General features: G+C 44.6%; 111 protein-coding genes and 5 pseudogenes (1 of these 116 cut by a window edge). 45 read left to right on the top strand and 71 right to left on the bottom strand.

The features are described 5' to 3' along the window. On the top strand, positions 1 to 602 hold the 3' portion of the coding sequence (locus ACFYU8_RS15055) for an ABC transporter substrate-binding protein (RefSeq protein WP_390300141.1). It extends 409 nt beyond the left edge of the window; 602 of the gene's 1,011 nt are visible here — the last part of the coding sequence; its start codon lies off the left edge, out of view; it ends in the stop codon at positions 600 to 602. 92 nt (positions 603 to 694) lie between these two features. Here ACFYU8_RS15055 and ACFYU8_RS15050 read toward each other — a convergent pair whose 3' ends face one another. Next, the gene (locus ACFYU8_RS15050) at positions 695 to 2,128 is read right to left on the bottom strand and encodes a HAMP domain-containing sensor histidine kinase (RefSeq protein ID WP_390300143.1); all 1,434 of its coding nucleotides are present in this window, start codon (positions 2,126 to 2,128) and stop codon (positions 695 to 697) included. Then, a complete protein-coding gene (locus tag ACFYU8_RS15045; protein ID WP_390300145.1) occupies positions 2,094 to 2,777 on the bottom strand; it encodes a response regulator transcription factor in 684 nt (227 codons plus the stop codon). Before ACFYU8_RS15045 ends, ACFYU8_RS15050 begins: the two co-directional genes overlap by 35 nt. A 141-nt stretch (positions 2,778 to 2,918) precedes the next feature. Between ACFYU8_RS15045 and bluB the strand changes: the two genes are divergently transcribed. After that, positions 2,919 to 3,572 (top strand): 5,6-dimethylbenzimidazole synthase, encoded by a 654-nt coding sequence (gene bluB, locus ACFYU8_RS15040; protein WP_106839445.1) that lies wholly within the window; start codon positions 2,919 to 2,921, stop codon positions 3,570 to 3,572. 78 nt (positions 3,573 to 3,650) lie between these two features. Further along, the gene (locus tag ACFYU8_RS15035; RefSeq protein ID WP_390300147.1) at positions 3,651 to 4,235 is read left to right on the top strand and encodes a Crp/Fnr family transcriptional regulator; all 585 of its coding nucleotides are present in this window, start codon (positions 3,651 to 3,653) and stop codon (positions 4,233 to 4,235) included. Positions 4,236 to 4,244: 9 nt separating this feature from the next. On the opposite strand, the gene ACFYU8_RS15030 is transcribed toward ACFYU8_RS15035, so the two are convergent. Beyond that, on the bottom strand, positions 4,245 to 4,964 hold the full coding sequence (locus ACFYU8_RS15030) for a DUF4386 domain-containing protein (protein ID WP_390300149.1): 720 nt from the start codon (positions 4,962 to 4,964) through the stop codon (positions 4,245 to 4,247). A 294-nt stretch (positions 4,965 to 5,258) separates the two neighbouring features. Beyond that, positions 5,259 to 7,760 (bottom strand): ATP-dependent helicase HrpB, encoded by a 2,502-nt coding sequence (gene hrpB / locus ACFYU8_RS15025; protein ID WP_390300151.1) that lies wholly within the window; start codon positions 7,758 to 7,760, stop codon positions 5,259 to 5,261. A gap of 154 nt (positions 7,761 to 7,914) precedes the next feature. Between hrpB and ACFYU8_RS15020 the strand changes: the two genes are divergently transcribed. Next, the gene (locus tag ACFYU8_RS15020; protein ID WP_390300153.1) at positions 7,915 to 8,745 is read left to right on the top strand and encodes an MBL fold metallo-hydrolase; all 831 of its coding nucleotides are present in this window, start codon (positions 7,915 to 7,917) and stop codon (positions 8,743 to 8,745) included. Between the two features lie 36 nt (positions 8,746 to 8,781). Continuing rightward, on the top strand, positions 8,782 to 9,633 hold the full coding sequence (locus ACFYU8_RS15015; RefSeq protein ID WP_390300155.1) for an S-layer homology domain-containing protein: 852 nt from the start codon (positions 8,782 to 8,784) through the stop codon (positions 9,631 to 9,633). Between the two features lie 34 nt (positions 9,634 to 9,667). Here the strand turns inward: ACFYU8_RS15015 and ACFYU8_RS15010 are convergent, their stop codons facing one another. Then, entirely contained in the window at positions 9,668 to 10,378 is a 711-nt protein-coding gene (locus tag ACFYU8_RS15010) for a DUF421 domain-containing protein (protein ID WP_390300157.1), read from the bottom strand. A 155-nt stretch (positions 10,379 to 10,533) separates the two neighbouring features. On the opposite strand from ACFYU8_RS15010, the gene ACFYU8_RS15005 reads away from it, so the two are divergent. After that, positions 10,534 to 10,926, top strand: a complete 393-nt coding sequence (locus ACFYU8_RS15005) for a VOC family protein (RefSeq protein WP_390300159.1) — start codon at positions 10,534 to 10,536, stop codon at positions 10,924 to 10,926. Positions 10,927 to 10,967: 41 nt separating this feature from the next. Here ACFYU8_RS15005 and ACFYU8_RS15000 read toward each other — a convergent pair whose 3' ends face one another. Together ACFYU8_RS15000 and ACFYU8_RS14995 are read right to left on the bottom strand one after the other, a co-directional pair. Then, on the bottom strand, positions 10,968 to 12,482 hold the full coding sequence (locus tag ACFYU8_RS15000; protein ID WP_390300161.1) for a PH domain-containing protein: 1,515 nt from the start codon (positions 12,480 to 12,482) through the stop codon (positions 10,968 to 10,970). Positions 12,483 to 12,484: 2 nt separating this feature from the next. Beyond that, positions 12,485 to 12,976, bottom strand: coding sequence for a PH domain-containing protein (locus ACFYU8_RS14995; protein WP_390300162.1), 492 nt, complete (start codon positions 12,974 to 12,976; stop codon positions 12,485 to 12,487). A 308-nt stretch (positions 12,977 to 13,284) separates the two neighbouring features. Between ACFYU8_RS14995 and ahpC the strand changes: the two genes are divergently transcribed. Continuing rightward, positions 13,285 to 13,848, top strand: a complete 564-nt coding sequence (gene ahpC, locus ACFYU8_RS14990; protein WP_007727513.1) for an alkyl hydroperoxide reductase subunit C — start codon at positions 13,285 to 13,287, stop codon at positions 13,846 to 13,848. Positions 13,849 to 13,861: 13 nt separating this feature from the next. Further along, on the top strand, positions 13,862 to 15,391 hold the full coding sequence (gene ahpF, locus ACFYU8_RS14985) for an alkyl hydroperoxide reductase subunit F (protein WP_390300164.1): 1,530 nt from the start codon (positions 13,862 to 13,864) through the stop codon (positions 15,389 to 15,391). A gap of 47 nt (positions 15,392 to 15,438) precedes the next feature. Here ahpF and ACFYU8_RS14980 read toward each other — a convergent pair whose 3' ends face one another. The 4 genes from ACFYU8_RS14980 to ACFYU8_RS14965 all read right to left on the bottom strand — a co-directional run bounded on the left by ACFYU8_RS14980 (position 15,439) and on the right by ACFYU8_RS14965 (position 16,890). Continuing rightward, entirely contained in the window at positions 15,439 to 16,269 is an 831-nt protein-coding gene (locus ACFYU8_RS14980; RefSeq protein WP_390300166.1) for a prohibitin family protein, read from the bottom strand. Between the two features lie 87 nt (positions 16,270 to 16,356). Next, the gene (locus tag ACFYU8_RS14975) at positions 16,357 to 16,572 is read right to left on the bottom strand and encodes a hypothetical protein (RefSeq protein ID WP_390300168.1); all 216 of its coding nucleotides are present in this window, start codon (positions 16,570 to 16,572) and stop codon (positions 16,357 to 16,359) included. A gap of 13 nt (positions 16,573 to 16,585) precedes the next feature. Then, positions 16,586 to 16,735 (bottom strand): zinc ribbon domain-containing protein, encoded by a 150-nt coding sequence (locus tag ACFYU8_RS14970; protein WP_390300170.1) that lies wholly within the window; start codon positions 16,733 to 16,735, stop codon positions 16,586 to 16,588. Between the two features lie 5 nt (positions 16,736 to 16,740). Beyond that, positions 16,741 to 16,890 carry a hypothetical protein gene (locus ACFYU8_RS14965; protein WP_390300172.1) on the bottom strand — a complete coding sequence of 50 codons (150 nt, stop codon included), beginning with the start codon at positions 16,888 to 16,890 and terminating at the stop codon, positions 16,741 to 16,743. A gap of 274 nt (positions 16,891 to 17,164) precedes the next feature. On the opposite strand from ACFYU8_RS14965, the gene ACFYU8_RS14960 reads away from it, so the two are divergent. The 3 genes and pseudogenes from ACFYU8_RS14960 to ACFYU8_RS14950 all read left to right on the top strand — a co-directional run. Beyond that, complete coding sequence (locus ACFYU8_RS14960) at positions 17,165 to 17,431, top strand: CD3324 family protein (RefSeq protein WP_390300174.1); 267 nt, start codon at positions 17,165 to 17,167, stop codon at positions 17,429 to 17,431. 87 nt (positions 17,432 to 17,518) lie between these two features. Then, positions 17,519 to 18,259 (top strand): MBL fold metallo-hydrolase, encoded by a 741-nt coding sequence (locus ACFYU8_RS14955; protein WP_390300176.1) that lies wholly within the window; start codon positions 17,519 to 17,521, stop codon positions 18,257 to 18,259. 14 nt (positions 18,260 to 18,273) lie between these two features. After that, a pseudogene (locus tag ACFYU8_RS14950) lies at positions 18,274 to 18,816 on the top strand (class I SAM-dependent methyltransferase); the annotation flags it as partial. Positions 18,817 to 18,927: 111 nt separating this feature from the next. Here ACFYU8_RS14950 and ACFYU8_RS14945 read toward each other — a convergent pair. Both ACFYU8_RS14945 and ACFYU8_RS14940 read right to left on the bottom strand, forming a co-directional pair. Further along, positions 18,928 to 20,769, bottom strand: coding sequence for an ABC transporter ATP-binding protein (locus ACFYU8_RS14945; protein WP_390300179.1), 1,842 nt, complete (start codon positions 20,767 to 20,769; stop codon positions 18,928 to 18,930). Position 20,770: 1 nt separating this feature from the next. Beyond that, entirely contained in the window at positions 20,771 to 22,501 is a 1,731-nt protein-coding gene (locus ACFYU8_RS14940) for an ABC transporter ATP-binding protein (RefSeq protein WP_390300181.1), read from the bottom strand. A gap of 159 nt (positions 22,502 to 22,660) precedes the next feature. Between ACFYU8_RS14940 and ACFYU8_RS14935 the strand changes: the two genes are divergently transcribed. Further along, complete coding sequence (locus tag ACFYU8_RS14935) at positions 22,661 to 23,041, top strand: VOC family protein (protein ID WP_390300544.1); 381 nt, start codon at positions 22,661 to 22,663, stop codon at positions 23,039 to 23,041. A 60-nt stretch (positions 23,042 to 23,101) separates the two neighbouring features. Here the strand turns inward: ACFYU8_RS14935 and ACFYU8_RS14930 are convergent, their stop codons facing one another. The 3 genes from ACFYU8_RS14930 to ACFYU8_RS14920 all read right to left on the bottom strand — a co-directional run bounded on the left by ACFYU8_RS14930 (position 23,102) and on the right by ACFYU8_RS14920 (position 25,247). Further along, positions 23,102 to 23,530, bottom strand: coding sequence for a VOC family protein (locus ACFYU8_RS14930; RefSeq protein ID WP_390300183.1), 429 nt, complete (start codon positions 23,528 to 23,530; stop codon positions 23,102 to 23,104). Between the two features lie 80 nt (positions 23,531 to 23,610). After that, entirely contained in the window at positions 23,611 to 24,918 is a 1,308-nt protein-coding gene (locus tag ACFYU8_RS14925) for an FtsW/RodA/SpoVE family cell cycle protein (protein WP_390300185.1), read from the bottom strand. Further along, positions 24,915 to 25,247, bottom strand: coding sequence for a PadR family transcriptional regulator (locus ACFYU8_RS14920; protein ID WP_390300187.1), 333 nt, complete (start codon positions 25,245 to 25,247; stop codon positions 24,915 to 24,917). The genes ACFYU8_RS14925 and ACFYU8_RS14920 overlap by 4 nt, the downstream gene beginning before the upstream one ends. 167 nt (positions 25,248 to 25,414) lie before the next feature. On the opposite strand from ACFYU8_RS14920, the gene ACFYU8_RS14915 reads away from it, so the two are divergent. Continuing rightward, complete coding sequence (locus ACFYU8_RS14915; RefSeq protein ID WP_390300189.1) at positions 25,415 to 26,674, top strand: hypothetical protein; 1,260 nt, start codon at positions 25,415 to 25,417, stop codon at positions 26,672 to 26,674. A gap of 51 nt (positions 26,675 to 26,725) precedes the next feature. Continuing rightward, positions 26,726 to 27,208 carry a GyrI-like domain-containing protein gene (locus ACFYU8_RS14910; RefSeq protein WP_390300191.1) on the top strand — a complete coding sequence of 161 codons (483 nt, stop codon included), beginning with the start codon at positions 26,726 to 26,728 and terminating at the stop codon, positions 27,206 to 27,208. Positions 27,209 to 27,266: 58 nt separating this feature from the next. Here the strand turns inward: ACFYU8_RS14910 and ACFYU8_RS14905 are convergent, their stop codons facing one another. Both ACFYU8_RS14905 and ACFYU8_RS14900 read right to left on the bottom strand, forming a co-directional pair. After that, positions 27,267 to 28,649, bottom strand: a complete 1,383-nt coding sequence (locus tag ACFYU8_RS14905) for a hypothetical protein (protein WP_390300193.1) — start codon at positions 28,647 to 28,649, stop codon at positions 27,267 to 27,269. Continuing rightward, entirely contained in the window at positions 28,633 to 29,175 is a 543-nt protein-coding gene (locus ACFYU8_RS14900) for an RNA polymerase sigma factor (protein WP_390300195.1), read from the bottom strand. Before ACFYU8_RS14900 ends, ACFYU8_RS14905 begins: the two co-directional genes overlap by 17 nt. 219 nt (positions 29,176 to 29,394) lie before the next feature. Between ACFYU8_RS14900 and ACFYU8_RS14895 the strand changes: the two genes are divergently transcribed. Together ACFYU8_RS14895 and ACFYU8_RS14890 are read left to right on the top strand one after the other, a co-directional pair. Beyond that, positions 29,395 to 30,333 (top strand): ABC transporter substrate-binding protein, encoded by a 939-nt coding sequence (locus ACFYU8_RS14895; RefSeq protein ID WP_390300197.1) that lies wholly within the window; start codon positions 29,395 to 29,397, stop codon positions 30,331 to 30,333. A 963-nt stretch (positions 30,334 to 31,296) separates the two neighbouring features. Further along, complete coding sequence (locus ACFYU8_RS14890; RefSeq protein ID WP_390300199.1) at positions 31,297 to 31,881, top strand: hypothetical protein; 585 nt, start codon at positions 31,297 to 31,299, stop codon at positions 31,879 to 31,881. Positions 31,882 to 34,162: 2,281 nt separating this feature from the next. Here the strand turns inward: ACFYU8_RS14890 and ACFYU8_RS14885 are convergent. The 7 genes and pseudogenes from ACFYU8_RS14885 to ACFYU8_RS14855 form a co-directional block, all read right to left on the bottom strand. Next, a pseudogene (locus ACFYU8_RS14885) lies at positions 34,163 to 34,318 on the bottom strand (YebC/PmpR family DNA-binding transcriptional regulator); the annotation flags it as partial. Between the two features lie 258 nt (positions 34,319 to 34,576). Further along, positions 34,577 to 34,681, bottom strand: a pseudogene (locus ACFYU8_RS14880) (sporulation transcription factor Spo0A); the annotation flags it as partial. 165 nt (positions 34,682 to 34,846) lie between these two features. Then, a pseudogene (locus tag ACFYU8_RS14875) lies at positions 34,847 to 35,044 on the bottom strand (GMP synthase (glutamine-hydrolyzing)); the annotation flags it as partial. 169 nt (positions 35,045 to 35,213) lie between these two features. Beyond that, positions 35,214 to 36,593 carry an ATP-binding protein gene (locus tag ACFYU8_RS14870; protein WP_390300201.1) on the bottom strand — a complete coding sequence of 460 codons (1,380 nt, stop codon included), beginning with the start codon at positions 36,591 to 36,593 and terminating at the stop codon, positions 35,214 to 35,216. Between the two features lie 308 nt (positions 36,594 to 36,901). Continuing rightward, on the bottom strand, positions 36,902 to 38,476 hold the full coding sequence (locus ACFYU8_RS14865) for an EVE domain-containing protein (protein ID WP_390300203.1): 1,575 nt from the start codon (positions 38,474 to 38,476) through the stop codon (positions 36,902 to 36,904). Positions 38,477 to 38,508: 32 nt separating this feature from the next. Further along, positions 38,509 to 38,877, bottom strand: coding sequence for a hypothetical protein (locus ACFYU8_RS14860; RefSeq protein ID WP_390300205.1), 369 nt, complete (start codon positions 38,875 to 38,877; stop codon positions 38,509 to 38,511). Between the two features lie 492 nt (positions 38,878 to 39,369). Next, complete coding sequence (locus ACFYU8_RS14855) at positions 39,370 to 39,723, bottom strand: nucleotide pyrophosphohydrolase (protein ID WP_390300207.1); 354 nt, start codon at positions 39,721 to 39,723, stop codon at positions 39,370 to 39,372. Positions 39,724 to 39,870: 147 nt separating this feature from the next. Between ACFYU8_RS14855 and ACFYU8_RS14850 the strand changes: the two genes are divergently transcribed. Next, positions 39,871 to 41,589, top strand: a complete 1,719-nt coding sequence (locus ACFYU8_RS14850; RefSeq protein WP_390300209.1) for a DNA/RNA helicase domain-containing protein — start codon at positions 39,871 to 39,873, stop codon at positions 41,587 to 41,589. A gap of 362 nt (positions 41,590 to 41,951) precedes the next feature. On the opposite strand, the gene ACFYU8_RS14845 is transcribed toward ACFYU8_RS14850, so the two are convergent. Continuing rightward, positions 41,952 to 42,518 (bottom strand): recombinase family protein, encoded by a 567-nt coding sequence (locus ACFYU8_RS14845; protein ID WP_390300211.1) that lies wholly within the window; start codon positions 42,516 to 42,518, stop codon positions 41,952 to 41,954. A 487-nt stretch (positions 42,519 to 43,005) separates the two neighbouring features. On the opposite strand from ACFYU8_RS14845, the gene ACFYU8_RS14840 reads away from it, so the two are divergent. From ACFYU8_RS14840 to ACFYU8_RS14820, 5 genes are all read left to right on the top strand, one after another. After that, the gene (locus tag ACFYU8_RS14840) at positions 43,006 to 43,281 is read left to right on the top strand and encodes a hypothetical protein (RefSeq protein ID WP_390300213.1); all 276 of its coding nucleotides are present in this window, start codon (positions 43,006 to 43,008) and stop codon (positions 43,279 to 43,281) included. Positions 43,282 to 43,315: 34 nt separating this feature from the next. Next, positions 43,316 to 43,930, top strand: a complete 615-nt coding sequence (locus ACFYU8_RS14835; protein WP_390300215.1) for a hypothetical protein — start codon at positions 43,316 to 43,318, stop codon at positions 43,928 to 43,930. Positions 43,931 to 44,707: 777 nt separating this feature from the next. Next, a complete protein-coding gene (locus ACFYU8_RS14830) occupies positions 44,708 to 46,006 on the top strand; it encodes a hypothetical protein (RefSeq protein ID WP_390300217.1) in 1,299 nt (432 codons plus the stop codon). Positions 46,007 to 46,341: 335 nt separating this feature from the next. Next, entirely contained in the window at positions 46,342 to 47,067 is a 726-nt protein-coding gene (locus tag ACFYU8_RS14825; RefSeq protein WP_390300219.1) for a hypothetical protein, read from the top strand. A 45-nt stretch (positions 47,068 to 47,112) separates the two neighbouring features. Beyond that, the gene (locus tag ACFYU8_RS14820) at positions 47,113 to 47,454 is read left to right on the top strand and encodes a hypothetical protein (RefSeq protein ID WP_390300221.1); all 342 of its coding nucleotides are present in this window, start codon (positions 47,113 to 47,115) and stop codon (positions 47,452 to 47,454) included. Positions 47,455 to 47,731: 277 nt separating this feature from the next. Here the strand turns inward: ACFYU8_RS14820 and ACFYU8_RS14815 are convergent, their stop codons facing one another. From ACFYU8_RS14815 to ACFYU8_RS14795, 5 genes are all read right to left on the bottom strand, one after another. Then, the gene (locus tag ACFYU8_RS14815) at positions 47,732 to 48,643 is read right to left on the bottom strand and encodes a tyrosine-type recombinase/integrase (protein WP_390300223.1); all 912 of its coding nucleotides are present in this window, start codon (positions 48,641 to 48,643) and stop codon (positions 47,732 to 47,734) included. Between the two features lie 232 nt (positions 48,644 to 48,875). Continuing rightward, positions 48,876 to 49,595, bottom strand: coding sequence for a YebC/PmpR family DNA-binding transcriptional regulator (locus ACFYU8_RS14810; RefSeq protein ID WP_390300225.1), 720 nt, complete (start codon positions 49,593 to 49,595; stop codon positions 48,876 to 48,878). A 153-nt stretch (positions 49,596 to 49,748) separates the two neighbouring features. Continuing rightward, positions 49,749 to 50,693 carry a metal ABC transporter substrate-binding protein gene (locus ACFYU8_RS14805; RefSeq protein WP_390300227.1) on the bottom strand — a complete coding sequence of 315 codons (945 nt, stop codon included), beginning with the start codon at positions 50,691 to 50,693 and terminating at the stop codon, positions 49,749 to 49,751. Positions 50,694 to 50,707: 14 nt separating this feature from the next. Then, the gene (locus ACFYU8_RS14800; RefSeq protein WP_390300229.1) at positions 50,708 to 51,568 is read right to left on the bottom strand and encodes an iron chelate uptake ABC transporter family permease subunit; all 861 of its coding nucleotides are present in this window, start codon (positions 51,566 to 51,568) and stop codon (positions 50,708 to 50,710) included. After that, entirely contained in the window at positions 51,568 to 52,311 is a 744-nt protein-coding gene (locus ACFYU8_RS14795) for a metal ABC transporter ATP-binding protein (RefSeq protein WP_390300231.1), read from the bottom strand. Before ACFYU8_RS14795 ends, ACFYU8_RS14800 begins: the two co-directional genes overlap by 1 nt. A 410-nt stretch (positions 52,312 to 52,721) precedes the next feature. Between ACFYU8_RS14795 and ACFYU8_RS14790 the strand changes: the two genes are divergently transcribed. Beyond that, the gene (locus ACFYU8_RS14790) at positions 52,722 to 54,092 is read left to right on the top strand and encodes an amino acid permease (RefSeq protein ID WP_390300233.1); all 1,371 of its coding nucleotides are present in this window, start codon (positions 52,722 to 52,724) and stop codon (positions 54,090 to 54,092) included. 179 nt (positions 54,093 to 54,271) lie between these two features. Next, a complete protein-coding gene (locus ACFYU8_RS14785; protein WP_390300235.1) occupies positions 54,272 to 56,101 on the top strand; it encodes an adenine deaminase in 1,830 nt (609 codons plus the stop codon). A 56-nt stretch (positions 56,102 to 56,157) separates the two neighbouring features. On the opposite strand, the gene ACFYU8_RS14780 is transcribed toward ACFYU8_RS14785, so the two are convergent. Then, complete coding sequence (locus ACFYU8_RS14780; RefSeq protein ID WP_390300237.1) at positions 56,158 to 56,865, bottom strand: MerR family transcriptional regulator; 708 nt, start codon at positions 56,863 to 56,865, stop codon at positions 56,158 to 56,160. Positions 56,866 to 57,026: 161 nt separating this feature from the next. Between ACFYU8_RS14780 and ACFYU8_RS14775 the strand changes: the two genes are divergently transcribed. Continuing rightward, complete coding sequence (locus tag ACFYU8_RS14775) at positions 57,027 to 57,662, top strand: DUF5701 family protein (protein ID WP_390300239.1); 636 nt, start codon at positions 57,027 to 57,029, stop codon at positions 57,660 to 57,662. 24 nt (positions 57,663 to 57,686) lie between these two features. On the opposite strand, the gene ACFYU8_RS14770 is transcribed toward ACFYU8_RS14775, so the two are convergent. Further along, entirely contained in the window at positions 57,687 to 58,289 is a 603-nt protein-coding gene (locus ACFYU8_RS14770; RefSeq protein WP_390300241.1) for an MSMEG_1061 family FMN-dependent PPOX-type flavoprotein, read from the bottom strand. 60 nt (positions 58,290 to 58,349) lie between these two features. Then, positions 58,350 to 58,730, bottom strand: a complete 381-nt coding sequence (locus tag ACFYU8_RS14765) for a MerR family transcriptional regulator (RefSeq protein WP_390300243.1) — start codon at positions 58,728 to 58,730, stop codon at positions 58,350 to 58,352. Between the two features lie 115 nt (positions 58,731 to 58,845). Between ACFYU8_RS14765 and ACFYU8_RS14760 the strand changes: the two genes are divergently transcribed. After that, a complete protein-coding gene (locus ACFYU8_RS14760) occupies positions 58,846 to 59,607 on the top strand; it encodes an SDR family NAD(P)-dependent oxidoreductase (RefSeq protein WP_390300245.1) in 762 nt (253 codons plus the stop codon). Positions 59,608 to 59,677: 70 nt separating this feature from the next. On the opposite strand, the gene htpG is transcribed toward ACFYU8_RS14760, so the two are convergent. From htpG to catA, 4 genes are all read right to left on the bottom strand, one after another. Further along, a complete protein-coding gene (gene htpG / locus ACFYU8_RS14755) occupies positions 59,678 to 61,558 on the bottom strand; it encodes a molecular chaperone HtpG (protein WP_390300247.1) in 1,881 nt (626 codons plus the stop codon). A 106-nt stretch (positions 61,559 to 61,664) separates the two neighbouring features. Further along, positions 61,665 to 62,018, bottom strand: a complete 354-nt coding sequence (locus tag ACFYU8_RS14750; RefSeq protein WP_390300249.1) for a hypothetical protein — start codon at positions 62,016 to 62,018, stop codon at positions 61,665 to 61,667. Positions 62,019 to 62,080: 62 nt separating this feature from the next. Then, entirely contained in the window at positions 62,081 to 63,244 is a 1,164-nt protein-coding gene (locus ACFYU8_RS14745) for a substrate-binding domain-containing protein (protein WP_390300251.1), read from the bottom strand. Positions 63,245 to 63,324: 80 nt separating this feature from the next. After that, on the bottom strand, positions 63,325 to 63,984 hold the full coding sequence (catA, locus tag ACFYU8_RS14740; RefSeq protein WP_390300253.1) for a type A chloramphenicol O-acetyltransferase: 660 nt from the start codon (positions 63,982 to 63,984) through the stop codon (positions 63,325 to 63,327). A gap of 203 nt (positions 63,985 to 64,187) precedes the next feature. Between catA and ACFYU8_RS14735 the strand changes: the two genes are divergently transcribed. Continuing rightward, positions 64,188 to 65,021, top strand: coding sequence for an S-layer homology domain-containing protein (locus tag ACFYU8_RS14735; protein WP_390300255.1), 834 nt, complete (start codon positions 64,188 to 64,190; stop codon positions 65,019 to 65,021). An 81-nt stretch (positions 65,022 to 65,102) separates the two neighbouring features. Here ACFYU8_RS14735 and ACFYU8_RS14730 read toward each other — a convergent pair whose 3' ends face one another. Then, on the bottom strand, positions 65,103 to 65,510 hold the full coding sequence (locus tag ACFYU8_RS14730) for a VOC family protein (protein WP_390300257.1): 408 nt from the start codon (positions 65,508 to 65,510) through the stop codon (positions 65,103 to 65,105). A gap of 219 nt (positions 65,511 to 65,729) precedes the next feature. Between ACFYU8_RS14730 and ACFYU8_RS14725 the strand changes: the two genes are divergently transcribed. Next, positions 65,730 to 66,467, top strand: coding sequence for a cyclase family protein (locus ACFYU8_RS14725; RefSeq protein ID WP_390300259.1), 738 nt, complete (start codon positions 65,730 to 65,732; stop codon positions 66,465 to 66,467). A gap of 67 nt (positions 66,468 to 66,534) precedes the next feature. Here the strand turns inward: ACFYU8_RS14725 and ACFYU8_RS14720 are convergent, their stop codons facing one another. After that, complete coding sequence (locus ACFYU8_RS14720; RefSeq protein ID WP_390300261.1) at positions 66,535 to 67,566, bottom strand: LacI family DNA-binding transcriptional regulator; 1,032 nt, start codon at positions 67,564 to 67,566, stop codon at positions 66,535 to 66,537. A 335-nt stretch (positions 67,567 to 67,901) separates the two neighbouring features. Between ACFYU8_RS14720 and ACFYU8_RS14715 the strand changes: the two genes are divergently transcribed. Beyond that, a complete protein-coding gene (locus ACFYU8_RS14715; RefSeq protein WP_390300263.1) occupies positions 67,902 to 68,954 on the top strand; it encodes a 2,3-butanediol dehydrogenase in 1,053 nt (350 codons plus the stop codon). A gap of 203 nt (positions 68,955 to 69,157) precedes the next feature. Here ACFYU8_RS14715 and mleBRB read toward each other — a convergent pair whose 3' ends face one another. The 3 genes from mleBRB to ACFYU8_RS14700 form a co-directional block, all read right to left on the bottom strand. Continuing rightward, positions 69,158 to 70,003, bottom strand: coding sequence for a BRB family alpha/beta fold macrolide esterase (mleBRB, locus tag ACFYU8_RS14710; protein ID WP_390300265.1), 846 nt, complete (start codon positions 70,001 to 70,003; stop codon positions 69,158 to 69,160). 386 nt (positions 70,004 to 70,389) lie between these two features. Next, entirely contained in the window at positions 70,390 to 71,871 is a 1,482-nt protein-coding gene (locus ACFYU8_RS14705; protein ID WP_390300267.1) for an ABC transporter ATP-binding protein, read from the bottom strand. Further along, positions 71,868 to 72,590, bottom strand: coding sequence for an energy-coupling factor transporter transmembrane component T family protein (locus ACFYU8_RS14700; RefSeq protein ID WP_390300269.1), 723 nt, complete (start codon positions 72,588 to 72,590; stop codon positions 71,868 to 71,870). The genes ACFYU8_RS14705 and ACFYU8_RS14700 overlap by 4 nt, the downstream gene beginning before the upstream one ends. 180 nt (positions 72,591 to 72,770) lie before the next feature. Here ACFYU8_RS14700 and ACFYU8_RS14695 point away from each other — a divergent pair, with 180 nt between their 5' ends. Then, positions 72,771 to 73,745, top strand: a complete 975-nt coding sequence (locus ACFYU8_RS14695; protein WP_390300271.1) for a helix-turn-helix domain-containing protein — start codon at positions 72,771 to 72,773, stop codon at positions 73,743 to 73,745. A gap of 63 nt (positions 73,746 to 73,808) precedes the next feature. Here ACFYU8_RS14695 and ACFYU8_RS14690 read toward each other — a convergent pair whose 3' ends face one another. Beyond that, positions 73,809 to 74,210 carry a DoxX family protein gene (locus ACFYU8_RS14690; RefSeq protein ID WP_390300273.1) on the bottom strand — a complete coding sequence of 134 codons (402 nt, stop codon included), beginning with the start codon at positions 74,208 to 74,210 and terminating at the stop codon, positions 73,809 to 73,811. 412 nt (positions 74,211 to 74,622) lie between these two features. Here ACFYU8_RS14690 and ACFYU8_RS14685 point away from each other — a divergent pair, with 412 nt between their 5' ends. Next, positions 74,623 to 74,856, top strand: a complete 234-nt coding sequence (locus ACFYU8_RS14685) for a hypothetical protein (protein WP_390300275.1) — start codon at positions 74,623 to 74,625, stop codon at positions 74,854 to 74,856. A gap of 228 nt (positions 74,857 to 75,084) precedes the next feature. Here the strand turns inward: ACFYU8_RS14685 and ACFYU8_RS14680 are convergent, their stop codons facing one another. The 5 genes from ACFYU8_RS14680 to ACFYU8_RS14660 all read right to left on the bottom strand — a co-directional run bounded on the left by ACFYU8_RS14680 (position 75,085) and on the right by ACFYU8_RS14660 (position 80,557). Then, positions 75,085 to 75,588 (bottom strand): tellurite resistance TerB family protein, encoded by a 504-nt coding sequence (locus ACFYU8_RS14680; protein ID WP_007723788.1) that lies wholly within the window; start codon positions 75,586 to 75,588, stop codon positions 75,085 to 75,087. A 143-nt stretch (positions 75,589 to 75,731) separates the two neighbouring features. Beyond that, positions 75,732 to 77,114: a TraB/GumN family protein gene (locus ACFYU8_RS14675; RefSeq protein ID WP_390300277.1), complete on the bottom strand. Its 1,383-nt coding sequence runs from the start codon at positions 77,112 to 77,114 to the stop codon at positions 75,732 to 75,734. 183 nt (positions 77,115 to 77,297) lie between these two features. Continuing rightward, a complete protein-coding gene (locus tag ACFYU8_RS14670; RefSeq protein ID WP_390300279.1) occupies positions 77,298 to 77,663 on the bottom strand; it encodes an ABC transporter permease in 366 nt (121 codons plus the stop codon). A 40-nt stretch (positions 77,664 to 77,703) separates the two neighbouring features. Next, positions 77,704 to 79,176, bottom strand: a complete 1,473-nt coding sequence (locus ACFYU8_RS14665; RefSeq protein WP_390300281.1) for an S-layer homology domain-containing protein — start codon at positions 79,174 to 79,176, stop codon at positions 77,704 to 77,706. Between the two features lie 184 nt (positions 79,177 to 79,360). Next, positions 79,361 to 80,557, bottom strand: coding sequence for a DUF418 domain-containing protein (locus ACFYU8_RS14660; protein WP_390300283.1), 1,197 nt, complete (start codon positions 80,555 to 80,557; stop codon positions 79,361 to 79,363). Positions 80,558 to 80,801: 244 nt separating this feature from the next. Between ACFYU8_RS14660 and ACFYU8_RS14655 the strand changes: the two genes are divergently transcribed. The 4 genes from ACFYU8_RS14655 (at position 80,802) to ACFYU8_RS14640 (ending at position 86,471) form a co-directional block, all read left to right on the top strand. After that, complete coding sequence (locus tag ACFYU8_RS14655) at positions 80,802 to 81,230, top strand: exosporium protein C (protein ID WP_390300285.1); 429 nt, start codon at positions 80,802 to 80,804, stop codon at positions 81,228 to 81,230. A gap of 146 nt (positions 81,231 to 81,376) precedes the next feature. Continuing rightward, the gene (locus ACFYU8_RS14650; RefSeq protein ID WP_390300287.1) at positions 81,377 to 84,472 is read left to right on the top strand and encodes a GNAT family N-acetyltransferase; all 3,096 of its coding nucleotides are present in this window, start codon (positions 81,377 to 81,379) and stop codon (positions 84,470 to 84,472) included. A 13-nt stretch (positions 84,473 to 84,485) separates the two neighbouring features. Next, entirely contained in the window at positions 84,486 to 85,343 is an 858-nt protein-coding gene (locus ACFYU8_RS14645) for an amidohydrolase family protein (RefSeq protein WP_390300289.1), read from the top strand. Between the two features lie 282 nt (positions 85,344 to 85,625). Then, on the top strand, positions 85,626 to 86,471 hold the full coding sequence (locus ACFYU8_RS14640) for a DegV family protein (RefSeq protein ID WP_390300291.1): 846 nt from the start codon (positions 85,626 to 85,628) through the stop codon (positions 86,469 to 86,471). A gap of 40 nt (positions 86,472 to 86,511) precedes the next feature. Here ACFYU8_RS14640 and ACFYU8_RS14635 read toward each other — a convergent pair whose 3' ends face one another. From ACFYU8_RS14635 to ACFYU8_RS14585, 11 genes and pseudogenes are all read right to left on the bottom strand, one after another. Next, positions 86,512 to 89,286 (bottom strand): AAA domain-containing protein, encoded by a 2,775-nt coding sequence (locus ACFYU8_RS14635; protein WP_390300293.1) that lies wholly within the window; start codon positions 89,284 to 89,286, stop codon positions 86,512 to 86,514. 282 nt (positions 89,287 to 89,568) lie between these two features. Continuing rightward, positions 89,569 to 90,727 (bottom strand): annotated as a pseudogene (locus ACFYU8_RS14630) (winged helix-turn-helix domain-containing protein); the annotation flags it as partial. Between the two features lie 161 nt (positions 90,728 to 90,888). Next, positions 90,889 to 91,326 (bottom strand): SRPBCC family protein, encoded by a 438-nt coding sequence (locus tag ACFYU8_RS14625; RefSeq protein ID WP_390300295.1) that lies wholly within the window; start codon positions 91,324 to 91,326, stop codon positions 90,889 to 90,891. 87 nt (positions 91,327 to 91,413) lie between these two features. Continuing rightward, on the bottom strand, positions 91,414 to 92,205 hold the full coding sequence (locus ACFYU8_RS14620) for a DUF4253 domain-containing protein (protein WP_390300297.1): 792 nt from the start codon (positions 92,203 to 92,205) through the stop codon (positions 91,414 to 91,416). A 53-nt stretch (positions 92,206 to 92,258) separates the two neighbouring features. Next, a complete protein-coding gene (locus ACFYU8_RS14615) occupies positions 92,259 to 93,395 on the bottom strand; it encodes a VanZ family protein (RefSeq protein WP_390300299.1) in 1,137 nt (378 codons plus the stop codon). A gap of 45 nt (positions 93,396 to 93,440) precedes the next feature. After that, a complete protein-coding gene (locus ACFYU8_RS14610; RefSeq protein WP_390300301.1) occupies positions 93,441 to 94,853 on the bottom strand; it encodes a sensor histidine kinase in 1,413 nt (470 codons plus the stop codon). A gap of 3 nt (positions 94,854 to 94,856) precedes the next feature. Beyond that, the gene (locus tag ACFYU8_RS14605; RefSeq protein WP_390300303.1) at positions 94,857 to 95,555 is read right to left on the bottom strand and encodes a response regulator transcription factor; all 699 of its coding nucleotides are present in this window, start codon (positions 95,553 to 95,555) and stop codon (positions 94,857 to 94,859) included. A gap of 106 nt (positions 95,556 to 95,661) precedes the next feature. Beyond that, on the bottom strand, positions 95,662 to 96,033 hold the full coding sequence (locus ACFYU8_RS14600) for a YxeA family protein (protein ID WP_390300305.1): 372 nt from the start codon (positions 96,031 to 96,033) through the stop codon (positions 95,662 to 95,664). Positions 96,034 to 96,053: 20 nt separating this feature from the next. Beyond that, positions 96,054 to 97,982 (bottom strand): FtsX-like permease family protein, encoded by a 1,929-nt coding sequence (locus tag ACFYU8_RS14595; RefSeq protein ID WP_390300307.1) that lies wholly within the window; start codon positions 97,980 to 97,982, stop codon positions 96,054 to 96,056. Continuing rightward, positions 97,969 to 98,736: an ABC transporter ATP-binding protein gene (locus ACFYU8_RS14590; RefSeq protein WP_390300309.1), complete on the bottom strand. Its 768-nt coding sequence runs from the start codon at positions 98,734 to 98,736 to the stop codon at positions 97,969 to 97,971. Before ACFYU8_RS14590 ends, ACFYU8_RS14595 begins: the two co-directional genes overlap by 14 nt. A 285-nt stretch (positions 98,737 to 99,021) precedes the next feature. Beyond that, positions 99,022 to 99,456: an Lrp/AsnC family transcriptional regulator gene (locus ACFYU8_RS14585; RefSeq protein ID WP_390300311.1), complete on the bottom strand. Its 435-nt coding sequence runs from the start codon at positions 99,454 to 99,456 to the stop codon at positions 99,022 to 99,024. Positions 99,457 to 99,604: 148 nt separating this feature from the next. Here ACFYU8_RS14585 and ACFYU8_RS14580 point away from each other — a divergent pair, with 148 nt between their 5' ends. Then, the gene (locus tag ACFYU8_RS14580; protein WP_390300313.1) at positions 99,605 to 100,582 is read left to right on the top strand and encodes an oxidoreductase; all 978 of its coding nucleotides are present in this window, start codon (positions 99,605 to 99,607) and stop codon (positions 100,580 to 100,582) included. A 94-nt stretch (positions 100,583 to 100,676) separates the two neighbouring features. Next, positions 100,677 to 102,149, top strand: a complete 1,473-nt coding sequence (locus ACFYU8_RS14575) for an MFS transporter (protein WP_390300315.1) — start codon at positions 100,677 to 100,679, stop codon at positions 102,147 to 102,149. A 36-nt stretch (positions 102,150 to 102,185) separates the two neighbouring features. Here the strand turns inward: ACFYU8_RS14575 and ACFYU8_RS14570 are convergent, their stop codons facing one another. From ACFYU8_RS14570 to ACFYU8_RS14545, 6 genes are all read right to left on the bottom strand, one after another. Then, the gene (locus tag ACFYU8_RS14570; RefSeq protein WP_390300317.1) at positions 102,186 to 103,391 is read right to left on the bottom strand and encodes an MFS transporter; all 1,206 of its coding nucleotides are present in this window, start codon (positions 103,389 to 103,391) and stop codon (positions 102,186 to 102,188) included. 74 nt (positions 103,392 to 103,465) lie between these two features. Beyond that, positions 103,466 to 104,017: a MarR family transcriptional regulator gene (locus ACFYU8_RS14565; protein WP_390300319.1), complete on the bottom strand. Its 552-nt coding sequence runs from the start codon at positions 104,015 to 104,017 to the stop codon at positions 103,466 to 103,468. 73 nt (positions 104,018 to 104,090) lie between these two features. Then, entirely contained in the window at positions 104,091 to 104,765 is a 675-nt protein-coding gene (locus ACFYU8_RS14560) for a formylglycine-generating enzyme family protein (protein ID WP_390300321.1), read from the bottom strand. 2 nt (positions 104,766 to 104,767) lie between these two features. After that, positions 104,768 to 105,136: a DUF4180 domain-containing protein gene (locus tag ACFYU8_RS14555; RefSeq protein ID WP_390300323.1), complete on the bottom strand. Its 369-nt coding sequence runs from the start codon at positions 105,134 to 105,136 to the stop codon at positions 104,768 to 104,770. 15 nt (positions 105,137 to 105,151) lie between these two features. Continuing rightward, entirely contained in the window at positions 105,152 to 105,805 is a 654-nt protein-coding gene (locus ACFYU8_RS14550) for a TetR/AcrR family transcriptional regulator (protein ID WP_390300325.1), read from the bottom strand. A 126-nt stretch (positions 105,806 to 105,931) separates the two neighbouring features. Next, positions 105,932 to 106,951, bottom strand: coding sequence for an AraC family transcriptional regulator (locus ACFYU8_RS14545; protein ID WP_390300327.1), 1,020 nt, complete (start codon positions 106,949 to 106,951; stop codon positions 105,932 to 105,934). Positions 106,952 to 107,093: 142 nt separating this feature from the next. Here ACFYU8_RS14545 and ACFYU8_RS14540 point away from each other — a divergent pair, with 142 nt between their 5' ends. Together ACFYU8_RS14540 and ACFYU8_RS14535 are read left to right on the top strand one after the other, a co-directional pair. Next, positions 107,094 to 107,669, top strand: coding sequence for an NAD(P)H-dependent oxidoreductase (locus ACFYU8_RS14540; RefSeq protein ID WP_390300329.1), 576 nt, complete (start codon positions 107,094 to 107,096; stop codon positions 107,667 to 107,669). Positions 107,670 to 108,642: 973 nt separating this feature from the next. Beyond that, a complete protein-coding gene (locus ACFYU8_RS14535; RefSeq protein WP_390300331.1) occupies positions 108,643 to 109,173 on the top strand; it encodes an ECF transporter S component in 531 nt (176 codons plus the stop codon). Between the two features lie 144 nt (positions 109,174 to 109,317). Here the strand turns inward: ACFYU8_RS14535 and ACFYU8_RS14530 are convergent, their stop codons facing one another. Further along, the gene (locus ACFYU8_RS14530) at positions 109,318 to 109,461 is read right to left on the bottom strand and encodes a hypothetical protein (protein WP_390300333.1); all 144 of its coding nucleotides are present in this window, start codon (positions 109,459 to 109,461) and stop codon (positions 109,318 to 109,320) included. A 76-nt stretch (positions 109,462 to 109,537) separates the two neighbouring features. Here ACFYU8_RS14530 and lepB (ACFYU8_RS14525) point away from each other — a divergent pair, with 76 nt between their 5' ends. From lepB (ACFYU8_RS14525) to ACFYU8_RS14500, 6 genes are all read left to right on the top strand, one after another. After that, positions 109,538 to 109,822, top strand: coding sequence for a signal peptidase I (gene lepB / locus ACFYU8_RS14525; protein WP_390300335.1), 285 nt, complete (start codon positions 109,538 to 109,540; stop codon positions 109,820 to 109,822). Continuing rightward, on the top strand, positions 109,791 to 110,003 hold the full coding sequence (gene lepB / locus ACFYU8_RS14520) for a signal peptidase I (RefSeq protein ID WP_390300337.1): 213 nt from the start codon (positions 109,791 to 109,793) through the stop codon (positions 110,001 to 110,003). The genes lepB (ACFYU8_RS14525) and lepB (ACFYU8_RS14520) overlap by 32 nt, the downstream gene beginning before the upstream one ends. Positions 110,004 to 110,151: 148 nt before the next feature. After that, positions 110,152 to 110,526 (top strand): DUF2500 domain-containing protein, encoded by a 375-nt coding sequence (locus ACFYU8_RS14515; RefSeq protein ID WP_390300339.1) that lies wholly within the window; start codon positions 110,152 to 110,154, stop codon positions 110,524 to 110,526. A gap of 213 nt (positions 110,527 to 110,739) precedes the next feature. Further along, complete coding sequence (locus ACFYU8_RS14510) at positions 110,740 to 111,204, top strand: GNAT family N-acetyltransferase (protein ID WP_390300341.1); 465 nt, start codon at positions 110,740 to 110,742, stop codon at positions 111,202 to 111,204. Positions 111,205 to 111,431: 227 nt separating this feature from the next. Further along, positions 111,432 to 111,671 (top strand): hypothetical protein, encoded by a 240-nt coding sequence (locus tag ACFYU8_RS14505; protein ID WP_390300343.1) that lies wholly within the window; start codon positions 111,432 to 111,434, stop codon positions 111,669 to 111,671. 99 nt (positions 111,672 to 111,770) lie between these two features. Next, the gene (locus tag ACFYU8_RS14500; protein WP_390300345.1) at positions 111,771 to 112,076 is read left to right on the top strand and encodes an NIPSNAP family protein; all 306 of its coding nucleotides are present in this window, start codon (positions 111,771 to 111,773) and stop codon (positions 112,074 to 112,076) included. A gap of 114 nt (positions 112,077 to 112,190) precedes the next feature. Here the strand turns inward: ACFYU8_RS14500 and ACFYU8_RS14495 are convergent, their stop codons facing one another. From ACFYU8_RS14495 to ACFYU8_RS14480, 4 genes are all read right to left on the bottom strand, one after another. Beyond that, positions 112,191 to 112,412, bottom strand: coding sequence for a BRO-N domain-containing protein (locus tag ACFYU8_RS14495; RefSeq protein WP_390300347.1), 222 nt, complete (start codon positions 112,410 to 112,412; stop codon positions 112,191 to 112,193). A 411-nt stretch (positions 112,413 to 112,823) separates the two neighbouring features. Then, a complete protein-coding gene (locus ACFYU8_RS14490; protein ID WP_390300349.1) occupies positions 112,824 to 113,249 on the bottom strand; it encodes a GNAT family N-acetyltransferase in 426 nt (141 codons plus the stop codon). A 6-nt stretch (positions 113,250 to 113,255) separates the two neighbouring features. Continuing rightward, entirely contained in the window at positions 113,256 to 113,714 is a 459-nt protein-coding gene (locus ACFYU8_RS14485; RefSeq protein ID WP_390300351.1) for a TetR/AcrR family transcriptional regulator, read from the bottom strand. A gap of 218 nt (positions 113,715 to 113,932) precedes the next feature. Beyond that, positions 113,933 to 115,246: an MFS transporter gene (locus ACFYU8_RS14480; RefSeq protein ID WP_390300353.1), complete on the bottom strand. Its 1,314-nt coding sequence runs from the start codon at positions 115,244 to 115,246 to the stop codon at positions 113,933 to 113,935. Positions 115,247 to 115,343: the final 97 nt, after the last annotated feature.

Raw genomic sequence — 115,343 nt, 5'->3', positions numbered from 1 at the left:
AACCCGACCTGATTATCGCTTTTGGACCTTCCCATGAAAAAGTTGCCGACCAACTGCGTAAAATTGCTCCTACGATATTCATAAGTAGTGAACTGCAAGGAGACTGGCGTCAAATGCTTCTAGAGTTCGGTAAAATCGTAGGAAAAGAGGAACTGGCACAACAAGAACTGAAGAAATATTTGGACAAGGTAGAAGCTACCAAAATAGAATTGGATAAGCGCGCGGGCGATGAAGTATTTGTCGTCATGCGTGTCATGCCAAAGGAGCTTCGAGTATATGGGGTCGACGATACTCGTATCGGGAGAATCATTCATCAGGAACTAGATCTACAAGGGGTGAAACTGGAAGGTAACAAGCCGATGATGCCGATTTCTTTTGAGGAACTGCCAGCCTTGAATCCAGACCATATCTTTTTGATGGAGAATGTAGAAAAAGAAGCAAAAAATAAATTGGCTGAAATGAAAAACTCAGCGGTATGGAAAGGACTCTCTGCCGTTCAAAAAAATCAGGTTTATATCGTGGAACAACAACTGTGGAATCGTGGAGTTACTCCGATTGGGGCCAATCACATCATTGATCAAGTCTTAGAATTTGTAAAATAACGTATCGCGGTCTTTGGGACGGCTTGTTCATTGTCCATGATGTATAAAAAAGCGACCGGAGCTAACCTGGTCGCTTTTTGTTCATACGTATGTTATTTACGCAAAATCAAGGTGAATGTGCTGCCCGACGAGGTACTCTCAGTCAGGATCAACATACCTCCTAATGCTTGGGAAATCATTCTGCTAAAAGACAAGCCAAGCCCCAGCCCACGGACGATGTGCTTCTTGTCCTCACCTCGGTAGAATCGCTCAAAAATCAAAGACTGTTCTTCTAGCGGTATCCCACGCCCATTGTCCTTCACGTCGATACGAATCTCTTCTGCTGTTGCAGATAGGGCCACGACAATCCGCCCCTCCGCTTCCATCGCTTGTGCTGCGTTGTTTAGGAGATTGTACATGATTTGCTGCACACGCAGCGGGTCGGTCTCTATCAAGATCGGTTCAGACGTATTTTCGATATGCAAGCTGAGCTGAGCTTCTTCCTGCACAATTTTCCATTGGTGTGTAATTTCCCGGATCAGCTCCTGCATGTTTTGGGGTTGCAGACGAATGCGAATATCACCTACAGCAAAGGAGTTAAAATCGAGCAAATCCTCTATCATCTTTTGCAGACGTGTCGTTTCCTTCGTACAAATATCCAAAAACTCCTTGGCTTCTTCACCGCTGACAACCTCTTCCCTCACGGCTTGCACCAGTCCACTGATGGACGTAACAGGTGTTTTGAGCTCATGGGTCACGCCTGCCAGTAGCTCGGTACGCATCATTTCTAGCTGCTTCAATCTGTTTGCCATTTCTTCAAAGGAATGGATCAGCTCATACACTTCTTGTTCCCGCTTGTTTTTATCCAAGTGAATCTCGTAGTTCCCCAGCACGATTTGCTTGGCAGCGTCTGCCACATCTTTAATAGGCTGAGATAGCTTTTTCGTCAGCAAATAAATGACGAGCCATCCAAGCAAGCCGAGACCGAGAAGCATGATCGCGAGCAACTGGAATTCCGTCATACCTCGTATCACTTGTTTTTGTGGGGTGAACAGCATGACCCAGCCAACTACTCGCTCATCAACCTCAATGCTTTTCTTCACGAAAAGCACTTCGTCGCCCCGCGCAAGCTCAAACTGTGACAGACTATCATCCGCTTCCACCAGCTCAGGCGCGATGCGTTTCAGTTCCCCAGAAAAAGGACCTGGAACGCCAAATACAGGTTGCTTGTGTTCATCTAAAATCACCATAATTGGCTTGTAATCAACTCCAAGTGACTCTTGACGACTGTCCACAATCCGAAACAAGAACGGCGCCATTTTTATCTTGCCTTCCGCATCAATGATCCGATCCGCTACTTCCGCTGCCATCAGTCTCATAAAATCAAGGCGTTTTTGCGTCTCACCATAAGAAATCCAGTAGCTGGATGCAATCCCGATCACAAAAAGGCCGATACACAATGTGATCAAGTATCGAGTTGTCCAATATCGAAACAAAGAGGTGCGTTTTTTCTCACTCATATACACACAACTTGTAGCCCAAGCCACGATAGGTACGGATTTCCCCTTCAGATGTCGGCCAATTCTCCAAGGATCGCCGGATGCGTTTGATCGCGAGGTCTACTGCGCGATCACTTCCTTCGTAATCCATCCCCCACACCTGCTCGATGAGCTGTTCTCTGGTGAACGTCTGGTTTTTATACTGTGCCAAAAAAAGAAACAGACACAAGTCCTTTGGCGTGAACGCCAGTTCGATGCCGTGCAGCATGACAGAATACGCCTTGAAGTCGACTTTCAGACTGCCAAACTGCTTCACGTGACTACCTTCTAGCAATTGTTTCGAGCGGCGTAATACCGCATGTACACGCGCGACCACTTCGTCTGCGATAAAGGGCTTAGTGATATAATCGTCGGCGCCTTTGTTCAAGCCCGCCAGCTTGTTATCGATTTGTCCCAACGCTGTCAGCATGATGACCGGACACGAGCTCTTCGCCCGAATATATTCGAGAATACTCCATCCACTTCGCCCAGGCAGCATTACATCCAGCAAGACGAGCGTAGGATTGAGTGAATCAAACTTCCGCTCTGCTTCCTCACCGTTAAATGCCTGTTCGACCCGAAAGTTGTTTTTTTCCAAGTACGCCTTCAATACCCGAGAGATGGGTAACTCGTCTTCCACGATTAAGATGTTTTGCATTCTTCAGTACTCTCTCCCCTCTGCTCGGACTAGTCTCCCCTTTAGCGTAGGACATGAATATGTCAAGCAGATGTCTGGAAGGAATCATACTTTATCAGTAAAATGAAGAGAACGTATATAGCAATTAGGGAGGTTTTTCTCATGAAACGCTTGAGCGCGGAAGAAAAGAACGGCCTGTATAAGGCGATCAGTAACCGTCGCGATATTCGTAGCTTTCGCCAAGATCCTGTCGCCCCGGAAAAGCTCGCCATGATTCTGGCTGCTGCCCACCATGCTCCTTCTGTCGGATTCATGCAACCTTGGAATTTTGTCCTGGTGGAAGACGACGCAACTAAACAAGCTCTCGCAGAATGCGCGGATAAAGAACGCCGGGCACTTGCCATTCACTACGAAGGAACAGGAAGAGAATCTACCTTTTTAGAGTTGAAAATTCAAGGGATCAAGGAAGCACCCGTTACTATCTGTGTCACTTGTGATCCTACACGTGGCGGAGACCATGTACTCGGACGCAATTCCATCCCGGAAACAGATATTATGTCTGTCAGCTGTGCGATCCAAAACATGTGGCTGGCTGCATACGCAGAAGATTTGGCAATGGGCTGGGTCAGCTTTTACAAGAAGGCTGACGTGCGTCGTATCTTGAACATACCGCCACATATCGATCCTGTCGCATTGCTGTCGATCGGCTACACGGATCATTATCCGGAACGTCCGCTCTTGGAGCTGCACCAATGGAGACAACGCGAGGACTTGCAACAGTTGATCTATCGGGAGCAGTGGGGAAACAAGGCGTAAGCCTCGACAACATACAAAAGAAGAAAAGGTTCCCGCTTCGAGTATGGGGACCTTTTTCGTTCATGAAAGGAACATGAAATGAAAGAGATTCTGTTAAAATACCTGACCAGATTTACAACCCTTCCTGAAACAGAGCAACGGGTAATTCTTGAAGAAATCCTAACGGAGGAATATAAAAAAGGAACGATCCTCCTTCGACAAGGAGATGTTCCCACGAAATGTTATTTTGTATTAAAGGGATGTGTTCGGCAGTATTCAATAGATGAAACGGGGAAAGAAGTGACATCCCAATTCTATACCGAAGAACAAGCCATTGTGAATCTGGGGCAGCATAAGTTGGATCAGACATCCTCGTATTTTTTAGCTTGTCTCGAAGACTGTACATTGGTCGTTGGTAATCTTGATACCGTTAGTGACATGTTCAACAAATATGCACAGTTGGAAACCATGTCACGCAAGATGCTAGAAGAAAACCTTGGCGAGATACAAGATGAGTTTGCTTCCTTTATCGCTTCCACACCTGAAGAGCGGTACAAAACAGTTTTGCAGAAACGCCCTCACTTAATCGATCGTGTGCCGCAGCATCAATTGGCGAGCTATCTTGGCATGACACCAGAGTCGTTAAGTCGTATTAAAAAGAGGATCTCTACTGACAAATCGTAGCGCAAGTTGTCAGCTTCTTTTCGCAGCGATTCCTCCTTTGAACAGCAGCCAGATCCCAAAGCCCAACTCACCTGCGATCATGGGCAATTGAAATACAGCGGTAAGAGCTGAGATGATCCCGATGTTTTGCGGAATAAACAATTTGCTCAGGTTGATAACGATATAGCCGACCGAAGCCACCAACAATAATAGGCCAATGACCCTCGGGATGCGCTCTGATTGGATAGCTACATAACCGATAAGCATAAGATGCCCGCCAAAGATTACTAATCCTATAGACCAAGTCGACTCAAATGCTTGCAGACAAAGCATCATTTGTGCTTGAAGCTGATCGCTTGACAATAGCGCCAATGGCTCCGTACTTTTCGAGAGGAGCAACACAATGAGCAGATTAAGCAAGGCTATTCCCAAAATAGCGGTATAGATCAGACGGAACCAAGCAGCGAGTAATGACAGGTACGGATGAATCGGCTTCAGGAAGAGATAAAAAGCCCAAGCAACGACGATGTCCGTGATTAAGATGATGACCCAACCAAAAATCTCGGCTTTGAAAAGCATAAGGGATGAAGTGATGTTGTGAAAGGTTGCATTGGCATCTCCTTGTACGACAAGACTATCATGAACAAAACCGTAAGAAAAAAAGGAAGCAAGCACCATGATAAGAAGTGAAATACCAGCAATCAGAGCAGATTTTCGCTGATACGATGGCTGGGTGACTGAGACCGACATAAGATCCCTCCTTGGTAACTATGTAACGTTTATTGTAGGAGGAAGAATAGGGACGGTCATTGACTTAAATCAATGGAGTCATTTGCTGCAAAAAAAAGACCGCCTGATCAACAGGCAGCCCAAGAGAAGTAGAGGGGGTAGTACGTGATTCACGGTATCTTCCTGACGTGCCCGAACACGAAGAAGGTTTCACAATTGACATGACTCACGAACATGGAACTAGCAAAATGGGAAATTTCACCTGACGCCGAGCCCTTCCTCTATGCCCGAATATACCTATCTATCCGAATCGATTTAGTTACGTGGACGCGTCCGATTTGTCGGAATGGCAGCTAGCGGATCATCCGGCCAATAATGCTTGGGATAACGGCCCTTCAAATCTTTTTTTACCTCAAAATACGCATGTGCCCAAAAACTCGCCAAGTCCCTTGTCACTTGTACCGGACGATGAGCTGGCGAAAGCAGGTGCAATGTCAGCGGTACCTTGCCTCTGCCTATTCGCGGAGAATCTTGCCAACCAAACAGCTCCTGTAGCCGGACGGAAAGCACCGGTGCCGTTGGATCACTGTAATCGACAGGAATTTTGGAACCGCTCGGGACGATCACATGAGTCGGAGCATATTCGTCCAATTGTCTGCGCTGCTCCCATGACAGTATACTTTCCAGTATCGTCGTCACTGATAGCGACTGCAGGTCTTCCTTTCTTTTGAAACCATACACATGTGGAGCGAGCCATTCCTCCAAGGAAGCAAGCAGAGCCTCATCATCCACATTGGGCCAGCCTTCCTCCAGACGGGTCATAATCGTCAAACGCTCCCGATACTGTCTCGCCTGCCGATTCCATGGCAAAATCTCCAATCCTTCTTCCTTTATCCCTTCCAAGAACGCTGCTAACAACTCATCTGGCGAAGCCTCCGCAGGTGTATCCGACAATAGGATCGCCCCTAACCGCTTTTGCTTGCGGCTGCGAACTGCCCTTGCTGTATGCTCCCACCATACGTTCATTCGTTCGGTAATCTGCATCGCACAATCATTCAACAGCGTGCTTTCTTCCACGCTAGCCGCCAGTAATATCCGACTGTCTGCACCTTGGTCATCGAGTTCTGCTGCCACAATATATGGAGAAGCAGCTAGTGGTTGCTGCACGGAAAAAGCCGCCCCACGCCCATTGCAAAGCAAATAACGTCCATCTGCCCTTCGCTGGGCAATCCGGTCCGGGTACGCAAACGCCAGCAGTCTTCCTGTCGCTTCTGTACGAGTGGAAGTGTCACTAGGCTTGTTTGCCCATACCCGTTTGAAGTGCGCCGCCTCCTTCCAAAGTCTTCTGCATGCTCCTCCATCAATCGGAAGCTCCGCTGCTCCACTCTGTTTGTTTGCTACCTGACGAAGCAGTTCAACACGCGTGCGCATATCCGCATCTGCTGACGCTTGGCGCCCTCGCACTATATCTCGTTCTTCCAAGAGGACAGCCAGCTCGCAAGCCAGCTCACCTTCCCCCAGCTCATTTGCTTTCTGAATCATGTGGCCTAACCTCGGATGCACACCCATCCCAGCAAGCACTCGTCCATGTGGCGTAATCTGCGTTTTCTCATCTAATGCGCCCAGTTGATGCAGCAGCTCTTGAGCCTGCGCCATCGCTGCCTTCGGCGGGGGATTCAGCCAATCCAGCTCTTCCGGCGCCCCTACTCCCCACAGAGCCAGCTCCAAAGCGAGCACAGCCAGATCTGCTTCCATGATTTCAGGTACCTGCTGTGGAATGAGCATGCGATCCTCTTGCTCGGTCCATAGTCGATAGCAGACCCCGGGTGCAAGACGTCCAGCCCTTCCTCGGCGCTGGTCAGCAGCTGCTTTCGATACCTTTGCCGTCTCCAGCCTCGTCATCCCTGTTCGTGGAGAGAATCGCGGGACCCTTTTTAAACCACTATCAATCACGATGCGAACCCCCTCGACAGTTAGGCTCGTCTCGGCAATAGAGGTAGCGAGAACAATTTTGCGCTCCCCTGTTTTCCCAGGCTGGATCGCCTTATCTTGTTCCTCCTGCGACAAATTTCCGTAAAGAGGCGCAATCCGGATATTCGAGACTACACCGCTTTGTTCGAGCAAACCTTGTACCCGGTGAATTTCTTTGGCTCCAGGTAAAAAGACGAGCATATCTCCCTCTTCTTTGCTCAACGCTTGGAGGATCATCTGTACCACCGCTTCCTCCAGACGTCCCTCCATCGGGGTGGTCAAATAGTACGTCTCTACTGGAAACATCCTGCCTTTACTACTGACAACGGGAGCATTCTCCATCAAGGCTGACACGGGCTCGGCGTCGAGCGTAGCGGACATCACGAGAATTCGCAGATCTTCCCGGAACAAGCTTTGTGCCTGAAGACTAAGGGCCAGCCCTAAATCCGCGTGCAAATTCCGTTCATGGAACTCGTCGAAAATAACAAGGCCGACATCTGACAGCTCCGGATCATCCTGTAGCATTCTCGTTAAAATCCCTTCTGTAATCACTTCAATCCGAGTGCCTGTACCTACCCTTGATTCACGCTTGACCCGATAGCCGACCGTTTGTCCAACTTCTTCACCCAGCAAGGCAGCCATGTAAGCAGCAGCTTGGCGTGCTGCCAGTCGGCGTGGGACCAGCATCACAATTCGGCGATTGTGTAACCAAGCTTCTTCACGCAATGCCAGTGGTACCCGCGTCGTCTTCCCCGCACCCGGAGCAGCGACCAACACTGCGTTTGTCTCTTTGCGCAGTGTGTTTACCAGCTCTGGCAATATTTCATCTATCGGCAATGCATTCATGTTTTCACCTCATACGAGCAATCATCCTTACCATCATACACGATACTACGGTACAGGATGAGTGCGGATCACATCATGATGAATTTTACATACGAAAATGACTGAATACTCATTCAATAGTATAATGATTCCATCACTATGGGAGGTGTGCGGTATGATTCACATTCATCACCATGAAGATGTGGCATGTCTGGAAGGAATTGTTCGCGTAGGGGATTGGGAATCTGCGATTTATGTTTATGTGGCGGATGGCATGTTGGTTGATACTGGCCCGAAAGTCCTCGAGCAAGCTCTCATTCACAGGTTCCAGGAAGCCTCTTTTGATTCTGTCGTACTGACGCACAGCCATGAAGACCATGTCGGTACCGCCTCGTGGATTGCCCAGCACAAGCAGGTCCCTCTTTTCATTCACGAAAAAGGAATGGACATTTGCTCCAAAAAAGCACAATACCCTTTCTATCGTAAGATTACTTGGGGGATTCGCGATCCGTTTGTGGCCCAACCCTTGGGTGGCGTCCATCACTCTCGCTCCATCGAATGGAAAGTGCTTTATTCCCCCGGCCATGCCCATGACCATGTAGCCTTATTGGATGAAAGTACCGGTCGCTTGTTCTGTGGCGATCTTTTTATGGGAGTGAAAACGAAGGTCATATTACGAGAAGAATCGATCCCCACCTTGATGAATTCCCTTCGTACAGTGCTCACTTATGACTTCCAGTCGATCTTTTGCGCTCATTCGGGATATCATCCAGACGGGAAAGCACTCTTGCAACAAAAGCTGGAGCATTTGGAGAATCTGTCTGGGGAAATCCTGCATTTGCATAGCCAAGGGCTGTCCACCCAAGAAATAAACGCTCGCATGTTTCCATCAAAACCGCTGATCATTACGGCTTCGTCTGGCGAGTTTGACTCCCTGCATATCGTCACATCTGTTCTTGCAGAACACCTTCCTTTTCCAGCACCGGATAGTATACTAGAAGGATAATCCTTACAATTTCAAAGCAAAAAGATAGGAGAGTATATGAAAGTCATCACGGTGTTACTTGCACTCATTCTGGGGTTATCTAGCATTTATCCTACAGCTGCTCATGCTGCACCGAAATTTACCGATGTCGATCCGAAGAAATACAGCTGGGCCATGAATTCAATCTCCTTCATGGTAGATAAGGGTGTGGTGAGCGGTTATCCTGATGGTCGCTTCCAACCTGAAAGATTGGTCGACAAAGCAGAACTGACCGTCATGATCTATCGCCTGTTTGATCAATACAGACCGTACAAACCGAATCAAAAGACGGACTATAGCAATTACCACATTGAACATTTTTCCGATGTGCCGAAAAATCACTGGGCCTACAAGGAAATCAGTTCAATCGTTACACGAGATTGGTGGAACGCCGTAAGCTATACACATGCTGGCTACAAATTTTACCCGGACACCAAACTCAATCGAATGGGCACAGCTAATGTCCTACCCGTCTTTATGTTAGACAGGCAGGATATGCCTGCCACGGAAGTTTTTCAAATCCTTTCTTCTATACGGGATATCCCCATTATTCTCAGTCCGTACGATTCGATGGAAGATCCTGTTTTTCAAGAGGATGGGCGATACGCTGAGAATGGGTCAGACCGAACGAACATTCTTTATCCGATCCTGATCAGTCAGGATGGCAATGAATATTTTTTCTCAGATGACTTTAGCGGAATCACTGCCACCAACCTCGCCCTTTTGCAAAAAACAGGGATCATGACTGCATGGAACGGTAAGTTCGAGGGTGGAGAAATGCTGACTCGCGCGGAAGCCGTCACTATTTTGCACAGATTTTATAACTATTTGAAGCAAACAGGGACACTCCGCCAATACTCGAGCAAGTAAAAAACCTCCATTTTGGAGGTTGTTTTGCGAATCCTTATTCTTTGTCGATCGGATTGCTGATATGGTCATCATACGGATCAAAGTAAATTTGTCCATTGGAGCTAATCACAGCGTAATTCACTTCCCCGACGGTCAATCCTTTTTTGCCCACCTGCGAGAGGAGCCACTCGACGGTCAGGCTATGCTGATGTAAATTGCTCTGGATGATTTGGCCATCCATGATTAATTCAATCGGGAATGTCTGCCTCTTCCCCAGTTTCAGCTTTAAGTCTCCTCGAGTGACAGGCATAAACTGCGGTTTTCGCAGGACCGATACCTCTCCATTCAACTCCAGCACAGCATATTGAACCTCTTCGATATTAAAAATGTTTCTTTCCCTCAACTCTTGATTCAACGTATCCAAAGACAGCTTCAGCTTGCGCATGTTATCTTCAAGAATTCTTCCATCCTGGATGATCACCGTCGGTTGGCCCGAAAACCATTTTCGCATCTTCCGGTTTTTCAGAGAGAGGACCATCAACAAATAGGCGATACCACTAAAAGTGAGTAACGCTACAATCATATGCGATATTTTGATTATGTTGTTAAAGGCAAGGTTTGCTGTCAGCGCCCCCAAAGTGATCGCCGCGACAAAGTCGTGATACGTCATTTGCGCGATCGTCTGCTTTCCCAGCTTCCGTGTAATGATCATCATGATAGCAAAAGCCAGCGCTGCTCTACCAACCGTTTCCACAATAGACTCCATGCTCCACCCCGAGGATGACAAAATTTCCACTATCTCCAAATTATAGCCATGTTTTTCAACAGAAAACCCATCAATACGATTTGACCATACAGACTTTTCCTACAAATTCTTCTACAATAGAGAAAAATCACGCCTGTGGAAAGGAACGAAGTGAGATGGCGATCAAAAAACTGGAGCATGTGGGTTTGATGGTAAAAGATTTGGAGGCCTCTATTGCTTTTTACACCGAAGTGATTGGGATGGAGCTAAAAGGAAAGCTCGTTCATTCCAACGGAGTCATTACCCTTGCTTTTCTTGGATTTCCGGGAAGCACAGAGACAGAGCTGGAGCTCATTCACGGATACAGCGATTCACTGCCGATAGAGGGCAAGGTACACCACTTGGCGTTTGCTGTGGACAACCTCGAAGTTGAAATCGACCGTTTGAAGCAACTACATGTATCCTTTATCGATCAGGAAATAACCACATTGCCGAACGGGTCGCGTTATATGTTCTTTAAAGGTCCGGATGGAGAATGGCTGGAGCTATTTGAAAGCACAAGAACGTAAAGGGAAAAGATTCGCCTTTTCCTTCTACGCCCCCTCTTCTTCTATTCTACTTTGATCTCTTTTCTACGTCCCATATACCACTGATAAAATCCTTCCGCTAACTCTATCGGCACATCTGTTACCCCTTTATGACTCACCGGTTTGGCACGATTTGTCGTTTTGATGGAAGCGAGACCTAGCTGCTTTTGAAGCAGGTCTCTTTTGACGTTGACCTCTATGATCTTCTCTCGTTTCGACACAAATAAAGTCGTGGTTAGGCTTCCTGTTTGGAACTGAATGAAATGATCATTCAATGTGTATCGCGTGTTGTAGAATTCAATGACCTCGAAGACCAGGACGACCAGCGTCAAAGCAATGGAGATGACCCACCACGCTTGCTCCCACCCCCAAATATTCGGCTTGAAGTAGTAAAGCGCACCCGTGCCTACGATCCAAATCCAGCTCGATCTGACCAAGCGAACCCATAATGATTTTTGGGGGAGACTCGACATTTCTTCCGTCATTTCATACGCAGGCAATATTTCTGCAATCATCTCATACGCACGTTGTACCGGTAAAAATGGATAGAGTGAGCTGACATCCTGTTTATCTTTATCCGAATAGCTATCCCCACCGACAACCGTCAGCTTGACTTCGGCGAGACCCAGCATTCGCTTTAACAAGGATTGCTTGATTTTAATCGCTTGCACTCTCTCTTTTGCGATCGAAAAAGCTGTTTCTTCTATAACTCCTTTGGCAATATATATTCGCTCGTGATCCGACGAAATCTCATATTTGCCATAACGAATATAGGTCGTGACCATGCCGAATACGATGGAGAGAACGAGAAGTCCAACAGTTGTCAGCGTGATCAGTGTCCACGAGCTCGTAATCAGCGAAAAAAGTCCTTCTACCTGCTCCTCCACGTCGATATATTCGGTGAGTTTGAAATACGCCCATACAAGTAACGTAATCATCCCGAGGAAGCTGAGAGAAGTGAACGAAGCCTTGATAATCTCTTTTTTCGTTGGCGTAAAGTGAATGATTCGCTCTGTAGTGGTATACGGTGTACCGATTTCCTCCGTAGAGGACGTGTCCCCTTCTTTCCCTTCCACTTCAATCTCTCTTTCGAATCGCACTGCCTGTTTCGTGTAGGCCTCCAGTCGATCCGCTTCGTTCAAAGAAATCACCGCGAATTCCACGGTAGAATCATCGCCAACCATCCCTGTCTCAAACCGGATGGAAGTCACTCTAAAAATCCGGTGCAGCAATGTCGTATGTCGATTGACGTTTTGGATTTTGGTATACGGTATCGTTTGCTTTTTCTTCGTAAAAATTCCTTCGTAAAGATGGAAAGACGTATCATCCAGCCTATACTTGTACGAGACCCATCTCAAAGCCAGATAGACCAGCATCCCTCCCACATAGATGTAAAAAACAATTCTCCCGTACGTAATGAATGCGTTCGTCGAGTCATAATTGAACACAAACAGAATGAGCGCAGGAAAAAACAGATGCTTTACTTGGATAATGAGATCGAAAAGGACATTTAGTGGATGGTATCGTTTTGCGTCCATCACTACTCCACTTCCTTTAATTTTGCATAGTGAGCAATCTGTTCTCTTAATTGAGAAGCGACATCCCCCGGCAGTCCTGGAATTTCGTGCGAGGAGCCCATTGTTTTTATCGAGATGGTGTACAGCCCGTACTTTCGTAAAATCGGTCCTTGTTTCGTGGAGACTGCTTGGATTTTCGTCATGGGGACAAGGAAATGCCTCTCTGTGATCACCCCGAATTTCATTTGCAAGAAATCTTCGTCGATATCATACCGCCAGCTTTTATATAAAAAATAAGGCTCGACAAAAGACCAAATCGTCGCGATCACACCGATAACGAGCAATCCGTGCAGACTCCATCCGATCCATTCCTTCCAGGCAAAACGATCATCTAGATAATAGAGGATGGCCAAAATAACAATCCCGATCACAGCCGTAACCCCCTCGGTAATAAGCTGTACCTTGAACGCATCCTTGGACAAGCATTTTTGCGGCGCGCTGATTGGAGATGGCATATCATCACTCCTGTATGATTATTACGCTGTCAATTCACTCTTTATTTCATACGTAAAACAATCCGCCCGGTTTCTATGGACATATCGTCAATTTTTCATGCAGCATACGAATACTCTAATGCCGTTCGAATCATACTAAATGATGGAGAAAACGGCTTGTAAAAATTATCACATTATAATCATTATAAAAAACTTGACTTACTGAATCATTTATTAAATAATAATCATTGTAAATTATATTCAAGCATGCCTCGTTAAGCATGCTTTGAATATGTACTATACAAATAACCTATAAAGGAGCTAACACTATGTCACTCATCGGAACTGAAGTATTGCCTTTTAAAGCACAAGCATTCCAAAAAGGTAAATTCCTCGAAGTAACAGAAGCAAACTTCAAAGGTCAATGGAGCGTAGTTTGCTTCTACCCAGCAGACTTTACTTTCGTTTGCCCTACTGAACTCGAAGATCTGCAAAACCAATATGCAACTTTGAAAGAACTCGGTGTTGAAGTATACTCCGTTTCTACAGATACTCACTTCACTCATAAAGCATGGCATTCAAGCTCTGAAGCAATCGGTAAAGTAGAATACATCATGATCGGCGATCCTTCCCATGTAATCTCCCGCAACTTCGATGTATTGATCGAAGCTGAAGGTCTGGCAGATCGCGGTACATTCATCATCGACCCAGACGGTGTCGTTCAAGCTGTTGAGATTACTGCAGGTGGCATTGGCCGTGATGCAAGTGCTTTGATCAACAAAATCAAAGCTGCTCAATATGTTCGCAACAATCCAGGTGAAGTTTGCCCAGCAAAATGGCAAGAAGGTGGCAAAACACTGAAACCAAGCCTTGATCTCGTAGGCAAAATTTAAGGTGTGATATAAAATGGCCCTCGACCAAGAAATCAAAGCGCAACTAGAACAATATCTCGAGCTCTTGGAAGGCGATATTGTGCTCAAAGTCAGTGCAGGCACCGATGAGGCATCTTCCGAGATGCTTGCACTGATTGATGAGCTAGCTAGTATGTCTTTAAGGATCAGTGTGGAGAAAGCGGAATTAACTCGCACACCTAGCTTTAGCGTAAACCGTGTCGGTGAAGATACTGGCGTCGTTTTTGCTGGTACTCCACTGGGCCATGAATTTACCTCTTTGGTATTGGCTCTCTTGCAAGTTAGCGGAAGAGCTCCAAAGGTTGAGCAAAGTGTCATTGATCAAATCAAAGACATTCGCGGTGAATACAAGTTTGAATCTTACATCAGCTTGAGTTGCCATAATTGTCCAGATGTTGTCCAAGCTCTGAACTTGATGAGTATCTTCAATCCTGGTATTTCTCATACGATGATTGATGGTGCCGTATTCAAGGACGAGGTTGAGAGCAAAAACGTGATGGCTGTACCAAGCGTTTTCCTCAATGGTGAATTTTTCGAAAGCGGTCGTATGACTGTGGAAGAAATTCTTGCCAAGCTGGGTTCTGCTCCGGACGCTTCTGAGTTTGACAATAAAGATCCTTATGATGTACTTGTTGTGGGCGGTGGCCCTGCAGGTGCGAGTGCGGCGATTTATGCTGCACGCAAAGGGATTCGGACAGGTCTCGTTGCTGAACGCCTTGGCGGTCAGGTGAATGACACGTTGGGTATTGAGAACTTTATCAGTGTGAAATACATTGAAGGTCCTCAACTCGCAGCCAACTTGGAGAAGCAAGTGAAAGAGTATGGCATCGATGTCATGAAGCTGCAACGTGCCAAGCGTTTAGAGAAGAAGGATCTGATCGAAATTGAACTCGAAAACGGTGCTGTCCTGAAGAGTAAGACAGTCATCTTGTCGACAGGTGCTCGTTGGCGGAATCTGGGTGTACCAGGTGAAGCAGAGTTCAAGAACAAGGGTGTAGCGTATTGCCCTCATTGCGACGGTCCTTTGTTTACAGGCAAAGATGTCGCAGTTGTTGGCGGCGGTAATTCAGGTGTGGAAGCAGCGATTGATCTCGCAGGTATTGTGAAGCATGTAACGGTTCTGGAATTCTCGCCAGAACTGAAAGCTGACGCAGTATTGCAAGATCGTCTCTACAGTCTGCCGAATGTTACTGTCCTGAAAAACGTTCAAACAAAAGAAATTACGGGAACTGACAAAGTGAACGGCATTTCTTACATCGAGCGTGAAACAGGCGAAACCAAGCATGTTGAATTACAAGGTGTGTTTGTTCAAATCGGTCTTGTACCGAATACGGATTGGTTGGGTGACACGATTGAGCGCACTCGCTTTGGCGAAATCGTGGTAGACAGCCATGGTTCTACAAACATCCCTGGTGTTTTTGCTGCTGGTGATTGCACCAATAGTGCTTATAAACAGATCATCATTTCGATGGGATCTGGTGCTACTGCGGCTCTGGGCGCTTTCGACTATCTCATCCGCAACTAATAAAGAAGCCACTCCTTTTCACGGGAGTGGCTTTTTCATTCTATACGTTATTGGTTACCCACATTGATAAACGGTGTTGCTCCTCCCGTTACGTTTGGCAGCTTTCCATCCCATTTGCGGATGGCTTCGAGCTGTGCCTCAATTTGTCTGAGCTGAATCAGCTCAGGCGTAACCTCTTGTTTTTGCAGGCGCAACGCTTGTGCCTGTGCCTCCGCTCTCGTAATTTCCTGCTCTTTCTCAATCTTGATTCGCTCCAGGTCCAGCTTAGATTTGAGCGCTTGCTGCTCAGCCACTTGCTTGGATTCAATGGCGCGGTTGAATTCATCACTAAAGGTAAACTCACGAATGTTGATCTCATCGAGGATAATGTTATAGGTGGACAGCTTTGTATGCAGGACTTCTTTTACCTTTTGGCTGACCTCGGAACGCTTGGATACCAGCTCCTCGGCTGTGTATTGAGCGGTCACTGCTTTAAATGCTTCGGCAATAGCTGGATCAACGATTCGGCTATTGTACTCCAATCCCACCTGTTGATACAGTTTATTGATATTTTCAGCGTCCAAATGATGGTTAACCGCAATTGTGGTAGATACGGTTTGCAGATCACGCGAAGCGGAAGTCTGGCTCATTTCTGATTTTTGCACCCGCACTTCCATCGGGACCACGGTTTGGATGAACGGAATTTTAAAATGCATGCCCTCTTGCAGTACTTTTGGCTGGACCGCCCCCAGTTGCAGCACAACTCCACTATGCCCTGCGGAAATAATCGTAAAGGATTGCGTGCCAAGCAAGACCAACACGACCAATATCACAATCGTTGCGATCAGCTTTCCTCCAGCTTGAAAGGGACTCATTCTTACAACATTTTTGTCGCTCATACTCGTCCTCCTTGCTATCTATATATGCTCATTCATTTATACGGGGGAGTGGGCTCTAAGTTTCAAGAAATTTATGAAAAACAAACGTCATGCGCGCTCTGCTTTCGAAGCTTCTAAAAGAACGTGCGCCATGCGCTCTGCCTCGATTTTGCATAACTCAAATTCGACTTCACCAGAAACATGCGAAATCAATTGGACTACTTCCTCACATCCATGATTGCATATTAAAAACTGTCCCCACCGTACTTCCGAACGTGGTACCTTGCGGGCGGAAAAGCCGCTCTGAAAGCCACCAAGACTCATGTCATTCCATCTCCTATCCGAAAAACAATTCTACAATATTCATCGCTGACGAAGAATTTCGTTTATACATCTCACTATAACCGCAATTCACGCAACTGATCACATCATACACCTGGTACTGAACATTCAACATGCGCGATAAGCCGCCACCTGTAGCCGACATTTGTGTTACAGTTGTACGCGTGCAGCCACATTTGATACATCCTCTTCGTCCACTGTTACGATCTGACGAAGCTCTTCCTTGCCTTGTACACCTGCACTGGTTGTTTTGATCCAGATTTTCGTTGCATATTCCGCATGCTCCCAACATCCTACCACCTCAATTCATCCGATTAGCCACAGCCCCCCTCATCATACCCTTTATTTGGAAAAGAAGACAAAGAAGATTGTTGAAGGAACTCCCCATTCTCACTACTATAGAGTCAAGAAGGGAGATGATCATATGTTAGACCCTTACGTACGAACTGCCGATTGCGGCTCTGAGCAAAGAGCTCCCCTTTCTCTTGGTTCAGAGCCTTCCCGATATTGAGTTGAGGATCTCTTTGCTCATCTATATACGCACATCACGCTATATAGACAGGAGCAAAAGCAGATGAAATACAAAAATGCACAAAACCTATTGCCAGGTGATCTGCTGCGGCAAATCCAGCATTATGTACAAGGGAGCTATCTGTACATCCCGATCCACCACGAAAACAAAAGACAATGGGGCACCTCCACAGACACAAAGCAATGGCTTAACGAACAGAATCAGGCTATCTGGCAGGAATATCGCGAAGGGGCTTCTGTCAAAGCACTGGCCCAGAAGCATTACTTGACCGAACACAGTATTCGGCGAATCATTCGTGGACATAAATGAGACAGAGATAAGGTCGACCGTGTGTCTGCTCCATTCTTACGTTACACTCCTTTTATAGATCAGTCAGTCATTCAGGAGGAACAACGTATGAATCAGATTCATTTACTCGATATCTCATTTATGTATAACGGGATACAACAGGTTATTACTCCTGTTCTGCTGCAGGATGTGCATGAAATGATACTTGTGGACTGTGGTTATCCGGACTTTTTGCCACTGCTTCAGGAGGCAGCGCACAAGCAGCAGCTTACGTTCGACGCACTCACGAAGGTAATTGTGTCGCATCATGATATGGATCACATGGGTTCGTTAGCAGCTTTAAAACATGCCTACCCGCACCTCGAAATCATTGCTTATGAATCCGACGCACCGTACATCGCAGGACAGAAGAAGTCATTGCGATTGGAGCAGGCGGAATCAACACTTGACCATCTTCCATCAGGTGAAAAGCAACAAGCCGAACAATTTATTCTCTTTTTGCAGTCCATCGAACCCGCATCGGTTGATCGAACCGTAACGAATCACGAACAGCTGCCTTGGTGCGGCGGCATCGAAATCATTCATACACCTGGACATATGCCTGGACATATTTCGTTGTATTTAATCGCAAGCAGAACGCTGATTGCCGGAGATGCTGTTGTGATCGAAAACGGTAGACTCGAAATCCCCAATCCTGCCTATACGATGGATATGGAGCAAGCGATTCGCTCCGTCCGCCGCTTGGTCGATTATGACATTAAGCAGTTGATTTGCTATCACGGCGGGTTGTTTCAGGGAGATATCAAGCAAGCGCTCCGTGAGCTGATCCAAGCCTACGACCCTACCTAGGAGGCGCTGCTCGGATGAGAGAGAACAAATACGATGAGCAAGGTTTTTTCTCTAAATACAGTCAGATGGCTCGTTCTACTGAGGGACTAAGCGCTGCAGGAGAATGGCACGCTTTTCGGGAGTTATTGCCTCCATTACGAGAGAAAAAAGTACTCGATCTTGGCTGTGGCTTCGGCTGGCATTGCCGATATGCGCGTGAGCAGAAGGCCCGCTCCGTTCTAGGTGTGGACCTTTCCGAAAAAATGCTGGCTCGTGCCAAAGAGACTACAACTGATCCCTCCATCGAGTATCTCCGTCTTCCGATTGAAGACATTGATTTTGCTCCTGGGGAATTCGACGTCGTCATCAGCTCCTTGGCCATTCATTATGTGGAGCGCTTTGACTTGCTTTGCCAGCGTGTCCATCATACCCTTGCTCCGGGAGGTTCGTTCGTTTTCTCCGTGGAGCATCCGGTTTTCACTGCTCTGGCTGCACAGGACTGGCATTATGGACCTCAAGGTGAACGCTTGCACTGGCCAGTGGACAACTATCAGCAGGAAGGCATCCGGCACGCGAGACGAACTCCGCCGGCCGATCTTCTTGTTGATCGCCGCGAGCAAACAAGCATCATAACGACAAAAAAGCACCTCGTCCTTCACGTCATTTCCGTGTTTGGACGGGGTGCTCTGTTATTCCCCAGCAGCCTCCAGATTTTTAAACTGGTTGTAAAACAATTGATAATAGGTACCCTTCTGCAGGGTGAGTTCATCGTGACTGCCTTTTTCCACGATCTCTCCCCCATCCACGACCATAATCGTGTCGGCATCTCGAATCGTACCTAGCCTGTGCGCAATCACAAAGCTCGTGCGCCCTTCCATAATGGTAAGGAGCGCATCTTGGATATTCAGCTCTGTCCGTGTGTCGATGCTGCTTGTCGCCTCGTCGAGTATGAGCAGCGACGGCTTGGCGAGTATGACACGGGCTATCGCCAACAGCTGGCGTTGTCCCTGACTCAGGTTGCCCCCATTTTCCGTCAGCATCGTATCATAACGCATCGGGAGCCGATTGATGAACACATCTGCATTTGCCATTTTCGCAGCGGCTACTACCTCAGTATCAGTCGCATCCGGTTTGCCGAACATAATATTTTCCTTGATGGTACCGGAAAACAAGTACGTATCTTGCAAAACAAAGCCAAAGCTGCGCCGCAAGCTGTCCCGTGAATACTCCCGAATGTCTTTTCCATCCAAATAAATCGTACCTGAGGTCACATCGTAAAATCGCGTGAGCAAATTCACAATGGTGGTTTTACCTGCACCCGTTGGTCCAACTAACGCGATGGTGCTCCCTGCCTGTGCCTCGAAGCTAATATTTTTCAAAATCGGTTGATCTGGACGATAGCCGAAGCTGACCTGATCAAAAACGACGTGACCCTTGGGCTGTGCAAGCACAGTGGCACCCGGAGAATCCAATGGCTCCTCTTGTTCATCCAATACCTCAAACACCCGCTCCGCCCCAGCAACACCGGATTGAAGCACATTGAAAATGTTCGCGAGGTCGTTCAGCGGACGGACAAACTGTCGGGAATAACTGAGAAAGCTCGCGATCACACCGACTGTGATCAATCCTTTTACAGCGAGTACGCCTCCGACAATCGCCACCATGGCAAAACCAAGGTTGTTGATCACGTTCATGATCGGCATGAGAAAGCCCGTCAAGACTTGTGCCTTCATTCCTACCTTGCAGAGCCGATTATTGATCGTCGTAAAGTCTTCAATGGCCTTTTGTTCGTAGTTGAAGGCCTGCACCACCTGAATGCCAGAAATCGTCTCTTCAATGTGCCCGTTCAACTTGCCCAGCTCCATCTGCTGATTTTTGAACAGGACGCTGGTTCGTTTGGCAATCATGCGTGTGAGCAGGAACACGAGTGGCGCCGTGATCAGGCATGCGAGTGTCAGGATCGGGGATAAGACGAGCATCATCACCAACGAACCGAGGAGCACGATCCCCCCTGACATCAACTGCGTTGTGGATTGAGAGATGGAGTTGCTGACGTTGTCAATATCATTCGTCAGCCTGCTCATCAACTCCCCGTGCGTGCGCGCATCGAAATAAGCAATCGGCAGCTTTTGCAGCTTGTCAAAAAGAGCCTGCCTCAGATTCGTGACGATCCGTTGCGAGATGCCTGCCATCAACCAGCTTTGCAAAAACGTCAGTGCCCCATCCAAGATGTACGAGCCGAGCAAGGCAAGAATGATGATGGACAAAAAGCTAAGAGTTTCCTCGCCTCCCGTCATCGCATCAATCGCCTTTCCGATCAAATAAGGCGCAGACAGCATGAGTAGTGCATCGACAAATACAATGCCGAATACAATCGGCAGCAGCTTTTTTTCGTTGCCAAAAGCTTGCCAGAGCCTTTTTAGTGTAGCTGAAAAATTCTTGGGCTTACTCACTGGGCCTCTGGCAGCACCATGTCCAAAGCCTCGGCCAGGTCTCGGTGAAAAGACAGGTTGTTGCTTCTGTTGACTCACCCTACTTCACCTCCCGGCCAATTTGTGACTGAAAGATTTCCTGATATACCTGGCAAGAGGTCATCAATGCGTCATGCGTACCCATACCAGAGACTTCTCCATTGTCGAGTACGATGATTTTATCCGCATCCATGACGGATGTAATCCGCTGTGCGATCAAGATGCAGGTGAGGCCAGCCGCATAGTCTCGAAGCGCATCCTTAATCTTCCCTTCTGTCGCCACATCTACCGCACTTGTACTGTCGTCGAGAATGAGGATTTCCGGCTTTTTCACCAAGGCTCTCGCTATGGAAATACGCTGTTTCTGTCCTCCAGAGAAGTTGACTCCCCCTTGTCCTACGCGTGTCTCATAGCCTTCAGGAGTGGCGGAGATGAACTCGTGAGCCTGCGCCATGCGGGCCGCTTGCTCGACCTCCTCGCAGGTCGCCTCTGCCTTGCCCCAACGGATGTTTTCCATTACCGTTCCCGTAAACAGCATGGTTTTTTGCGGCACAATCGCCATTTTTTCACGCAATCGCTTGGGCTCGATGTCTCGTACATCAATGCCATCTACCCGAATCGTGCCTTCCGTTACGTCATAAAACCGTGGGATCAGGCTAACCAGACTACTTTTTCCAGAGCCTGTCGACCCAATAATCCCGACGGTCTCCCCAGGCAAACAAGTAAACGAAATCTGCTTGAGTACCGGCTGGCCGCCCCCTCCATCATATGAGAAGCTGACCTGCTCGAAGTCGATACGTCCCTTTTTGCCTGTAAGTTCATGAGGTTGTTCCTCTTTCCAGCTCATTTGGTTTTCCTCAGAAAAAACTTCTCCGATGCGTCCCGCTGATGCTTTGGCCCGCACAAACATGTTAAATACCAAGGAAATCATCATGAGTGAAAACAGAATTTGCGTCATGTAGTTCGTAAACGCGATAATATGACCGACTTCGATGCTTCCTTGTTCTACACCAAGCCCCCCAAGCCAGAGGACAGCGACAATTCCGAGGTTCATCGTCAGCATGATCGCTGGACTGAAGATAGACATTACCCGCGTAGCCGATACCGATTTGGATTGCAGCTCTTCATTTGCCCGTGTAAACTTGCCACGCTCAAAATCAAAGCGATTGAACGCCTTGACGACACGTACGCCAGACAAATACTCGCGCATCGCACCGTTCACCCGGTCAAGTGCTTGCTGCACCTTTAAAAAGAACGGAAAGCCGATTTTCATATTCAAGAAAATAAACAAACCCACAATGGGCACGACGATTGCGAGAATCACAGCCAAATCCGCGTTCAATTGGGTTGCCATAAACAACCCGCCGATGCACATCAACGGCGCCTTGACGAATATTCGCATCATGCCGTTCACAAACATCTGTACTTGATTGACGTCATTGGTCAGACGTGTCACGAGCGAGGCTCTGTCGAACTTGTTCAAGTTTTCAAAAGATAAGCTTTGCACTTTTGAAAACAAATCTGTGCGCAGCTGTGCACCGAAGTTTTGTGAGACGTATGTAGCCAGCACATTGCGGATGGATGCAGCAACGGCCCCGAGCGCCGTAACGAGCAGCATCAGCCCGCCTGTCTTGAGCACGTAGTCCATATCCCGGTTTGCTACACCCGTATCGATAATGTGCGATAGGATCGTCGGCTGCAAAAGATCACATACTGCCTCCAAAGCTAAGAAAAACATGGAAATCCCGGCGACTACGCCGTATTTTTTTATGTATTTTTTGTAGAAGCGCATCCGTTCACCCCATCTGTGTTCTTACGTACAAGATAACGCTTAGCTAGCGAAATGTCACGAGAGATTGTCAAAAGGAAAGTGTGGGGGCTTACAGGTTTTTTCGATCATCGTCGTCGAAATGTTAGGCGATAGATTTTTGGTCGAATGGGAGATGAAATGATGGCTCAATCACTGTTAAAAGGCATGGAAGGAGTTTTTATACCTGTGACGGACCCGGGTGCGTCTGCAAAATGGTATGAAGAAAAGCTTGGGTGCAGACCTTTGTTTGTGGAAGAGGAGGCTGTCACGATGCGGATTTCCGAGGAATCTAACACTGTCATCTGTCTCGTCCGCGTAGAGAACCATCAGCCGATGACATTTCCGGAAAATCGTTTTGGTGTCGGCAAATACTATAATTTTCTACCCGAGGATATTGAGGCGGCACATCAACTGTTAACAGAGCGTGGGGTGAGGGTAACCCCGATCGATGGATTTGGATCTACGAAGGTGTTGACGTTTTTTGATCCAGACGGGAATCCACTTGGGATGTGTCAGTATTGACAAAAAGGGCAAAAAGCTGGAATCACCATTTCGATCCCATGCTTTTTGCCCTCAGTTCGTTTACTCCGTCTTTTCTTCCTGTGGAACAGCGCCTTGATCCATATGCAAGAACTCCCACAGATGTCCATCCAAATCTTGAAAGCTCCAGCTGTACATGAAGCCGTGGTCAACCGGATCTTTCGATGGAGTTGCGCCCGAGGCTAATGCTTTGTTTACGATCTCATCGACTTGCTCCTTGCTGTCCGCCGATAACGCGACAATCACCTCGGTGCTTCTCGTTGCATCCGTCAGTTCTTTCTTCGTAAACGTTTGGAAAAACTCTTCGACGAGCAGCATGGCAAAAATGTTTTCCCCGATCACCAAGCAAGCTGCATTTTGATCCGTAAATTGCGGGTTAAATTCATAGCCGATCCCCGTAAAAAAGTCGATGGATTTGTTGAGGTCTTTCACCGGTAAATTGACGAAAATCTGTTTGGATTGCAATGCCATGTGTACTTCCTCCTCGGGTTTGTTTTTCTTTGATGTCTATATCCTAGCATTTTCGATTGCCCGAGGCTTCTTCTGGATTGCTATTTTGCCACGAAGGTATGTGGCTTTCCTATTGAGTTTCTATGCCGATGGACACTCAGAATGAGACCGAGGACAGCGAAATGAGCCAAAGCAGTCCCTATGTTGCCATAGCTGAGAAAAGGAATCCCAAGATACACGATTGGCAGCATGCCGGTTGACATCATCAGTGGCCAAATGAAGAACAGGGAGAATAAAGGAACGATACTGACAATGAGATGCTTTCCATATGGCTCATCCACTTCCTTGACGACCCGAGCCAGTCTCATTATAAACAGAGCAACGGCTAACAAGATCAAGATGCCCGCAATCCAGCCATAACTATGGATTAAGTACGTAAATTTGAAATCGGAGTCTAAATAAGACATTTTCGGTAATGGAGCATTGGAGCCCTTTCCCCAAAAACCTGCCGAGCGAATTGCTTCCATCGCCTCTAGATATACATATCCCTTTCCGAGCGGATCTTTGGTCGGTTGTACCCAGCCCAGCACCCTTCCTAACGTGTAGCTATCCAATAAACAAGCAACTGCCCAAACAATAGCAGACACAATCACTAAATAGAGTTTTTCTTTCCGGACGGTCTTTGTATACATCATGAGTATCATGAATCCAAATAGGTAGAGCATGAGGTCCGTAAACGATCCAGCCATAACAAAGAGGCAAGCTGGCAACAAAACAAATACGGTCAGCTTGGAAGCTATGCTCCGAAATCGCCACGTCCTGGTAAGAAGCATACCCGCAACGCTTATGAGAAACAAATACATGGACATTGCCACAAAATCGATCTTAATCGAACCGCTAATGTACATATATGCTTTTCCATTTATTGTATAGCCGTACGCAAGAATGAGAAAAAACACGCCAACAGTCAGCACGTACAAATGCAACGAGTACGGCAAAAGCTTGCGATAATCCGTGAAGGTAACGGCGAGCATCACCCCGATACCCAGTAAGGCATAGAACCAGTAATAATCCAGCTTGAACTCTATAAAACTGACCTGCATACCATACATCGTAAACAGACCAACAGCCAGGAAAGCCACCACATACACCAGAAGCCTCCACTCCACTCTGGGCTTATGAATCTGATGCAGCTGCTTCCCGACCGCAGCAGAATCGCCCATTTGCAAAATGGCTTGCCGCACCGCTTCTTCCTCTTCCACACCCTCTTCCATCTGCTCATCCATCAAATCAAGCAAGTGACTTTCCAGCTCATCCCGAATTCTCCGGTGCATTTCCGTTGCCCGCACATGTTGACATACTTGATCGAGATAATCTGCAATCAATGGATGTGTATTCGTCTGCTTCATGCTCTTCCCTCTCCCAGCACCCGATCAATCCCATCGCGGAACGTATGCCACTCGTGCTTTTTCTCCTTCAATTGCCCGCGACCTTCTGTCGTAATCCGATAGTATTTGCGTTTTCTTCCATCCTTCTCATCCCAATACGCTTCCACATAACGCTCCGCTTCGAGCGCATGCAGGATCGGATACAGCGTCCCTTCTTTTAATGTAAACAGGCCATTTGACTCCTTCTCGATGGCTTTCGCGATTTCGTACCCGTACATTTCCTTTCGATCCAGCATCGTCAAGATCAGAATTACGGTACTGCCCTTTAAAAGCTCCTTATTGATTTTCATAGTGCCTCCCGATTTAACCGCAAATACCTAGATTAACAATACATCATAAATCTATGCATATGATTCTATCATCCAAATCTTGTAAGATCAACACATGCGTGACATTCAGCTTTCGCGAAACATCTACCTTCTACAGATAAAAATGGAAAGAGAAAGTGACTCTACCTATGAAAAAGACCAAATACTTCAACATTCTGTTAGCTCTAAGCCTTACTCTATCAATCATTCCCTCTGTCGCACATTCCGAAAATGCCATCCGTTCAGACAGACCGGAAACGACAGTACTCAAGTACGTTCCGACAGAAAAAGAGATTCAGGTACCACCTGGTCTAACGGAACCATTTTTCGTCCCATTTGCAGGATCGAGTCCAAACGATCCCTTTTACAAAGAGTTCAAGCAGCAATGGTTCCCTCATTTTGCCCTTGTTTCTCCTACCGGGAAAGTAATCGATCAGCAGGAATCGTTAGCATATCCGGGGTACATGAGTCCGTTGCAAGACGGATACGGTTTTTTTCATATTATTACGTTCTACGGCAACAGCTCGTTTATTATTTTCGATCAACAAGGCAACACACAGGAATTAGGCGCCTACAACAATTATTTCACGCAAATAGACGGAGAGTGGTTTTTGTATTCTCCCACAAGCTATACCTCTTATCTGTATAATGCTCGTACGAAAACATCCAAGCAGATCACAGATGAGGAACTATTCACGATCCCAAGTGAATATACGGGAGCTACAACTTTCGATATTCATCACTACCCTTTTGTCAAACGTAACGTAAAGGATGGCATGGTTTTATCCTACAAATTTGGTTTAAAAGATATGAATGGCAAAATACACGCAAAGCCTTTCTTTGATGAGTACATGGGATACAGCGAAGGATTGCATCGCGTGAAAATTAACGGCATGACCCACTTTATTACGCACGAAGGAAAAGTCGTGTTGAAGCCTTCTCGAAATTACAAGGTGGAATCCAACTTCCATTCAGGAGTTTTTATCGTGTCAGGCAAAAAGGACAACGAAGAATTTTACTTATTGATGAACAAAAAAGGGACATTCGCTTCGAAAAAATATGCCTTTCTGAAAGAGACGAGTGACGGACAGTTTATTGCGGTGTCGAAAACAAAGGAAGGGTATTCCTTCCAGAAAATCAATGCGATGGACAAACCGACCACGACTCTCCCCTACAAGCTGGATAAAACAGAGCAGCTCAAGCAATTGAAACAGACTGGCAAACTCTTTCACACAGACACACAAATCATTGCAGACGTCGCGAATAAACAGCCGTTCCCGTTTCCGCACAAGCTACTCACGCCTCCTAGAAAGGAAACCGTTTCTATGGAATATACGGTAGGCGGCAAGAAATATATCGGTACGTTTACGCATGATGGGACGAAGATATATGCCAGAGAACTGAAATAGCTGTTTGTATTTACTCTGTTCCGTATTCTATATACGAAAGGACGTTGTTTTATGGAACCAACCATTCTATCCCGCGAGGAAACACTTGTAATTGGTATCACTTTTACGGCGAATGTGACAGAAGACTTGGGAAAAAAGCTCTCCGCTACTACGACTGAAGCTTTGCGAACTAGAAAAAGCGAGATTCACAAGCAGGTTGGTGAGGGCGAATATCTGATCCAACTCTATCCTGACAAAGCTGACTTCGATGCAGCGGTAGATCCTTTTACCACCCTAATTGGCGTCGAAGTTTCCAGCCTCGCCGATATTCCTGAAGGGATGGTCAGTCACACGATTCCTGCGGGGACATTTGCAAAAGTAACCCACAAGGGACCCGAAGAAAACTTGGGAGAGACGTATGGTTTTCTTTACGGGTCTTGGCTCTGCGAAACGGGATATGATTATGCCGGATTTGATTTTGAGTATTGGGACGAGCGCTACAAGCCAGACCAGGAAGACAATGAAATTGATATTTACGTTCCTCTATTCAAATAAGAGACATAGCGAAAAACCAGGGAATCCGCTCCCTGGCTTTTCTGTTGTTACGCTGTTATTATCTACGCACCCATTCCCCTGTCAGCGCGTCCACCATATAGAGCGGCGTTTCATGATAGTAAATATGATAGACGAGCCGCGACTCTACTCTTCCTGTAGTTGGGTTCTCCATCAGCTTGTAGACCAATCGGAGTGGACGATGGGTGACGTATACGCTAGTCGCGGCCTCCCGTGACATTGCCTTGCTTTTGTCAGGAAGCTTCTTAGACTCCTTTTCATACGGGGGAATGACTCCGATCACCTGCTTCCTACCTACATCAAAATGAACCGTATACCCCCCCATAATCGGTACTCCTTGATGGGACTTGAAGAATATATAGGTTTCGATGTTGCCTTTTCTAGTGGCAGAACCAAGCAGCAGTTCTTTGGTGTCTAACGGAAGGTATTTCTGAAATTGCCTAGCTGCTTCTTGAACGTTTTCTAGCTTCGGATGAGGGAGCTTCTCCTTTTCTTCATGGATATTTCCATACCGATAGTCAAGAATATCCCCTGTTTCTGTCACCACGGTCAATTCCATTTTCTGTTTGGTTCGCGTCTCTACTTTGTACGTATGCTCGCCTGAGCCTTGATGAATAACGAAGGAAAACGGAGGCGCGAATCCCCACTCCCGAAAAAGTCTATCTGCTTCTTCGATGTCAGGAGCTACCAGCTTTATGCCTCCCGGTTTCACCGGAATTGGCGGCATTTCTACGAGACTGTAATCGGGATGATAGCGTTCCGTGGGATAAATTTCTCCTGTGACGGCATCGATATCACCTGAAAATGGAAACTCGTATTGCAACCGCCCTTCCCCCTCTGAATAGAGGAGCCGGGCACTTTGCCCAAAAATTTGCTCAGCCTGCTTTATTGGCATTGCCTTTTTGGGATCAGGAAAGACCATGCCTGTCGTATCGTTTGTCTGTATCTCTTTTATTTGATGCCTGCCCGCCTTGTCTATCGTAAACGTGTATTGATCTTCAAGAACCGGAATGTTGTTAACCGTCTTGTTCATCACGACATGACCTGTTTCTGTATTGGACAGCATGCCGTTTACCGCATATTGACTCGCATCTCGACCTGCCAATTCTTGCAGCAGCTTCTTCGCCTGCTCGTATACAGGATGAGCGGGAAGCTGCGGACTACTAGTTGCCGTCACCTGAGGGTCCACGAGTTCGTTTTGCCCCATCCCAGCCATGATATACAGCCCAAAGCCAGAAGCGATCACGACTGCTGTCATCCCCGCTTTCAACGGAGTCAAGAACAGCCGTCTCCTCTTGCCGACCCGAATGGTTTCTTGTTCCAGCACAGTACGTAAACTCTCTACAAACTCCTTACGTGGGGGTGTACTTTTTTGCAGAGTCGCTAACCGTTCCAGCATATCTCGTTCATTTTGCCAATCCACTGTACAGCTCCCCCTTCTTCGTATGCGACAGTTTGCCATGTAACAGCTTCAGTGCCCGGTGCATCGTCGTTTTCACGTTTGATTCTGAACACCCCAGTATTTCGGCTGTCTCTTTGACGCTGTACTCTTTAATGCCACGCAGAATGACAACCATGCGGTAATGCGGAGGTAGTCCCTTAATCGCAGCAATCAACTCCTGCTCGTCCTCCCGGCTTTCCGCTTCTTGTGCCGGATTCCCCTCTGAGGCTGGCATCACGACAGACAGCCAATTGCCCGATAACAGCTTTTGCCACCTTCGCTTGCGATAGTAATTCATCGCCGTATGCTTCGCGATAGCAAATAGCCACGTCTTTACGTCAGACCGCTCTTCAAATCGTTCGAGTGAGCGAATCACCCGCAAAAAAACCTCTTGTGTCAAATCTTCTGCATCATTCTGACTACCGGCAAAGTACAGCAAAAATTGGTACACATCATGATAATGCCGCTCATAGATGGCCATGACCTGATGTTTCATTTCCTCATACAAAGAAGCTCCTCCATTCTCTTGCTGTCGGCTGATCGACTACTTTTCTATAGCGAAAATTTTCTAGTATACCAATTAGTGTCTTGATCAGGAAAAAGGTTACAGTAGAATGTTTGAAAATGTTCAGGAATGCAACAGCGACAGATGGATCGGGTAGCCTATAATTTACATGAGTCCTGCTACTTTCCTGATAACACAAGAAGTAAGAACGGAGTGACCTGTATGTATAAACGGCTACTAGCTATCCCGATCGCCGCTTTGCTCCTTGTACTGACAGCCTGCGGCAATGGTGGACAATCGGGGGATTCAGCAGCATCGAATCCGACCAGATCGATCAATTACCTGGGCAACACTTATAAAATTCCAGCCAGAACCAAAGATATTGTATACGTAGGCTTCCCTGCTTCGTATGAGGATTCTTTCTTGCTGGGAATCCCGCCCGTCGCAGCGACTATGGATAAAAACGGAAAATTTCCGGCGGAATATCAGGCCATGACCCGAAATGCCAAGCATCTCCCATGGAATATTGCAGATAACCTAGGTGAGTTGGTTGCCCTCGAACCGGACGTCATCATGACAACCGACAAGACCTCCAAGGAAGACTTGGCCAAATTGCAAAGCACTGCATCCGTCATCCCCGTCTCTACAAACGGAGCTCATTGGCAAGAAAACTTGCGTCTGCTCGCTGATGTTCGTGGGAAAGATGCCAATTTGGATACATTTGTAGGAAAAGTGAAGCATAACGCACAGGAACTCCGCGACAAGCTCGCCCCACTTCCAGAAAAGAAAGTGCTGACGGTGTGGTTCGAGGAAGGCTCCTTCTACATTTATCCGAAGCACGAGCGGTACAATTACCTGTTATATACGGATTTGGCCCTGCCTGTCCCAGATGTCGTCGCAAATGTGCAGGAGCGTACCGCGCTCTCTATGGATGCTTTGGCGAAAGAAGATCCCAACTACTTGTTTGTGATGGTGAACAAAGAAGACCAGCCTGCTTTTAAGCAGTTGCAAGAGCAGCCTGTCTGGAAAAACCTGAACGCCGTCAAAGCAGATCAAATGTACATGAATGCAGTTGAACCCGGCTTGGCTGGTGGCACGGCCTACAGCAACCAATCGTTTTTAAATGCGATTCGAAAACAAATGCTAAAGATGAGTGAATAAAATGATGGGCTTGGCTCATACTATACTCATCGAGCTCGGTGGTGTGTTTTCAATCAGGCTGTATTCCTTTTCGGAGGCGATGTGCCATGGATGATTTACACGATCACCAAGTGAGTAAGGGAAACCGTACACTGCTTTAAGCTTCTAACTTCATACTGGAGGTAGATGCGTCGCACGTGATGATCGGTAACACCTCAAAACTAACGAGCTCGATATATGCCGTCTCCTTTATGGAGGCGGTTTTATTTTTTTGGAAAAAACACTTTGTCGCGCTTGAGTGGTGGGGAGGAAACAGGAGAAAACGCTCAGCTTCTTGGAACACCTTCCTGGAAGTGAATCTGTCCGGCTCCATGAAAAAAAGCGAAACCCGCGTCCAAAGTGGTCCATTCAGGAGGCGTCTCAGAGGTGGACGCTAAAAGCTTGTTTCGCTTTTTTTCATTGCGCCTCGGTAGGTGTTGCCAAAGATCTTCGCTTTTTTCTCCTGTTTCCTCTACGCGCTTTCCCTGTGACCCGATTTTTTAATGCCTTAAAAAGAATGAAGAATGTAATCAGTTACGACAGAGAAGAATATTTCCAGACGTAGCGACTTGTGGAGTCCTACCGAGCGGAGAAGGGATTAGCGGGCAAAAGAAACGCAACGTGCCTTTACGTCGAAGCGGCTACCACTTTTGCGTTTCCCCGCTAATCCCTTCGGAGCGGACAGTCCTCACTTCCCCGAGGGACGAAGCCTGGAGCCTAGACTGGAAATATTCTTCTCCCCACCACAGCCACATAGAAACTCACGCTTTCTCAAAATATTGTCTACTTTGTCTCCCATTCGACAATATCTCCTAAAGTAAAGAGAATGGATTTCGATTAAGATAGTATATATTGGTATTTTTGTAATTAGTTTACTCAACTTTGGCATCCACTCGATGAAAGCTTCTAAAACACATTTATCACTTTCATGAAAGGTTGATGCAAATGTTTAAGAAAGCCTTGGTCATCCTAGCGTTAAGTTCAGTTGTCGTTGTACCAAATTTAGCTGCAACCGCCCAAGGGGCAGAGGCAACTACCTACGCAACAAATGGTACCCAGAAAGATTGGAAAAAGAAGGATGGACTTACAAGCCCAAATAAAGCATTTGGCGAGGAAATCTGGGTAATGTTAGGCTCACCTATTCCATCCGGATGGGTTGTGATCAGAAGTTCAGGAAATATGAACTTGATTAAGAATGTTAACAATGCTCCTTCTGGTTACGAAGTTTGGGTAATGCTTGGCTCTCCTATTCCTGACGGATGGGTTGTAACCAGAAGTACGGGAACTATGAACTTCATCCGAAATCTCAATAATGCTCCTTCTGCTCAAGAGGTATGGGTAATGCTTGGCTCTCCTATTCCTAACGGATGGGTCGTAACGAGAAGTACGGGAACTATGAACTTCATCCAAAATCTCAATAATGCTCCTTCTGGTCAAGAGGTATGGGTAATGCTTGGCTCCCCTATTCCTGACGGATGGCTCATTATCAGATCAACGGGAACAATGAACCTGATCAAGCGCATTGGCTAACCGCGTTCATCTAGTCCACAAGCTGATGTCGAAGCTCAATCGACATCAGCTTGTTTATTTTTCTGTTCTCTTTAGGAAACTCCAAAGCTCTTTCCGTGTTATCCGATTTTTTATATCCCTAAGAGAATGAAGAATCGTATCCGTTCCGCTTGAGAAGAATATTTCCAGACGTAGCAACTTGTGGAGTCCTACCGAGCGAAGACTGGAAATGTTCTTCTTCCCCGCAGCCACATAACAGGTGCCTCAAGGTTCTCTTGTGGTGGCGAGGAAACAGGAGAAAACGCTCAGCTTCTAGGGCCACCCCCTGGGGGATTGACTGCACGACTCCATGCAAAAAGCGAAACCGCGTCCAAAGTAGTCCTTTCAGGATGTGTTTCAGAGGTGGACGCTTAAAGGCGTGTTTCGCTTTTTGCATTCCGTCTCGGTCGGTGTCCCTAAGATCTTCGCTGTTTTCTCCTGTTTCCTCTACGAGCTTTCGTGTTACCCGATTTTTTTAAAGCCTTAAAAGATTGAAGAATGTCATCAGTTACGACAGAGAAGAATATTTCCAGACGTAGCGACTTGTGAAGTCCTACCGAGCGGAGAAGGGATTGGCGGGCAAAAGAAACGCAACGTGCCCATACGTCGAAGCGGCTACCACTTTTGCGTTTCCCCGCTAATCCCTTCGGAGCGGGCAGCCCAAGCTTCCCCGCAGCCACATAACAGGTGCCTCAAGATGCTGTTGTGGTGGAGAGGAAACAGGAGAAAACACTCAGCTTCTAGGGCCACCCCCTGTCGGATTGACTGCTCGACTCCATGCAAAAAGCGAAACCGCGTCCAAAGTAGTCCTTTCAGGATGTGTTTCAGAGGTGGACGCTTAAAGGCGTGTTTCGCTTTTTGCATTGCGTCTCGGTCGGTGTCCCTAAGATCTTCGCTGTTTTCTCCTGTTTCCTCTACGAGCTTTCGTGTTACCCGATTTTTTAAAGCCTTAAAAGATTGAAGAATGTCATCCGTTCCGCCAGAGAAGAATATTTCCAGACGTAGCGACTTGTGGAGTCCTACCGAGCGGAGAAGGGATTGGCGGGCAAAAGAAACGCAACGTGCCCATACGTCGAAGCGGCTACCACTTTTGCGTTTCCCCGCGAATCCCTTCGGAGCGGGCAGTCTTGACCCCCAGCAGGACGGAGCCTGGAGCCTAGACTGGAAATGTTCTTCTTCCCCGCAGCCACATAACAGGTGCCTCAAGGTGCTGTTGTGGTGGCGAGGAAACAGGAGAAAACGCTCAGCTTCTAGGGCCACCCGCTGTGGGGTTGACTGCACGACTCCTTGCAAAAAGCGAAACCGCGTCCAAAGTAGTCCTTTCAGGATGTGTTTCAGAGGTGGACGCTTAAAGGCGTGTTTCGCTTTTTGCATTGCGTCTCGGTCGGTGTCCCTAAGATCTTCGCTGTTTTCTCCTGTTTCCTCTACGAGCTTTCGTGTTACCCGATTTTTTTAAAGCCTTAAAAGATTGAAGAATGTCATCCGTTCCGCCAGAGAAGAATATTTCCAGACGTAGCGACTTGTGGAGTCCTACCGAGCGGAGAAGGGATTGGCGGGCAACAGAAACGCAACGTGCCCATACGTCGAAGCGGCTACCACTTTTGCGTTTCCCCGCGAATCCCTTCGGAGCGGGCAGTCTTGACCCCCAGCAGGACGGAGCCTGGAGCCTAGACTGGAAATATTCTTCTCTTCACCGCAGCCACATAATAGGTGCCTCAAGGTGCTGTTGTGGTGGCGAGGAAACCGGAGAAAACGCTCAGCTTCTAGGGCCACCCCCTGGGGGATTGACTGCACGACTCCATGCAAAAAGCGAAACCGCGTCCAAAGTAGTCCTTTCAGGATGTGTTTCAGAGGTGGACGCTTAAAGGCGTGTTTCGCTTTTTGCATTGCGTCTCGGTCGGTGTCCTAAGATCTTCGCTGTTTTCTCCTGTTTCCTCTACGAGCTTTCGTGTTACCCGATTTTTTTAAAGCCTTAAAAGATTGAAGAATGTCATCAGTTACGACAGAGAAGAATATTTCCAGACGTAGCGACTTGTGGAGTCCTACCGAGCGGAGAAGGGATTGGCGGGCAAAAGAAACGCAACGTGCCCTCGCTACGAAGCGGCTACCACTTTTGCGTTTCCCCGCTAATCCCTTCGGAGCGGACAGTCTTGACCCCCAGCAGGACGGAGCCTGGAGCCTAGACTGGAAATATTCTTCTCTTCCCCGCAGCCACATAAAAAAGACCTCTGCTTTTAAACAAAGGTCTTCTCCATTGAAAACATTATTCACCTAAATCAACGTTATGGTACACCTGCTGCACATCATCCAAGTCTTCCAAAGTATCGATCAGCTTTTCGAATTGAGCTTGTACATCTTCTGTCAGCGTTACTTCGCTTTGTGCCAGCATGGTCAGTTCAGCTATGGAGAATTCTTTGATACACCTGCAGCTTTTAACACGCAAAATCCATCAACGTTTATGTACCCACTTTTTGTAGGAAATGGTATATGTTTATCCTAGCATGAAATGCACAAATTTACCATAGTAGTCACGTTGTATATCACTACTCAAAGCTATTTTTCAGCTCAATTACTATGATGAACATTGACTATAAATTGATGTACAACTGGATAATTGTTCTCTTAAATATAATGATTAGAAAGAATAAACGACATATCAATTGATATGTCGTTTTTCTTAATATAACTTATCTGCATCTACTACAATAAACTCGGAGTTGGTCGGCTTCGCTTTGGTGTTGGAGATTGTGTAGCCAAACAAGCTGGGGATGGAGTCAAGATTGATTTATCAAGGGTTTTAGCTATATATTCGGTACATTTTGACCTATAAAAAATATCATTTTGAGTATACCAAAATCCAAATGTTCATTGGCTTTCAAAAGCAAAATTTATAGACAAAAATGCTCTTATAAAACAATAATCAATTTTTCCCAGGCTGTCAAACCGACTAATATCCTGAGCGAGATAATAATCCCCACACAATTGTCGCAGGTGGCTTAGAAGTAACATCGTACACGATGCGGTTTACGTTCTCTACCTCATTAACGATACGTACAGAGATTTTCTCCAACACGTCCCAAGGGATACGTGCCCAGTCCGCTGTCATACCATCAATAGAAGTTACCGCACGGATACCTACTGTGTATTTCAATTGAGTAAATTACTATTCAATTATTGCGTTGTTTTGGTGTATCAATTGTAGCAGGTCAAACTGAAGAGTTTCAACTATTCATCTTCAGAATTAGTATTTTAATTACAGATCAAGATCACACTGTCACTTCAATAATTATTAAAATTGTATTAATAGTTTTTAACTACTCATCCAACGATCGTTCTCCCTCAAAGATCACTTTCATATTATTGCTATCATATGTTCTATGACGAATCAATTTATTCTGTACTTCGTATAGAAAATTATAATCAATATAAATTTTCCCATCTACTATGCTGATTTCTCTAATCAATTCTGAAATAAACTTACATACAAATTCAATATCGCTATAAATTAAATTAGTATAGATTTTTTCATTGAGGAAACTTTCGCTTACATCTGGAGTTCTTTCTATTTCCTTATAGTATTGAGTACTTAAATGGCTTTTAAATCTAATGTATACCTCTTCGCTTACACCTTCTAGATACCTCTCATAATTTTCATACAATCTCACAATATTATTGCTCAACCTACTCCACTCATCTTTTTCTGGATTTAAATCCTCTCTGTTATCACAAGATAACCATTTCTTAAAAAAAGAAAATTCTCTTGCTGTCTCCCAGAATATTTTTTCAAGAGCCTTTCCAAAACCGTAATGAAACAGCCCTAACTTATCTCTAGTTTTTTCCAATATTACATATGTCACCATCGGATTCTGAATAAACGGCATTGCCACACCAATTGTGGTTTGAAAAAAGTAATCATGTGGTAGATCAAATATCTCAACAGCACGTAATAAATGTTCTAGTTTAGGAAATCTCTTACCTTCAAAATACTCATCAATAGCACTAACCTCGAAACCCAACAGAATTCCCATTTCATATTTAGTGTATTTAGATTGATGTAAATAAAAAATATTGTTCAGCTTATTAGCAAATCTAGAAACACTAAATTCAAATTCACCTTTATAAAAATCGTTTTCTTCTTTAAACAATGAGTACTCCGACTTCTTGCTTTCTATTAATTTTATGTCTTCTTTTTTAAATTCATATGTACCTAACTGACTTATTTTATAGATGAGGGAATTTAAATCATCTGTGTTTGCTTTAATCGAACTAGCATTTCTACGATAATAAATAGTATTTTCACTAACTATTGGTTTTCCTTTATCATTATTTAAATTTACTGGTGAAACTATAACTTTTTCAGCATCATGAACATACAATAACCCTACTATTTTTTCTGTTTCTTTATAAATACTATAGTAATTTAAGTCAAATAATAATTGCTCACCAGTTACACTTATAATTTTTTCACCAAGTGATGTAGGGTCAATCTTATGTTCCACACCTATTATGCTACAGTTATCATCAACACCCAATACAAGCCAACCACCGCCACTATTTGCAAATGCTATTATGTCCTTTAACAAATTTGCAAATGAATTGTTTGGATTTAAATGAATATCTCTTTTATAGTCCCATTTATTATTCTCTGTTTCCTTATCAACTAATTCAAAAAATTTATCTAATGAATTATACATATAAAGTCCCCTCATAAAAGAGTGTTTTAGATTTCAATCAAACTATTAAGTATCATCACCTGATCTAATTTTTGAGTTTGAATGTAGTTATACGCCTTATAGTCATTTCTTATTTTTTGCTGTTTTTTCGTTAAGTCAACCATCTAATCTCCAAATAGAGAAACAGGGTTCGACTTTCTCCAATGCTTGTAAATATATGTTTAAGGCTTTCTTCTTTAAGGCTATTTTCTATCAAAAAGTAGTCTCTTTTTATGAATTCTTTTATGCTGAGGACTAGAATCTCAATAACACTTATGTCGTAGATCAAATTAGCCCTCACATCTACTCGACAGAATAAGCACCTTGAGTTCTTCAACACTAATTATCGGCTTTCTATGTATCATTCTATGACAGTTGCTACACAGCATTGCAATATCTTCAACCTTCGTCTTTTCCCCTTCATTCATTTCAGAAATCAATTTTTTGTGATGTCCCTCAATGAAATCAACGCCCCTATCTCCATACACTTTTTGGAAGTCAAAGTTGCAAGCTTCACAATATAACCGACCATACTTATTGATAAACAATCTCTTGGCTTCCTTGATTAACTTTGGATTCCGTTCTCGTTTCTTATGAAGCACAAATGCAATTTTCCCTTCGGGATACTCTTTCCCCTCGTCAGCTTGAATATCACCAATAGAATCTTCATCTTGATGATCACTAAATTTGATTCCAGTCAGTGATGAGATGATTGGTATGTATAAATTACGATCTGATGGATGCTCAACACATTCCTGCTCAATCAATTCAATAGCTTCAGCAACTGATAGCCCTTTGAATAGCCCCTTATAGGCATTCTTCAACCCTAAGTGATGAAGGATACCCATGGCTTGATAACCCCGACTCCATTCTGGGTCAAGTTCTAGGGTATGTTCATCAATCCATCTGTGAGTATTCCCGTTGAAAAGGTACTCATGTACTACTTTGTTTCTCTGTTGTTCATTGTACGACATATACTCCCTGTTTCGGGATACTGGGTCAGGAAGCGGGATGTCCCTATTACCCTTGCTACTACCGATCACATTACTATTCCATTGCTGTAAAAGTTCCTCTGCCTGTGCATTTGAAAGCAAATAATTTGTGTTATTGCTCATCTTGAGGATTAATAGATCAGACAATACAGCATTCTTTTTCAAAAATTCTCTATTGAGATGATTACCTTCAAGTGCCAGTTCCTCTACGTGCATTGGGACTCTGGGTAGAACCTCATAGGCATCGCTAGGAGTCACCCAATACTCAGAAGTCACATCTTTTCTGGATAAAGGCAAGCCTATAACTGTCGCTCTAGCAACGATACCGCCATAACCTTGTTTGCCAGCTTCAGAACGCCATATATAAACCCTATCCCCGACTTGCACATCCTTCACGTAATGCTCCTGCCTGATCGACCAAACAATGTCTTGATTTTCTCGTAAGTAATCATCTACTTTGAAACGATTAGGATTACCCTGAAAAATCCATGTATTAATGTGGGGTTGTTCCTCTTGTTCTACTTGACCTCGAGTTGCCAAAAATTTTTCTAAGTTCCTATGTAACTCTTTATTTGTATCCTTTACCCATGGGTCTCTATTACTTTCTCTATCTTCTTTATAATGAACCATTGTTACAACGTTTCTCTTAAATATTGAGGGGTCGTAGCTAAGAAGCCAATCAAAAGCACCATATTTCGCTTTTGTTAGACCATTGTAACTATCTTCAAAAATGACTGTATTATTCCGTATCAAAGTGAGTTTATAATTGTCTTTCCCATATATCGCTGTAATGATATAGTATTCAGTTTCCTTACCTCTTCCCTTCACGTACTCCTTATTGGAAAGACTATCAAGATACTTTCTTTCATCCATATTTCTTGCCCCTCCTTATGTGCTTTTCTAGGTCACTTTCTATTTACTCCTTCATCGTTCAGCAATGTATCTGGAAAGACTTCGCTTGCTAACCCGATCAACAGATACTCAAAAAATGTCAACGAAGTTGCTCCAAATTCCCGCCAAACACCTGTCCAATCCTTAGACCAAGGCGAAATCCAGAAATAGACTGGTTGTCTAAGTACAGGGTTATCGGTTTGAGTAGCTGCAAACAACTTATTAGCCCATTTTTCGTATTTCCTTGTTTTCTTTATGTCCTGATGATCTGGACAAACAACAGCACTTAAATCCCCAATACGATAAACATAGTTGTAACCCCAGCGACAAAACTTCCCACTATCATCCTTGATGTTCTCTGAAGTTCCCTCCCCTTTTCCCATACTTCTCTGCCTTACCTATGTAAAGAGGAACAACTTCATTGTTTAGTTTCCAGAACATCATGTATATCAATCCGTCATATTGATCTGTACCTTGTTGATAGTCATTAACCACAATGCCAGACTGTTGCTTTACCAAAACTTCCATTTCATTACTACGTTTGAGCAATAACCGTCTGCTAGCCCCATAGGGAAAAACATCAGCCTTAACACCGTTGATTGTTTAAAATAGTGGAACACCTTTGCTTATCACTTGATACTCCTCACAAAAGTCATTCCACATTTTGAGTTTGTTGCCCATCATGTTCAATAACCTCGTTTTCAAACTCGTCAATGCAATTTTATCCCAATTAATGCAAAAGACCGACAGTTTAAGTACTGTCGCTCATTACTGCTGTGCTACGGGCGCTCGAACCTATTCAATTTGAAGAAGATAACAACCTCGTTTTGACCGACAGTCTCAAGTTAAACATTTCACAGCTGAGTTTAAAGTGGTTAATCAAAGTCTGTGTATTTTTTATTTGTGCCATATGCTTTTTCAATTGGATACTTAAGCTCATTCTTAGCCAATTTTTCTAATATTATCTCTTCAACATTCAAATGAAGTTCATTAGCTAGTAGTATGCTATAAATTAATACGTCTGCTAATTCAGCCTTTATATTTTCTGAGTTCTTGGTAATACCCTCTTCACTACTCTTCCATTGAAAGTTTTCCAATAACTCACTAGCCTCTAATGATAACGAAATAGCTAGATCTTTCGGATTATGGAATTGTTTCCAATTACGTTCATCTCTGAACCCAATTACTTTTGTTATTATCGCATTCATACTAGATTCAGTTTTAGACATTTCCTTACTACCTCCCGAGTTTAATATTTACAAGTTTAACCGCGTGTTGACAACCTAGAATATTCCATTAACATTAAATATGATATTAACTATGAAAACTTAGTACCCAACAAGTTTTAGTTCCAATGATTGGAGAGAGTAGATTATATGAAATATGGAACATTGAAATTATCTTTAAATACAAACCAATCAAGTAAAAACCAAGATTGTATAAAGGCTTTATGTGAAAGTGAGCAAAAGATATTAACTTCTGGGATCGTCGCTTATATTTATTATAATTTAGATAAAAAAACTGTATACATTGGTCAGACCAAACATTTTTGGGAACGTCATAATCAACACATCCAAGAAAATGATTACCATTTTCAAGACGGGAACTTTGATAAATGTCTTATTATCTATAATGCCAATTTTTTTACCGAATCACACACTAAAGATTTAGAATTTATGATTATTAATCATATGCTTGCAGAAATAGACACAACAAAATTCAAAATATATAACCGAAATAATGGTCAATCACAACCTGATTACAAAGATCATAATATATTAGAGCAAGAAGTTTTCGCTGAATTATGGGGTAATGAATTATTTAATGAAAAATTAGTAAAAACAAAAGATATAAAAGAAATAAGACAAAAGATTCTTTTTAAGTATTCCCCTTTCACTCAATTGAGTAATCAACAATTAGAAATAGAGGATAAAGTAGTAAAAGATCCATCGAACAAATATTTGATACATGGTGGTGCTGGTACTGGGAAAACTGTTTTATTAATGTCTCTCATGTTTAGATTAGTAAATGATAATCCAGACAAGAAAATAGGGTTAGTCACTACAAGTAATTTGATAAATAAATTTAATAGAATTTTAAGACAGTTGAATTTGAATAATAAATTTACTTTTGTTCGAGCTGGCAAACTTATAGAAGATGCACGTAAGAGTAATTCGAAATTTGATATTATCTTGGTTGATGAAGCGCATCGATTACAACGATATTATCCAAAAGGTCATCCAGAATCAAAAAAACACTTTGATAAAAATCTGCCTGAGATTAATGAGATTCATATGCTTGAAGAACTCACCAATGGAATAGTTTTGTTCTACGACCGATTCCAATCTATTCGCCCACAAGATATTGTCAGAAGTGATTTCATTAAACAAACAAAAAAATATATAAATAATTCATTAGATAAACAATACAGAATAAAAGGAAACGGCTTGTTTAGCGGAGATGATTATATAAAAGGAATTCTTAGTGCTTTAGATATTGATAATGACACTGACTTTAATTTGGATGTTTTTACTTATCGTAATAAAGATTCCTATTTTGGCATCGTTAAATCTATAAAAGATTTATTTGAATACACTGAAGAAATCGAATTACTTCACGCGAATACTACTAATCGCGTCATTGCTGGCTACACTAGAGAATGGGTATCAAAACCAACAGCTCCACACAATAAAGGGGTAAATAGAGAGGATTTCCCTTATGATTGGGCTGAAGGAGAAAATAAGTGGAGATGGAATAATCAATATGAAAAATGGGTTGAAATTGAAAGTACCAAAAAAGAGATAGGTTCAATTCATGCAATTCAGGGAGCAGATCTTGACTATGTCGGAGTTATTATTGGCAAAGATATTCAAGTTGGCGAGAACGGGAAACTTATTGCAGTAAGAGAAAACTATAAAGATATTGGTGGAACACCATTAATAAATGATTTTAACGAAGAAGACTTCACTAGATACGTATTAAATATTTATTACGTTCTATTAACTAGAGGTATTAGTGGATGCAGGATTTATTTTGAAGACCATAATGTACGGAACTACTTTGAAGATAAAATATTCAAAAGAATAGATAATTAACAGTAACTAAGGAACTGTGTCAGTAATAGAAATTTACTACTTTTACAGCACAGTTCTTTAGTATTTTTATCTATTGTTATGCACTCGTATTTTTTCTCTACTCCTTTAATCATGTACCCTGTCTATCCTATACTTTCATATTCCCTAGCTCGTCTATTAAAAGTTATTCGGTTTCATATTAAGCATTTTCATCACCCAATTGCAGTAGTATCATCCGAATCCCTCTCTTTGTTAACAACAATAAGTGTACTGGCAATGTTGTGGCTTGACTAATGATTGTTGTATTGAGTTACCTCAAACTTACAGATGGGGTTACTTGGTCTTTTTATCCCTTCTGTGAAACACGAGCCACGTTAAAAAATTTATTCAGATAACTGCGTCTTCCTTTTTGCAATCGCCCTGTACAATGTCGCTTTTTTAACTCCAGTTAATTCTTCAATCTCCTTAGCTGTATGATCTCCCGCATCATATAACTTTAACGCTTGTGTTACTTTCTTCTGATCGCTAACAGGTCTACCACCTTTACGTCCTCTCGCTCTTGCCGCTTTCAATCCTGCCTGTGTCCGTTCAATAATAATGTTGCGTTCAAACTCCGCAAATACAGCTAACATACCAAACAACGCCTTTCCAGCGGCAGTAGAAGTATCGATGTTGTCGTTAATTGAAACCAAGTTCGCCCCTTTTTGTTGGATGCCGTCGAGTACTTGGATTAGTTTCACCGTGGAACGAGCAAGCCTGTCCAATTTGTAAACAACTAAAGTGTCACCTTCATCTAATAAGTCTAAAGCAATCTGTAGCTGTTCTCTATCGTCTTTAACACCACTTGCTTTCTCTTGGAATATTTTCTTTACGCCATACTTGCTTAATGCGTCATACTGCAGGTCTAAGGTCTGGTCTGAGGTTGATACTCTTGCATATCCAATTATCATTGATCTGTCATCCCCTACATCCTTTAGTTTGTAGGATTAGCATACCAATAAACACTATTTAATGATACATAGATTTTGATACGAGTTATGATACAAACTAACCTACATTATGATGAAATATAACTGTATCATCCGTCTGTCTCATTAACCTTCGTTTTTGGAACGACATCGTATATGTGTATGAAGTTCTGCGTTGTCATAGCACATTCTATTTTGTCAGGCGTGGGATTCTTGCGCCTTTCTATATAATTATATATACCAACAAAAAAGGAGAGTGATTGTAAATCGGTAATGTAGTTTTTTTGAGAGTATCTAGCTTGATTAAGGGTGTAGATTTTGAAGTAGTTTCAATTGTTGTTAATGACAATAATCTTCAAGCGCATTCTTTAGGTGGATTTCTTGATACTAAAAGCATTGATTTGTTCTGAGAAACTAATAGTGGATTCTTATATCGAGCAGACAGTTTGCTCAAAAATCATCAGTTACGGTGTCAGCAACTCCATTCCCTACTTTAGACAATATTGCCTTTTACAAAGCGAAAAATGAAATTGGCATTGATCTAGCTACAGAGGTTGGTTTAGGAGTAATGAAACGCCAAAAAGATTATTTGTTATATTGTCCATTTATCAGCGAAGAACCAACGAGCATTGTGTATGAAATGCTTTTTTTGAAAGTTTACGTTCAATTATTGCATCCAGAGGAGAATTGGTATGAAACCAAATACTTTTACCGCCGAGCTAAAGAATACGAGCAATCACAATAAGTTAAGATAATAAATCTACTTTTGGAGGAAACTAATGTTAACTGATGAAATCTCTTGGAATAGAATTTTTTCGTACTGGAATCTATATTGTCAAGATTACAATCCATTAATGAATCACAACCCTCTATTTGAGGAAATTAAGGTCACTATTAAAAAATTGGAATCACCAAATTACCAACTTGGGAACGAGATCATCGATTGGTGGTCAAATGATACAAAACAAAACAAAATTGATCTTTTAAGTAATTATGGGTTGCTTGGGGTTAATTGGCGATTGCCCACTGGGCTAAAGCGAACAGTGGAAATGATGTGGGATCATAAAGATAATCATGAAGATATTGCGTTGATTTGGTTAGCTTCATCTCTTAATGAGATAAGTACATATTTTCCGCATCATTGGCAAGGGAACGGAACATATTTATTTGTGAAGCAGGTATTAAATGAAATCTATCGTGAAATGAGAGAGAGAAACATATGGACTTGGCATGGGAGCGTAAGAAACTTTCTACCAATAACAATAGAAAAGAGCATTTTTTCAACACCGTCTAATTTAAGCAGTCTTGTACAAATTGCCACTCTTGATTGTATTACAGTAAGAAACTCATGGACATTAGTGTGTGTTTCTAAAGATTCTTCTTCAATATCTTAAGGCGTGGCACATAGAGAGCATCCAAAACATATCAACAAGATGGGGCTGTCCGAAAGGCTGTCCGAAAAGTGGTATTTCAGCCCCATAACTAAAATAGGGAAAACCCAAGAATGCCGTTAAATTAACATTCTTGGGTTTTTCATTTCGATGTAATTTACTCGAAAATGGACTTTTTAGACAGCCCCATCTTTGAACCGTAAACACCAAACTAACTCTATCCACTAGGGGGTACTTGACAGCCTGTAGACCCCCGTAATTGTTAGGAACAAGCCTAACTCTCCCACTCACAAACCCTGTAAGCAGATTCTACGATACGAAAGCCCCAACCGAAGCCTTTTTTACTAGAAATTATTTCAAATATCAGGCTAATAACAAATTTTTTCGGTCACTGTGTGTTTTTTCGTCGCTAATGTATAAATATATATGAGGAAATACTAATTAATTTCATTGATTCATTAAACATCTGCCAAATCTATAGAAATGGCTCTGTTATAAACGCTTAAATAATGACCCACTCTCCGACTGTTCGGAGAGTTTTTTATTTGCTTGCAACATCACACTTTCGTGAAAGGAGGTGACCAATATTGAATGATGATGATCTACGTTCAGCAGTCATTGCATTCCAGAAGCAATACGGAACTACACTTACCTTCATTGCTATCAAAAGTGGCGTTTCTAGGGAGCATCTTAGTAGATGGGTTCATGACAGATCCTACGCTATTTCATTAGACCTTAAATCCAGAATCCAGAAAATCGTTACTAAAGGAGAAATGTAATATGACAATCGTAAATGTAGTAGACGCGCCTTGTGGGTATGGTAAGACCTCTTGGGCTATCCAGTATATGAATGAAATGAATATCCAGTCCCATAGTTTTATTTACGTTACACCTTTTCTTGAAGAGGTCACGAGAGTACAGCAGTCTGTCCATTCAAGAGAGTTTCACGAACCAAAATCGATTAAAGGTGACACTAAACTGGAAGACTTACATAGACTGTTAGGAGAAGGCAAAGACATTGCAACAACTCACGCATTGTTCAAGATGGCAAATGCAGAAACAAGAGAGTTAATTCGAAGCAATAACTATACTTTAATTCTGGATGAAGTAATGAACGTTATTGAACAAGTTCCACTAAAGAAGGACGATTTGGAGTCGATGGTAGACCTTGGACTAATTGAATATGAGGTTAACAATAGAGGTTTGACCTACATCAAGTGGAAGCAAGACAGGCTAGAACACGAATCACAATTCGATATATTCAAGAAATACGCTATCGGCAACAACCTTATGTTGTGTGCTGACAAAACGGCTTTGATGTGGAATCTACCATGTGACATTTTCAAACTGTTCAAAGATGTATTCATCTTGACTTACTTGTTTAAAGGTCAGTTTCAGCGATACTATTACGACTTACATGGCATTAAATACGGATACCTTTCTGTTGCTAAAGACGATCAAGAATACAGACTTGTGCCGTACAATGATAGAGAAGTCCACGACAAAGAACATCTGCGTAGACGGATAAGAATCTACGAAGGTAAGCTTAATGATATTGGTGACGATCGGAATAAATTGTCTAAAAGTTGGCTAGAAAACAGTAGAAATAAAGACATAATTACAACACTAAAACGGAACACTTTTAGTTTTCTGACGAATCACTGTAAGGCTAACAACAGCACAGCACTGTGGACTACTGTTAAAGGAAACAATGAAAGGATTCAGAAGAAACTCACGCCAAAGGGTTACAAGAACGCATTTATTCCAATGACAGAACGAGCCACGAATTTACACAAAGACAAATATCATCTTGCATATCTGGTCAATAGATTCATGAATCCAATTGAAAAGGGATTCTTTCAACAGTACGATGTTCAAGTTGACGAAGACACTTGGGCATTGTCTGAACTCATTCAGTGGGTTTGGCGTAGTAGTATTCGAGACGGTAAACCAATAGTCATCTACATTCCAAGCAAGAGGATGCGTGATCTGTTCAAACAGTATTTGACCTCAGACAAGTTCGAAACTCTTCCCGAGGAAGCTGTGACAGATCAACCGCCAAGCGACTGGAATCTGTGACCCATAATGCAATCGAGTGCATTATGGCATCAAAAAACATCAATAAAATACAGTCTTATTTTTTTATTTCCTTAAAAGAAGAAGTACAAAAAAACTATGCTACATCGATTACACTCCAGACGATTCGAAAAGCGTAGCGTTCGAATCGTTGACAAGGACAAAAGCGTAGCGTTGTCCGCGGCAGTCAGCACTGAGCGTTGGCTCAGTGCTATTTAATTTAAGACACAGTATATACGGTACTTTCTTGAGCATTTAGGTATATTTTACATTTTTTCATTTACGCAATAAACTGTGGATGGCAACTAAGAATAATCTTCTACATGGGAGCGTCAAGAATGCGAAAAACATGTTCTATCTGTAGCGTAAATAAGCCAATTACCGACTTCTACAATCAAAAAGGTGGTAGATACGGGAAAAGCGCTGTGTGCAAAGTATGTCTTTACAAAAAGAATAAGGAATCGAGGGAACGAAGACAAAAAAATATTAAAGAGTTACCAAATAATTTAACTGAGGAACAAACTGAATCAATACTTGAGAATTTTGGCTATAGATGCTTTCTCACAGGAAATGAAGGTATTGGCCTAGATCACTTCGTACCACTCTCTTGGGGTTCTGTAGTTATGAAGTACGGAATCGGAGGAACTACATATGCAAACATGATTCCTCTGTACCGATCTATCAATTCTTCAAAACAATCAATGAATCCATTCATATGGTTTGAACGCTATGGTGAACGACATGGAGTTTCAATTGAAAAGTGGAATTCTGCCGTTCAATACATTGCTGAGAAACATGACATGACTTCAGACGAGTATAAGAATCGAGTAAATGCATGTTATAACGAAATACTGGCATTAAGATGGATAACTCGCGTTAATTTCAGAATAGAGTCAGGCGAATCTATTCATTATGTGGACATACGTAATGCGTTGAAAATGAATCTTAATATCCCTGTTGTGGTTGAAATGCTAGGGAGTATCGAAACAAAGAATGCTTTTTTAGATCAACCAACAATTGATCTTGTGAATCAACTTAAAGCTAGGTTAGAGAAAAGCGCATAGAAATAAATAAAACATGAATTCAATTGAGTTTAAGGAGTTGAAGATATGGATCAATTTAAAGATATTTTAAAAGTACTGAAAAAGTTACAAGATCAGCAATACCAGCTAATTAACATAATAGAATCTATGACCTCTGAACCCTCTTCTGGAATCGTATCGAGTGCATATGACTTCTTGTTTGAAAGAGAAAATAACGATTATGATCGTGAGTATTCTGACTATATTTCGAATTGCAACATAAATATAAAAGAACTAACGATTCAAGAACGACTATCTGAGCGAGAAGCAACAATCCAAGCCCTCTATGACAAGCAACAAGACCAAGACAAACTCATTAATCGGTTGAGTGCTTTGTCAACAAGACTAGAAACAAGAATAATTAATTAAGGAGATAAGTACAGAATAAACTCAGCGCTAACTGCTAGAGACGAGGACGACTACGAATCTGCCGTAATAGATAGAAAGCGAATACTGGATGTTTTTTTGAGTGTTAGAACCTTTTCCAGATGATATACCAAGCCCCCCTAGAAGCGGCAAATATCTACTTCTAGGGGGGAATTTCTATTATCCTAATCAGTTTCCTTCAATGATTCAAACTAACCAATTGTTTGATGCTTTCTGAACTCATGTCCTTCGTCGTATGTGATCCTAACTACTAACAAACTTATAGATTCATCAACGGGCTAGAGGTCTTGGCAAGTTCAATAATCTTTTCATCTTGAATAGATTGCAGGTAAATATTGGTTATTGCAGTCGATTCATGCCCAAGTAATCGACTTAGGCTATATACATCCAGTCCTAGCCTTAACTGCTTCTGAGCGTAATAATGTCTCAAGGTATGCGGACTACAACGAATACTCTCTCTAACCTTTGCCTGTTGTCCTGCTTTCCTTACCACAATCTCAATAGCTGTGTTCGTAAGCATTTTCCCATTCTGTGATAAGAAGTAGTTCGAATCTGTCATTAGTTTATCTTTGAAATACAGCTCTTTTACTCTTTCGTACTTAATCATATATTTTTTAAGGATAGGTGAAATATATAAATGTCTTTCTTTATTCCCTTTTCCTCTTATCTTGATTGTCGTATCCATAACGTCTGGGCAGGTAAGACTGCATAATTCTAGGTTTCGGATACCCAAGTCAACAAAAAACATGATGATGAGCTTGTTCCTTAGTTCTAAATAATGACTCCCCTTATATACGTTTAACATTCTGATTACTTCTTCATCTTCAAAAGTCTTGATTAGAACTTTTGGCTGTTTCATCCATTTCAAACCAAGGACTGGATTCCTTTTTTCCGCAACGTATCCTTCTTCCACACAAAATCGAAAGAATGACCTAATGTTCTTTTGAATGCCATTGATATAGCTTACGCTTAATCCCTTCTTCTTTAGGTTCATCAGATACGCTTTTATGTGATTCGAAGTTACATCCTCTATCTCCATTAGGCTATATTCATTTGTTAGGAAGTTTAAAAATGCCCGATTGTTGTTTCTGTATCCTTTGATGGTTCGAATGGAGAAATTCTTTATTTCCAGATCAAATAAAAACTCTTTATAAATATCCTCTACTAACATAAAAAACTCACCTCTTGTATGATTTTTTCCATACAAAAAGTGAGTTCGTTATATGCTTTCTCCTATATAAAACAAAGTAGATGTATATCACCGTGTTTTCAAACTAAATTCAGCATGTATATCATCGCTGACGTAGAAAAACGGTAATAATCACTCATTTTGATTAGATAAGAACAAAAGCATAGTCGTTATAAACATTGATATATCAGGCTTCCCTAACGTTCAATTCGGCTTATTCACCTAAATCAACATTATGGTACACCTGCTGCACATCATCCAAGTCTTCCAAAGTATCGATCAGCTTTTCGAATTGAGCTTGTACATCTTCTGTCAGCGTTACTTCGCTTTGCGCCAGCATGGTCAGTTCAGCTACTGTAAACTCTGTGACGCCACCCGTTTTGAGTGCTTCTTGTACAGCGTGGAACTGTTCTGCATCCGCGTAGACGATGACAGCGCCGTCTTCTTCCAAAATGTCACGTACATCTACGTCCGCTTCCATCAAGATTTCCAGCACTTCATCGGAGGATTTGCCTTCCATGCCGAAAACAGCTGTCGGATCGAACATATAAGCTACAGAACCAGATACTCCCATGTTACCGCCGTTTTTATTGAATGCAGCACGCACTTCAGGAGCTGTACGGTTTACGTTATTGGTCAATGCATCCACAATGATCATCGATCCGTTTGGTCCGAAGCCTTCATAGCGCAGTTCGCTAAAGGTTTCATCAGAGCCGCCCTTTGCTTTATCAATCGCGCGGTCGATAATCGCTTTAGGTACGCTGTACGTTTTGGCACGCTCCAGGACGACCTTCAGAGCACGGTTGGACTCTGGGTCCGGCTCGCCTTGCTTTGCCGCTACGTAAATTTCCTTCCCGAACTTCGCGTAAATACGACTGGTGCTCGCGTCTTTAGAAGCTTTCTTCTCTTTAATATTGTTCCACTTACGACCCATAATCCCACTCGCTTTCAATATGACAGATTGAATACTCCGGATTCCTTTTACACACTAGCCTATTATACCTCAATCTTATGAAATATGTTAAGCAGTGGAAGAATTTAAAAGCACAGCCTCTAGATGAGAGAGCTGTGCTTTGCTTTTAGACGTTTACTTTTTGGTCAAACCCTCGTAAATCGTTTTGATATTCCATTCCATCATTTTGATATACGTATCGCCATCTTCTCCCGGCTTTCCGAGAGAGTCCGTAAATACTTTCCCGACAATCGGTACACCGGTTTCATTCGATACCATCTCCATGCTGCGTGGATCGATACTCGTCTCTACGAACAGAGCCGGGATTTTTTTCGCACGGATCGTATCGACTACTTGCGTGACTTGCTCTGGTGTTCCTTGGTTCTCCGAGTTGATTTCCCAAATGTATGCCGCTTCAAAATCGTACGCTTCGCTGAAATATTTGAACGCTCCCTCGCTCGTCACGAGCAGACGCTGTTCCTTTGGAATCTGGCTGTATTGCTTTACCGCTTCCTCGTGGAGAGCAGTCAGCTGTTCGATGTATTTCTTGGCATTTTGCTCATACGTTTCCTTGTGGGCTGGGTCCACCTTGATCAGGGCATTTTTTGCATTTTCCGCATACTTGATTCCATTGCGTACATCCAACCAAGCGTGCGGATCTTCTTCGCTTTCTTTGCCTTTGGTCGTCAAGTGTTTAGCCGCTACACCCTCACTGAGTCGGAATACGGGTGCATCCGGACCTGATTTGCCCGCTGTGTTCATGAGATTATTGAACCAAGAGTTACCCGCCTCCAGATTCAAGCCATTGTAGAAAACAGCGTCTGCATCCGTCGTTTTTTGCACGTCAGCAGGCAGTGGATCATATTCATGTGGATTGGAGCCAACCGGAGCGAGACTATGTATCTCTACCCGATCTCCCCCAATGTTTTTCACGATGTCATACAGGATGGAATACGTGGTCACGACCTGCAGCTTGTCAGTGTCTGATTTCGGAGGCTCGTTCGCACTTTGCGGAGCACCGCACGCTGCCATCAATACAGTTGATACTAGAAAAACGAAAAACAGATTCCACTTCTTCATGACAATAATCTCCTTTACTTTGAGAGCTCGACTCGTTTTTGCCGGGCTCGGATTGATTTCCATACCACCCCGTGTTTTCGGGAGAAGAGAAAGGCCAGGAAGAATAACACAGTTGCAACCACAACAATCGTGGCACCAGAGGCCAAATTATAAGTAAAGCTGAAATAAAGACCGATAACCGCTGACAGCATCCCAAATCCGCCAGCCAAAAAGATCATGATCGACAAGCGGTCCGTCAAAAGATAGGCGGTAGCAGCCGGTGTAATCAGCATGGCGACGACCAGCACGATTCCGACAGTCTGCAAGGAAGCTACTGTTACCATCGTCAACAAGGTCATCAGCAAGTAATGAATGAGGTTGTTACGCAAGCCGTAAGCAGCAGCAATGGTCGGATCGAACGAAGTCAGTAACAGTTCTTTGAAAAAAGCGTAGACTGTCACGATGACGACGATCCCGATACCAACCGTCACCCACATGTCTGACGAACGAACAGCCAATACATTCCCGAACAAAATGTGATACAGATCCGTACTGCTTTTCAGCATCGTAATCATAATGATTCCAATCGCAAAGGCGGACGTGAACAAAATCCCAATCGCCGTGTCGTTCTTGATGCGGCTATTTTGGCTCACGTAGCCAATTCCAACAGCGGTGAGTACACCGGTTAAAACAGCGCCCACAAAGAAATTGATTCCAAATGCATAGGAGAGGGCCACCCCAGGTAAAACAGCGTGTGAGATGGCATCTCCCATCAAGGACATTCCCCGCAAGATGATAAAGCTACCAATGACGCCGCAGATTAGCCCAACCACTACAGACGTAAACAATGCTTTTTGCAAAAACTCATACTGTCCAATTGCCATCAAGAAATCCATTATGCAAGCACCTCGGTCTTTTCGAGAAATTGGAGCTGATAGGCGTATGCTTTCGACATGACTTCTCGATTCAGCACTTCATCGACCGTACCGAACTTGATCAATTCTTTGTTCATCAGTAGAAGCTGATCAAAATACGCATTCGCTTTTGACAAGTCATGATGGACGACGACGATTGTTTTGTCCTGAAGCTGCAGCTCTTTCAAGATGCGAATGATTGTGTCCTCACTCGCCACATCAATCCCCACAAACGGCTCGTCCAGAAGCAGCAGCTCCGGTTTTTGCGCAAGTGCCCTTGCCAGGAAGACACGCTGTTGCTGCCCGCCGGAGAGCTCCCCAATCTGCCTGTCGCGGAAATCCTCCAGCCCTACTCTTTTCAGGCATTCCAGCGCCCACGCTTTTTCCTTTTTTTTCGGAAATTTGAACAGTCCCACACTTGGGTATGTCCCGATCAACACTGTATCCATGACGGTGATCGGAAACGTCCAATCAATCATGCTCCGCTGTGGTACATAGGCGATTTTCTTCCGGAATTCATTTGTCTCTTTACCAAAAATCCGCACATTCCCCTTATCTCTCGGAATGAGTTCCAAGAGAGCTTTGATCAAGGTTGACTTCCCTGCCCCGTTTGGTCCGATGATTCCAACCATGCTCCCTACCTCAACGTCAAACGAGACATCCTGAACAACTTCGTTCCCAAAGTAAGAGACATGCAGATCCCTTACTGCGATAGCAGATTCCATGATTTTTCCCTCCATATAATAGCCCGTTATATGATCCCGTCCAAAAACCGATGATGAAACGGGTAATCCCTATATGCCTAGACACAAAAATGTAGTCTTGTACCAATAATATTCACCCAAGCAAACTAATATGCTTGTGTATAAAAATGTTGCCCTAATGCAAAATTAAATGATTTCCATTCCTATGTCAATATATTCTTTTTTCTGAGATACACAAAAAGAAGCCCAGCTATTGTTCAAAAAAGCAGAACTTCCAAAATCTACCTATTTCGTTCATATTTAAAAGCTTTTTTTCTATAAAAATAAATAAACATATGTTAATCAACTATAGTTATGCTAATATGAACATTATCTGTTTGATAAAAATCTAAAAATTGAAAACTAACTAAAAATAAAGAGAGGTGGATCGTATGCAGGATCAAAAATTGGAGAGAGGTCTAAAAAACAGACACGTACAACTCATCGCGATCGGCGGTGCAATCGGAACAGGATTATTTTTGGGCGCAGGAAAATCGATTCATTTGGCCGGCCCATCCATCTTATTCGCTTACTTAATTACGGGCATCATCTGCTTTTTAATCATGCGTTCACTCGGGGAGCTCCTCTTGAGCAATTTGAACTACCATTCTTTTGTGGATTTCGTCAAAGAATATTTGGGGAATATGGCCGCATTTGTCACAGGCTGGACTTACTGGTTTTGCTGGATTTCCATCGCCATGGCCGACCTGACAGCTGTTGGTATGTATACACAATACTGGTTTCCGGAAATACCGCAGTGGATGCCAGGCTTAATCGCCCTCTTGATTTTGTTAATCATGAACCTGGCTACGGTAAAGCTTTTTGGAGAAATGGAATTTTGGTTCGCGCTCGTTAAGGTCATCGCGATTCTCGCCCTCATTTTTGTCGGCATATTCATGATCATCAAGGGCTTTTCTACGAATGCAGGTGCGTCCAGCTTCACGAATCTCTGGAGTCATGGCGGGATGTTCCCGAACGGCTTCAATGGGTTCCTTCTCTCCTTCCAGATGGTCGTGTTCGCATTTGTTGGGATCGAGCTTGTCGGGCTGACAGCGGGTGAAACAGAGGACCCAAAACGAGTCATTCCAAAAGCGATTAACCAAATCCCGATTCGGATATTGATTTTCTACGTTGGCGCACTCATCGTCATCATGAGCATTTATCCTTGGAACGCGATCAACCCGTTGGAGAGTCCATTCGTGCAGGTCTTCGCAGCGATTGGAATTGCAGCCGCTGCCGGTATCGTCAACTTCGTCGTACTGACATCCGCAGCTTCCGCATGTAATAGCGCCATTTTCAGTACAAGCCGGATGGTTTACTCCCTTGCCAAAGAAAAGAATGCACCTGTGCCACTTACCAAACTGACTGCCAACAAGGTCCCGGCAAATGCACTATTCTTTTCGACGGTTGTCATTCTAATCGCAGTCGTATTGAATTACGTTATGCCAGAAGGCGTATTTACGCTGATCACAAGCGTTTCGACCGTTTGTTTTATCTTTATTTGGGGAATCATGGTCATCTGTCATTTGAAATATCGCAAAACGAGACCAGAATTAGCAAAAGCGAATTCGTTTAAAATGCCGCTCTATCCTTTTGCCAATTACCTGATCCTGGCATTCCTTGCCTTCATCCTGGTCGTTCTGGCACTCGCAGAAGATACACGAGTCGCCTTGTTCATCACACCTGTGTGGTTTATCTTACTCGTCGCGATTTACAAACTGCGGAAAACGAAGACAAATGAAATAGAGGTAGCAGAACACTAAGCAGCGCCTCCTGTTTTCACTTTCAACATTGGTGAAAATGGGAGGTGTTTTATTTTTGTATATCCTCGCGTAGTTCCCCTTCACTTTTTCAAAATTTTTTATAAAAGAAAACTAGCTTCCTGCCTCTTCGATGTGTACTATATGTAAAAAACCAAATCCAGCATGAGGTGATAGTAAAAATGACACAGCAGCATTCGTCCTATGCAAGACCTCCACTCGCAGATTGCATTCCTGATCTCGTTGCCTTTTCCAGAGGGGAGAAAAAAGCGACCCTCTTCATCCATAACGGCACTCTCGTCAATGTTCTCTCCGGTGAAATCTTGCCGAATATGTCCATCGCTGTCGTTGGGACCCGTATCGCCTATGTCGGTCCTTTTGTGGAAGGGATGACAGATGAATCCACCAAAATAATCGATGCAAAAGGAAAGTATATGGCACCAGGACTGTTGGACGGGCACTGTCATATCGAAAGCAGCATGCTGTCCGTGACGCAGTTCGCCAATGCGGTACTGCCGCTCGGAACGACAGGCGGCTTTTTCGACGCCCATGAGATCTCGAATGTTCTCGGTCTACCTGGTTTGCGCATCATGCTGGATGAGGCGAGACAAACACCGATGGCTGCTTACATGCAGGTCGCTTCCTGCGTCCCTTCAACGGATGCTTCTTTTGAAACGGCTGGGGCAGAATTCGGACCAGCGGAGGTCGCGGAAGCATTGAGCTGGGGACCGGATATGATCGCACTCGGGGAAGTCATGAATTTCCCTGGCGTCGTGTACGGAGACCCGAAAATGATAGGAGAGATTCAAGCGACATTGCGGGCAGGGAAAGTAGTGGATGGTCACTATACATGGCCTTCAAGTGATCCTCGTCTGGCTGCTTATGCCGCTGCGGGTGTATCTGGTTGCCATGAGTGTGTGACCAGCGAAGATGTCGCACAGCGCGTACGCCTCGGAATGTATGCCAAAATGCGCCGCGGTTCTGCCTGGCACGATGTTGCAGCAACGATCAAAGCACACACCGAACAGGGCATTGACTCCCGCCGAATGATGCTCGTGTCCGATGACCGTATTTGTGACTCGCTAAAAGAAGAAGGACATATGAACTTCATCGTCAGACACGCGATCTCGCAAGGAGTGAAGCCAGTTACTGCCTTCCAGATGGCGACCATCAATACAGCAGAACGATTCGGTGTCGCAAGAGATGTAGGCTCGATCGCACCGGGTATCATCGCCGATATGATTTTGCTCGACGGGAATCTGGCTGATGTGAATGTCGTGATGACGATCGCGCGTGGTGAAGTAGTGGCGGAAAACGGTGAAATGACGCTCGAACTTCCTCCGTTCCCTTACCCTGAGTTTGCTGTCAACTCTGTGAAAATCAAGGCTGAACTCACTCCATCTGACTTCATCATCAAGACTCCTGTTCCCTCTGGGACGATCAAGACTCGCGTGGCAGTTGTCCGCGAAAATCACGTAGAGACAGACGAAGTGTTTGTGGATGTAGTTGTCGCAAATGGTGAGCTTCAGATTACGCCAGAGAGCACCTTGTGCAAAATGGCTATTTTCGAGCGCCATGGGAAAACAGGCGGCTCTGGCATCGGGATTGTCGGCAATGTCGGATTTAACCAGCCAGCAGCGATTGCCATGACTGTCGCCCATGATTGCCATAACGTGCTTGTCATCGGAAACGACGATGAACGGATGGCACAAGCAGCAAATGCTGTGATCGGCATGCAAGGCGGTATCGCTGTCGTGACTGGAGACGGTGAAATTGTGGAGCTTCCGCTGCGTTTAGCTGGACTGATGTCGACCGAGCCTTATGAAACCGTTGTGAAGCAATCCATGGAGATTAGCCAAGCATTGGTGAAGGCGGGCTGCACGATGAACTACGCCTTTATGACATTGTCTTTGCTTGCTCTGGTCGTCATTCCGACCTTGCACATATCGGATACAGGCTTGATTCGCATTTCAGATGCGGGATTTGAGCGGGTATCGCTGTTTGTAGAATAACTACCACATCCCCTCTTTTGCGAATAGGCAAGAGGGGGTTTTCTCTTTTCGCTTCCTTACTCTTCGACCAACTGAACCACTTTGCATAATTGATAGAAATAAAAAACGCCACGCATTTGCTCGAGATTCATCTGATCGAGATAGCGCAACGTTTCCAAAGCGATGTTTCTCGCCTCTCTCACATCCTCTTCATTCATACTCGCGATGGCTTCCTTTAGCTCCACAACCGATAAGGAATAGACAGCAGGTCGCAACGTACGAAGCAGCATGATTTTGTGGATTTGCGAGCAATTGAAGAGACGGTAGCCATTTTTCTCGTCACGGGAAGTCGTAATGAGTCCAACCTTTTCCCAGTGGCGGATGGTTGAGCTGGGCAGTGAAGTCATCGCTGCGACCTCCCCAATCTTCATCCATTCGCTGTTTCGGGCTTCCTCATCCTTTTCTACTTGACCGTCTTCGAGCATCGCCAAGTTTCCTTCGGCTATCTGCTTGTCCCTCTGCAGATTAGCCTGTACCTCATTTATACGCCACAGAGCAGCCTGCAACTGTCTATCCTGAATCAGTCGCATGACCTGCGCTGTCACTTCCATCCCAAAGCCGGGAGACATGCCTTGCATACATCTAAAATAAGCGACGTGCTCCGCCGTATACTTCCGGTAGCCGCTCGCCGACCGCTCTACAGGCGGAACCAGCCCCTGCGCTTCATAATTGCGCAAGGCGCTTGTGCTCAGCTTCAGCTCGCGTGCAATATCAATGGGGCGCATGGCAGCCAGCCTCCTTCCGACTTTCTTCGATAAAGATTAAAGCTTTGTTATAAAGTTACTTCACTCTTAATCTGCTTTATTCCTTTTATTTTGGATAAACCTTAGAATTCGCTCGAATGTTGTAAGATAAATGTGACAAGTGGAAGGAGGCGCATTACCCAATGCACAAAGCTGAATTCGAACGGCAACTGACAACGCTCATTCAAAAGGGCTATCCTGAAATGGCGGGCATGACAGCAGATGAGTTTAAGAAAAATCTTGCCCCGCTACAATCACTAGCAGAAGCTCTCCCCATTCAAGAAGACGATCAGCAAGAGGACCTCGTCCCCTTTGTTCTCGTTGTAAAAGGCGATTGGTTCGACGGAGAAAAAGCGATGCAAGCAATCGAGCGGCAAAAGAAAGCTGGCTTCAGTGTCATGGATGCAGAAGAAATCCGGCGTTTTACACCGATCGAGGGCATCGAGATTCCTACTGAGATGGCCTATCTGTTGACCGGAATTGATACAGGAAAAGAGACGCTGAACGTCACACCGAATGACGCGATGCCCATCCTCTTCGAGCAACAGCGTTCTCCGCTCACGCTAGAGGAAGGGATTGCCCTGATCACCCACTTCCCGGATCTCGTAAAGAAAAACAACGGCTTTTCTCTGCTCGGCTCTCGTTGTGGTGACCGACGCGTAACCGCCATGTGGATCAGCGAAAACAAACCGAAGCTAGGCTGGTGCTGGGCTGGCAATCCGCATACGTGGCTTGGTTCTGCTTCCTGCCAAGCTCGTTTGGACGAAAAAAAACCTTGAAGCTCATTCAAGGTTTTTTCTTTCTTATTCTTTTTCATTCAACGTAACGCCATTGATTTTCAAATGAGCGCGAAACATTTCCAGCATCAACGGCATTGCCTCTTTTTCCGGCCATGAATCCGTCTTCCACAGGCCTGCTTGTTTAAATGCGCGCGGGCAATGTAGGAAGCACTCCTCCACCTTCACGATTACGCCGATGCCGCTTGTTTTGCCCTTCCATCCCTGCTCCGCAAGCAACACTGCGTCTTTCGTAATGCGGGCTGATCCGTTTATCCGCAACACTTCTTCCAAACCTGGAATCAAGAAGATCAGGCCCACCTGTGGATTGCCGATTATATTCAACAAAGAGTCAATACGTCTATTTCCCATTCGCTCTGGAAAAATAATATGGTGATCATCTAATACTTTGACAAAGCCGGGCTCGTCACCTCGCGGGGAAACGTCACATCTGCCAGAAGTATCAGAGGTAGACAAGAAAAACAACGGTGACATGGACAAGTAATGGATCACATGCGACTCCACCTGCCCAATGCTCTTTTTCACAACCGTCTCGTGCGGTTCTCCCACCAGGCTTTTTAGTTCTTCTGCACTGGTAACGAGATCTTTTACTTCTAACGGATTCCACATAGGGTCTCCTCTCCTCTCTCTATGTATATCCTTGCTTGTTTTGATTCGTTTTATAAAGTCTTAGTCTACCGGTGCTTTGGCTGCTCGTTTACTGATGAAATCCTTGTAAGCAACAATTTTCCGTTCTAGCATACCATCCACATCGATTAACGTTTTTATTTGTTGCTCTATATAGTGTTTATGTTCTTCTAAAAGACTCAATCGAGCCGAGGTAGTCTGATCTCCTTCTAAAAACAGGGAAGCGTACTTCTTTATTTTCGAGATCGGCATTTGCGTTTCCTTTAACTTGATAACGAATTGCAGCCATCGAATATGTGAATCGTTATATCGCCTGTCACCACTTTCATTGCGATCCGGAATAATTATTTTTTCCTTTTCATAATAACGCAACGTATGTGCGCTTATCCCTAATAGATGTGCCACTTCACCAATTGTGTGCATAAGAATCCTCCGCATCGATCTTTTACCCTTGACTTAGAGTTTACTCTAATCAGTATAATCGGCTCATCGTTACTTCTCAATTGCAGCTAGTGAATAAAATTCAGGAGGGATATTCATGAAATATACGGTCATTACGGGAGCAAGTTCAGGAATTGGATTTGAAACCACTTTAGCATTTGCTACTCGCGGAAAAAACTTAATTTTAGCAGCTCGTCGAACGGAGGAATTAGAAAAGTTAAAATCAAAAGTGGCTGAAATCAACGCAAAATTGGATGTGATCATTCGAACAGTTGACTTAAGTGTGAGTGCAAATGTTCATGATTTTTACGATAGTCTAAAGGATTATGAGATTGAGACCTGGATCAACAATGCTGGGTTCGGAAACTTTGCTTCTGTTGGGGAACAAAACTTAAATAAAATTGAGTCCATGCTTCACTTGAATATTGAAGCACTAACTATTCTATCTTCTCGTTATGTTAGTGACTATGCACATGTTGAAGGAACGCAAATCATCAATATTTCTTCAGGCGGAGGCTACAAAATTATCGCTGACGCCGTGACCTATTGCGCGACGAAGTTCTATGTAAGTGCCTTTACGGAAGGTCTGGCACAAGAATTGAGTGAGAAAGGAGCAGCAATGCAAGCAAAAGTCTTGGCACCTGCTGCAACAGAGACCGAATTTGCGAAGCGTTCCTTTGATATTGATCATTTTGAATATGCTGGTGCAATTCCTAAGTTCCATACAGCTACTCAAATGGCAGGTTTCTTGCTCGATTTATATGACAGTAAGAAGGTCGTAGGAATCGTGAATGGTGCAACATATGAGTTCGAGCTAAAGGATCCTATCTTTACGTATGTGTCGAGGTCAAGAAACTAGTTTTTTATCACTCCAAGACGTTTTTCACAGAAAAAAGAGGATGCACAAGTTGCATCCTCTTTTTCATAAATTACACCATGACTTTGCAAATGTCGTTCGTAAACTCTACCGGGTCTTGAATCGGCAAACCCTCAATCAAGAGAGCCTGATTGTACAGGAGGGTCGTATACAGATTGACCTTTTCCTTATCTGTATCAAATGCACCTTTCAACGACTGGAACACCGCATGGTTCACATTGATCTCCAGTACCTTGTCTGCCTTCACATTCGAATTGTTCGGTATCGCATTCAAGATTTTTTCCATTTCGATCGTTACTTCACCCTCTGTCGACAAGCAGACAGGGTGCGACTTCAAGCGTTTGGAAGCTTTTACGGCTTTGACTTTTCCTTCGAGCAAGGATGCCATATAGTCGAACAGCTCTTTGTTGTTCTCATTTTCGGCTTCGGCTGCTTTTTCCTCTTCGCCCGACTCGATCCCCAAATCCCCGCTCGACACAGATTTGAATTCTTTTTCCTTGTAGTTCATCATCATTTTGATCGCGAACTCATCTACGTCATCTGTGAAGTACAGGATTTCGTAACCTTTCTCGGATACGAGCTCTGTTTGCGGCAGCTTCTCGATTCTCTCGATCGACTCGCCGGATGCGTAGTAGATGTACTTCTGATCTTCTGGCATTCTCTCTACGTACTCATCTATCGTCACCAGCTTTTTCTCTTTGGAAGAGTAGAACATCAACAGGTCTTGCAGTGTTTCTTTATGCGCCCCGTAGTCGCTGTACATGCCGTATTTCAACTGTCTGCCAAACGACTTGTAGAACAGCTCATATTTCTCCCGCTCTGTTTTCAGCAAGCTTTGCAGCTGGCTTTTGATTTTGCTCGTGATATTTTTCGCAATCAGCTTCAATTGACGGTCATGCTGCAGCATCTCACGGGAAATGTTGAGCGACAGGCTCTCGGAGTCAACCATCCCTTTGACAAAGCTGAAGTAGTCTGGAAGCAGGTCCGCGCATTTGTTCATGATGAGAACACCGTTCGCATACAGCTCCAAACCTTTTTCGTACTCCTTCGAGTAGTAATCAAACGGCATGCTCTCCGGGATGTACAAAATCGCCTGATATACAACGGCTCCGTCTGCACTGATATGGATATGCTTGAGCGGCTGGTCGAAGCCGTAATGCTTGCTTGCATAAAACTGCTCGTAATCCTCAGTCGTCAGCTCACTTTTATTTTTTCGCCAAATCGGAACCATGCTGTTCACAATTTGTTCTTCGGTCACTTGTTCATACTCGTTTTCGCTGCCCTCTTTTGGCTTATGTTGCGTAACGTCCATTTTGATCGGGTAACGAATGAAGTCGGAGTACTTTTTGATAATCGCTTTTAAACGGTACTCCTCCAAAAACTCGTCGTAGTTCTCTTCTTCCGTATTCTCTTTGATTTCGAGAATGATTTCGGTCCCGACGGAATCTTTTTGGTAAGGCTCAATCGTGTAGCCATCCGCACCGCTGGACTCCCATTTGTACCCCGTATCGCTGTCCAGTGCTTTACTGATGACCGTAACCTTGTCGGCAACCATGAAAGCAGAGTAGAAGCCTACGCCGAATTGACCGATGATGTTGTAGCCATCCTTCGCGTCGTTTTCTTTTTTGAACGCCAAAGATCCGCTCTTCGCAATGACACCCAGATTATTTTCCAGCTCATCCTGCGTCATGCCGATCCCGGTATCTGTCAGAGCCAGTGTTCTGGTGTCTTTGTTAACCGCTACTTTGATGTAATAGTTCTCTTTATCAAACACCAATTGATCATCAATGAGCGACTTGTAGTAAATTTTGTCGATCGCGTCACTCGAATTGGAGATCAGCTCGCGCAAAAAGATTTCCTTTTGTGTGTAAATAGAATGGATCATCATTTCCAACAGGCGTGTAGATTCTGCTTGAAACTGCTTTTTTTCCATGAAATACCCACCTTTCCGGACTTCTTATGTATTCTTTTTTTCGGTGTTAGCACTCTCAACTCACGAGTGCTATTCTCTATTTTTATAACAGTCCTAGATTTTTCTGTCAATACGAACCAGCAACAAAGAGAAACCGCCAGCGTGACGGTTTTCGAAAGATTGCGCCTATTAAAGAAGTGTTTGATACCCATCTACGAAAACCTTGACCGCAAAATAAAGAAATAATACCGCGGAAATTCCCCCCTACCGTTACGAACCACAAGAGTGCAGACGGAGATGCGAGCGCAAGTCCAAGTCCCCTGCCAAAATCCTTCGCTAAGGAGCCATTCAGTTGACTAGGCTGGTCGGTATCTAGAATGACTTTTGGACGGATAGACTCCCTGCTCATCCCCACATTCACGATCCCCAGATCGAGACAAAGAGAGAGCGAGAGGAAAAAGCCAGAGAGAAACAAAGTCATGTCACATAACCAAGAAGAAACCCTCGGGTCAATTGCCCAAGGGTAACTTTGATTGCTGCTTTTCATTCCACCGGAATATAGCCCGTTTTTTCTACTAATTCTTGTCCCTGTGGAGACAAAATCCATTCGATCAGTTTCTCCGCATTCGGATTGTCCGTTCCAGCTGTCACTGCGTAAAACTCCGCCGCAAACGGATACGCTCTGTTTTTTATCGTTTCCTTATTCGGCATAACCCCGTCAATTGCGAGTAGACGAATGTTTCCGTTTCGCACCATCTCTGTAGCATAAAACAAGAACGAGTAACCGATGGCATTCGAGTAATTTTTGTAGTTGGCTGCTTGCTCGATGATTCCACCCATTCCCGTTACCACGTCCTCTTGCGGCGCGGTCATGAGCTCCCTATCCCCCATGATCTTCTGCAACATCGTTTGACTCCCGCTATTTTCTGGCCGCTGAAAGGCGCGAATGAGCTCGTAGACGCCCCCGACTTCATCCCAAGAAATGATGTCACCTGCATAGATATCCTGAATCTGCTGGGTAGTGAGTCCTTGAACAGGATTCTCTGTGTGGACAAAAAAGACAAAGGCTTCCCTGCCGATCGGTGTCAACTTCAGCTCTACGCCTTTTTCCTTTGCTGCCAGGAGCTGTTGCTCGGAAGGACCTGCTGCAAAGATGACATCGACTTTGCCATCCAGTAAGTTTTCGTACGCTTGCGGCGTCTTGCTTACCATTACTTCGCTGTCTGCGCGGTCGTATGCTTTCTCGGGATATACAGCTTGCACAAAGGAAGCGTAAAGAGGATACAAAGCGGTCGCCCCATCAATTTTGGGCAAATCAGACTGTAACGCCAGTGTCGCAGATTGATCAAGCTTGTGAACCTTGGAGTCTGTGCCGAACGGTTTATACTGTTCCAGATCGACTTCCGCCTCACTGACCATAGGAATGCTGTTATGGTAATAGCTGCTGATCTCATATCCTGCAACCGGTAGCGTACAAAAGAGAAAATAGACAAAGAGGGCTCGGTTCCATAACCGACTCTTTTGCGGGGCGAACATTTGTCCGATGATGTAGATGATAAACACAACTGTTGTAACAGCGACAAGAAGGGAATAAACTCTTCCCTGTGCGTTCAGGGCAGTCATCACCACCGCCACGACTCCGATCACCGTGATGATCGCACCCAAAACGATACAGCCAAAGATTTTCCCCACCAATTCTTTGTTCATTCATTCTCCTCCCAATTCTCCTACCGTTATTATAAATGATTGGAAGAGATTAGGAAGGAGAAGCATACAAACGATCCAGTTCACTCGATACCTAACCATCCCTTGTAGTCTTTTGCCCATTTTTGCAAATCATTTATGAACAAGCTGGCGTGATATCCATCACAAACCGCATGATGGACCTGCAAAGAAACAGGCAATAACGTTTTTCCTTCTTGCTCGAAATACTTTCCACTCGTAATGATCGGCAGCAAATACCGCCCATCTCCCGAAATATTCAGATTAAATCCACTGAAGCTAACCCAGGGAATACACGAAACAGGGAAAGTATACGGCGGTTCCAGTTCTTTCGCCACAAGACCTTTGTTGTTTCCGTACTTTTTCATATCCGCAACGTAATTTTGATCATACACATGGAACTCGTCAGCGAATTCCGTCCACATCGTAGAAAAAGTTTGATCGTCCTGGTGAAAAAAAGTATAGCTGGGTATCATGCTCTCCCAATAGCCCAACACGCCATCTGAATCAAAAGAAGTCCGGAATTCGCGATGCGTATTGACAACCTTCGTCACCATATAAAGAAAAGCAGGGTACAGCTTCATCCCCTTTTGCCGTAGGGCAGGGAGCAATTCCGTTATATCAATGTTAGCCGTCATACTGAAGGTGCAATTCACTCGGTTCAGATAATGCTCGAAATAAGGCTTTCTATTCCATTTATCTAGATCAATTCGCTGAAATTTCATTGGATATCCCTCCTAAAATCGAAAACATCATGATTTTAGGAGGTGATTCTGCGTGCCCTTTTCATAACACCATTCCCTTCTCCAATCCTGCCTTACCCCTCCAGCATACCATTTGCATCGCGAACTGGCATCAGCCTGTGTATAGCTGCAATGTTTAAGCAGAAATAGGGAAGGGAAAAGGAAAGAGATGGTAAATGAGGAACATGATGAAAAATATCATTTTATGCTTAGCTCTTTTCGTTTCTATTCTTTTTTCAACTCCCGTGCCTGTACAAGCCAGTCAGTTCAACGATATCCCGGCTGGACATTGGGCGCGGGAATCGGTTGATTTCATGGTGAAAAAAGGTGTATTAAGTGGCTATTCTAATGGAGCCTTCAGGACGAATGAGGCGATTGACAGAGCCGAACTGACTGTTATGGTGCATAAGCTGTTTAACAAGCTTCGACCGAATCTTAACAAAGAATCCTCCGAGCAGAAAATACAGAAGTTTGAAGATGTCCCCAAAAACCATTGGGCCTATCAGCCATTGATGGAGATGTACGACGCAAACTCATTTGGTGTTGTAGACTGGCATTGGGACAAAGTTTACATCTATCCCGAAAAAAAGGTAACGCGATGGGACGCTATGTATATCTTTCAAACATTTTTTGGTCAAGAAATGTATCACAATCCCGAAGAAATCATCCTGATAACACTCATGGATATTGAGGATATTTCTGTACAATTATTTGATGTAAATCGGTATTTAATGTCAAGCTCTCCAGTTATCATTTCTTCTGATTACATTGCTAATGATGAATATTCGATTCACTACGGTTACCTGGACACTGGCGAAATTGTATTTGCTAATGGTAACATTGACGCTACAAAAGCTTCTGCACTCGCATGGCTAGTGGACAACGGAATCATGAGTACGTGGAAAAACAAATTGGAAATACACGATCCACTCACACGAGCGGAGGCAGTGGTGATGCTGCACCGTACTTACAACGTCTTATTAGCGGACGGTTCTCTCTCAACTTATACGAGTAAATAACTCTCGCCCAAACTCTCATTTTGAAAAAGGAGCCCTCCCATTTGGAAGGCTCCTTTTTCAACCATTGCATCTTTACTCCATCTACATTTTGCTCATATCCATATACAGCACATTCCACCGATGGCCATCCAAATCAGCGAAGCCCGCCCCGTACATTCCTGGACCATGCTCACGAGGCTCACTGAAAACAGTGCCCCCCGCCTCTACCACCTGACCCACCAATTCATCCACTTCTTCTCTGCTCTCGGCATCAATCGAAAACAACACTTCCGTTCCGCGCTTCGTATCTGCCAGCTCATTTTGCGTAAACGATTGGAAGGTAGCCTCCGGGAAAAGCATGATCAGCATCTTTTTTTCGCCGATCACCAATCCCGCTACATCCTTGCTATTCTCATGACGAGGATGAAAAGAGAATCCGAGTGCGGCAAAAAACGATTTGGACTTTTCGAGGTCCTTGACGGGCAAATTGATCCAAAGCTCTTTTGTCATGGGAATTTCTCCTTTGCGTTTTGGTTGGATGATACTCGTTATTCTCCTTTAAGAATAGCAGAATCATGCTCGAAGGCTTCTTCCCGATTGCTATTTTTTGTTAAACCATTCATTCATATTATTGCGATATTGACACTCGGAATTAGAACCGATAAAGTATTGGATAAACTTGGTTGTACAAGTGCGAAAATTCTAAAAAAACACTAATGAGGTGGGCAAATGGCAAACGATTTGATTCAAGCAATTACCCTGTTAAAACAAAAAGAATGGGTAGATCTCACGCACACATTCGGTCCGGAGTCTCCGCACTTCCACGCCTTTGACGCCGCCGAATTCCAAACGCTGTTCACACATGACGACGGCTTCTTTGCCCAGCGCTTCTCTTTTCCTGGACAGTACGGTACGCACTTGGATGCTCCCATTCACTTTGTTCGTAACAGGCGTTACTTGGACGAGATCGAGCTGAAAGAACTCGTATTGCCGCTCGTCGTCATCGACAAATCAAAAGAAGCCCAAGCCAACAACGACTATTCGCTATCCGTGGAAGACATCTTGCATTTCGAATCCGAGCATGGTCAAATCGAGAGCGGGTCCTTCGTCGCTTTGCGCACAGACTGGAGCAAGCGTTGGCCGGATGTGGAGGCCTTTAATAATAAGGATGCAGATGGCAACAACCACGCTCCTGGCTGGTCATTGGAGGCTTTGAAATTTTTGTTCGAGGAAAGACAAATCAAAGCAGTCGGTCATGAAACATTCGATACAGATGCGACTATCGATTACCGGAAAAACGGAGCGCTTTTGGGTGAATATTTTGTACTTGATCAAGACACCTATCAAGTAGAACTGCTCAAAAATCTCGATAAGCTACCAGCAAAAGGTGCTGTCATCGTAAACATTACACCAAAGCCAGAAAAAGCCTCCGGGTTTCCTGTTCGATCGTTTGCGATCTTGCCTTAAAATCAAAGCCGAGTAAACGTCAGGTATCATCGCCTGACATTCACTCGGCTTTTCATCTGAAAATGACCTACGTATCCAACGGAGATTTACGAATAACTGCCACGCTGGACTCCCTTACAATTAGCCGCGGTTCGAACTGTACGCGTTCATACGCTCCTGCCCCCTGCTCACGAATCCGTTTCAGCAAAAGCTCAGTCGCCAGTCGCGCCACTTCTTCCCCCATGATCGAAACAGAGCTGATCTGCGGAGTCGTAATCGTTGTCCACACATTGTTGTCGATTCCCACTACAGCGACATCTTCTGGCACGCGGATTCCGAGTTCCTTAAAGCGATTCACGATCCCGATTGCCACCATGTCATTGACCGCATAGATAGCGTCCGGCATGTTTTTCAAGCTAAAAAAGTAATCAGCGGCACGAAGCCCTGTTTCAAACGAGAAGTCCTCACCAAAATACGCCAACGAAGGATCGACGTGCTGAATCGATGCTTCATAGGCAAAATACCGCTCTTCTATCTTGTCCTTTGGCGCACCTGCGTAAGCAATTCGAGTACGGCCGATTTTGATCAGATGCTCCATGACGAGCCGCCCTTCCTGACGGGCCATGCTGACCACATCTGCTTTCACATTCTCTTCGAGCTTTTTCCCATAGTTAATAATCGAAACCGGAACGCTCGCTTTGTTAATCATCTGGACCAACGTCTTCGGATAGGCAAGCGGCATGATAATCAGACCATCTACATGCAGCTTTTTGACCTCGCGCACGGTCTCAAGCTCCATTCGAGCATTTCCTGCTGTGTTAATTTGCACAACACGGTAACCATGCTGCTTGGCCGCTTGCTCGACCGACCATGCGATATCCGGAATGATCGCATTGCGAATGTCAGGGACAGCCAGTGCGATTTGATAGGTTTGACGTACCTTTAGACTTTGCGCGGAAGTGTTCGGAATAAAGCCTAGCTCGTCGATCACCTGCAAAATCAACGCTTTCGTCTTCGGGCTGATTCCCGCACTGTCATTGATAGCCCTCGATACCGTTGCGATTCCTACGCCTGCCTTTTTCGCGACGTCTTCTATTGTCACTTTATTTTTTGTGTCCAACGCCTTGCTTTCCTTTCCATATCGGAATCGTTTTCTATGTTTCCGAGCTAAAATGTATTTTCCTACCGCTATTATAGCATACACAAAACCAATGGTAACGAGGCGTGAGCAGAACCTAGCAGACAACTCCACTTCTGTTACACAACATGGATACCTCTTCACAGCTTCGCTAGAATCATCATCCTCTCATCATCTATTGCACACTCCCCCCTTCACTTGCCTAGGAAATCAATTTGACAATAGACCAAACTTATGACATTCTATTTTCGGAAACGTTTCCTATTTCTCTTGCTGAATTTGATATAGAATCCGAATCGAACGAGGAGATGGCAGATATGAAAGCGTTACGTTGGCACGGTTTGAAAGACCTCCGTTTGGAAACCATTTCGGAACCGATTGCGTCCAAAGGCAAAGTAAAAATCAGAGTCGAGTGGTGCGGTATTTGCGGAAGCGACTTGCATGAATACGTAGCTGGCCCGATTTTCATCCCACAAGGAACTGAACATCCGCTTACAGGCGAAAAAGCCCCAATCGTGATGGGGCATGAATTTTCCGGACAAGTGGTGGAAATCGGGGAAGGCGTGAACACCATCAAGGTTGGTGATCGCGTCGTCGTCGAACCCGTTTTCGCATGCGGAACATGCGCTGCGTGCAAACAAGGCAAATACAATCTTTGCGAAAAAATGGGCTTCCTCGGTCTTGCCGGCGGTGGTGGCGGCTTCTCGGAATACGTGGCTTGCGATGAGCACATGGTCCACAAAATCCCAGACAGTCTCTCTTATGAGCAAGGTGCTCTTGTCGAGCCATCTGCCGTAGCCCTTTATGCAGTCCGTTCGAGTCAGTTGAAAGCCGGTGACAAAGCTGTCGTATTCGGCGCTGGTCCTATCGGTCTTCTTGTCATCGAAGCCCTGAAGGCAGCAGGTGCGGCTGAGATTTATGCAGTCGAGCTGTCCCCCGAACGTAAAAACAAAGCAGCTGAGTTGGGCGCTATCGTCATCGATCCGAAAGAATACGACGTAGTCCAGGAAATTCACAACCGGACAAACGGCGGCGCAGATATCGCCTTTGAAGTCACAGGTGTGCCTCCTGTCCTTACGCAAGCTATCGAATCGACCAAAATCGCTGGACAAATCATGATCGTCAGCATCTTTGAAAGAGCAGCGTCAATCAAACCGAACCACATCGTCATGAAAGAACGCAACATGACAGGCATCATCGGCTACCGCGACGTATTTCCGGCAGTCATCAGCTTGATGGAAAAAGGCTTCTTCCCGGCAGACAAGCTGGTCACACAGCGCATCAAGCTCGACGAGATCGTAGAGCATGGTTTTGAAGCGCTGTTGAAAGAGAAAAACCAGGTAAAAATTCTCGTTAGCCCGAGAGCATAAGCCATTCCCCTACAAAAAAAACGGAGAGAAACCAGGAGTGATACCTGTTTTCCGCTCCGTTTTTTTACTGCATTAACCTTGCTGTCTGGTTGGAGCCAGCGCGATCTCGCGAATGTTGACGCTTTGCGGTTGACTGAACGCAAAGTAGATCGTTTCTGCCACCGTTTTTGGGTCTAAACCACCATCAAGAGGAGGAAGTGTAATTACGCTTCCTTTTCTTGCGTATGCTTCAAAATCGCTTCGATGACGACATCCCAATCCCCATGTGGCAGCTCATGACCCGTCCCTTCCAATGTGAGCAAAACTGCTCCCGGAATGGTGTTCGCAAGATGTACGCCATGCGCGAAAGGGATGAGCAAATCTTCTGTACCGTGAATCACGAGTGCTGGGACAGCGATCTCCCCCGTCCGCACCAAGTACGTTTCACCGCCCGTCACAAAGGCGTGGTTGTTCTTACTCGCATAATGGTTGCTTCTGGCGATATCGATTTTGGCCAATTCACGAACGCGCAGCTCGTCAAAAGGACGCTTGGAACCTACAAGAACCTTCGAACTCGCCACTGCCACCTCTAAAACCTCTTGTTCATCCTCCCAGTTGATTTCTCCCACCTTGCTGAAAAACTCCATCAACTTCTCACCGATTGGCGGTAGATCAGGAGCAAAATTCGAAGTTGCGTGCAATGTGATCGTTCGAACTCTTTCGAGATGTCGCAATGCAATGATTTGCGTCAGCATTCCGCCCATGGACATACCAACGATGTGCGCCTGCTGTACGCCGTATGCATCCAGGACATGAACGACATCATCCGCCATATCTTCAAATGTATAGCCAGGTTGCCCAACCTCATAGGTCGTGGAGCGTCCGACATCCCGATTATCAAAACGAATGACAAAGCGCCCAGCATCGGCTATTCGCTGGCAAAATTCTACCTCCCACCAAAGCATGGACGTCTGGGCTCCCATAATCAGCAAAATCGCCGGATCTGTGGACTTTCCAAAGCTTTCTGCGCATATTTCCACACCATTTACTTTTAGAATCTGTTCTGCCATTGTATATGTTCCTCCTCAACGAACGGAAATAAAAAAACACAGGCTAGGCTGCCTATGCTTACGTCATCGAAAAAGGAAGAAGAAAGAAAATCCATGGTCATCAGATACTAGCACCTGATTGTACACCATTGATTTCCATTCTCTTCGCAGATCATGCAAACAAAGGAGGTCATCACGCTTGCCTTCCTCGCTCTCATTTGCCCATGATTCAATTGGGTTACCGTAGCGGCAATCCATTTTTCGATTCGTATGCACACAACATAGCCTATTTTCCCGCTATTTGATCGATTGTGTTGTGCGAATAAAGTATCGAAAAATTAATTTGCCACACGTAACCCTCCGTTCCTGATAAGTTGTGCCCATCCTACCACATACTTTTTCAACTGTCAACGATTGGCAGTTTCAACGGCTGTTCGTATCCCTGTCTCCGCAAAAATCGTCTCAACGTCTCGGGTATGCCTCAGTTCAACCACCTGATCACATGCCAGCCTGGAAAGAATCTGATCATGCGTAATAATCACGACCGTTTTGCCAGCTTCGGCCAGCTTTTTCACCCATGCAGCCACCTTCAGCACTCCATCTCCGTCAAGTCCGCTGGTCGGTTCATCCAGCACAATCAATTCTGCGTCTGAGCAATAAGCGGCTGCCATCGTGACCCGCTGCTTCTCTCCACCGGATAATGAGGCAGGATGACGATCGCGAAGCTCGCGCAAACCGAAAGCGTCCATCGCCTCATACGCCTTTTCGCGGAGCTCTTCATTCAGGATTTTTCCCAACACGATTTCGTTTCCGACACTGTCTGCGTAGAGCTGGTAGTCCGCATCCTGCATGACCAAATAGCTCGCAGCTCGTCTTTTGCTCGCGGACAGTGAACGACCTTGGCGGACAATCGTTCCTTTTCGCTCACGAAGAAGACCGCATAAAATTTTGCATAGAGTCGTCTTGCCCGTACCGTTCTCTCCGGTCAGTGCTGTTACACTCCCCTGCGGAAGTGAGATATTGATATCAGTGATTCCGTCGTTTTTCTTTTTATAAAAATAGCTAAGCTCTCTTCCCTCGAACATGAATTCGGACGTCTCTGGCTGCTCCCGTTTTCTCGTCGTCTCGGGAAGAGTCATGTCAGGATGACGCAAACCATACGCACGTACGTCATCATGAGACAACCGACAAAACTCGTCCTTCGTCCACGTATGTGCAATTTTGCCATTTTCCATGCAGACAAACAAATCGACAACGGGTAAAAAGGGGGTTATCCTATGTTCGCTGATGAGCAGGGTGGTGCCGTTTTGCTTGAGCTTGCTGAGAATTTCAATCAGGTTTTGCGTAGAGGAAACGTCCAGATTCGCAGTAGGCTCATCCAGCAAGAGAAGTGGTGGTGTCAAAACGGATGCGGCTGCTATGGCCACCCGTTGCTTTTGCCCGCTGGACAGCTTATGTAAAGAGGTATCGAGCAAGTGGGAAATTCCCAGCTGGCTCGCCTGCCTATCCATCCGGCTTCGAATCTCGTCTGGTGCCATGCCGATGTTTTCCGCGGAAAACGCCAGTTCATCCCGGACGGTTTCCATAAAAAATTGGCTGCGGGGATCTTGAAATACGACGCCCATAAACCGGGTACGTTCCTCTGGCGTCATGCTCACAGGACTTTTGCCACCAACGCTTACGCCACCCGTGAGACGTCCGGCATAAAAATTCGGTGCAAGTCCATTGACCAGCCTCATAATCGTACTCTTGCCGCAACCTGACCGCCCGCACAGCACGATACACTGTCCAGCCTTTACAGATAGGCTTATATTTTTCACGCCGGTCTCAGTGTCATGTCCCCCATCTTCCTGTCCATAATGAAACGTGACATCGTTCAGCTCAATCACGAAATCATCCCTCCCGTCCAGTAAATTGCCGAGCCTATCAGCGCATACACCCCTACGGCGATGCCATCCGTGATCTTGAAGCCAACGGGATAAATAGAGGTCCGGGCGTTCGTGCATTCGATGCCGCGGAGCTCAGCGGACGACGCCAGTTCTGACGACAACTTCAGGCACCGGACGACCAACGGCATAAAAAAACACTCGTAGGCCATGGCCGGATGCTTCAGTACACTGTACCAATGCGGAAAAATCCCTCTGGCGCAGATCCCGTCACGAATCGCCCTCATTTCCATAATGACCACGGGGAAAAAACGGATCAAAATGCAAATCATCACCAAAATCGCTTTGGGGACAAACATCTTCTCAAAGGCACTCATGATACTCCCTGGTGGCGTATAGATCAGAGCCGTCCCAATCATAATGACAGGCATCATTCTTACCATGGTGTAAATGATGAGCTTCATCGTTCCCAATGCCAACGCATTCGGCATGAAAAACACAAATGCCATGCACACACAATAGAACACGACCAGTTGAAACGCCTTTCTGGACAGGTGATTCCATACCAAGTACACTACACTTAGTGCCACCAACAAATGCACCTGCATATCATCGCGAACGGACATGGCCAAGATACTCGCTATAACCAGCACCAACAGATGTGTCCTGGGACCGAGCCGCCGCGTACGAGATGTTTCTTTTTCATAGGCTTCTTCCTTCATCCGACAAACACCCCTACAACCGAGATCAAACAACCTTATCAAGGGGACAAGGAGCAATGCAGCAGCCCCCCTTACAAATCGTAATGATAATGATGATCATAACCTCTAGCAATACGACTGGTAGACATACGTCTTTTCGTGGTATGTTTTCGTCCGATCACGGCATGGGTGGTGACTATAATGAAAGATATTTTGACAGAACTACATACGCCGTGTTTATTGCAATGCGGCTTTTACCCTGACGACGACCACGGTCCGTACAATCGCGAGGGCTCTTGCTTTTCTGTTTTGCCAGAGAAAGGGCACGGGCGCTACTGGACTTATACGCGTGACAACCTGTTTTCGATTTCGATCCAGGATTTCGTCTTTTACGAGGATTTGTTTCTGGAATTCCAGCAGCCCAAGTACTTGAGCTTCAATTATTACGATTCTGTCTCTGGAGAAGAATTCAACCCGTATAAACGATTGTCATGCGGCTGCATTCGCGTCCATATCGGTTATAACAATCTGTATCGGGCCACCTATCGCAAAAACATTCCCATTCGCTCGACGGCTATCGAAATTATGCCGGAGTATTACGAGGATTATTTGAAAAGCAAATATCCAGTAGAGTATAAGGACCTGCGCTCGTCCTTTATTACTGTAGATGGAATGACGAATTTCTCGGAGCTTGTTTTCTTGCTCCGACAAATACGGAATTTTCAGGGAACGGGGATTGCCGCAAAGCTGTACTATGAGGGAAAAGTCGCAGAAGCAGTATCGCTGATCGTGGAAAAGGCCAAAGCACACAAAAAAACGTATCCAACCAAAAGCATATCCCAGCAAGATTTGGACGGCCTGACAGCTGTGACCGCCTACATTGACGATCACTTCGCCTCCGAAATACACTTGGAGCACCTCGCCCGGCTCGCTTGCATGGGACTCACCAAGCTGAAATACACCTTCAAGCAAGCTTACCAATGCACCATTACAGAATATATCCAAAACAAGCGCATGAATCACGCCGAGCAACTGCTTACGAGCACCGATTTACACATCAATCAGATTGCACATATCGTGGGCTACCATAACTCCAGTCGCTTCTCGGAGCTGTTTCGCAAAAGCACTGGGCTGTTGCCTAACGAATACCGGAGATTCACTGTTACAACCAGATAGCATCCTAGTAAAAAGCTGTATCCGATGAATTGGCTACAGCTTCTTTTGTGTTGCTTGTGCTTATCATTTTTCTTCTTTGGCAACGAAAAGCAGTTTACGCACACGATCATCCCGCAGCCACAATCCGCCCCACATCAAAATCGCGAGGTAGACTGCAAACAGCGTATGCGTAAAGAGTGGCGCATCTACACGGATCTGAGTAGCAATAACCCCACCGAAAAATCCAGTCAACAGAAGCGCACCTAAAACTGCTGTTCGGGGAATGGCATACAACACCGTCGATACAAGGGCGAGAATACCAATCAGGCCAATGTGATGCTCCGCATAGCCGAGTACAAGGGTTCCCTCTACAACAGGAGCAGGCTGGATGAGTTTGAATACGCCGTCAAAAAGCATAAAAAGAATGACAAGGCCGCTCATAATCCGTGCAATCCACAGACGAGTTTTTGAAATTTGACTCCGCATGGGGTGTCCCACCTTTCATTTTTTCCTAAGCAAATCGTAGCACAAAAAAAGCGGACACATTTCTTCTGAATTGCTCTTCTCGCAATGAACATCTCACTCGTTTACCAAAAAGTATTTATTCGCTGCCACAGTATATTCAATTATATATTTGATAATGCTAGCTCCATCGAAATCTCTACGGCAGGAGGTACATCAATGGAGTGTGATACCACATCCCCCGTCTGTAGTAAACTATATCAATTGGTAATTAACGCTCAAAACAATGCCCAAAATATCCACCAAGCTGCATGTAAAAACTTACCTGGTGGTCAGCACGCCCCCCAGTGCATCCAAGCCTATGAATTTTTCTATCAACAGACCACGACATGGAGAACAAAATGCTGCAAATAATGTAACAGAAAGGAGCTCTCCGATGGCTAATATGGAGCAAATATGGGCGTATACTAGAACCTATATGGAAAGTGATAGAACAAATCCAGAACCAACATCTTTCGTTGCTGATTTGAATAGTGTAGGATTAACTGTTTCGGAATTGAATTGGCTTAAACAAAAAGTAATAAGTTGGCCTGGGGGAAGCCTGCCTGGCACAAACCAATTTATCATTAATGCAACCTTAGACGATCTCCGTCATGTCCAAACGCATTGAAGCAAGCCTGATTTTTCTATAAATAAGAAAGTAATTATGAACGAGGATGGTTTTAAAACGAAGGTTGTGCTGAAGATTCTCCAGGAAGAGCATACAGTAAACGAAATTGCCTCTAATCGATGATACTGACAAAAACATCCCGTTCCACTGCCAATAGTGGAACGGAATGTTTTTTGTGTGTTTAATTACCCTTACCAGGTGCTGAAAATTCAGAAATCGTTTAAAAAATTAAACTGGCAGCGTAACTCTGTAACCTGGTTGGTTCTTTGGATGGTTTTGATTCACGAACACACCACGGTCATTTTTCAACACGATCACTTCAAAGAATGGACGGAAACGATCTTCTGAAATACCAAATGCAGTCAAGAACTTGCCAAACAGCTCTTGCTCTTCACGTTCAGGTTGGCCATCTGCCAAGGAGGAATCGATCAGGTTAACCAGGATGCACATTTTTTGAGCATCTGTGAGCAATGGAGTTACTTCGTTCAAGAACTTCTCGATAGAGTTATTGCGTGTATATTTCATTGCATTGTCGAGCAACTGTCTGTTATTAGCACCTACACCAATCACGCCGTTGCTTTCTTCACCGCCCAATACAGCGAGCAATTGACCGATTTCTTCGTGGTCCATTTCTCCATCTGATTTCATCATGTAAAGCAAGGAACATGCGAAACCAAAATGAGGGGTCATTTCTTCCCCTTTGTCTGTCTTAAACATATCAAACAAGCCCACGCAAAATACCTCCTATGTATGCCGAGATAGTATAATTTCACTATTCGCTGGATAATATTAGCAACACTTGTCAGGATAAGCAATTTTTCGGTAAACAATGAAAGGAAGTGCCAGCCTGCGCCGACACTTCCTTTTCTATACTCTTATTTCAATTGTTGCACGTTATAGCCTTTTGCCTTCAATTGATCGATAACCATGCCTTGCATCGAGAAGTGGGCAGCACCGACCACGACAAAAGAAGTAGTTTCCCCTTCTTTCTCCAACACTTCTGCCAGTTTAATAGCCATGTTTTTGTCCCGCTCACCGAGAAGTCGCTGATTCACTTCACCTTCACCGAAATCGCCATGGGTCGTCATGATCTGGGTGAAGCCAGCCAGATCGCCTTCCACCCATTCTGTCTGCATGTCTTTTAATAGTTTTGTGCTTTCATCCAGTCCTTTTTCAGCCAAGACACTATCTAACATGATATTCAATTCTTTCTCCTGCTGCTCTGCCGGTACACCTGACAGCAAGTCCGCCTGCAGCTTAATGCCTTCCAGCTCGTTGATCGGCTTGTCATCCAGCATCGCTTTCGTCAAGAAGTACCTGTCAATACCGGAAAGCATCGCGAACTGAACATCCGTTTCGCCATCTACGTAGCCAAGCGTTGGCACAGATAACGAAACAGCAAATGGCTTAAAGGCGTCAAAAGAATTGGCTGGCAGTTGCAGCTTTGTAAGCAATTTTTGCACCTTTTGGTACGTCTCAGCGGATACATGATCCTTCAGTGTGGTGCCATCCATGTATACCATTTTTTGTGTCAAATACTCATTGTCACCGTTGATAATATCGGCTTCCACCCACAGTTCATCCGACTCTTCATACGCTTCCCGGATGTCTTTTTGCATCGGATACATTTCTGCGATCCCCATGTGAATCGAGCCAAGCAAGTACATGGTATTTTTGCCGTTGGTCACTTTCCACATGAAACCTTCGGCACCGCCGCCCACCGTATCGTATGCAAACTCGACTAGTCGGCTTGCCATCACCGTCGCTTGTTCAACCGTACTTGGCTGATTCAGCTCGAGACCAGCGCTTGTCCCTTTGACCAAGCCTTTTTTCTTCATGTAGTCAATCGGGTTGTCCCCGGTCATCTCGAATGCTGCTGGCAATTCGTAGTTCGCCAAAAGTTTGTACAACGAAGTAATAACTGCTTCTCTCGTAATGAACTTATCAGTCGTAAAGGACAACGAAGCGTTCTTTTTCTTAAGTCCCAGGAGATCCAGCTTTTTCGCTGTTCCTTCCATCAACGTATGAAACTTGTCAGCAGGAATCGATTGCTGAAAAGAAGCATCTTCATACCAAGCCAGTGGAAAAATCCCGTATTTCTCCCCTTCGTTCAGCGTTGTTACCGACCAAGGGCTAATTGCAGGAGCTACGGGAGTCTGCCCGTGTACAGGAAATACATACCCTAGCAAAAGCGCCAAACTGAGTGCACCTGTACCCGCCCAGCGAGTCAGTTTACTCCAGCGTTTGTTTAGTTTCATGAAACTTTCTCCTCTCGATTCTAAGCTGAATGATTTAATGCCATTCCATCTTAGTGGTAGATTATACCACAATTTTTTGGAAGAGATAACCGAATGATTGAAAAGAATAGAAAAAACATCCTTTTTAGTATACATAAAAAGCATCGACACTGATCGCCGACGCTTTCCCTATGAATCTCCAAGTTATCGATTCGGTTGGGTCAATTTGGTCAAATACAGACGCATGGTTAACGGAGCAAATATGACAATCAGCAGTAGACATACTCCGATCCCGGCCAAAACATCAGACAGATTTGCGGTTCCCCCCATCAATCCTCGAACCGTCCCTACCGCAATACTGATCGGGTTTAGATTGACGATTGTCCCCATCCATTTGGGCATGGTGGAAGAATCTACGAAGATTGTGCTGGCAAAAAGCAACGGGTATACAAAAAACATACTCGAACCCGATACTGTCTCCGGTCGTTTTGCCAATATACCAATCATGGAAAAAATCCAGCTCACACTAAAGGCAAAGAAAATATGTGTGTCAGGATTAAAAAAACTCACCCTCTTATTTTACATGAGGGTGAGTCCTTTTTCGAAAACGCTACTTGATTGATGCTTCTTCAATTTCATTAAACGCCCAATGACCAGGCACGACATCCGGCCATCTTTGCGTGCCAACTTGGTTCTGCGGCACGCGATTCAGCACGCGATTAAGAATCGTTACGGCTTCGGCACGAGTCAGTGCTTTCTCTGGCTGGAAGGTTCCATCGGGATAACCTGTCATGTATCCTTTGGCAACAACCGCTGCAATGATTGGAGATGACCAATGATCTCCCCTCACATCGAAAAAGGCAGTGCCCCCTCCCGCACCTTGTAAGGCCTTATACTTATAGATGACCGCGGCTATCTCCGCTCGGGTAATGTTGGCCGATGGACGGAATGTGCCATCCGGGTAGCCGCTCATCATGCCCGCCGCACTTGCTTGATGAATCGGATTTACTGCCCAGTAGTTGTCGGCAACATCGAGGAACCTTCCCTTACTCGCAGATGATTGGCTCACCATTTCAGCGTTCAGTAAAATGGCAGCCAACTCCGCACGTGTCACCGTGCGATCTGGTTGAAACGTTCCGTCTGGATAGCCATTGATATAACCACGTTGGCTCTTACTTTTATGATTCGTTGCAGGGCGATCCTCTTTCTTGTCTGTAGGGCTACCGCCAGTGAAAAAGCTGTTTGTCGGTGTGGTATAGGAACCTTTTTTACGGTCTCTGTCCCGATCCCGATCCCTGTCTCGATTATTGTCATCCTCTAGATTTCTCCATGCTTTCTTCAAATCGTACAAGGCGTCGTCTACCTCAGACTGTGTAGCATGTGGATCGTCGATGACATCCCACGCATCTTCGAGCGCATCTTCCAAATCACGCCAGCTCGATCTGGTGTAGTCGTCTTCATCCAGGTCTTTGTCCTCGATCTCTTCCACTTTGGCTCGCAGCTCTCTTTTATAGACCGCATCATCTTGTCTTTTCAAATCTTGTCTCGCTTTTATCAATTTCTCAAGGGCAACATCTACGACAATCTGGCTTGCCTGCGGATCATCCAGTACAAAGTAGGCCTGCCCGAGTCTGTTCTGCAACTCCTTCCAGCTGGCCTTGGTGTAATCTTTTTCTTGCAGCTTTTCGACTGCAATTTCCTCTACTTTCGTTTGCAGTTTACCCTTGTCGACTGTGCCTTCCTGCTTCGTCAGCCCTTCTCTTGCTATGCCTAACACGGACAAGGCACCATCGATTTCTGCTTGGGTGACGTTTGGCTTCGTCAGTACGGCTTTTGCAGCATCCAACGCGTACACCAGCTTGCTCCAGCTGTCCGGCGTATATTTTTCCTGGATTAAATTCTCTGCGGTAATATCATTGACTTTTCCTTGTAAGTGACGAAGATCTACATTGGATTCTACAGCGGCAGGTGTCTCCTCTGTACTTGCTGCTTGGCTCACGGGCACGAATATGGATGCTTGGAAGATCAAGCAAAAGAGACTAAAGAAAACAAGACTCGTTACTGCTTTTTGAAAACGTCCCAACTCCCATCCTCCGTTCTTTACGATGATCTATCCGACCATCTTTTTCCAACCATTGACATTATATGTTGAAGACCGATAAGAGGATTCATATTTTTAGAGGAGGAAGCAACTATCCAGGAACAAAGCAAAAAACCAAGTAGCCAATAGAACAGCTTCTTGGCTCTTGGTTCTTTATTTTCTGATTCTAAGCAGAAATAGGTTTTTCTGGACGTTGCTTCGTCTTGCCGGAGAATGAAAAATTCGTCCACATACGCAATAGTCGTTCCACTGGGCCATAACGGAATCGTTTTAGATACAGCGGGCTTATGAAAAGCTGTCCCACATAAATCACGATCGCTAATCCGCATCCAGCCAATACCCCGATCTTTCCGAACCATCCGAGTCCATAGCCATAGAAGATCGTCGTACAAATGGCAGTTTGCAAAAGGTAATTCGTTAAGGAAAGTTTACCAACGGCTTGAAACCTTGGCAGCCAAGTTGATTCCGTGCTTCTGGAAAAGAACCAAACGAAGGCGAAAATGTAACCAATGGCAAGGATGGTCCCCCCCGATATCTCACCGACTCCACTCCACCACGTTCCTGGTAGATACACATGTACTGCTTTTAACAAAAGCCCCGTTGGCAAGAAGATCAGCATGTTTCGAAGATACGAGGCTCGTTCTTCCTCTGGCTTCTCGAACCACCTGCGCTTCGCCGCATACATCCCAAAAAGGAACATGGGTGCACTCATAAGCGGCGTGATCAACAGTAAAACAAATATCATGTATTCCGGCAAGCCAAGCGGATCTTCACTGCTTCTATGATGCACAATCTCCTCGTATGTGCCCTTGCCATAGACGGTCATTGTTTTGACGACATACGCTTCCATACGAGCAGAGTCGGTAATACTCGCAGGATCATTCGGATCATCTGGAATAAGACCCATTAAGCTGATGAGGCATAGTAAGACAATCCCCCAAACGAGCAACGTCTTCGGTTTACGGTTCATGAATAGCAACAAAAAGAAGCCCATCATGCCATAAAACCCCAAGATATCCCCTTCCCACAGGAAGTACGAATGAAGGAGACCAAGTCCGATCAACATCAAAAACCTGCGGGAAAGGTAGCGTTTTTGCCTCAACCCTTTGGCAGCCAAGCTTTGCTGCATCTTGATCATGCTAAAACCAAACATGAAGGTGAAAATCGGCATAAAGCTGCCTTCCACAAATAATTTCACAAGCTTAAAAACAGTCATTTCGTAATCGGGGAGGGCGTATAAATCCATTTCTTGGCTTCCCCAAATCCCATACTGGAAAATCAGCATATTCGCCATCAAAATCCCTACTAAACTAAATCCCCGCAAGCCATCGATGATACGAACGCGGTTTTGCTTTAGCTCCATGACAATCACCTCATGCCTGATTGTAACGAGCTAAGCTTAATGGCCTCTAAAGGGTACCTTATTGTTTCCTTAATTCATTCGAGGCTTGTCTATAGATGGATTCGCCCTTTTCGATACAGCCTATTAAAAGGTTCTTTCGTCTATCAGATAGATGACTTAATTTTGAGAAACATCGTGTACTCGTCCAATCACGTTCCTGTTTACCAACATATTTTGAGGTATCCAAGTAAAAGGGGGTGATTTATTGGTACGTATTCTCGATAAAGCTGCCGTTCAGCCACGCCGTAGATTCAACTTGGCAAATTCCTTTACGATCAGACGCTCGCCAGGTAGGTCTCGCCTCGCCACCATCCGAATCAGAATCCCAGCTAGGAATTCCCAACCAAATCGTGTTGAATTAGTTGCAACTGTTGGTGTTCGGGGGATTACCGGTATTGCTCAAATCCTCTTCCGCATATTTCGTGATGGTAGAGAGATATTCAACACCCTCCAAGGTATTGAATCTACTGGTTCTGAACAAAACTATGCTGTCACCTTCCAGGCAATCGATCGAAATGTCAGAGCTGGTACCCATATTTACACAGTAACCGCAGAAAACCGAACTGCAAATACCAGAGCTGATGTTGTAGGTCCAGTTACGTTTAGTGGACTAGCAGTAAGAACAAGAACCTAAATGCGTTAAAAAGCACCTGAATAAGGTGCTTTTTTTCGTACTTATTTCTGTATCCTTTTTCCGAAAACTAGCAACAATTCTGTCGCTCAAACGTACAACTCTTATAAGATACATAATTTAACAATGTAATCGAGGTGTTTACAAGCATGGAAGCATCAATCTCAATTGTCACCTACCGCCCTGAGCTGGCCGCAGCGGTCGCAGATATGTGGAATGCCAGCCGAGATAGCTGGGGAGGCGGAAATTCGATTACGACAGCCGAACAAATCAGACAAGAAGAAGCAGCCTCTGACGCTATCACCGTCTATCTGGCAATGGAAGGTGAAACGGTCGTCGGTTATTGCAGCCTGGCAGAATATCGGGAAGATACCGGTGCCCTCTACATCCCGTTGCTCAATGTCCGTCCCAACTATCATGGAAAAAAAGTCGGCCGGATGCTGCTTTCATGCGCACTGGAGAAAACGATTGAGCTCGGCTGGCCGCGACTTGACCTTTATACGTGGGCAGGAAACACGAAGGCTGTTCCGTTGTATAAGAAGTTTGGCTTTTTCTGGGAAGACCGGGACGACGCCACTCATCTGATGAACATGATCCCTTCTGTGCTCCGTACTGAATCGATCGCCCATTATTTTGAGGAGCTTGACTGGTATCAGGACTCCACGCGGGAAATCGTTGTAGAGCCGGACGGACGCAAGGAAAACGGTTTTGATTACTTCACATACTCCTGGGCAAAAGGAGAAAAGAGCTTGCGCGTGGAGTTTGAGCGGCGCGGACGAGGCATGCGCCTCATCGAGACAGAGGATTATCTCGTAGCTGCCGAGGTGGAAAAGCTGGAGTTGGTCTTTGGACGGGAGTACCAGATTCACTACCGGATCGTCAACAAATCAGGCAAGCCGCTACAAATTTCGTTAAACGGGCAACCGAGCGACACGATCTGCTTTGATTATCAGCACGAGCTGTCTGTTACAGGTGAAACGACGCTATCGGCAAACTTTTTTGTCGATCCAATCGCAGAAGAGCAAAGCATCTGGCGTACGCATCCGCGTGTCAGTACACACCTGCTGATCAACGGAAAGGCTGCCCTGTTCGAAGTAGGAATTCTCCCCAAGTTTCCTGCTACCCTTTCCTTGCATATACCTGGTCTTTCCTATCCGGGACAGACAAAGCCGTTTTATTTGGATGTGGAAAACAACTTTGCTGAAGAAGCGGAGTTTTCATTCGAGTTGCCCGCTTGCACATTTTTTGAATTGCAAGAGCATCGCCATATCCTGAAACTATCTGGCAAAGAGCGTATCTCGCTTCAGCTTAACGCTGACCTCTATGAACACGGCTTTTACGAAGCCAACGTACAGGTGGAGGCAAAGCTTGCGGATGGCAGATCGGTTTCTTTTACCAAAAAAATCGGAGCTGCCTTTACTGGGCTTGGTGCGATGGTGTCTGGGGAAACGGAACAGACTTGGCAAGTTCACCATGGCCGCCATATGCTCTTTTTGAACAAAGAAGATAATGAAATGACCGTCGTCAGTGGGACAGGTGGGGAGCCAACCACCCTCCTCTACCCCAAGCTTGGCAAACCGTTTTCCAGTGAGTTCTCGAAGAAACGTGCCGAGCAAGTTGAATTTATCGCAGAAAAGGGAGCGATCGGTATACGTGCGACGTATCGCTCCGGTGCATACCCGCAAATCGCGCTGGTTAGCAGTACGCTCCTGTTCGGAGATGGTACCGTTGAACACGGACTGAAGATAGAAAACAGCTCTGCTGACAAGCTGGCTGCTGAGCTCTGGCTCAATCAAGGCTTTAGCCACAGTTTTCATCGCCCCATTGTTCCTTATCAAGGTCGTTATGTTGAAACACCCTCCTCTTACGGCAGCGATATGGATTATTGGGATGCTGAGTTAGTCAGTGAAAACTGGCTGTTTACACAGGATGAAACGGCCCCATGGGGAATGTGCTGGCCTCCTGAATACCGTTTTGACATTCAAGGCTGGTATGTAACACTCGAAACCAATCTCGGCATGCTTGCTCCACATGAAACAATATCGTTCGGTCCCATCCACTTTTCGCATGGGGGCTATGCCGACTGGAAAGAGTTCCGCGCCTTTGCCCGTAAAGAACCTCTGCCAAAAGACCTGATCTTGACCTCTCACCTTGAGTTAATTGCAAATGGACAAAATCCGTTTGTCACAAACAAGGAACTGGATGTACAGGTGAAAGAATACAAGCAGCAGTATTTGGACGGAGAACTGATGGCATCCCTTTTGAGCGAGTCAGCTTCAAGACAAACGCAGAGCTTTACAGAAGAGGAGGAAGAGACAGAATCTGGCTTCTCCTTCATGACATCGGAAAAACCATATGACCTCGTGCAAGTAGAGGGGCGTTTTGCCACGCATGTGTCGCATTTGCAGAGCGCGATTTTCCCAATCGGTCAAGGCAAGGTCATACAGGAGCAAACAGTGGAAGAGGGACAACAGGTCTATATAGCAGACAATGGACGATTGCGGATCAAAGCCGCTCCAGATTTTGCTCCGACGCTCTACTCTCTCACCAGCAATGGGCAGGAGTGGTTAGATAGCGCGTTCCCGGAGCGGAAACCGAAATCTTGGTGGAATCCGTGGACAGGAGGAATCGGCAACTATATTGAGGAATTAAGCGCGTTTTCACTGGCTAAGGAAGAGCGTACTGCTTCCTTTGTCGAGCTAGTCGACAACAAGCAAAATACGTGGCAGGGCATCAAGGTGAGCTACCATGTGAAAAAGCAGGAAAAGTACCGCGGGTTGACTTGCCATCAGTATTACTTGCTGCTGCCAGGAGTACCTGTCCTCTGTCATACGGTAGAGATTGAGCAGAATACCGGAACGTACTTTGCTGGCACGGAATTGTCCACGGACATCTTTTTGCAGCCAGGAACCGAGGACGAGTCACTCTGGCTGAAAACCGTCGGTACGAATGGCGAGATGCTCAGCTACAAGCTGGCACAAGGTGAATTGGATGTCCTTGAAGTTTCCGATTATGTCGTCGGGCGAGCTTCCAGCAAGGACCAGATGCACATCGTTACTGACCTCGATACAGCGGACCTCCAAGTATACGCAAACAAGGAAGTGGCGGTAGCTTCTGTCATACGCGAACTGAATCTGCCAAACAACAGCACTGCCTTTACTCCTCCTGTCTTTTTCTTGTTTGCCGACAGCACGCTTCCATCCAATGCCTTGTCTGACTTACGGGCGATACGCTTTGCCAAATAAGGGAGGCTTCACAATGAAAATCATTGATGCGCACATGCATTTATCCCATATCGAGGAATTCAAGCGGACGGCGGCAGAAAAGTCGTTTGTCGATTACTCTGTCACTGGGCTCTTGCACGAGTATGCCGAAAATGGCGTGGTCCTTGGGATAGGCATGGGTTTGACAGAGACTCAGCCAGACGGCTTTCCCGATGTGGAAGCTGTCACTCCCATGGGACTAGACCTGACGGACGAGTTGCCGCCTCAGTTCGTCTATTGCCTGGGAATCAACCCGTTCAAGCTGGATGAAGCGGCAGTGGCACGCCTGGAGGCTGACCTGCAAAAGCCCAACGTCGTCGGGTTGAAAATCTATCTGGGCTACTATCCCTTCTACGCCTACGATAGCGTCTATGATCCCGTCTATGCACTTGCTGCCAAATACCAAGTGCCTGTCGTCTTTCACACCGGCGATACGTACTCGGAGCGTGGGCTCCTAAAATACTCCCACCCTCTCACACTGGACGAGGTGGCGGTGAAGCATCGAGACGTTAATTTCATGATGGCCCATTTTGGCGATCCGTGGGTACTCGATGGGGCAGAAGTCGTTTATAAAAACCGCAACATGTTTGCAGATCTCTCCGGCTTAATGGTCGGTGACGCAGCCAATTGCAAGCGACTCGCGGACTCCCCTCTCTTCTTCTCCCATCTGCGCCACGCGATCACCTATTGTGATCATTACGACAAGTTTTTGTTCGGAACAGACTGGCCGTTGGCACCAGTGAAGTCGTATATCCAGTTTGTACAGGAGCTAATCCCAGCGGAGTATCACGAGGATGTGTTTTACAAGACAGCATTGAAGGTGTTTCCCAAAATCAAGCCGTTGGTTGAGTAGACGATTCAAATCCCATGTCTCTTCCTCTTGAGGATACATGGGATTTTTCTTGTCTGTGTTCCCTTTTCCAGTAATCCTCTCTCATTTGTTCAATAAAACTTCTTCTATCTACGACAAAAAACGACAGTTTTCGTATTATGATAGAATATGCGAGTTTGCTTATACATCGTCAGTATCGGACAACCATGACCCAAAGCTGTCGTTAGTAAAGATAGAGCAAGGCTAGGTTTCTGCTGGAAAAGGTTTTTGAACACGCATTTTAATGGGGGAGGACATGTTTCCTTGAAGAAAAAAATTGCCTGGGTTACAGACAGCACCGCACTCATACCTGCTCACATCATAGAAGAGCATGACATCTACGTCGTTCCACTGGAGATTATCTTTGAAGATGGCACTTATGAAGACGGCATTGATTTAGCGCCTGAAGAGCTTTATCAGAAAATTGTGCAGGCTAATTATGCTCCCAAAACGTCGCAGCCTTCCATCGGAAAATTTGTGACGCTCTACGAACGATTAAAGGAAGAGTATGAATGCGCGATTGCTGTCCACCTCTCCTCTGATCTGAGTGGAACCTACAATACAAGTGCAACGGCGGCCAAGCTGGTAGAATTCCCTGTCGAGCTGGTAGATTCCAAGCTGATGTCGTACCCGATTACCTCGATTATCTTAAACGGAATCGAGCAGGCCAAAGAAGGAAAATGCTATCATGAGATTGCGGCTTCCTTGCGCGAGGAATACAAAAAGTATGAAAACTATATCCTGGTCGGCAGTCTCGACCAGTTTTACAAGGGCGGCCGAATGACCGGTTTGCAATATTTCATCGGCAATCTGCTTCAGATCAAGCCGATTTTCCAAATTAAAGATGGACTGTTTGAAGTATATGAAAAGGTTCGTACCGAAGGGAAAGCGGTCAGGCGCATGCTGGAGCAGCTAGAGAAAGCCAAGCAGAATTACTCCGTGAAGCACGTGCAGATTTTGCATGGCAACGTCTTGGAAAAAGCGCTGGAACTGAAAGAGAAAATCCAGAGCAAGTACTCCGATGTCGAGGTGTTGGTTGGACCGATCAGTTCCACGATTGGGGCGCATGCTGGGATGGGGACGCTGGCTTTGACTTGGCGGAATGAGTAGGAGTTAGTGAGTTAAGAAACATGAAAAAATCGCTCAAACTTTACTTGAGCGATTTTTTGTCGTCTTCTTTTATTTCCCTATCTAAGATCCTATCTAGTTGATTACGAATTTTCGTAATTTCATTGGATCCTGTAGTCGGAAGCCGCAACAATGGAAATTGATATTTATTGCAAATCCCGTTTTTTAGCTTGTCCCGCTCAATCTGAGCCGGTTTATTTCTATGAAAGTCAAAGCCGTCGACCTCGATTGCTAGAAGTGGTTGCTTGTTAATTGCGTCATAAATAACAAAATCAAAAGAAGCCCTGTTTTTTATATACCGTTTCTCCACTTCGTCAAGCCGATCTGTTTCGTAAAATATATCCTTTAGATACACCTGCATACTAAATGTGACGACCTTATAGCTCTCCTCCCTTATTAAATCGGATAGAACCCTCCAGATTATATTTTCCGACTTGTATCTGGATTTATAGATTAATCGGCTCTGTAAGTCATTTAGCCGTTCCGAATACTCGCTATACAGCAAATCAAAAACAGATATTAGATTGCTATGTGTGATATGCTCATGGAGTGTATGATACTCAATGTAACGTATCAAATTGCCGATATCTTTTCGGGAGTTGCGAAATAACGAATGATCTGTTACAAGAATAAACTGCTTCTGCGCTCTCGAGACAGCTACGTTAACCAAGCAAGGATTTTCAACAAAATTTTTGCCAATTCTCCCGCTTTTCGTTTGATCCAATACAGTAGACAATATCATGATTGATTTTTCACGACCTTGGTACTTATGGACAGTATCAATCTCCATATCTTCGACCAATATCTCATTCGCTTCTTTCACCTGCAAACGATACGGAGTGGTAAAGCCTATATCCTCTACTGGAATATTTTGAAGCAGTAGCTCTTTCAAAATCTCCTCTTTAACTGCATCAATTTCTCTGTGGTTAAATTTCCCTGTTTGCTGTCCAGCAGTAACGTTTCTCATATGGTTGCCTATTGCCGTGTAATGCACCCGGATTGAGACATCGAATTCCTCTTCCGAACTCAATGGAATCAATTCATTGTTATAATATTGATTATTACAAAAACCAATTATGCTAGGTCGGCATCTATAGTGCTCCTTCAACATCACTTTAGGTACTTTCTCTCCATATATCGAAAGCATGGATGATAACAAACTCTGCTGAAAGTAATCATACATGACTTGTACGTCCTGAACCTTCAGCTTGCTTTTTATTTTCTCATCTACAATTTGAGGTAATTGCTTCATGTCACCTACAATAATTATTCGCTTACAGCAAGACATAGCAAGTACCCCGGTTAATAAGTCTACCTGAGACGCCTCATCAACAATCACATAATCAAACAGGTATCCTTCCGGTATACAAGAGCGCAGGGAGTGGGTTGTGCTTAATACAATAGGGAAATACTCGAGGAACTCCTCAAATTTTCTTGTATAATTTTTGGCGTTACCACTATAGACTGATTTGCCTTGATATTTGTGGTAAAGCTTCTGCCTAAACAAGAGGGATGAATTCACTTCGTGTTGAAGCAACAGATCATCGAAGGATTCGGTATCCAGTTCCTGCTGGATGTCTTTTCTTTCTCGTTCCATTTCTGCCAATTTAGATTCGTAATACTTCATTTGCAAGCGTGTGACTAGCTCCAAACGATTCTTTTTCAGTTTTTTAAAATCGATGAATCCATATTTGAACAGTAGTTTTGCTTTATGTAAAAAGCGGAATGATCGGTTCCCTAAAAAGTACTCGTCCACTAAAAAAGATATAATGGTTTCAGATGTTTGACGACGAAAGAACAAGCGTTCCATCTCTTCCACATTTTTACTCTCGTTATGAAAGAGAAAATGCTTTTGTTCCAAACGGTAAGCGGCAATTTCTTGATCCAGTCTCGCCTTGCGATTGACAAGGGTTAATAACTCGTCTAAACGTTGCGACAAGTTTATTAACGTTTCCTGTATCTTCTCTTCTTGAATTTTGTTATCCCATCCTTCAATCTGGTATGTGGGCAAATTCTTAAAAAAGGCTTCTCGATTCTCCACTTTTCCTAAAAATGCTGCAAGGAACCCATATCCGGACTTTTGAAGCTTGTCTTTCACATTTTGAACAGCTGCATTATTACCCGATACAACAGCTACAGATTTATTTTGCATAATCACCAAGTTAGCTAGAATATTAAGGATTGTTTGTGTCTTCCCTGTACCAGGTGGACCTTCAATAATAGAGATATTGCTAAGCAGTGCTTGTTCAAGTGCCTCTTTTTGACTCAAATTGAATCGAAATGGATAGATGTGAGCAACGGAATTGAGTGCCGATCGCTCTATCTCCACACGTTTTATATAAGAGGCAAGCACACTATTTTGATCGATCAAGTTAATCTTCGAGAATTGTTTCTTTAAAAATGCTTCGGACTCACCCTCTGTATTTGTATATTGAGCAATGTCATTCCAATAGTCTAATAGACATATCACTTCATTATTAGAACGACTCTCCAACTCAATACTGATTAAAGAGGAATCAAAAATTTTTGATTTGTCCTTATTAAAAAAAACCTTTATGGTACCATCAAAATCTAAAACTTCTTTTACGTTTCTGAGCGGGATTCCTGCATATAGTACGGTCTTATTTTCGATATCTACAAGATTAGGATTCGTTTTGATAACAACATTATTGTATTTGTATGGCTCTTCACTACCCTTAAACCAAATATACACTTTGTCTTCATGAAAGGAGTATTTCACGATTTCACCCGTCTGATCTCCTTTACTTGTAACAATTAAAACCTTACGTTCATCCATAGTGTGAATTCCTTTGTATTTGAAAGATTTACCTGTATCTAGTGAAAATTTTGTTTTAATAGGAATAATATTCCTTGTAAAAATTATAGTCGAGTTCAATGTGCATTGCCCAAATTTTTTACGTGGATAATAATAATGCTTCTTTTCGTTTCCCCTGCGTCATTTTGTCCCTATTGGTTCGAGGATAACGGCATACTATATATAATTGACAACTACTACTAAAAATGGGGCAGTCCCAAAAGCCGTTTTTTGGCTTAGGGCTGCCCCTTTTGTATTTCTTGTTGCATCCAACTCCTCATGTGGTAACGACTCCAGCCAGTCCAGCACAGGGACTACCCCACCACGAAATAGCAGCGGCATCCTCTCTCCCTCCACGAGTCGTGCTGCTCGCGATGTATCATGGGCTGCCACTGCATGGTGAAAAGCTTCCATCTCAAGACCATTGTCTTCATACCAAATGCTTGCACAGGTGTGTAATTCTGCGACGATTCACTCGCCTTCTCCTGTAGTCGATCGGAGCCTTTCCCGCAGTAAATCAGCAAAAAGATGGTGATAGCGGTACCAACGCCGCTCGCTGTCCAGCGGGACGATAAACAGATTGGCGCGTTCGAGATAGACTAACGATTCCTGTCCTGAAGTATGACTTTGGCGAAAAACTGCGTCACAAAGAGAACCGGATAATCGATCGAGGATGGATGTATGCAGCAAGAATGTTTGAATGCTTGCAGATTGCTGGGTGAGCACTTCTTCTACCAGATAGTCGAGGATAAAATGGTGACTGCCGGAAAAAGATTGAGGGAAACTTGCGATATCTTTTTGTTCTTTCATGGACAGAGCGGCTAACTGTAAACCCGCAATCCAGCCTTCTGTGCGTGAACTCGAGCAGGGCGATGTTTTCCGGTGATAGCTCTAACCCCATCACTTTCTCAAGAAATTCAGCTGCTTCCGAATAGGTGAAGCGCAAATCGGATGCACGTACTTCATTCAATTGGTTCCGCACTCGCAATCGAGCGATAGACAGACGTGGTTCCTCGCGGGTCACAATTACCAAATGCATCTGCGGTGGCATGCGTTCAAGCAGGAAAGAGATGGCATCGTCGAGTGGCCCCTTTTTCAAAACGTGGTAATCATCGAAGACAAGAACAAAAGGATTGGGTATAGCGATTATTTCATGAAGCAGAGTCGTGATTATCCATTCGATTGGTAGTGGTTGAGGGGAATGGAGCAATGAAAATATGCCCGCTCCAATATTCGGTCCAATATTTTGCAGGGCTGTGAAGAGGTATGTGAGAAAACGCGCAGCGTCATTATCTCCTTCATCCATGGAACTCCAGGCGGCGGGTCGATCACCACTGTCGAGCCATTCACTGACAAGTGTCGTCTTACCGGAGCCTGCTGGTGCTGAAATGACCGTTAGTTTACGGTTTAGGCCCTCGTTTAATAATGCACCAAATTTCCATGGAGCACAAAGGTAGGCATCTGGTGCCGCCTCCTTTATTACTTGCCTGAGCGTTTGCAGAGTCTCCTTAACCTCGGGAGCAAACGTGCATCACACAAAAAAACACGCCGAGCTGGCGTGTTTTCGTTTTGGTGGCAAGGATGTTATTTCGTTATACGTTTTCCAATAGCCTCCACGAGCTCCTTCGTCGTCTTGGGAAGATTGGATTTTAAAATGGGATTAATCATGGGGCCCTTCACACCATGAGCGGTGATATCCAGACACCCCGTCATTTTCGTCCGCACCTCACCCAATGCCTTTGCTTTGAAGTAACCCTCTCCGGTAAAATTCCCGCTGATCCCTGTCAGGTTAAACCTCACCTCAGTTGGTGGAGTCCATTCGGTGATATCCACTTGCAGGCTGATCGTTTTCTTCATGATGCCGATATCGCCTGTAAACGTCCAAGCGACACGTCGTTCATTAATTACCTCGTGGCTGATGTAGCCAGGTACCAGTGGAACCCAATTCTCCACTATACTCACAAACTGCCATACCGCCCCGATGGGCAGGTTCAGCTCCACATCATGTATTCCTTGAGGCATGATTTGCTCATTCCTTCCCCCAGTGTTCTTTGGTATCTTGTTATGTTTATTGTCAGAACACGGGAGATATTTCAGGAATATGGCGAGTTAATCCCACCAAAAATACCATACATCCTGCTTCATTAAATAATCAGCATAATGCCCGATTGAAGGAAACTCATCCAAAACGTACTGACAAAAGATGAAATGCTCTTGCGCCAGCTTGAGGGCCTCCTCGTAGGTCTGCGGTCTTGAACCGGCTTGAAAAATCCATGTATCTTCTGTCACAGCGAGAACCTTGATGCCATACGCCTCCTGCCAGTGCTTCACGATCACCGACTGGTAAACAGGTAATGGGCATTCATTATAGCCTCCCATGGGAACCCACAACGGTGCTTCATAACCAGACGATAACGGCAATTCCAGAACAATCAATGCCTCATCTTCTAATCGATCCTGTACCCATTTTTCACTTATGAGAAAGGACTCCGTCTCTGTCTCACTGAGTTGTTCATTGAGTAGCTCATGGCCTTCCCATATAAGGGAATATGCCTTATAGATGCCTTCAAAGTTCTTTCCTTCCAAACTTTTCAACTCGGATGAAATATCTGTATACAAAAGGCGAGATTCTACAATTCGCCGAAAGACATCCTCCACAGATAAGCGGTGAACTTCCTCTAGCTGGTTATGTACGTAATCAGTGAGTGATCCCTCTTCGTCCACAGCTTCTTCTATCATCTCTAGTATATTATAGCTAGGCAGAACCAAAATGCTTTGCTTATCTACCTTTGTGGCAAGTACCGAAAAGTCTTCCGCAGCAACCACTTCTATGTCACATTCCTTTAGGTAATAAGACAACTCTTCTACCATCGTTACACCTCTTTTTTTGCATTTTTTCATACCATATATCCTACCACATCTAACAGAAAAATCCTGCGCACCCTCTCTTGGATTCACTTTCGAGTTGGTCTTATTCTGGACGCAAAGTCAAAATAAAACCTGCGTCTACCGCCGGAAAACACCACGAGCAGACCGTGAATGAGGAGTACAAGCGAAATCACTACGATGACGCCAAAGGAGAAAAGGATAAGAAATGGATAAAAAGCCGACTCCATTAAACTCTCTATCTGACTGATTGCATTCGAGGTGTACATGAAAAACCAAGTGAAATACAGCGCAAGATATCGCTTGAATAAAGCAATTGCGGATGGCTTCCCGGATTCTTCGTTCACCAGTCTGAACCGCAAAATCGCCGATCCAATTGTCTTTCCATTCCATAAAATTGGAATGAAATAGAAGCAAAGCAGCATACCGAGCGAGGTACTGATCACCTCTGTCAGCCAGCCAACCGGAAGAAGAAAGCCAAACAAATCCGACAAGAACTGAACTGTGATACTGTCGATCAACAACGCCAGCAATTGCGGTACAGGGAGGACGTTATCACTCTCCATGACACTTTCTCTTTTCGCTTCTATGCTTTTATTGGACGGAAACAAAGCCAGTATGATCGGAGCAATGAGAAATCCAAATAATACACCACTGCTGTTGAGTATAAGATCATCGACGTCGAACAGTCGATAGGGACAATTATAAATACCATAAATTCCTGTTAATTGTGTGACCTCAAAGAAAAGCGACAACCCAAAACCAAGCCCCAAAGCCCGTTTCCAATATTCCCGCTTCTGAAAAAAGTACCGGAGATAAACGCCAAATGGGAGCAGTAGCAAAAAATTAAATGCGGCTTGCAAGAAAGCTCGTTCTGATATGAGTTGAATATAGCTGGATGGGTGAGACCATACCATCGAAGTTTCCTTGAGAATATCACGGACAAAGGTAAAGGGAATCAGCGAATAATAAACCGTATTCTCTGCTTGCATCGCGCAAGTATCCCTCGTGTCTGGCAAAGGAAGCAGCACCAAAAACAAAGAGCAAAGCAAATAAAAAAGAAAGGAGGCGTTTAAAATGAACCTCCACCAACTAAAAAATCCATCTTTTCTATACGTGTAAATGAGCCAGGGAACAAACAATAAATAAGAACCTAGCATAAAAACAAGAAAAGCATATTGAATGGGAAATACGTACGATGACATGAGAGTACTCCTTTTACCTGTTGTGTAGCTGAGTAGCAGCCTTTTTCATATTTGGATTTCAATCTTTGTTCCTAGCCCCAATAAACTATTCACCTTTATTTCTCCACCGTGCGCCACAATAATATCACGCGCAATGGCCATACCCAGCCCGGAGCCTTTGTGCAGCTCTCCAGTATTCGTCCCCCGGTAGTAACGGTCAAAGATTCGATCGAGCTCCTGCTCTTTCATTCCTTTGCCGTTGTCCTCGATTCTGATCAGGGTGCGCTGACCTTTCTCTACACTTACTTTGATGAGGACGGAAGGATCATTATGGACGATGGCATTGTAGATCAAATTGGTGATCGCTCTACGAATCAGAATATCATCCATATCCACTTTGATCATTTCATCGCTAAATCGGAATTCCATGTTCCTGTCTGCATATCTCGCATCGTTCAAAGTATCAATGACGACATTTCGTAACAGGGTCACGATGTTCTTATTTGATTTGTGCAAGCGCAATTCTTTATTTTTTAGGCGGGCAGATAAATTCAGATCCTCAATGACATCTTTCAAGTACAATGACTTTCGTTCAATAATCTCCGCAAACTCTCTCATTTCCTCACACGAAAAGTCATACTCGGTGTCTTTCATCATTTCTGCGTAGCCTTGGATCGACGCTAATGGCGTTTTTAAATCGTGAGAGACATTGCCGATCCACTCTTCTCTCATTACATCTAATTTTTTTCTTTCATTTTCTGCCGCTCTTAGTTCATGTGATAAATTATTAACATTGTAGAAAACATCTTTATAGATGCCAATCGCTTCATAGTTGATATGGTATTCCTTATTGGCGAGCTTTCTTATTCCCTCTATGAGTGACAGCAGTGGTTTCGTTAGTCTTTTGCTAAAAAAATATCCAACGATCAGCGCGATCAATCCGTCGACGGTCAGAACGAGAATGCTTCCTATGTTAAAAACTTGCACGACCTCCCGGATATCATAGGACAATACGTGTCTTTGCAAATTTCGATTTTGAAACCCGATAAAGTAACTATAATGGCTGGAACCTGTTTGCTTCTCACCAATAAAGACCATCGTGTTCATATCAATTTCTTTGTATTTGTACATCTGGATAATGTCTATGGGCGCATATTTTCCTTTAATACCCACCGGCAATCGATAGCCAAAGATCTGTTTGCCATCTTCGTCTAGAATTTGTATCCATGCGTTATGCTGATCCAGCTCGGCTTTCCCTTTGTCTGTAAGCGTCGCCTGATGATTCGAAATGATAATTTGCTCATGGAAACGACTGGTTATTGCTTCAGCAGAGTTTCCCTTCTCGCTTATTGCAGTTTCATCCCACTCCGTTGTGGTGACCACTATCGCCAAAACAAGAAGAACAATATTGCTTAGTACAACCAAGATGACAATCAAAACAACAGACGCCAGAAATCTCCCAGTCACCCTCCAATTCATCCATTATTCATCCTTTACCGCCAGCTTATATCCCAAGCCCTTCACCGTTAACAGGTATGTTGGATTGGAAGGATCATCCTCTATTTTCTCTCGTAATTTTCTGATGTGTACCATCACGGTATTGTCAAAGCCAAAGAAATCTTCACCCCATACTTGGTAGTACAGCTTTTCTTTGCTGATAATTTGGTTAGGATGCTTGAGAAAATGGGTGAACAGCCTCAACTCTTTCGGTTTCAAATCGATGATGGTTCCATGCTTTCGCAACTCGACCTTTTCTTCATCAAAGACAAATGGGCCGACCTTAATGATAGGATCCGCCTTTACTTGAACTTGCTGATATTCAGCTCTTCTTAACTGTGCTTTCACTCGATAGGCCACTTCTTTCGGACTGAACGGTTTGCCAATATAGTCGTCACCGCCGATGGCCAAGCCTACTAGTTTATCCACTTCTTCCGTTTTTGCGGATAGAAACAAGATCGGGACATGTGAGATGCTTCTGATCTTTTTGCATACGTCATAGCCTTCCCCGTCTGGAAGCATAATATCCAAAATCACAACATCTGGATGCTTGTCTTGAAACTGCCCAAATCCTTCGGCTGCCGTTGAAGCCGTGTATACATTCTCGATGCCTTCCTTGATCAGAACCGTTTTCAACAGTCTGACGATATCCTCTTCATCGTCCACAATCAGTACTTTGCTCACGTAGAAGCCCCCCTGCCAAAACTAGAATTATTGCTTATCCTTTCCTTGAACAAACAAGGATACACCGAAGCCATCCTTGAATGACTTCGGCATAACCTTCTTTAGTTTACTGCTGGATTGACAATTTTTCTTTCGCTTTATCAGGCAGTTCGTCCACTTTCACTTCCTGATAGGAGGTAACTCCTTTTTCTTCTTTTACGAATACGCACAGATAGGCATCTTTACGCAGCTCTTTCATCGCCATAAAGTTGAGTGTTTTTTCCTCGCCATTTGCGTTATAGCCTTGCAGCGTATAATCGTACGAGACAAACTTCTCCCCGCTATCCAGCGTAACTTCATTCTTTTTCCCTTCTTTATTAATCTGAACATAATACTCATCTGCACCCAATCTGTTAAAATTCACGTTTTGAAGCAAGAGTACAGCTCCTATCATAAGAGCAAGTATGACTGATAATACGATGATGGTTGTCTTTTTCATAGATAGTCTCCTTTAAAAGTTTATGATTTTGTTTTCGTTACGATTTTGTAGTACGCATGGACGGTCAAGAAATAGTAGGCGGTGTACATGCATGTATAGATCGCCATACAAATCACCACAGGAACGACTAAGTTCATTTGCAACATCCGCGATAAAGGCGTTAGGGCGACGGCACTATGCGCGATACCAGCCAGCAAGGGAAGCGCGAAGATGAACAAGACTTGTTTGGCAATGGTTTTTTTGATTTCTTTTTTTCTGACGCCGATTTTGTATAAAATCTCATATCGCCCTTTGTCTGCATAGGCTTCCGTTAGCTGTTTAAAGTAAATGATGCTACCAGTTGCAGCCAGGAAAACGAGTCCCAGAAATCCGCCCATAAAAATGAGTAAACCGGAAGTTTCCAATCCTTGTGCATAGTCCTGATAGAAGCTTGCAAATCTTGCTTTTTCGGGTAAGATCGCTTGAATCTCTTTGGTTAATTGCTTGGCCTGATCTTCCTGCGTAATGGCATATGCTACCAAGCTCGCCTGATTCACTTCTTGTTGCAAGCGGACGAACAGCTCATCGCTGACGACGATCGTCGAAAAGACCGTTTGCAGATTCAAGACGTTGTAATCCTTTCGATCCTTGATCGTTATAATCACTTCGCCGCCCTTCGCTTTTAAAGGGAGCCTTGTCCCGACATATTGAGGGGAAATACCCTCAATGTAATAGGGGTCTAATAAAACGGCTTCCTGAGCTTGTAAGGAAAGCACATCGTCTTTTCCTTGTAATTGGGTCAATTGGTTGAATTCACGATTTGACATCACGGTATATGTCCGTTCATTACTTCCATCATCCAGATCACCAGTATCTACATCCATCTGAATAACCGGAATGGTTCGATGATAAAGAACTTCATGATTGGGATGCTTCGAAATCAATTCCTCCACCTGTTTGGTTAAACGGCTGTCCGTAGCGATAAACATCATGCTGTTCGGATTCACCTTTTCGACAGTGCTTCTATTGTTGTAATACAAGCTGTATGCCGTTCCAACAGATGTGAGCGTCGTGGCGCTTAGTACAGCAATGATGGTTAACGTGCGGGCATTTCCTTTCATTCGGTACAGCAGCTGAGAAATCCCTATTACGTTAATGCCATTCCAATAACTCTTCTTATGGTTTCTTAACCTTTTCAATAGCGTAACGCTGAAAACACCGAATAGGAGATACGTACCGAGAATGACGGTTAGTAAGATGAGGAGCGGCGTTGCCATTATCCCTACTTTTCTCCATATCGCTGACTCAAAGATGTTTTGCAGCGTAAGCCAATAACCGAAGCCAATCAACGCAACCGATAAGATAGCAGTGATCCAAGACGTTCTTGGTTCTTTTTCGCTTTCTTGATCCGCGCGAAAGAGTTCGATTAATTTGAAGCGATAAATTAACCGATAGCCTTGGAGCGAATTTATCAACGTAATGATAGAGAAGACGGTGATCGTGTTTATAATTGCCTCGGATGAAACAGAGAAATTAGCGATGGCATCATAACCCATGACCTTCATTAATACCGCAACAAAAAACTTGGACAACACGGAACCAAGAGCAATTCCGATCAGGAGTGCGATGATTCCCATTATGAAGTTCTCGTAAAAAAGCATGCGGCCGATCTGCTTCTTGCGTACGCCGAGCAAGGAGTAAAGCCCGACCTCCTTCTTGCGTTTACGTGTGAAGAATGCGTTGGAATACCAGATAAAGATGGCCACGAAGATCATTAACACGACCGACGCTCCGCTAAATACAGAACTGATTTTATTCGACCCTTCGGCGGCCAGCTGAATGGAATCGTCATACTTTAAGGAAACAAATGTGAAGTAAATCACAATACTAAAAATCATCGAAGCAAAATAGATAAAATAGTTGGTGAAATTTTTTCGGATATTTTTTCTGGCAATGCTAAAGAGCGTCATGATACCCACCCCCAAGCGAAGCAAGAATCTCCAGTATCTTTTGGAAAAACGCCTTCCGGGACTGCTTTTCTTTGTGGAACTCGGTAAAGAGCTGACCATCCTTGATGAAAATAACCCGTTTGCAGTAACTCGCCGCATACGCATCATGCGTGACCATCAGAATAGTAGATTGATTGGTTTCATTGAGTCTGCTTAAGCTTTCTAGTAAGCTTGCTGCCGATTTGGAATCAAGCGCACCTGTGGGCTCGTCCGCCAAAATGAGGCTTGGATTTGCCACGATGGCCCGCGAAGCCGCTGTCCGTTGTTTTTGACCCCCTGAAATATGGTAAGGGTATTTGTCTAAGATTTCTCGAATGCCGAACGTGTCCGCTATCTCGTTGACTCTCTTTTCGATTTCAGCGGCTGGCACCTTCGACAAGGCAAGCGGAAGCAAAATATTTTCTTTGACAGTCAACGTATCGAGAAGATTATAGTCTTGAAAAATAAAACCCAGCTTATTCCGGCGAAAGTCTGATAATTGCTCTTCGTTCATGTAGACGATATTTTGATCAGCAATAACGACCTTACCCGAAGAGGGCATATCGATGGTCGAAAAAATATTGAGTAAGGTTGATTTGCCGGCTCCGGACGGGCCCATGATTCCGACAAATTCACCCTCTTGTATTTTTAAGTTAATATCTTGCAGGGCGGTATACACATTTCCTTTTGTGCCAAATGTTTTTTGCACGTTGATTGCTTCCAGAATGGTTTTCATATCGCTATCCTTTCAAATGCAACTCATTTTTTCGTACTGCATTTATCATAACGATCGAACCTTAGAGCATTTTTATCTAAACCTTATATAAACCTTAAAAATAGCATCCGAAAAGCAAAAAAGCGCCCTCCCTCGGACGCCTCCCACGTTACTATTCGGGAACATACTTTGCTAATCTGCGTAGAACATGGAAAAATAAATCCCCGTTCCGTCAGAAGTTTTTATCCCCTCTCCAATCCTATTTGTTAGCCCTACCTTTTCACGAATGCCAGAATTGCGTTTTTCTTACTCCGTACTTGGAACCAAGCTTTTATTCTCGAATGATTTCGAGAGCACAATTAAAGGTGTGGAAAATCCGTAAACATGGCATGTATCCAAAAAGGTAGCCAGTGACTCGGTCGTCTCAGTCAGCACCTTCATCAAGTAATTGTACTCCCCACTGATTCTGTAGAGATCGACAATCTCAGGTGCTCGTTCGCTGAATGCAATGAAATCCTTGCACACACTCGTTTTAAACAAGACAAATGCAGTGGTGTGCTTGCCGAGCTTCTGGGGAGAAAGCTCCGTCCGATAAGCAGTTATGACGCCCTGCTCCTCCAGCTTTCGCACTCTTTCCGTTACAGCCGGCTGTGACATCGCGATCATGCGGCTCAGCTCGGAAATGGGAATCCGGGCATTCTCGTGAAGCACCGACAAAATTTTATGATCGATTTGGTCCATCCACATAACACCTCATTTTTCGAAAGTAGAATACCTGAAACAAATGAAAATGTAAGGTAAATAAATCGAATTACCTTCAAAAACTTATGTAAATTGTATGCGATCTCCCATAAAATGTCACTCATAAACAGAAGAGGAGAATGAGAACATGACATTTACCATAAACGAGCCAATCAACATAGGCAGCTTGCGCTTAAAAAATCGGCTTATCATGTCGCCCATGCAGCAGTATAGGGGTACTCCGGAAGGCTTTTCCACCGACCATCATATCGAGTTTTACAGCCGAAGAGCCAAGTATGTGTCCCTGGTGATTGTGGAATCGACCGCCGTCTCAGCCAACGGCAGACTGTTTCACAACGACATCGGCATTTTTACCGACCAACATGTGGAGCCTTTGCGCAAGATAACAGAAGCTGTTCACTCAGAGTACACCCCGATCTTCATCCAGTTGTCGCACGGCGGGAGGAAGGCTTCACCTGATGTAACGAAGCAATTGGTCGCACCAAGTGCGATTGCGTACGATGATTACTACGGGACCCCTGAGTCGCTGTCTCTTGCCGAAATGAAGAGCATCGTCGAAGAATACCGTTTGGCGGCAAAGCGGAGCGTCGAAGCCGGCTTTGATGGCATTGAGCTTCACGCGGCGCACGGCTTTTTGCTTCATCAATTTTTATCGCCTTTGTCCAACTCGCGAACGGATGATTATGGTGGTACTCCCGAGAACAGGGCACGCTTTTTACAAGACGTACTTCTGGCGATTCGAGCAGAAGTGGGACGGGATTATCCCGTTATGATCCGTGTTTCTGCCACAGATTTTGTCCAGGGCGGTCTAACCCCGGAAGACTGGGTACAAATGCTAAAGCCGCTTGAGTCTGAATTGGATGCGATCGATGTCTCAACAGGGGGACTGCTCCCGATCCAGCCTAGTGACGTCTATACGGCTTATCAGTTGCCTCACGCAGCTGCGATCAAACAACATTTCAGCATTCCGGTCATTGCCGTGGGAAAAATATATAGCCGCAGTCTCGCCAATCGAATTCTCGAAGACAAACTCGTTGATAGTATCGCGATTGGTCGCCCTCTCTTGGAAGACCCTGATTATGCAGAACGTATTTTATTTGCCTAATCGACACAGGAATGACCCGAATTTGTTCACTTTCTTCATCAAAAAAAATGGTAGGATAGAGGCATCACTTCATAAAAAATGAGGAGAGTCACAAGTGCGGGTACATCCAATATACTTTTTACGTCTTACAGGTCTATTCGATGGCCTTTCTTTATTAGTATTGATGGGCATCGCGATGCCCTTGAAATACGTGTGGGGCTTTGACAAAGCCGTAACCATCACAGGAAGTATTCACGGTGGAATATTTTGCTTGTATGCTCTGGCGATACTCTATGTGGCTACTCGCGTGAGATGGAGTCTGCTCTGGTCTCTTGCTGCGTTACTCGCCGCTTTTGTGCCGTTTGGGAACTTCTTTCTCGATCGCAGACTGAAAAAGGCACAGGATGTGTATCCTCTGAAGCCGTTTAATAATGCCCTGCTCGTATACGGCATCGTTTTTTTCTCGTTCTTTGATTTGTTCTCGCAGCTGCCGGTCATGAGTACCTTTGCTGCTTCCGTAGGTGCCAGCTCATTTGTTATAGGTTTTGTCATTGGTCTGTATTCGTTAGCCAATACCTTTGGCAATATTATCTCTGGCATGCTGACAGATAAGGTCGGTCCATCCAAGCCACTGTTGATCGGATTGGTTTTATCCAGTTGTGCCTTGCTGCTGTATCACATTGTCGATCAGCCGTTTTTGTTGATTATCGTGCGAATCATTCACGGATTTGTTGCCGGTTTGATAGTTCCTGCTGCTTTTACTTTCTCTGCGAATAACACTGCCCATGAGCAGCAAGGGCGAAAGGTTGCTTTCACTGGTACCTTTGTGGGACTCGCAGCGATTATCGGCCCTGCATTCAGCGGCATTATGGCAAGCAAAACCTCTGTGCCTTTTGTCTTTACATGTGTAGCTGTTATGGGCTTTTTCCTAGTCATCCTATCCGTCATTTTTTTGCAATCCACTCAGGCTTGCAAGAAAGAGAAGCTTAAGAAGGACGTTCCATCCTCAGCTTTGATCTTCAATGCTGGAATTATTAAGGCTTATGGCGGTGCCTTTTTGCTCATGTTTTCACAAGGTGTGATCGCTTACCTTTTGCCCTTGCATGTCCAATCGCTTGGATATGATTCGAAATTAAGCGGTACATTAATGAGCACTTTTGGGATGATTGCCGTCCTGCTTTTTGTGCTTCCGACCAACCGGATTTTTGATCGTGTTGCCCCTTCCAAAACAATATCCATCGGAATTGGTTTCATGGGCGTGAGTCAGCTGCTTATTGGTCAATCCAACACGACATTGGCACTGTACTGCGTGTTAGGACTATATGGGATAGGCTTTGCGCTCTTGTTTCCCTCTGTCAATACGATGCTCATTCAATCAACACCGCAAGAATTACTGGGTAAAGCACACGGTTACTTATACGCCTTCTTCTCTCTCGGTGTGGTTGTCGGCTCAGGCCTTTTAGGTTGGCTGCCCTTCTCCATCGAGGAAGGATTTCTGTTCACAGGAAGCCTGCTGCTCGTGTTTGCCGCTTTCATTGCCATGCATAAGCAGCGAGAACGCTTGTTGAATCAACAAAATAATCGATAGCAGCCGTCGTTTATACCAACAAAACCTCCTTAACCACTAAGCTAGTGGCGAAGGAGGTTTTGTGCTAATACTCTCAACCGCGGAATCACTACGAATCAGGCATGCAGCCAACAGACCAATGCCAAGTACGATTGCAAGCAGTACAAAAGTTAGTTCATAGCTGCCAAATTTCATAAAACGGATGGACAAGATCGGCCCAAGACTTGTTCCCGAAAACAGGATAAACGTATAAACCGAAACCGCAATTCCCCGCGATTTGCCCCCCAGCTGTCCAATAAGCGTGATCAGAGAAGGAACAGATAACGCAATTCCGGCAACGAAAAGCACACTCGTACCGATCAAAAGAGACAAGTTCGATATCATACCGAGAGAAGCCATACTGACCACTGCTAGACCTAGCCCGCAACGTAGTACGGTACGTAAGCCAAACCGTTTTGCCAGCCCGCCCGCCAGCGGAGAAATGAGCATGCCCACTATACCAATCGTTCGAACAAGCAGAATATCCTTGTTGCTTAGCCCAAAATCAGGTCCCGCCAAATAACTGCCCAAGACCGTATACATATTAACGAATGACATTAGCAATACAAGAGCGATCATGTAGCTCAAGACGATATTTTTTCGTTTGAACATGGAGGGAATTCGCTTAATCGGCTCCCAAATATTAACGGTAGCAAGGGGACTCTCTTCTTTTGGCAGCCACCTCATCACCACGAGCATTGTCACGAAATAGATAGCAGCAAGCATATAGAATACAGCGTGCCAACTGTATTGTTGACTCATGAAGCTACTGATCACTTGCCCAATGATTCCTGCCGCCAAAAATCCTGTGCTGATAAATCCGATTGCCGTTACCCGTTTTTCCGCAGGGAACATTTCCACAGCATAGGCGAGCGCAACAGGCGAGAACGTAGCAGCCGCAGCACCTTGCAAGCTCCTGAGTACAATGATCCATGCAAAATGATTGGCACTACCAAGCAATATAGAAAAAAGAGTCAGCGCAATCAGCCCGATCACAATAACGTTCTTGCGGCCATACTTTTCGGACAACGGTCCATAAATCAGGCACCCTATGGCAAACCCAACCGAAAATGCACTACCTGTTGCTGCAGCCTGTGTCAATGTAATACGGAAAAGATCGGCAAAGATAGTCATAAGGGGAATCGTGACGTATAAGCTCGACATGATGACGATTCCAGACCAGCATAGGATTGCAGTCATGAGTGAGTAGTTTCGCTGTGACATGGCACACCTCTTTCTCAATGATTTACAAACATTATAGTTAGATTGTCTAATTATATTCATAAAAAAATATGATCTTATCTTCCCACCCCCAGTTTCTCTTCCATGCTGCGATTCAACTTCATCAAGATTTTTTCCAGCAGCATCCTTTCTTCCTCTTCTAATTCGCTCATAATGGAGGAGCAGGCAGACCAGAAAACGGGCAGTGCTCTGGCTACTAATTCTCTGCCTTCCTGTGTTATTTTGACATGAATCTTGCGGCCATCCAGCGTGCTTTGCTCCCTGATTATCCAGTGCCTTTTTTCCAGCCAGTCCAGCAAAGCTGTGACAGAGGCACGCCGAATACCCAGCCTGTCTGCAAGCGAAGAGGGGGTGATAAGCTCTCTGTCTTCATGTAACGTAAGCAATAGCAACACGTCCCATTTACTCTCCGTTATGCCGAATGTCTCCAAATTCAAATCAATGGCGTCTATGGCGTTATCCCCCAGCCATAGCATCAATAACCCCAAATGAGCCAATTTGCGATCCGTATTTTGCAGAGCTGTTTTTTCCATCAGATCCAAATATGGCTGAATACCTAGTTTTGGCAATTGATCAGATGTATGCTCTCTCTTGTTTTTTCTGCTCATAATCCACCTTGAAATATAATTAGATTATCTAACTAAAATTAATGTAACGTATTTGTTTAGCTTTTGCAACACCCTAGAACCTTCTTCCAACGGACCTGGCAACACGAAAGCCAAGATCATCGATTCGAAACGTAGGGTGACTCCGGCGGCGACATGTCGCTCCACAGCCTCTGGCCTCTTCCGCCCAACTGCCACCGCGAAAAATTCGGTAGGAGCCGTATACATTCGCATCGTAAAGATCCCAGCACCACTCCCAAACATTTCCGAGCATGTCATAGAGCCCCCACGCATTCGGCAGCTTTTGTCCTACCGCATGTGTTGTACCCATAGAGTTCTCTTGATACCATGCGATCTCATTCAGCTCGCCGTACCGGTAACCACCCGTCCCTGCTTTGCACGCGTACTGCCATTCCGCCTCTGTAGGTAGACGATAGCCATCGGCTTCCTCGTTCCATACGACACGCTCACCATCTTCACTTATCGAGTAGCATTCCGTGAGACCCGCTTGCTGAGAAAGCCGATTGCAAAACGAAATCGCATCGTCCCACGAGACATTTACTACGGGAGCCTGAGAGTGGTCATTCGGTCCAGCTGCTTTTTGGACAACCGAGAAGTATAACTCATTCGTAACAGGAACCGGTGCGAGTAAAAAAGAGTTCACCTCGGTTGTCCATGTCGCCTTGATTCGATCGTCCCTCAATTCGATTTGCCCTGCTGGGATGTTCACCATGGTGTACGCCTGTTCCATCTCTATTTCACCTGGCTTAACTTTTCAATCGCCTGCTCTTCAGTCGGCAAAAAAAAGATGTCTTTTCCATTGTTGGATTCATAGATGAAGTCTTTTAGACTTTTACTTGTGTACACCGAAAAATCCCCTACAATCGCCACTTTTACCCGATAATTGATGAACTTCTGAAGGATTTCACCTGCCAAGCGTGTTTTCAAATCGAAAAAGCTTTCGTGAAGCAATGATTTGTCGAGAATGATACGATGACTGTCTGCTTCATAATGTACAGTTGCGATCAGATCCAATGCGGACTGCACATCCTCTATTAATACCTCTGTTCCGCTCACGACCGCAATGTTTCCCACTCCTGTTTCTACCTTCGTAATTTTCATATCCACCCTCCTCGTTTATCCTTTCGTAACCTTACTTACATAATTCTCACAAATAGATCGATTGTCTTCGCCGTTTGCAAGCGGAATGCTCGCTACTCGAAAGAAGCTCAGACCTACGACCATCGCAAGTAGACCGTAGGCAGCGCTTTGCGAATCCTCTACAGACATTTGCCCTGTCTGATTACCGCAATCAAAAATCTTTGCGATGCCTTGCAAATCTCTCGTATAGCTCTTCGCAGCGACTTCTTGCAAATGGGGATTCAACGCGGCTTTCGAGAAGAACTGGACAAAGAGTCTTGCTTGATCTTCTTGCGGGATATACATGGTATCAATCCCATCCAGCTGCGAAACATTGATCCGTTTTTCCTTGTCGTCACCGTATGGCGGCAAGATATGCTTCAGCGTAACGTCAATCATTTCCTGGGCTGTCATGGTGTTTTCGATGTCAGATTCGATTTTCAATCCATAATAGGCCAAGAATGCCTGAAAGGCTTCACTCGTCAATTGATCCTTATTCTTAAAATAATACGTGACGACTCCCTTTGAGCAGTCCGCATACTCCGCCACCTTATCCAACGTCATGCCATCAATCCCGTGAATGCTAATACAAGTTAGGGTCGCATTTATGACATCTGCTCGGCGCTTTGGTTCCATTCCTAATTTGGGCATGATCTTACCTCGTTTATTTATACTGTACGGTCGGAATAAAAAAAGTGTACACAATTATTTTCCAGTTTGTCAAACGAATAGGTTCAAAAAAAAAAACACGCTTACTCAGCGTGTTCCATCATGACGTTACATGGCAAGTGCTTGGCGACTGATCCGATATTGCCCCGGTGTCAGCCCTGTCCATTTCTTGAAAGCATTTTGAAAGGCGCTTGGATCTGAAAAATGCAGCAGGTACGCAATCTCCCCAATGGAATGCTCCGCTTGCTGTAAATACCCCAACGCCATTTCTTTTCGGACATTCGTGGACAATTCATGATAGGAAGTGTCCTCTGCCTTTAATTTCGCTTGCAGAGATCTCGTACTCATGTGAAAAGCAGCGGCTGTTTGCTGTAAGGTCGGAAAAGCCGCAGGCATGCATCCCATCATCCATTGAAACACACGGTCTGAAAATTCCCGCCCTCTGATCAGCCTCTCTCTAATTTCTTCCGCGATTGGTTCAAAAGCTTTACGCAGCCGGACATCTGAATACAGGATCGGGTATTGCAAAACTTCCTTGCTGATCAAGAGTCCATTTTCTTTTCCACCAAAGTGTGGCTCCATTCCAAATAGATTCAAATAAGGAGCGATATCGGCCGTAGCGTCGTGTGTGAAATGTATCTCCTGTAACGGAATGGCGCGATGACTCATACGGACGATCAAGTGGTACAAGGAGCTGACCATATCTTCCATACAATGTCGAGACACGCTCCCAGGGCTTTGTCTATGAAAACGTAGGAAGACATCGTTCCCTCGCTCTTCCCAATCCAGCTCGTACCCGCTGCAAAGGATCACGTGATACCGCTGATAAGCCTTCAATGCATCGACGATTTTTTCCGAATGCATCATGACATAGCCAAGAATGCCCAGATCGGCAATATCGGTTAACTGTCCTTGATGCAGTCCGAAATGATCATCCTGCGTGTAAATCGCAGCTTCCTTCATCAATCGCTCGAGCTCCGCTTCGGCAATGCGCGCCTCCACATCCTGCAACAAAGTAACGTCAAAAGAAATATGGTCACAAAAACGCTCGAAATCAAACCTTTTGTGAGTAATTGTCTTCATAATCGGATACACCATCGAAATCGCAAACCCCTGCGCATTTTCCAAGTACGGTACCTCCTTTGCGTAAATCCACAACATTTATGCGCTTTCGATCATTCATCTGTTTCCTTCCACACGATATGCTGAATACAGTTCAGTTTACCACGATCTGTCGGATATGGAATCAACTCTACAGGGGGACATGAAAATGAACATTCTCGTTATCATCGGACATCCAGATCCCGAGAGCTATTGCTCTGCGTTGGCGCACGCCTATATGAAAGGAGCCGCAAGCAAAAAAGCACAGATTCGCACCATTGACTTAAGCCAAATTTCTTTCGACCCGAATCTGAAGTACGGATATCGGAAAAGAACGGAGCTGGAGGATGACTTAAAAGAAGCACAGGACCTCATCCGTTGGGCCGATCATTTGGTCATTGTCTATCCGACCTGGTGGGGCACGATGCCCGCTATCTTGAAGGGATTTTTCGATCGTGTCTTATTATCCGGATTCGCCTATAAATATCGGGAGGGTTCGTCTCTATGGGATAAGCTGTTAACGGGCAAAACCGCGCATCTGATTGTGACCATGGATTTCCCATCTTGGTACAACCGCTTGATCTACTGGCAAGCCGGACATCTCGTGATGAAACGCAACATTTTGAAGTTTTGTGGGATCAAGCCTGTGAAGGTTACGGAGATCAGTGGGGTGAATGCTGCATCGCAGGAAAAACGCAAGAAGTGGCTAGAGCAGGTGAAAAAGCTTGGGGAGAGGCTAGCCTAAGCACACTATTAAAAAGGCTTTCCCAATCGTCTTGAAAAAGGCTGAGGGTGGGGATAGCCCTTTTCTGCTTGAAAGTCGGATACTGAGTAATCTCACTTCCAAAAAGCAAAAATACTGAAGTAACTTTAGTAAGTTGATCAGATGACACAAGACAAATGCTATACTAATGTTAATATTTTACACAACTCCCTACGTGATATAAATTTGGCTTTTTTGTCGGAACAGAATACACGCTTTATTAGCAAGAACCTTATTAAGTGAAAAAACTCATATCTAAAAATAGAGTATCAGGAAACCTTGAATTATTTAAGGGGGAACAAATGTTGAGCTTCTTAATTAACTTAGGAAATAAAATTACTGAGGAAAAAGCAAAGGGCGTTAATGTCTATCATCTTTTGCATTATGTTTGGTTGATTGAAATATACTACCTAATTTTAAATTCATTATCTATATTCATTATACAGCTCGAAATTAAAGAACTAACTGAAATACATTTTTTTCGAAATGGCTATTTATTATCGCATCAACCTATTATGTATATACATGGACAGGAAGGTTTTTACCTCTAATAATGATTTTTCTTGTCTTACTTACACAAGGATTGAAAAAATTACTAATCATACTGAAAACTAAGTATGATATAACGTTTCGGTAATTCGAAAGTGAATATTTTTTCTATTAGTAAAAATCCAGGAAAGAGAAGAAAGACAAGACATTTAGAATTTCTTTAAGATAAAACTCATGGGATCGAATGCTACCCCTATCAGTTTAAGTATCTACCCTAATTCGATATCCGCTTACCAAAAGCGCACATCGAGTTAATTGAAAATTTTTTATTGCAGTTTTGCCCCTAAAAAAACTACATCTAAAGTAAATCTTTTCTAGCGTAGAACGCAAATAAATCATACAAAGTGTATTTATTATGTACATGATTCTGAGTATGATAGTAGTTAAAAAAGAAAGAGGCTATCATATGGATTCTACTTTTTCATCAAGAAAAGCAACAAAGACGAAAACCTTGGTTATTAACGCACTTTTTATCGCTTTTACTCTCGCAGCCACCATGTTCATTAATTTGCGACTCCCTATCATGGGGAACGGTGGCCTCATTCATCTCGGTAACGTGCCTCTTTTAATCGCTGCCTTTGTATACGGCAGAAAAACAGGAGCCATCGCAGGAGCTTTTGGTATGGGCCTCTTCGACCTTATCTCTGGTTGGACACCCTGGGCACCGTTTACCTTCGTGATCGTAGGTGCAATGGGCTATGTAGCTGGCCTCATCGCCGAAAAGGTTCCTGGCAATCGCGTATTTGTGTACGCACTCGCAGTTGCCGCTGCATTGGTGATTAAGATCGTGGGCTACTACTTTGTTGAGGTAATTCTTTACGGGAACTGGATTCAGCCGTTTGGCTCCATTCCGGGGAACGTTTTGCAGGTGGTTGTAGCAGCGGTTATTGTCATCCCGCTGGTGGGACGCTTGAAGAAGATTGTTGGGCAAGGTTAAAAAAGGAAGGATGGGGCAAAGCTCCATCCTTCCTTTTTTGCAAAAATAAAAAGATCGGGAAACGCGTGGGAGCAGTACAAATTACCTTTGGGGAAGGCCGGCAGCACAATAACCAGATTATCGTCCATGACTCCAAAGCCATCTTTACCTTGCTTGACCTTGCTTGACCTCACTTATCAACATGCCGTCGACCTCTTCGCTATTCCGGAAAGCAACGTAGTTTCGCTTGTACGTCATCTGTTCACCGGCCTCTGGATCATTTATAGGCTGGCCCTCTTCCGGACACATATTCGGGCTCCCGGCTGGGGGCTTTTCTTTTTGAAATTAATTGGATAAAATCAGGAAAAACAATAAGGTGATACTAATGAAAACGCTCTTCCTCATATTGTCTTTTATTTTGGCAAGTTTTCCTTCTGTCCAACCTGACCAATCCAAGAGTGTCTTTATTTCTGAAGGTGAGAGTATGGCCCCTACCTTGAGCAGCAACGATCAGTTTCTTGTTGATAAAACCTTCTATGACTCCCATCCTATCCAACGTGGAGATATCGTTATTTTCCAAGTAGAGAAAGATCGACAACACGTTAAAAGGGTCATTGCGTTGCCTGGAGAAACGCAAAGTGGTCGACGAACCGTACTTGACTTCAGCTAAAAATGTAGCCAAAAAAGAAAATCTCTATCTGACTGAGGATTTCGGGCCTATAACTATCCCCGAAGATACAATATTTGTTTTAGGTGATAATCGTTTAAATAGTCTAGATAGCAGAGTGATCGGTCCGGTTCATGTAAATCAAATATTAGGCAAGATGACAAACAAGTTACCCTCAAATTAATTAGTCCTTATTTTTCCACGCTCCGTTTAAAGTGCGTGGATTTTTTTACTCCAGAAATAGTATGTTAAATAGACTTTTTACTTTAAAAGGAAACAATAGCCATATTTTTACGTATAACATGTAAACGAAATATTGGAGTGATAATAGAATGTTCGCAAATGACTTTGGACCATCTTTCTCTAGTGGTTTTGGTCCGCCCTGGTGGTTTTTAGTGATTGCTGGAATAATTGTACTTTTCATTTTAGGAGCGATCATAAATGGTATCAGGATTTGGATGTCAAATAATGCCTCCCCAATCTTAACTCAACCTGCAAAAATAATTAGTAAACGCACAAGAACTTCAGGTGGCGGTAATGATACCAGTGTATCCACATACTATTACCTTACTTTTGAACTAAGCAATGGAGAAAGACTAGAATTTCATGTAAAAGGTAGTGAGTATGGCTTACTGGTCGAAGGAGATACAGGCATATTAACTTATCAAGGCACCAGATATAAGGAATTCAGCAGACGACCTTTGTAAAATAGGGTCGTCTTTCTACATTCCTATCTCCTTTGTTAAAAACTCTCTTTCTCCCAATCCCCAGTAGTATTCCAACTACAAAAGCAATATTTTGACTTAACCCTTCTCTGACCTGGTATTGAAACGATTTTCTGCATCCTTATTAAGTGAAAGATTCGTGATAATATGCTTATTAAATCTTTAATGATGACAACTAGGAGGTTTGATTTTCAAATGGCTGAAAAAACGAACAAGAGTATCATGCTTGAGATCGCTCCGCTAAGAGCAGAGGATCGCAAGCGTTGGGACGTATTGGCTCGAAGCTACAAAGCCTTTTACGAGACAGAGCTCCCAGATTCCACATACGATGAGATCTGGAACCGACTGCTCATTGGCGATAGGATATTCGGTTTCGGTGCGCATCTTCATGGAAACTTGATCGGAATCACCCACTACGTTTTTCAGCCTACGGTCTGGAAAGAAGATGTGTGCTACCTGCAAGACCTCTTCGTTGACGAAACTGCTCGCGGACATGGGGTGGCCCGCGCCCTTATAGAACGGGTCGCTCAAGCTGCTCGAGAACAAAAAGCTTCTGCACTGTACTGGCAAACCCGCCAGGACAATTTCATTGCTCGTGCTCTTTATGACAAAATTGCTCATCATAAAGGCTTCATTCGCTACGACTATACACTTGAATAGAAGTGGAGGCCGGTATCTATTACGTACGGGATACCGGCATTTTTTCAAGCTTACCTGCTGACCCCATTTAACAAATTGATTGTTTTTGATAAACCCATCGACACATATCTCTTTCACTTCTGATAAGATCGATAAGTTGCCAACTTGTCGTTTCCCACCCGGTTTTCATTACTGTGATATAATGAAAATAAAAACAATGGGGTGTATTGTTGAAGAGACAGTTTTTGATGATTGTAAGTGATGTAACAAAACCACAAATGGATAGAGTCACCGAAGTAGTAAAAGATTTTAACGAATTCATTGACTTGATTCCAATTGAGTCTAAATCTGATGGAGGCTATAGCCTATACATCGATATTCAAAAAGGCGATGTTGCTCTAACAGTCTCAGATACACGAACATTCCTGAGAAATTGGTTTAAGCTTTTAAAAATAGAATGTGATTCAAATCCACGAGACTTTTATTAAAAGTCTTTTTTAAATACACATTTTGTATAACCATATCCCCTCTTGTTCCTAATACTGTTGTACAGTAAGATTTAGGAAAAACCATTAGGGAGTGGAGAAATGGTCACTTGTTACTTGAAATATGTTATTGATCCCTATCAGGTAAATGTTTTTGAAGAATATGCAAAGATGTGGATACCTCTTGTCAACAAGTTTGGCGGACATCATCATGGCTATTTCCTTCCTCATGAAGGTGCTAATAATATTGCTTATGCCTTATTTAGTTTTCCTAGTTTGGCAGAATATGAAGATTATCGAAAGAAAATACTGGTCGATGAAGATTGCCAACTTGCCTTCTCACTCGCAGAGCAAACAAAGTGCATCATCAGTTACGAGCGAAGTTTCTTGCGTCCGGTGTTTGAATAATTCTTCTTCAACCTTGTCCATCCTTAGATAGGATGGGCTTTTTTATATAATGAGCATTTTATATCCATCCGCTATATGCCGAGCAGCGAGAAGATTGTCTGCTGCCCCACTTGATCAGCTGCCACTGGATTGATCCAGATCACTTCTGTTCTGATGCGGTCCATTTCCGCCAAAGCTACCCTTCTCATCCTCGTCAAGTCGAGCAACTGCGTCTCTGCTGTTTACAATCTCAAGGACAGCGCAAACGTCACGGGCCACAAACCTAGATTCTCCATCCTTTACCACTACTCGAATCTGTTTATCTTGATAGTTAAAAACGTTTTGAAGTGCATGCATTGTATATTCCTCCCCTCACTTCCCGTTGTCCTTGAACTTCTCATGCGATCCAGCATTCCCATCTGTTTCGGGTCATCCCTAACAAGCGCAGTGATTCCCGTGACTGGAAAGCCCCTGCAGGCCGTTTAGGAGGCTCTAAAAGAGAAGGGAAAACCTTCCGTCCGCGTAACAGCAGCTTTCTTCGTACGAGATTGGCGTGTAAAACAAAAAAACCGCTCAGAGGATCAGCTATCCCTTGAGCGATTTTTCGTATTTCAACGATATAAAATGATTAATTCCAATTTTTTGAGCTCTCTTTAAAGGGACAGGCTTCCGGCTATATACTTGGAACCCTAATTTCTGGTATAGCTTCATAGCGGGTATATTCGTATCCGCTACCTCTTCGATGAGAAATTGTTCATACGGGGTATTTCACATCATATGACGGAGAATCATCATTGCCGCCCCCTGCCCTCTGAATTCGGGAGCCGTTCCGACGAAATCGATGGTGCATTTCATGGGAGATGGTTCCTCTAGAGTAGCTTCAAATTCTTTTTTCAAAAAGAGTCCGGCGAGGGTGCCTTTATAGAATCCCAATTGTTTTCGTAGCTCTTTTTGATTGAGCTTTACCGAAGAGACAGTGCCATCCGTGCATGCAGCCATGCCCGCAACTTTGCGATCATCCGTTACCGCTACATAAAATTGATTCAAAACGAACATGTGAGCAAAAGCTCTTGCAATGGTTTGCTCGTCATTGGAAAAAAAGCCAAGCCACTGCGTGAATCCCTCCGCAAAAATCTGAGACATTTGCTCTCTTGCATCGAATTCTACTTGATCCGCCCTGATCACGGTAAACATGTACGGTTATTCTCCTTCCTTGTATAGAAAAGAAGTGAGGATAGAAGGTGAAGGCATCGTGAAGTTGTTTTTTCGCATCATTTTCATCATAGCTAGGCCGTGAAGTGTCGAATAGAAAAATACGACCATTTCATCTGGGTCCCCTGATCGGAATTCGCCGAGCGCCTGACCTTTTTTGACAAGCTGGGCTGTAGCGCGAAACATGTTGTCGCTAAGCCGTGCTACCTCGCTTTGTTTGACGCTTGTTCCTCCCCCAGCTAGAAACGATTGAGCCATCAGTATCAGCAAATTCGCAAACTCATCGCCTGTCGTCATGTCGCTGTGAATTTCTTTCACAAACTGATCAAATGCTTGTTTGGGTGACGCAGCCGACTCGAAAAAATCGATGTTTTTCTGCATACCTGCAAGCGCGTAATCCACCAGGTCGTCAAACAAGGTTTCTTTTGATTTGTAATGCCGATACAAAAGTCCGATGCTGATGCCAGCCGTATCCGCAATGTCCTGGACATTCGTAGACCCGAATCCTTTTGAACGAATAACTGCATGGCTGCTGATTGTATTTTCTGCTTTGTCGCAGTGCGCAACATTGGGGGACCTCGAGTTTTGAAATGCAATCTTTTACAGTTCGGTAATGCAAAAAAACGGCATCTCTGCCGTTTTTCGTTGCCCCTATATTCTTCAATCTAGTCCTTTGCAGTGTTCAGCTCAGCTTCGATCTTGGAGTTTTTCGACGACTCGTCCATCCGCCAGTAAACGAGGAGACTTATGGCAATACAAGCTGCTACATAGTAATAGAAGAGAGACTCGTTCCCGATGCTTTTGAACCATAGCGCGATGAACTCCGCTGTTCCTCCAAAGATCGCGACGGTCACCCCATATGGAAAGCCTACGCCCAGAGCGCGAATGGCGGTAGGAAACATCTCGGCTTTCACGATCGCGTTGATGGACGTATAGCCGGTAACAATGATAAGACCGGACAGCATCAGCAAGAAAGCGACATATGGGCTAGTGGTTTGTTCCAGGAGAAAAAACATCGGTACGGTCCACAACGTTCCAAGAACACCGAAACCAATCAGTAGCGGGCGCCGTCCAATTCGGTCGGACAGCATACCGGCAATCGGCTGCAAGACGACGAATATGAGCAATGCGGTAAAGTTAATCCAGCTGACTACTTCTTTCGGCATTCCTACCGTAATCACCATGAACTTTTGCAAATAGGTCGTATAGGTGTTAAAGGCGATGGTTCCCCCGAGCGTAAGGCCGACGACTGCCAGCACCGCCTTCGGATGCTTCATCAGCTCACGAAGTGTACCCGCCTTCTCCTTGTTTTTCGACTCCATCTTGGTATATTGCTCCGATTCGTCCATACTACGGCGCAGCCACAACACGGCTACTGCTCCAAATGCTCCGATGATGAAAGGAATTCGCCAGCCCCAGGCCATCATGGCTTCTTCCGGGAGTATTTGCTGCAGGATAATTTGCACACCCAATGCCAACAATTGTCCACTGATCAGCGTGACGTACTGAAAGCTAGAATAGAACCCTCGTCGACCACTCGCAGCCATCTCGGACAGGTACGTGGCAGATGTTCCGTATTCCCCGCCAAGCGATAGACCTTGGAGCAGGCGGGCAAGAACGAGAATAATAGGCGCAAACACGCCGATGGTTTCATAGTTTGGTGTTACTGCAATCACCAGTGAACCACCTGCCATGATGGTAACAGACAGCGTCAGAGCGGCACGGCGTCCATGACGGTCAGCGTATCGGCCCAGGAGCAAGCTCCCGATCGGTCTCATTAAAAATCCGATAGCAAAAACAGCGGCAGTATTCAGCAACTGGCTGGTAGCGTCGCCTTTTGGAAAAAACTGAGACGAGAAATACACCGCAAAAGCTGCATATACATACCAGTCATACCACTCAATCAGGTTCCCTAGTGAACCTTTAAAGATGTTGCTTGTGATGCGCCGCGTCTCTGCACGATCACTCGATGACTTCATTGCTGACCCCTCCTTATGATTGACCCGAATCCATTTACAATTGGGATAGTTTAACCGCTTTCAATTGAAACAATACCTTTTCTCAAGAATGATGGGG

This window comes from Brevibacillus sp. NPDC003359, from assembly GCF_042878995.1.
Lineage (GTDB): Bacteria > Bacillota > Bacilli > Brevibacillales > Brevibacillaceae > Brevibacillus.
This window is presented reverse-complemented; position numbering and strand designations above follow the sequence as displayed.

Coding starts and splice junctions, on each gene's coding strand:
- ACFYU8_RS15045 (WP_390300145.1), bottom strand. CDS start 2,777: ATGCAAAACATCTTAATCGTGGAAGACGAGTTACCCATCTCTCGGGTA.
- bluB (WP_106839445.1), top strand. CDS start 2,919: ATGAAACGCTTGAGCGCGGAAGAAAAGAACGGCCTGTATAAGGCGATC.
- ACFYU8_RS15035 (WP_390300147.1), top strand. CDS start 3,651: ATGAAAGAGATTCTGTTAAAATACCTGACCAGATTTACAACCCTTCCT.
- ACFYU8_RS15030 (WP_390300149.1), bottom strand. CDS start 4,964: ATGTCGGTCTCAGTCACCCAGCCATCGTATCAGCGAAAATCTGCTCTG.
- hrpB (WP_390300151.1), bottom strand. CDS start 7,760: ATGAATGCATTGCCGATAGATGAAATATTGCCAGAGCTGGTAAACACA.
- ACFYU8_RS15020 (WP_390300153.1), top strand. CDS start 7,915: ATGATTCACATTCATCACCATGAAGATGTGGCATGTCTGGAAGGAATT.
- ACFYU8_RS15015 (WP_390300155.1), top strand. CDS start 8,782: ATGAAAGTCATCACGGTGTTACTTGCACTCATTCTGGGGTTATCTAGC.
- ACFYU8_RS15010 (WP_390300157.1), bottom strand. CDS start 10,378: ATGGAGTCTATTGTGGAAACGGTTGGTAGAGCAGCGCTGGCTTTTGCT.
- ACFYU8_RS15005 (WP_390300159.1), top strand. CDS start 10,534: ATGGCGATCAAAAAACTGGAGCATGTGGGTTTGATGGTAAAAGATTTG.
- ACFYU8_RS15000 (WP_390300161.1), bottom strand. CDS start 12,482: ATGGACGCAAAACGATACCATCCACTAAATGTCCTTTTCGATCTCATT.
- ACFYU8_RS14995 (WP_390300162.1), bottom strand. CDS start 12,976: ATGCCATCTCCAATCAGCGCGCCGCAAAAATGCTTGTCCAAGGATGCG.
- ahpC (WP_007727513.1), top strand. CDS start 13,285: ATGTCACTCATCGGAACTGAAGTATTGCCTTTTAAAGCACAAGCATTC.
- ahpF (WP_390300164.1), top strand. CDS start 13,862: ATGGCCCTCGACCAAGAAATCAAAGCGCAACTAGAACAATATCTCGAG.
- ACFYU8_RS14980 (WP_390300166.1), bottom strand. CDS start 16,269: ATGAGCGACAAAAATGTTGTAAGAATGAGTCCCTTTCAAGCTGGAGGA.
- ACFYU8_RS14975 (WP_390300168.1), bottom strand. CDS start 16,572: ATGAGTCTTGGTGGCTTTCAGAGCGGCTTTTCCGCCCGCAAGGTACCA.
- ACFYU8_RS14970 (WP_390300170.1), bottom strand. CDS start 16,735: ATGTCGGCTACAGGTGGCGGCTTATCGCGCATGTTGAATGTTCAGTAC.
- ACFYU8_RS14960 (WP_390300174.1), top strand. CDS start 17,165: ATGAAATACAAAAATGCACAAAACCTATTGCCAGGTGATCTGCTGCGG.
- ACFYU8_RS14955 (WP_390300176.1), top strand. CDS start 17,519: ATGAATCAGATTCATTTACTCGATATCTCATTTATGTATAACGGGATA.
- ACFYU8_RS14940 (WP_390300181.1), bottom strand. CDS start 22,501: ATGCGCTTCTACAAAAAATACATAAAAAAATACGGCGTAGTCGCCGGG.
- ACFYU8_RS14935 (WP_390300544.1), top strand. CDS start 22,661: ATGGCTCAATCACTGTTAAAAGGCATGGAAGGAGTTTTTATACCTGTG.
- ACFYU8_RS14930 (WP_390300183.1), bottom strand. CDS start 23,530: ATGGCATTGCAATCCAAACAGATTTTCGTCAATTTACCGGTGAAAGAC.
- ACFYU8_RS14925 (WP_390300185.1), bottom strand. CDS start 24,918: ATGAAGCAGACGAATACACATCCATTGATTGCAGATTATCTCGATCAA.
- ACFYU8_RS14920 (WP_390300187.1), bottom strand. CDS start 25,247: ATGAAAATCAATAAGGAGCTTTTAAAGGGCAGTACCGTAATTCTGATC.
- ACFYU8_RS14915 (WP_390300189.1), top strand. CDS start 25,415: ATGAAAAAGACCAAATACTTCAACATTCTGTTAGCTCTAAGCCTTACT.
- ACFYU8_RS14910 (WP_390300191.1), top strand. CDS start 26,726: ATGGAACCAACCATTCTATCCCGCGAGGAAACACTTGTAATTGGTATC.
- ACFYU8_RS14895 (WP_390300197.1), top strand. CDS start 29,395: ATGTATAAACGGCTACTAGCTATCCCGATCGCCGCTTTGCTCCTTGTA.
- ACFYU8_RS14890 (WP_390300199.1), top strand. CDS start 31,297: ATGTTTAAGAAAGCCTTGGTCATCCTAGCGTTAAGTTCAGTTGTCGTT.
- ACFYU8_RS14870 (WP_390300201.1), bottom strand. CDS start 36,593: ATGTATAATTCATTAGATAAATTTTTTGAATTAGTTGATAAGGAAACA.
- ACFYU8_RS14865 (WP_390300203.1), bottom strand. CDS start 38,476: ATGGATGAAAGAAAGTATCTTGATAGTCTTTCCAATAAGGAGTACGTG.
- ACFYU8_RS14860 (WP_390300205.1), bottom strand. CDS start 38,877: ATGGGAAAAGGGGAGGGAACTTCAGAGAACATCAAGGATGATAGTGGG.
- ACFYU8_RS14855 (WP_390300207.1), bottom strand. CDS start 39,723: ATGTCTAAAACTGAATCTAGTATGAATGCGATAATAACAAAAGTAATT.
- ACFYU8_RS14850 (WP_390300209.1), top strand. CDS start 39,871: ATGAAATATGGAACATTGAAATTATCTTTAAATACAAACCAATCAAGT.
- ACFYU8_RS14845 (WP_390300211.1), bottom strand. CDS start 42,518: ATGATAATTGGATATGCAAGAGTATCAACCTCAGACCAGACCTTAGAC.
- ACFYU8_RS14835 (WP_390300215.1), top strand. CDS start 43,316: ATGTTAACTGATGAAATCTCTTGGAATAGAATTTTTTCGTACTGGAAT.
- ACFYU8_RS14830 (WP_390300217.1), top strand. CDS start 44,708: ATGACAATCGTAAATGTAGTAGACGCGCCTTGTGGGTATGGTAAGACC.
- ACFYU8_RS14825 (WP_390300219.1), top strand. CDS start 46,342: ATGCGAAAAACATGTTCTATCTGTAGCGTAAATAAGCCAATTACCGAC.
- ACFYU8_RS14820 (WP_390300221.1), top strand. CDS start 47,113: ATGGATCAATTTAAAGATATTTTAAAAGTACTGAAAAAGTTACAAGAT.
- ACFYU8_RS14815 (WP_390300223.1), bottom strand. CDS start 48,643: ATGTTAGTAGAGGATATTTATAAAGAGTTTTTATTTGATCTGGAAATA.
- ACFYU8_RS14810 (WP_390300225.1), bottom strand. CDS start 49,595: ATGGGTCGTAAGTGGAACAATATTAAAGAGAAGAAAGCTTCTAAAGAC.
- ACFYU8_RS14805 (WP_390300227.1), bottom strand. CDS start 50,693: ATGAAGAAGTGGAATCTGTTTTTCGTTTTTCTAGTATCAACTGTATTG.
- ACFYU8_RS14800 (WP_390300229.1), bottom strand. CDS start 51,568: ATGGATTTCTTGATGGCAATTGGACAGTATGAGTTTTTGCAAAAAGCA.
- ACFYU8_RS14795 (WP_390300231.1), bottom strand. CDS start 52,311: ATGGAATCTGCTATCGCAGTAAGGGATCTGCATGTCTCTTACTTTGGG.
- ACFYU8_RS14790 (WP_390300233.1), top strand. CDS start 52,722: ATGCAGGATCAAAAATTGGAGAGAGGTCTAAAAAACAGACACGTACAA.
- ACFYU8_RS14785 (WP_390300235.1), top strand. CDS start 54,272: ATGACACAGCAGCATTCGTCCTATGCAAGACCTCCACTCGCAGATTGC.
- ACFYU8_RS14780 (WP_390300237.1), bottom strand. CDS start 56,865: ATGCGCCCCATTGATATTGCACGCGAGCTGAAGCTGAGCACAAGCGCC.
- ACFYU8_RS14775 (WP_390300239.1), top strand. CDS start 57,027: ATGCACAAAGCTGAATTCGAACGGCAACTGACAACGCTCATTCAAAAG.
- ACFYU8_RS14770 (WP_390300241.1), bottom strand. CDS start 58,289: ATGTGGAATCCGTTAGAAGTAAAAGATCTCGTTACCAGTGCAGAAGAA.
- ACFYU8_RS14765 (WP_390300243.1), bottom strand. CDS start 58,730: ATGCACACAATTGGTGAAGTGGCACATCTATTAGGGATAAGCGCACAT.
- ACFYU8_RS14760 (WP_390300245.1), top strand. CDS start 58,846: ATGAAATATACGGTCATTACGGGAGCAAGTTCAGGAATTGGATTTGAA.
- htpG (WP_390300247.1), bottom strand. CDS start 61,558: ATGGAAAAAAAGCAGTTTCAAGCAGAATCTACACGCCTGTTGGAAATG.
- ACFYU8_RS14750 (WP_390300249.1), bottom strand. CDS start 62,018: ATGACTTTGTTTCTCTCTGGCTTTTTCCTCTCGCTCTCTCTTTGTCTC.
- ACFYU8_RS14745 (WP_390300251.1), bottom strand. CDS start 63,244: ATGAACAAAGAATTGGTGGGGAAAATCTTTGGCTGTATCGTTTTGGGT.
- catA (WP_390300253.1), bottom strand. CDS start 63,984: ATGAAATTTCAGCGAATTGATCTAGATAAATGGAATAGAAAGCCTTAT.
- ACFYU8_RS14735 (WP_390300255.1), top strand. CDS start 64,188: ATGATGAAAAATATCATTTTATGCTTAGCTCTTTTCGTTTCTATTCTT.
- ACFYU8_RS14730 (WP_390300257.1), bottom strand. CDS start 65,510: ATGACAAAAGAGCTTTGGATCAATTTGCCCGTCAAGGACCTCGAAAAG.
- ACFYU8_RS14725 (WP_390300259.1), top strand. CDS start 65,730: ATGGCAAACGATTTGATTCAAGCAATTACCCTGTTAAAACAAAAAGAA.
- ACFYU8_RS14715 (WP_390300263.1), top strand. CDS start 67,902: ATGAAAGCGTTACGTTGGCACGGTTTGAAAGACCTCCGTTTGGAAACC.
- mleBRB (WP_390300265.1), bottom strand. CDS start 70,003: ATGGCAGAACAGATTCTAAAAGTAAATGGTGTGGAAATATGCGCAGAA.
- ACFYU8_RS14700 (WP_390300269.1), bottom strand. CDS start 72,590: ATGAAGGAAGAAGCCTATGAAAAAGAAACATCTCGTACGCGGCGGCTC.
- ACFYU8_RS14695 (WP_390300271.1), top strand. CDS start 72,771: ATGAAAGATATTTTGACAGAACTACATACGCCGTGTTTATTGCAATGC.
- ACFYU8_RS14690 (WP_390300273.1), bottom strand. CDS start 74,210: ATGCGGAGTCAAATTTCAAAAACTCGTCTGTGGATTGCACGGATTATG.
- ACFYU8_RS14685 (WP_390300275.1), top strand. CDS start 74,623: ATGGCTAATATGGAGCAAATATGGGCGTATACTAGAACCTATATGGAA.
- ACFYU8_RS14675 (WP_390300277.1), bottom strand. CDS start 77,114: ATGAAACTAAACAAACGCTGGAGTAAACTGACTCGCTGGGCGGGTACA.
- ACFYU8_RS14660 (WP_390300283.1), bottom strand. CDS start 80,557: ATGGAGCTAAAGCAAAACCGCGTTCGTATCATCGATGGCTTGCGGGGA.
- ACFYU8_RS14650 (WP_390300287.1), top strand. CDS start 81,377: ATGGAAGCATCAATCTCAATTGTCACCTACCGCCCTGAGCTGGCCGCA.
- ACFYU8_RS14645 (WP_390300289.1), top strand. CDS start 84,486: ATGAAAATCATTGATGCGCACATGCATTTATCCCATATCGAGGAATTC.
- ACFYU8_RS14635 (WP_390300293.1), bottom strand. CDS start 89,286: ATGGATGAACGTAAGGTTTTAATTGTTACAAGTAAAGGAGATCAGACG.
- ACFYU8_RS14625 (WP_390300295.1), bottom strand. CDS start 91,326: ATGCCTCAAGGAATACATGATGTGGAGCTGAACCTGCCCATCGGGGCG.
- ACFYU8_RS14620 (WP_390300297.1), bottom strand. CDS start 92,205: ATGAAAAAATGCAAAAAAAGAGGTGTAACGATGGTAGAAGAGTTGTCT.
- ACFYU8_RS14615 (WP_390300299.1), bottom strand. CDS start 93,395: ATGTCATCGTACGTATTTCCCATTCAATATGCTTTTCTTGTTTTTATG.
- ACFYU8_RS14610 (WP_390300301.1), bottom strand. CDS start 94,853: ATGAATTGGAGGGTGACTGGGAGATTTCTGGCGTCTGTTGTTTTGATT.
- ACFYU8_RS14600 (WP_390300305.1), bottom strand. CDS start 96,033: ATGAAAAAGACAACCATCATCGTATTATCAGTCATACTTGCTCTTATG.
- ACFYU8_RS14595 (WP_390300307.1), bottom strand. CDS start 97,982: ATGACGCTCTTTAGCATTGCCAGAAAAAATATCCGAAAAAATTTCACC.
- ACFYU8_RS14590 (WP_390300309.1), bottom strand. CDS start 98,736: ATGAAAACCATTCTGGAAGCAATCAACGTGCAAAAAACATTTGGCACA.
- ACFYU8_RS14585 (WP_390300311.1), bottom strand. CDS start 99,456: ATGGACCAAATCGATCATAAAATTTTGTCGGTGCTTCACGAGAATGCC.
- ACFYU8_RS14580 (WP_390300313.1), top strand. CDS start 99,605: ATGACATTTACCATAAACGAGCCAATCAACATAGGCAGCTTGCGCTTA.
- ACFYU8_RS14570 (WP_390300317.1), bottom strand. CDS start 103,391: ATGTCACAGCGAAACTACTCACTCATGACTGCAATCCTATGCTGGTCT.
- ACFYU8_RS14565 (WP_390300319.1), bottom strand. CDS start 104,017: ATGAGCAGAAAAAACAAGAGAGAGCATACATCTGATCAATTGCCAAAA.
- ACFYU8_RS14560 (WP_390300321.1), bottom strand. CDS start 104,765: ATGGAACAGGCGTACACCATGGTGAACATCCCAGCAGGGCAAATCGAA.
- ACFYU8_RS14555 (WP_390300323.1), bottom strand. CDS start 105,136: ATGAAAATTACGAAGGTAGAAACAGGAGTGGGAAACATTGCGGTCGTG.
- ACFYU8_RS14550 (WP_390300325.1), bottom strand. CDS start 105,805: ATGCCCAAATTAGGAATGGAACCAAAGCGCCGAGCAGATGTCATAAAT.
- ACFYU8_RS14540 (WP_390300329.1), top strand. CDS start 107,094: ATGAACATTCTCGTTATCATCGGACATCCAGATCCCGAGAGCTATTGC.
- ACFYU8_RS14535 (WP_390300331.1), top strand. CDS start 108,643: ATGGATTCTACTTTTTCATCAAGAAAAGCAACAAAGACGAAAACCTTG.
- ACFYU8_RS14530 (WP_390300333.1), bottom strand. CDS start 109,461: ATGTGTCCGGAAGAGGGCCAGCCTATAAATGATCCAGAGGCCGGTGAA.
- lepB (WP_390300335.1), top strand. CDS start 109,538: ATGAAAACGCTCTTCCTCATATTGTCTTTTATTTTGGCAAGTTTTCCT.
- ACFYU8_RS14515 (WP_390300339.1), top strand. CDS start 110,152: ATGTTCGCAAATGACTTTGGACCATCTTTCTCTAGTGGTTTTGGTCCG.
- ACFYU8_RS14510 (WP_390300341.1), top strand. CDS start 110,740: ATGGCTGAAAAAACGAACAAGAGTATCATGCTTGAGATCGCTCCGCTA.
- ACFYU8_RS14505 (WP_390300343.1), top strand. CDS start 111,432: ATGATTGTAAGTGATGTAACAAAACCACAAATGGATAGAGTCACCGAA.
- ACFYU8_RS14500 (WP_390300345.1), top strand. CDS start 111,771: ATGGTCACTTGTTACTTGAAATATGTTATTGATCCCTATCAGGTAAAT.
- ACFYU8_RS14495 (WP_390300347.1), bottom strand. CDS start 112,412: ATGCATGCACTTCAAAACGTTTTTAACTATCAAGATAAACAGATTCGA.
- ACFYU8_RS14490 (WP_390300349.1), bottom strand. CDS start 113,249: ATGTTTACCGTGATCAGGGCGGATCAAGTAGAATTCGATGCAAGAGAG.
- ACFYU8_RS14480 (WP_390300353.1), bottom strand. CDS start 115,246: ATGAAGTCATCGAGTGATCGTGCAGAGACGCGGCGCATCACAAGCAAC.